Source organism: Ruegeria sp. AM2, assembly GCF_056540685.1.
The window spans coordinates 1-111325 of the sequence record NZ_JBQFXE010000004.1; the positions used below are offsets into that span (position 1 = coordinate 1).

At 59.0% G+C, this 111325-nt stretch carries 111 protein-coding genes and 1 tRNA gene (1 of these 112 cut by a window edge); 67 read left to right on the forward strand and 45 right to left on the reverse strand.

The window, feature by feature from the left end:
- Positions 1–13: 13 nt before the first annotated feature.
- Positions 14–90 (forward strand) — tRNA-Met (locus tag ACR0CR_RS10335).
- A 92-nt stretch (positions 91–182) separates the two neighbouring features.
- Positions 183–293, forward strand: a complete 111-nt coding sequence (locus ACR0CR_RS10340) for a hypothetical protein (RefSeq protein ID WP_480599116.1) — start codon at positions 183–185, stop codon at positions 291–293.
- Positions 294–452: 159 nt separating this feature from the next.
- Here ACR0CR_RS10340 and pnp read toward each other — a convergent pair whose 3' ends face one another.
- Together pnp and ACR0CR_RS10350 are read right to left on the reverse strand one after the other, a co-directional pair.
- Complete coding sequence (gene pnp / locus ACR0CR_RS10345) at positions 453–2591, reverse strand: polyribonucleotide nucleotidyltransferase (protein ID WP_480598689.1); 2139 nt, start codon at positions 2589–2591, stop codon at positions 453–455.
- Positions 2592–2801: 210 nt separating this feature from the next.
- Entirely contained in the window at positions 2802–3686 is an 885-nt protein-coding gene (locus tag ACR0CR_RS10350) for a hypothetical protein (protein ID WP_480598690.1), read from the reverse strand.
- 385 nt (positions 3687–4071) lie between these two features.
- Here ACR0CR_RS10350 and ACR0CR_RS10355 point away from each other — a divergent pair, with 385 nt between their 5' ends.
- Positions 4072–5673 carry a BCCT family transporter gene (locus tag ACR0CR_RS10355; RefSeq protein ID WP_480598692.1) on the forward strand — a complete coding sequence of 534 codons (1602 nt, stop codon included), beginning with the start codon at positions 4072–4074 and terminating at the stop codon, positions 5671–5673.
- A gap of 127 nt (positions 5674–5800) precedes the next feature.
- Here the strand turns inward: ACR0CR_RS10355 and ACR0CR_RS10360 are convergent, their stop codons facing one another.
- The 7 genes from ACR0CR_RS10360 to rbfA form a co-directional block, all read right to left on the reverse strand.
- Complete coding sequence (locus ACR0CR_RS10360; protein WP_480598694.1) at positions 5801–7213, reverse strand: tetratricopeptide repeat protein; 1413 nt, start codon at positions 7211–7213, stop codon at positions 5801–5803.
- Positions 7214–7527: 314 nt separating this feature from the next.
- Positions 7528–7797 (reverse strand): 30S ribosomal protein S15, encoded by a 270-nt coding sequence (gene rpsO / locus ACR0CR_RS10365; RefSeq protein WP_008757925.1) that lies wholly within the window; start codon positions 7795–7797, stop codon positions 7528–7530.
- A 145-nt stretch (positions 7798–7942) separates the two neighbouring features.
- Complete coding sequence (locus tag ACR0CR_RS10370) at positions 7943–8959, reverse strand: calcium-binding protein (protein ID WP_480598695.1); 1017 nt, start codon at positions 8957–8959, stop codon at positions 7943–7945.
- 95 nt (positions 8960–9054) lie between these two features.
- Positions 9055–9558 (reverse strand): DUF1643 domain-containing protein, encoded by a 504-nt coding sequence (locus tag ACR0CR_RS10375; protein WP_480598697.1) that lies wholly within the window; start codon positions 9556–9558, stop codon positions 9055–9057.
- Positions 9559–9579: 21 nt separating this feature from the next.
- On the reverse strand, positions 9580–10485 hold the full coding sequence (gene truB, locus ACR0CR_RS10380) for a tRNA pseudouridine(55) synthase TruB (protein ID WP_480598699.1): 906 nt from the start codon (positions 10483–10485) through the stop codon (positions 9580–9582).
- A gap of 54 nt (positions 10486–10539) precedes the next feature.
- Positions 10540–11283: a phosphodiester glycosidase family protein gene (locus ACR0CR_RS10385; RefSeq protein WP_480598701.1), complete on the reverse strand. Its 744-nt coding sequence runs from the start codon at positions 11281–11283 to the stop codon at positions 10540–10542.
- Complete coding sequence (gene rbfA / locus ACR0CR_RS10390; RefSeq protein WP_010438628.1) at positions 11280–11675, reverse strand: 30S ribosome-binding factor RbfA; 396 nt, start codon at positions 11673–11675, stop codon at positions 11280–11282. Before rbfA ends, ACR0CR_RS10385 begins: the two co-directional genes overlap by 4 nt.
- A 91-nt stretch (positions 11676–11766) precedes the next feature.
- Here rbfA and dapB point away from each other — a divergent pair, with 91 nt between their 5' ends.
- Positions 11767–12576 (forward strand): 4-hydroxy-tetrahydrodipicolinate reductase, encoded by an 810-nt coding sequence (gene dapB, locus ACR0CR_RS10395; protein WP_480598703.1) that lies wholly within the window; start codon positions 11767–11769, stop codon positions 12574–12576.
- On the opposite strand, the gene ACR0CR_RS10400 is transcribed toward dapB, so the two are convergent.
- The 3 genes from ACR0CR_RS10400 to tmpA form a co-directional block, all read right to left on the reverse strand.
- Positions 12573–13424: a hypothetical protein gene (locus ACR0CR_RS10400; RefSeq protein WP_480598705.1), complete on the reverse strand. Its 852-nt coding sequence runs from the start codon at positions 13422–13424 to the stop codon at positions 12573–12575. The two genes, dapB and ACR0CR_RS10400, sit on opposite strands and share 4 nt — an antisense overlap.
- Before the next feature lie 77 nt (positions 13425–13501).
- Positions 13502–14092, reverse strand: a complete 591-nt coding sequence (gene tmpB, locus ACR0CR_RS10405; RefSeq protein ID WP_480598707.1) for a (R)-1-hydroxy-2-trimethylaminoethylphosphonate oxygenase — start codon at positions 14090–14092, stop codon at positions 13502–13504.
- The gene (gene tmpA / locus ACR0CR_RS10410; protein ID WP_480598709.1) at positions 14089–15225 is read right to left on the reverse strand and encodes a 2-trimethylaminoethylphosphonate dioxygenase; all 1137 of its coding nucleotides are present in this window, start codon (positions 15223–15225) and stop codon (positions 14089–14091) included. The genes tmpB and tmpA overlap by 4 nt, the downstream gene beginning before the upstream one ends.
- A 98-nt stretch (positions 15226–15323) precedes the next feature.
- Between tmpA and ACR0CR_RS10415 the strand changes: the two genes are divergently transcribed.
- Positions 15324–16178, forward strand: a complete 855-nt coding sequence (locus tag ACR0CR_RS10415; protein ID WP_480598712.1) for a LysR family transcriptional regulator — start codon at positions 15324–15326, stop codon at positions 16176–16178.
- Between the two features lie 4 nt (positions 16179–16182).
- Here ACR0CR_RS10415 and ACR0CR_RS10420 read toward each other — a convergent pair whose 3' ends face one another.
- Positions 16183–16365: a DUF1674 domain-containing protein gene (locus ACR0CR_RS10420; RefSeq protein WP_480598714.1), complete on the reverse strand. Its 183-nt coding sequence runs from the start codon at positions 16363–16365 to the stop codon at positions 16183–16185.
- Between the two features lie 88 nt (positions 16366–16453).
- On the opposite strand from ACR0CR_RS10420, the gene ACR0CR_RS10425 reads away from it, so the two are divergent.
- The 7 genes from ACR0CR_RS10425 to ACR0CR_RS10455 all read left to right on the forward strand — a co-directional run bounded on the left by ACR0CR_RS10425 (position 16454) and on the right by ACR0CR_RS10455 (position 24917).
- Positions 16454–17710, forward strand: coding sequence for an RsmB/NOP family class I SAM-dependent RNA methyltransferase (locus ACR0CR_RS10425; protein ID WP_480598716.1), 1257 nt, complete (start codon positions 16454–16456; stop codon positions 17708–17710).
- A gap of 88 nt (positions 17711–17798) precedes the next feature.
- Positions 17799–19538, forward strand: a complete 1740-nt coding sequence (locus tag ACR0CR_RS10430; protein ID WP_480598719.1) for a heparinase II/III family protein — start codon at positions 17799–17801, stop codon at positions 19536–19538.
- Between the two features lie 22 nt (positions 19539–19560).
- Positions 19561–21150, forward strand: coding sequence for a bifunctional phosphoribosylaminoimidazolecarboxamide formyltransferase/IMP cyclohydrolase (gene purH, locus ACR0CR_RS10435; protein ID WP_480598722.1), 1590 nt, complete (start codon positions 19561–19563; stop codon positions 21148–21150).
- A complete protein-coding gene (lspA, locus tag ACR0CR_RS10440; protein WP_170656486.1) occupies positions 21150–21620 on the forward strand; it encodes a signal peptidase II in 471 nt (156 codons plus the stop codon). The genes purH and lspA overlap by 1 nt, the downstream gene beginning before the upstream one ends.
- Positions 21621–21670: 50 nt before the next feature.
- Positions 21671–22189, forward strand: coding sequence for a DUF3035 domain-containing protein (locus ACR0CR_RS10445; protein ID WP_480598724.1), 519 nt, complete (start codon positions 21671–21673; stop codon positions 22187–22189).
- Between the two features lie 80 nt (positions 22190–22269).
- Entirely contained in the window at positions 22270–23610 is a 1341-nt protein-coding gene (locus ACR0CR_RS10450; RefSeq protein WP_480598726.1) for a M16 family metallopeptidase, read from the forward strand.
- Positions 23607–24917 (forward strand): M16 family metallopeptidase, encoded by a 1311-nt coding sequence (locus ACR0CR_RS10455; RefSeq protein ID WP_480598728.1) that lies wholly within the window; start codon positions 23607–23609, stop codon positions 24915–24917. Before ACR0CR_RS10450 ends, ACR0CR_RS10455 begins: the two co-directional genes overlap by 4 nt.
- Before the next feature lie 2 nt (positions 24918–24919).
- Here ACR0CR_RS10455 and ACR0CR_RS10460 read toward each other — a convergent pair whose 3' ends face one another.
- From ACR0CR_RS10460 to deoC, 4 genes are all read right to left on the reverse strand, one after another.
- Entirely contained in the window at positions 24920–25783 is an 864-nt protein-coding gene (locus ACR0CR_RS10460; RefSeq protein WP_480598730.1) for an endonuclease/exonuclease/phosphatase family protein, read from the reverse strand.
- A 71-nt stretch (positions 25784–25854) separates the two neighbouring features.
- Positions 25855–26673: an SDR family oxidoreductase gene (locus ACR0CR_RS10465; RefSeq protein ID WP_480598731.1), complete on the reverse strand. Its 819-nt coding sequence runs from the start codon at positions 26671–26673 to the stop codon at positions 25855–25857.
- 25 nt (positions 26674–26698) lie between these two features.
- Positions 26699–29032, reverse strand: a complete 2334-nt coding sequence (locus ACR0CR_RS10470; RefSeq protein WP_480598733.1) for an aldehyde dehydrogenase family protein — start codon at positions 29030–29032, stop codon at positions 26699–26701.
- 74 nt (positions 29033–29106) lie between these two features.
- A complete protein-coding gene (gene deoC / locus ACR0CR_RS10475) occupies positions 29107–30105 on the reverse strand; it encodes a deoxyribose-phosphate aldolase (RefSeq protein ID WP_480598734.1) in 999 nt (332 codons plus the stop codon).
- 197 nt (positions 30106–30302) lie between these two features.
- On the opposite strand from deoC, the gene ACR0CR_RS10480 reads away from it, so the two are divergent.
- The 6 genes from ACR0CR_RS10480 (at position 30303) to ACR0CR_RS10505 (ending at position 37617) form a co-directional block, all read left to right on the forward strand.
- A complete protein-coding gene (locus ACR0CR_RS10480) occupies positions 30303–31256 on the forward strand; it encodes a metal ABC transporter solute-binding protein, Zn/Mn family (protein ID WP_480598736.1) in 954 nt (317 codons plus the stop codon).
- Position 31257: 1 nt separating this feature from the next.
- Positions 31258–32064 (forward strand): metal ABC transporter ATP-binding protein, encoded by an 807-nt coding sequence (locus ACR0CR_RS10485; protein WP_480598738.1) that lies wholly within the window; start codon positions 31258–31260, stop codon positions 32062–32064.
- A gap of 7 nt (positions 32065–32071) precedes the next feature.
- A complete protein-coding gene (locus ACR0CR_RS10490) occupies positions 32072–33277 on the forward strand; it encodes a metal ABC transporter permease (protein WP_480598739.1) in 1206 nt (401 codons plus the stop codon).
- Positions 33274–34203 carry a metal ABC transporter permease gene (locus ACR0CR_RS10495; protein WP_480598743.1) on the forward strand — a complete coding sequence of 310 codons (930 nt, stop codon included), beginning with the start codon at positions 33274–33276 and terminating at the stop codon, positions 34201–34203. The genes ACR0CR_RS10490 and ACR0CR_RS10495 overlap by 4 nt, the downstream gene beginning before the upstream one ends.
- 281 nt (positions 34204–34484) lie before the next feature.
- Positions 34485–36335 carry a DNA mismatch repair endonuclease MutL gene (gene mutL, locus ACR0CR_RS10500; RefSeq protein WP_480598745.1) on the forward strand — a complete coding sequence of 617 codons (1851 nt, stop codon included), beginning with the start codon at positions 34485–34487 and terminating at the stop codon, positions 36333–36335.
- A 52-nt stretch (positions 36336–36387) separates the two neighbouring features.
- A complete protein-coding gene (locus ACR0CR_RS10505; RefSeq protein WP_480598748.1) occupies positions 36388–37617 on the forward strand; it encodes a DNA recombination protein RmuC in 1230 nt (409 codons plus the stop codon).
- 9 nt (positions 37618–37626) lie between these two features.
- Here ACR0CR_RS10505 and ACR0CR_RS10510 read toward each other — a convergent pair whose 3' ends face one another.
- On the reverse strand, positions 37627–38277 hold the full coding sequence (locus ACR0CR_RS10510) for a ChrR family anti-sigma-E factor (protein WP_480598750.1): 651 nt from the start codon (positions 38275–38277) through the stop codon (positions 37627–37629).
- Positions 38278–38287: 10 nt separating this feature from the next.
- A complete protein-coding gene (locus ACR0CR_RS10515) occupies positions 38288–38803 on the reverse strand; it encodes a sigma-70 family RNA polymerase sigma factor (protein WP_480599118.1) in 516 nt (171 codons plus the stop codon).
- A gap of 287 nt (positions 38804–39090) precedes the next feature.
- Here ACR0CR_RS10515 and ACR0CR_RS10520 point away from each other — a divergent pair, with 287 nt between their 5' ends.
- The 5 genes from ACR0CR_RS10520 to ACR0CR_RS10540 all read left to right on the forward strand — a co-directional run bounded on the left by ACR0CR_RS10520 (position 39091) and on the right by ACR0CR_RS10540 (position 42045).
- Positions 39091–39864, forward strand: coding sequence for a DUF1365 domain-containing protein (locus tag ACR0CR_RS10520; RefSeq protein WP_480598752.1), 774 nt, complete (start codon positions 39091–39093; stop codon positions 39862–39864).
- A gap of 90 nt (positions 39865–39954) precedes the next feature.
- The gene (locus ACR0CR_RS10525) at positions 39955–40272 is read left to right on the forward strand and encodes a DUF3775 domain-containing protein (RefSeq protein ID WP_480598755.1); all 318 of its coding nucleotides are present in this window, start codon (positions 39955–39957) and stop codon (positions 40270–40272) included.
- A gap of 88 nt (positions 40273–40360) precedes the next feature.
- Positions 40361–41485: a tetratricopeptide repeat protein gene (locus ACR0CR_RS10530; RefSeq protein ID WP_480598757.1), complete on the forward strand. Its 1125-nt coding sequence runs from the start codon at positions 40361–40363 to the stop codon at positions 41483–41485.
- An 83-nt stretch (positions 41486–41568) separates the two neighbouring features.
- Positions 41569–41799, forward strand: a complete 231-nt coding sequence (locus ACR0CR_RS10535) for a DUF1127 domain-containing protein (protein WP_480598760.1) — start codon at positions 41569–41571, stop codon at positions 41797–41799.
- Between the two features lie 42 nt (positions 41800–41841).
- On the forward strand, positions 41842–42045 hold the full coding sequence (locus ACR0CR_RS10540; RefSeq protein WP_480598762.1) for a hypothetical protein: 204 nt from the start codon (positions 41842–41844) through the stop codon (positions 42043–42045).
- 87 nt (positions 42046–42132) lie between these two features.
- Here the strand turns inward: ACR0CR_RS10540 and ACR0CR_RS10545 are convergent, their stop codons facing one another.
- Genes ACR0CR_RS10545 through ACR0CR_RS10565 form a run of 5 tightly spaced genes read right to left on the reverse strand, consistent with a single transcriptional unit; the run spans position 42133 to position 45894 of the window.
- Positions 42133–43275, reverse strand: coding sequence for a saccharopine dehydrogenase family protein (locus ACR0CR_RS10545; RefSeq protein WP_480598764.1), 1143 nt, complete (start codon positions 43273–43275; stop codon positions 42133–42135).
- A 22-nt stretch (positions 43276–43297) separates the two neighbouring features.
- Positions 43298–43546, reverse strand: a complete 249-nt coding sequence (locus ACR0CR_RS10550) for a SemiSWEET family sugar transporter (protein WP_480598767.1) — start codon at positions 43544–43546, stop codon at positions 43298–43300.
- Between the two features lie 12 nt (positions 43547–43558).
- On the reverse strand, positions 43559–44602 hold the full coding sequence (locus tag ACR0CR_RS10555; protein WP_480598769.1) for a saccharopine dehydrogenase: 1044 nt from the start codon (positions 44600–44602) through the stop codon (positions 43559–43561).
- 14 nt (positions 44603–44616) lie between these two features.
- Positions 44617–45231 carry a glutathione S-transferase family protein gene (locus ACR0CR_RS10560; protein WP_480598772.1) on the reverse strand — a complete coding sequence of 205 codons (615 nt, stop codon included), beginning with the start codon at positions 45229–45231 and terminating at the stop codon, positions 44617–44619.
- Positions 45232–45243: 12 nt separating this feature from the next.
- Entirely contained in the window at positions 45244–45894 is a 651-nt protein-coding gene (locus ACR0CR_RS10565; protein WP_480598775.1) for a histidine phosphatase family protein, read from the reverse strand.
- Between the two features lie 136 nt (positions 45895–46030).
- On the opposite strand from ACR0CR_RS10565, the gene ACR0CR_RS10570 reads away from it, so the two are divergent.
- From ACR0CR_RS10570 to ACR0CR_RS10600, 7 genes are all read left to right on the forward strand, one after another.
- Complete coding sequence (locus ACR0CR_RS10570) at positions 46031–47215, forward strand: Zn-dependent hydrolase (RefSeq protein WP_480598777.1); 1185 nt, start codon at positions 46031–46033, stop codon at positions 47213–47215.
- A 296-nt stretch (positions 47216–47511) separates the two neighbouring features.
- Positions 47512–48609, forward strand: coding sequence for a glycine cleavage system aminomethyltransferase GcvT (gcvT, locus tag ACR0CR_RS10575; RefSeq protein WP_480598780.1), 1098 nt, complete (start codon positions 47512–47514; stop codon positions 48607–48609).
- Between the two features lie 17 nt (positions 48610–48626).
- A complete protein-coding gene (gene gcvH, locus ACR0CR_RS10580) occupies positions 48627–48992 on the forward strand; it encodes a glycine cleavage system protein GcvH (RefSeq protein WP_480598783.1) in 366 nt (121 codons plus the stop codon).
- Positions 48993–49102: 110 nt separating this feature from the next.
- Positions 49103–51958 (forward strand): aminomethyl-transferring glycine dehydrogenase, encoded by a 2856-nt coding sequence (gene gcvP / locus ACR0CR_RS10585; protein ID WP_480598785.1) that lies wholly within the window; start codon positions 49103–49105, stop codon positions 51956–51958.
- A 194-nt stretch (positions 51959–52152) separates the two neighbouring features.
- A complete protein-coding gene (locus ACR0CR_RS10590) occupies positions 52153–53307 on the forward strand; it encodes a phosphoserine transaminase (protein ID WP_480598787.1) in 1155 nt (384 codons plus the stop codon).
- A gap of 72 nt (positions 53308–53379) precedes the next feature.
- Complete coding sequence (gene serA / locus ACR0CR_RS10595) at positions 53380–54978, forward strand: phosphoglycerate dehydrogenase (RefSeq protein ID WP_480598789.1); 1599 nt, start codon at positions 53380–53382, stop codon at positions 54976–54978.
- A gap of 120 nt (positions 54979–55098) precedes the next feature.
- The gene (locus ACR0CR_RS10600; RefSeq protein ID WP_480598791.1) at positions 55099–55836 is read left to right on the forward strand and encodes a metallophosphoesterase family protein; all 738 of its coding nucleotides are present in this window, start codon (positions 55099–55101) and stop codon (positions 55834–55836) included.
- Here ACR0CR_RS10600 and ACR0CR_RS10605 read toward each other — a convergent pair.
- The 3 genes from ACR0CR_RS10605 to ACR0CR_RS10615 form a co-directional block, all read right to left on the reverse strand.
- Positions 55823–57340, reverse strand: a complete 1518-nt coding sequence (locus ACR0CR_RS10605) for a malonate--CoA ligase (protein WP_480598793.1) — start codon at positions 57338–57340, stop codon at positions 55823–55825. The two genes, ACR0CR_RS10600 and ACR0CR_RS10605, sit on opposite strands and share 14 nt — an antisense overlap.
- A 92-nt stretch (positions 57341–57432) precedes the next feature.
- A complete protein-coding gene (locus ACR0CR_RS10610; protein WP_480598796.1) occupies positions 57433–58137 on the reverse strand; it encodes a GntR family transcriptional regulator in 705 nt (234 codons plus the stop codon).
- A 20-nt stretch (positions 58138–58157) separates the two neighbouring features.
- Positions 58158–59513, reverse strand: coding sequence for a formimidoylglutamate deiminase (locus ACR0CR_RS10615; protein ID WP_480598798.1), 1356 nt, complete (start codon positions 59511–59513; stop codon positions 58158–58160).
- Between the two features lie 79 nt (positions 59514–59592).
- Here ACR0CR_RS10615 and hutI point away from each other — a divergent pair, with 79 nt between their 5' ends.
- The 8 genes from hutI to ACR0CR_RS10655 all read left to right on the forward strand — a co-directional run bounded on the left by hutI (position 59593) and on the right by ACR0CR_RS10655 (position 66884).
- Entirely contained in the window at positions 59593–60798 is a 1206-nt protein-coding gene (gene hutI, locus ACR0CR_RS10620; RefSeq protein ID WP_480598800.1) for an imidazolonepropionase, read from the forward strand.
- Positions 60795–62330 carry a histidine ammonia-lyase gene (hutH, locus tag ACR0CR_RS10625; RefSeq protein ID WP_480598801.1) on the forward strand — a complete coding sequence of 512 codons (1536 nt, stop codon included), beginning with the start codon at positions 60795–60797 and terminating at the stop codon, positions 62328–62330. The genes hutI and hutH overlap by 4 nt, the downstream gene beginning before the upstream one ends.
- A complete protein-coding gene (gene hutG, locus ACR0CR_RS10630; protein WP_480598803.1) occupies positions 62330–63127 on the forward strand; it encodes an N-formylglutamate deformylase in 798 nt (265 codons plus the stop codon). Before hutH ends, hutG begins: the two co-directional genes overlap by 1 nt.
- Entirely contained in the window at positions 63124–64806 is a 1683-nt protein-coding gene (gene hutU, locus ACR0CR_RS10635; RefSeq protein ID WP_480598805.1) for a urocanate hydratase, read from the forward strand. The genes hutG and hutU overlap by 4 nt, the downstream gene beginning before the upstream one ends.
- A 69-nt stretch (positions 64807–64875) precedes the next feature.
- Positions 64876–65754, forward strand: coding sequence for a phosphoserine phosphatase SerB (gene serB / locus ACR0CR_RS10640; protein ID WP_480598806.1), 879 nt, complete (start codon positions 64876–64878; stop codon positions 65752–65754).
- Positions 65755–65795: 41 nt separating this feature from the next.
- Positions 65796–66125, forward strand: a complete 330-nt coding sequence (locus ACR0CR_RS10645; protein WP_480598808.1) for an ArsR/SmtB family transcription factor — start codon at positions 65796–65798, stop codon at positions 66123–66125.
- Positions 66113–66541: an SRPBCC family protein gene (locus ACR0CR_RS10650; RefSeq protein WP_480598810.1), complete on the forward strand. Its 429-nt coding sequence runs from the start codon at positions 66113–66115 to the stop codon at positions 66539–66541. The genes ACR0CR_RS10645 and ACR0CR_RS10650 overlap by 13 nt, the downstream gene beginning before the upstream one ends.
- Before the next feature lie 22 nt (positions 66542–66563).
- Entirely contained in the window at positions 66564–66884 is a 321-nt protein-coding gene (locus ACR0CR_RS10655) for a YciI family protein (RefSeq protein WP_480598811.1), read from the forward strand.
- Positions 66885–66887: 3 nt separating this feature from the next.
- Here the strand turns inward: ACR0CR_RS10655 and ACR0CR_RS10660 are convergent, their stop codons facing one another.
- Positions 66888–67886, reverse strand: a complete 999-nt coding sequence (locus ACR0CR_RS10660; RefSeq protein ID WP_480598813.1) for an asparaginase — start codon at positions 67884–67886, stop codon at positions 66888–66890.
- Positions 67887–68064: 178 nt separating this feature from the next.
- Between ACR0CR_RS10660 and ACR0CR_RS10665 the strand changes: the two genes are divergently transcribed.
- The 4 genes from ACR0CR_RS10665 (at position 68065) to ACR0CR_RS10680 (ending at position 71136) form a co-directional block, all read left to right on the forward strand.
- Entirely contained in the window at positions 68065–68598 is a 534-nt protein-coding gene (locus ACR0CR_RS10665) for an invasion associated locus B family protein (protein WP_170656396.1), read from the forward strand.
- 44 nt (positions 68599–68642) lie between these two features.
- Positions 68643–69020 carry a lysozyme inhibitor LprI family protein gene (locus ACR0CR_RS10670; protein ID WP_480598815.1) on the forward strand — a complete coding sequence of 126 codons (378 nt, stop codon included), beginning with the start codon at positions 68643–68645 and terminating at the stop codon, positions 69018–69020.
- 79 nt (positions 69021–69099) lie between these two features.
- Complete coding sequence (rlmN, locus tag ACR0CR_RS10675) at positions 69100–70284, forward strand: dual-specificity RNA methyltransferase RlmN (RefSeq protein WP_480598817.1); 1185 nt, start codon at positions 69100–69102, stop codon at positions 70282–70284.
- A gap of 228 nt (positions 70285–70512) precedes the next feature.
- The gene (locus ACR0CR_RS10680; protein WP_480598819.1) at positions 70513–71136 is read left to right on the forward strand and encodes a cytochrome P460 family protein; all 624 of its coding nucleotides are present in this window, start codon (positions 70513–70515) and stop codon (positions 71134–71136) included.
- Positions 71137–71139: 3 nt separating this feature from the next.
- On the opposite strand, the gene ACR0CR_RS10685 is transcribed toward ACR0CR_RS10680, so the two are convergent.
- The 3 genes from ACR0CR_RS10685 to ACR0CR_RS10695 form a co-directional block, all read right to left on the reverse strand.
- Positions 71140–72798, reverse strand: coding sequence for a U32 family peptidase (locus ACR0CR_RS10685; RefSeq protein WP_480598821.1), 1659 nt, complete (start codon positions 72796–72798; stop codon positions 71140–71142).
- A 63-nt stretch (positions 72799–72861) separates the two neighbouring features.
- Complete coding sequence (locus tag ACR0CR_RS10690) at positions 72862–73200, reverse strand: hypothetical protein (RefSeq protein WP_480598823.1); 339 nt, start codon at positions 73198–73200, stop codon at positions 72862–72864.
- Positions 73197–74114, reverse strand: a complete 918-nt coding sequence (locus tag ACR0CR_RS10695) for a DnaJ C-terminal domain-containing protein (protein WP_480598825.1) — start codon at positions 74112–74114, stop codon at positions 73197–73199. Before ACR0CR_RS10695 ends, ACR0CR_RS10690 begins: the two co-directional genes overlap by 4 nt.
- A gap of 161 nt (positions 74115–74275) precedes the next feature.
- Here ACR0CR_RS10695 and ACR0CR_RS10700 point away from each other — a divergent pair, with 161 nt between their 5' ends.
- The gene (locus ACR0CR_RS10700) at positions 74276–74659 is read left to right on the forward strand and encodes a hypothetical protein (protein ID WP_480598826.1); all 384 of its coding nucleotides are present in this window, start codon (positions 74276–74278) and stop codon (positions 74657–74659) included.
- Here the strand turns inward: ACR0CR_RS10700 and ACR0CR_RS10705 are convergent, their stop codons facing one another.
- On the reverse strand, positions 74660–75757 hold the full coding sequence (locus tag ACR0CR_RS10705; protein WP_480598827.1) for a cystathionine gamma-lyase: 1098 nt from the start codon (positions 75755–75757) through the stop codon (positions 74660–74662).
- A 3-nt stretch (positions 75758–75760) separates the two neighbouring features.
- Complete coding sequence (locus tag ACR0CR_RS10710) at positions 75761–76603, reverse strand: LOG family protein (RefSeq protein WP_480598828.1); 843 nt, start codon at positions 76601–76603, stop codon at positions 75761–75763.
- Between the two features lie 79 nt (positions 76604–76682).
- Here ACR0CR_RS10710 and ACR0CR_RS10715 point away from each other — a divergent pair, with 79 nt between their 5' ends.
- Positions 76683–77600, forward strand: a complete 918-nt coding sequence (locus tag ACR0CR_RS10715; protein WP_480598830.1) for a threonine/serine dehydratase — start codon at positions 76683–76685, stop codon at positions 77598–77600.
- A 107-nt stretch (positions 77601–77707) separates the two neighbouring features.
- Positions 77708–78535 (forward strand): 2,3,4,5-tetrahydropyridine-2,6-dicarboxylate N-succinyltransferase, encoded by an 828-nt coding sequence (gene dapD / locus ACR0CR_RS10720; protein WP_480598831.1) that lies wholly within the window; start codon positions 77708–77710, stop codon positions 78533–78535.
- A 141-nt stretch (positions 78536–78676) separates the two neighbouring features.
- On the opposite strand, the gene ACR0CR_RS10725 is transcribed toward dapD, so the two are convergent.
- Positions 78677–79174: a hypothetical protein gene (locus tag ACR0CR_RS10725; protein WP_480598833.1), complete on the reverse strand. Its 498-nt coding sequence runs from the start codon at positions 79172–79174 to the stop codon at positions 78677–78679.
- 545 nt (positions 79175–79719) lie between these two features.
- Between ACR0CR_RS10725 and ACR0CR_RS10730 the strand changes: the two genes are divergently transcribed.
- The gene (locus ACR0CR_RS10730) at positions 79720–82911 is read left to right on the forward strand and encodes an ATP-binding protein (RefSeq protein ID WP_480598835.1); all 3192 of its coding nucleotides are present in this window, start codon (positions 79720–79722) and stop codon (positions 82909–82911) included.
- A 32-nt stretch (positions 82912–82943) separates the two neighbouring features.
- Positions 82944–83288, forward strand: a complete 345-nt coding sequence (locus ACR0CR_RS10735; RefSeq protein WP_480598837.1) for a hypothetical protein — start codon at positions 82944–82946, stop codon at positions 83286–83288.
- Here the strand turns inward: ACR0CR_RS10735 and ACR0CR_RS10740 are convergent.
- Positions 83285–84343, reverse strand: a complete 1059-nt coding sequence (locus ACR0CR_RS10740) for a transporter substrate-binding domain-containing protein (RefSeq protein ID WP_480598839.1) — start codon at positions 84341–84343, stop codon at positions 83285–83287. The genes ACR0CR_RS10735 and ACR0CR_RS10740 overlap by 4 nt on opposite strands.
- 208 nt (positions 84344–84551) lie before the next feature.
- Between ACR0CR_RS10740 and dapE the strand changes: the two genes are divergently transcribed.
- Genes dapE through rnr form a run of 4 tightly spaced genes read left to right on the forward strand, consistent with a single transcriptional unit; the run spans position 84552 to position 89000 of the window.
- A complete protein-coding gene (gene dapE, locus ACR0CR_RS10745; protein WP_480598841.1) occupies positions 84552–85691 on the forward strand; it encodes a succinyl-diaminopimelate desuccinylase in 1140 nt (379 codons plus the stop codon).
- The gene (locus ACR0CR_RS10750; RefSeq protein WP_480598843.1) at positions 85688–86113 is read left to right on the forward strand and encodes a GNAT family N-acetyltransferase; all 426 of its coding nucleotides are present in this window, start codon (positions 85688–85690) and stop codon (positions 86111–86113) included. The genes dapE and ACR0CR_RS10750 overlap by 4 nt, the downstream gene beginning before the upstream one ends.
- On the forward strand, positions 86110–86685 hold the full coding sequence (locus tag ACR0CR_RS10755) for a TIGR04282 family arsenosugar biosynthesis glycosyltransferase (RefSeq protein ID WP_480598844.1): 576 nt from the start codon (positions 86110–86112) through the stop codon (positions 86683–86685). The genes ACR0CR_RS10750 and ACR0CR_RS10755 overlap by 4 nt, the downstream gene beginning before the upstream one ends.
- Before the next feature lie 56 nt (positions 86686–86741).
- Positions 86742–89000 carry a ribonuclease R gene (rnr, locus tag ACR0CR_RS10760; protein ID WP_480598846.1) on the forward strand — a complete coding sequence of 753 codons (2259 nt, stop codon included), beginning with the start codon at positions 86742–86744 and terminating at the stop codon, positions 88998–89000.
- Here the strand turns inward: rnr and ACR0CR_RS10765 are convergent.
- Both ACR0CR_RS10765 and ACR0CR_RS10770 read right to left on the reverse strand, forming a co-directional pair.
- A complete protein-coding gene (locus ACR0CR_RS10765; protein WP_480598847.1) occupies positions 88991–89377 on the reverse strand; it encodes a DUF1801 domain-containing protein in 387 nt (128 codons plus the stop codon). The genes rnr and ACR0CR_RS10765 overlap by 10 nt on opposite strands.
- Complete coding sequence (locus ACR0CR_RS10770; RefSeq protein ID WP_480598849.1) at positions 89374–90069, reverse strand: glutathione S-transferase family protein; 696 nt, start codon at positions 90067–90069, stop codon at positions 89374–89376. The genes ACR0CR_RS10765 and ACR0CR_RS10770 overlap by 4 nt, the downstream gene beginning before the upstream one ends.
- 82 nt (positions 90070–90151) lie before the next feature.
- Between ACR0CR_RS10770 and ACR0CR_RS10775 the strand changes: the two genes are divergently transcribed.
- Both ACR0CR_RS10775 and ACR0CR_RS10780 read left to right on the forward strand, forming a co-directional pair.
- The gene (locus ACR0CR_RS10775; protein ID WP_480598851.1) at positions 90152–90865 is read left to right on the forward strand and encodes a helix-turn-helix transcriptional regulator; all 714 of its coding nucleotides are present in this window, start codon (positions 90152–90154) and stop codon (positions 90863–90865) included.
- Between the two features lie 63 nt (positions 90866–90928).
- The gene (locus ACR0CR_RS10780; RefSeq protein WP_480598853.1) at positions 90929–92227 is read left to right on the forward strand and encodes a lytic murein transglycosylase; all 1299 of its coding nucleotides are present in this window, start codon (positions 90929–90931) and stop codon (positions 92225–92227) included.
- Positions 92228–92302: 75 nt separating this feature from the next.
- Here ACR0CR_RS10780 and ACR0CR_RS10785 read toward each other — a convergent pair whose 3' ends face one another.
- Both ACR0CR_RS10785 and ACR0CR_RS10790 read right to left on the reverse strand, forming a co-directional pair.
- Positions 92303–93700, reverse strand: a complete 1398-nt coding sequence (locus ACR0CR_RS10785) for an aspartate aminotransferase family protein (protein WP_480598855.1) — start codon at positions 93698–93700, stop codon at positions 92303–92305.
- Positions 93701–93775: 75 nt separating this feature from the next.
- The gene (locus ACR0CR_RS10790) at positions 93776–94459 is read right to left on the reverse strand and encodes a GntR family transcriptional regulator (RefSeq protein WP_480598857.1); all 684 of its coding nucleotides are present in this window, start codon (positions 94457–94459) and stop codon (positions 93776–93778) included.
- A 140-nt stretch (positions 94460–94599) separates the two neighbouring features.
- Between ACR0CR_RS10790 and ACR0CR_RS10795 the strand changes: the two genes are divergently transcribed.
- The 5 genes from ACR0CR_RS10795 to ACR0CR_RS10815 all read left to right on the forward strand — a co-directional run bounded on the left by ACR0CR_RS10795 (position 94600) and on the right by ACR0CR_RS10815 (position 99879).
- A complete protein-coding gene (locus tag ACR0CR_RS10795; protein WP_480598859.1) occupies positions 94600–95685 on the forward strand; it encodes a polyamine ABC transporter substrate-binding protein in 1086 nt (361 codons plus the stop codon).
- A 69-nt stretch (positions 95686–95754) separates the two neighbouring features.
- Complete coding sequence (locus tag ACR0CR_RS10800; protein WP_480598861.1) at positions 95755–96882, forward strand: ABC transporter ATP-binding protein; 1128 nt, start codon at positions 95755–95757, stop codon at positions 96880–96882.
- The gene (locus ACR0CR_RS10805) at positions 96882–97772 is read left to right on the forward strand and encodes an ABC transporter permease subunit (RefSeq protein ID WP_480598863.1); all 891 of its coding nucleotides are present in this window, start codon (positions 96882–96884) and stop codon (positions 97770–97772) included. Before ACR0CR_RS10800 ends, ACR0CR_RS10805 begins: the two co-directional genes overlap by 1 nt.
- Positions 97769–98587: an ABC transporter permease gene (locus ACR0CR_RS10810; RefSeq protein ID WP_480598865.1), complete on the forward strand. Its 819-nt coding sequence runs from the start codon at positions 97769–97771 to the stop codon at positions 98585–98587. Before ACR0CR_RS10805 ends, ACR0CR_RS10810 begins: the two co-directional genes overlap by 4 nt.
- Positions 98584–99879, forward strand: a complete 1296-nt coding sequence (locus tag ACR0CR_RS10815) for an NAD(P)/FAD-dependent oxidoreductase (protein WP_480598867.1) — start codon at positions 98584–98586, stop codon at positions 99877–99879. The genes ACR0CR_RS10810 and ACR0CR_RS10815 overlap by 4 nt, the downstream gene beginning before the upstream one ends.
- Here ACR0CR_RS10815 and ACR0CR_RS10820 read toward each other — a convergent pair.
- From ACR0CR_RS10820 to ACR0CR_RS10830, 3 genes are read right to left on the reverse strand one after another with little or no spacing between them, the layout of a single operon-like run.
- A complete protein-coding gene (locus ACR0CR_RS10820) occupies positions 99874–100752 on the reverse strand; it encodes a phosphotransferase (protein WP_480599120.1) in 879 nt (292 codons plus the stop codon). The genes ACR0CR_RS10815 and ACR0CR_RS10820 overlap by 6 nt on opposite strands.
- Positions 100753–100799: 47 nt before the next feature.
- Positions 100800–101465 carry a flagellar hook capping FlgD N-terminal domain-containing protein gene (locus ACR0CR_RS10825; RefSeq protein ID WP_480598869.1) on the reverse strand — a complete coding sequence of 222 codons (666 nt, stop codon included), beginning with the start codon at positions 101463–101465 and terminating at the stop codon, positions 100800–100802.
- Positions 101466–101468: 3 nt separating this feature from the next.
- Complete coding sequence (locus ACR0CR_RS10830; protein WP_480598871.1) at positions 101469–102698, reverse strand: flagellar hook-length control protein FliK; 1230 nt, start codon at positions 102696–102698, stop codon at positions 101469–101471.
- A 110-nt stretch (positions 102699–102808) separates the two neighbouring features.
- Here ACR0CR_RS10830 and ACR0CR_RS10835 point away from each other — a divergent pair, with 110 nt between their 5' ends.
- From ACR0CR_RS10835 to ACR0CR_RS10860, 6 genes are all read left to right on the forward strand, one after another.
- Entirely contained in the window at positions 102809–103084 is a 276-nt protein-coding gene (locus tag ACR0CR_RS10835; protein WP_480598873.1) for a rod-binding protein, read from the forward strand.
- Complete coding sequence (locus tag ACR0CR_RS10840; RefSeq protein ID WP_480598875.1) at positions 103074–103421, forward strand: flagellar biosynthesis protein FlgN; 348 nt, start codon at positions 103074–103076, stop codon at positions 103419–103421. Before ACR0CR_RS10835 ends, ACR0CR_RS10840 begins: the two co-directional genes overlap by 11 nt.
- Positions 103422–103631: 210 nt before the next feature.
- Positions 103632–104843 carry a flagellin N-terminal helical domain-containing protein gene (locus ACR0CR_RS10845; protein ID WP_480598877.1) on the forward strand — a complete coding sequence of 404 codons (1212 nt, stop codon included), beginning with the start codon at positions 103632–103634 and terminating at the stop codon, positions 104841–104843.
- 79 nt (positions 104844–104922) lie between these two features.
- Complete coding sequence (gene flaF / locus ACR0CR_RS10850; protein ID WP_480598879.1) at positions 104923–105300, forward strand: flagellar biosynthesis regulator FlaF; 378 nt, start codon at positions 104923–104925, stop codon at positions 105298–105300.
- On the forward strand, positions 105297–105698 hold the full coding sequence (flbT, locus tag ACR0CR_RS10855) for a flagellar biosynthesis repressor FlbT (protein ID WP_480598881.1): 402 nt from the start codon (positions 105297–105299) through the stop codon (positions 105696–105698). Before flaF ends, flbT begins: the two co-directional genes overlap by 4 nt.
- On the forward strand, positions 105695–106492 hold the full coding sequence (locus ACR0CR_RS10860) for a DUF1217 domain-containing protein (protein ID WP_480598883.1): 798 nt from the start codon (positions 105695–105697) through the stop codon (positions 106490–106492). The genes flbT and ACR0CR_RS10860 overlap by 4 nt, the downstream gene beginning before the upstream one ends.
- Positions 106493–106509: 17 nt before the next feature.
- Here the strand turns inward: ACR0CR_RS10860 and ACR0CR_RS10865 are convergent, their stop codons facing one another.
- From ACR0CR_RS10865 to ACR0CR_RS10875, 3 genes are all read right to left on the reverse strand, one after another.
- Complete coding sequence (locus tag ACR0CR_RS10865; RefSeq protein WP_480598885.1) at positions 106510–108081, reverse strand: DUF427 domain-containing protein; 1572 nt, start codon at positions 108079–108081, stop codon at positions 106510–106512.
- A gap of 91 nt (positions 108082–108172) precedes the next feature.
- Positions 108173–108874, reverse strand: a complete 702-nt coding sequence (locus tag ACR0CR_RS10870) for a winged helix-turn-helix domain-containing protein (RefSeq protein WP_480598887.1) — start codon at positions 108872–108874, stop codon at positions 108173–108175.
- Positions 108846–109133, reverse strand: a complete 288-nt coding sequence (locus ACR0CR_RS10875) for a hypothetical protein (RefSeq protein ID WP_480598889.1) — start codon at positions 109131–109133, stop codon at positions 108846–108848. The genes ACR0CR_RS10870 and ACR0CR_RS10875 overlap by 29 nt, the downstream gene beginning before the upstream one ends.
- A gap of 176 nt (positions 109134–109309) precedes the next feature.
- Between ACR0CR_RS10875 and ACR0CR_RS10880 the strand changes: the two genes are divergently transcribed.
- From ACR0CR_RS10880 to ACR0CR_RS10890, 3 genes are all read left to right on the forward strand, one after another.
- The gene (locus ACR0CR_RS10880) at positions 109310–109810 is read left to right on the forward strand and encodes a hypothetical protein (RefSeq protein WP_480598891.1); all 501 of its coding nucleotides are present in this window, start codon (positions 109310–109312) and stop codon (positions 109808–109810) included.
- Between the two features lie 114 nt (positions 109811–109924).
- Entirely contained in the window at positions 109925–110542 is a 618-nt protein-coding gene (locus tag ACR0CR_RS10885) for a ribonuclease HII (protein ID WP_480598893.1), read from the forward strand.
- Between the two features lie 105 nt (positions 110543–110647).
- Positions 110648–111325 carry the 5' portion of a DNA methyltransferase gene (locus ACR0CR_RS10890; RefSeq protein ID WP_480598895.1) on the forward strand. Its footprint extends 426 nt past the window's final position, so the window shows 678 of its 1104 coding nt (coding positions 1–678); it begins with the start codon at positions 110648–110650; the stop codon falls past the right edge of the window.

Below are 111325 nucleotides of genomic sequence, written 5' to 3' on the forward strand. Positions count from 1 at the left end.
TTTCCGACCCTGTCGCGGGATGGAGCAGCCCGGTAGCTCGTCAGGCTCATAACCTGAAGGTCGTAGGTTCAAATCCTACTCCCGCAACCAGGTCGGAAACCTTCAAAGCAGCCCGTTCAGACTACAATTGATCCACTGGATCAATCGCCCGACAAACGCGCAACGCGCCGGACCGTAAAAGGCTGGATGCATGGCAGGAGGACTACAACTTTCAAATACCACATTCGGTGTTGGGCAACCTGACGCCGATGGAATTTGCAGAGAAAGTGAATATGGACAACCTGGGCGCATAACGCCATCAAACCAAACCCAAGGACTCTCCGTGAAATGGAGGAAACTTGGGGCTCAGGTCAATCTACACACCTTATCAATATCTCGATTGACAGCCGTTCACACAAGAAAAAGACCCCGGACTAAGCCGGGGTCTTTCGCGATTCCGAATGACAATCAGATTACTCTGCGTCTTCTTTCTTCTCGGGAACGATCTCTTCGCCGGTTTCTTGATCGACCACTTTCATCGACAGGCGGACCTTGCCACGATCGTCAAAGCCCAGCAGCTTGACTTTCACTTCCTGACCTTCCTTCAGAACATCCGAAGGGTGGTTCAGGCGGCGGTTTTCGATTTGCGAGACGTGCACCAGGCCGTCGCGCTTGCCAAAGAAGTTCACGAAGGCACCGAAGTCGACGATCTTGACCACTTTACCGGTGTAGATTTGACCTTCTTCCGGTTCAGCGACGATCGAATGAATCATCTCATAGGCCTTCTTGATCGATTCACCATCGGGCGAGGCGATCTTGACGACGCCGTCGTCGTTGATGTCGACCTTGGCACCCGAAACTTCGACGATTTCGCGGATGACCTTGCCGCCCGAGCCGATAACTTCGCGGATCTTGTCGGTCGGGATGTTCATGGTTTCGATGCGCGGCGCGTGGACCGAGAATTCATTGGTCTCGGACAGGGCTTTGCCCATCTCACCCAGAATGTGCATCCGGCCGTCCTTGGCTTGTGCCAGGGCTTTCTCCATGATCTCGGGCGTGATGCCCGCGACCTTGATGTCCATCTGCAGCGAAGTGATACCGTTTTCGGTACCCGCCACTTTGAAATCCATGTCGCCCAGGTGGTCTTCGTCACCCAGAATGTCGGACAGGATGGCGTATTCGCCGTCATCTTCCAGGATCAAGCCCATGGCCACACCGGCAACCGGCGCTTTCAGCGGAACGCCCGCATCCATCATCGACAGCGAACCGCCGCAGACCGACGCCATCGAGGACGAGCCGTTGGATTCGGTGATCTCGGACACGATGCGGATCGTGTAGGGGAAGTCGGTTGCAGCAGGCAGAACCGCCTGCAGGGCGCGCCATGCCAGCTTGCCGTGGCCGATCTCACGACGGCCGGGGCCACCAACGCGGCCAACTTCACCAACCGAATAGGGGGGGAAGTTGTAGTGCAGCAGGAAGTTCGATTTGAAGTTGCCATGCAGCGCGTCGATGAACTGTTCGTCGTCACCGGTGCCCAGCGTGGTCACGGCCAGCGCCTGTGTTTCGCCACGGGTAAACAGCGCCGACCCATGGGTCCGCGGCAGCATCGAGGTTTCTGCAACGATCGAGCGGATATCGGTGGTCGAACGACCGTCGATCCGCTTGCCGCCTTTGACGACGTCACCGCGCAAGATGCCAGCTTCCAGCTTTTTCATCGCCGAACCCAGGTTGCCGTCTTCCAGCTGTTCCTCGGTCAGCGCTTCCTTGATCGCTTCACGGGCAGCAGCAACAGCGGCGGTGCGCTCTTGCTTGTCGGTGATTGCGAAAGCGGCGCGCATCTGTTCTTCGCCGGCGGCTTTGACGGCAGCGTACAGGTCCGAATAGTCGGGGGCCTGGAAGTCAAACGGCTCTTTCGCGGCGTCTTCGGCCAGTGAGATGATCAGGTCAATGACCGGCTGAATCTGCTCATGTGCGAAGTTAACGGCGCCCAGCATTTCCGCTTCGGACAGTTCGTAGGCTTCCGACTCCACCATCATCACGGCGTCTTTGGTACCGGCAACAACCAGATCCAGACGCTGTTCCGGGTTCAGCCGCAGATCCTGCATGTCGTCGACGGTTGGGTTCAAAACGTATTCGCCATCCTCAAACCCAACACGGGCACCGGCGATCGGGCCCATGAACGGCGCGCCGGAAATGGTCAGCGCAGCGGATGCCGCGATCATCGCAACGATGTCGGGATCATTGACCAGATCGTGGGACAGCACGGTGCACATCACCAGGACTTCGTTTTTGAAGCCGTCAACAAACAGCGGGCGGATCGGACGATCGATCAGACGCGCGGTCAGCGTCTCTTTCTCGGTCGGACGCGCCTCGCGCTTGAAGAAGCCACCCGGAACCTTACCGGCGGCATAGTATTTCTCTTGGTAGTGGACGGTCAGCGGAAAAAAGTCCTGACCCGGTTTTTGCGCCCGTGCAAAGGTCACGTTTGCCATGACGCTGGTTTCGCCCAGCGTGGCAATCACGCTGCCGTCGGCCTGACGGGCAACTTTGCCGGTTTCCAGTGTAAGCGTTTCCTCGCCCCACTGCATAGATTTCTTTGTTACATCAAACATATGCGTATCCTAGAACGGAGCACTCCCGCCCCTGCGGGTCTCCGGTTTGCATGGCGGCCCCATTGCCGCCGACCCCATTTATCTTCCGTTCGAGTGCCGGGGTCAGGGCACAACGTCTCAGATAGCGCGCGCATACAGGAGATTGCGCGCGAAGGAAAGGGGCCTCGCTTTCCCCGGCGGTCATCGGCCTTGATGGCTGGGATGCCGGGATCAGAACGACCGCTCGCGGGATTTGCGCAACGCCCGAATGTCTGGTGCTGGTTCTGCAGAGGTTGACGGGGCCGAGGCAGGCTGCACATCGCTGTCGTCGAATTTCAAAAGGGCCAACGCAGATATGGACCAGATCCACGAGTTGAGCCACAGCAAACCCGCTGCCGATGCGACACCTCTGAGAATGAACGCGGGATCGAAATCCGGCAGCGACTGGGTGAGGACAAGGGAAACCGCGGACATCGCCAGCGGCAACATCGCAAACGCTGCGGTAAACAGACCGAAAAAGAACTGCAGGAAAATGGAAACGAACAAGACGCAGAACAAGGGAATGAATCTGCGCCCGAACCCGTTGAAGAACCCGCGGCCCGATGCACCAAACCCGGCCTCGCGCGCGGCGCTGGCCATGGGTACGGCCATGACGGTGTAGAGTGCAGCCAGAAGAACGCAGGCAACGATCATCTTGCTACCTACGGCAAGAAAGGCGAAGGACACCAGAACCGGCTCGGCAGCTTCGGCGAACGCGCTTAGGGATATGGGTTGGCCTAGTTGCCAAAGTGCCAACAAAACACCTGCGGCATTGGCCAGCAGGGCCAGACCACCCAGTGCGACCATAAAGAACACGCCGTAAAGGGTCGCGTTCAGGGCCAGAATCTTCAGATCGGTCTGGCGCATATCGCCCTTGAGCGCCAAAGCCACCCGAATACCGAACAGGCTGATAAAGGCGGCGGTGATGGGCTCGCTCACATAGCTTGCGAAGCCAAGCGTGACGAAACCCAGAAAAAACCAGACAATGATCGAGGCGAGGCTGATCAAAATGACCGGACCAACCATTCGCAATGTTACACTGAACGACAGGATCAGTGAATTGAAGATAAGAAACATAAGGAATTGCCTGTCATTGAATGAGTACCCGGCGTCCGCCAGCCAGAGTACGGCACAGCGACGGCGTTGAATTGTTTTTCCAAAAACTACCTGAGGATGAGCGATTTGCAAGGGGTGGACAGGCTCGAAGCGCGACCTCGGGCCGCTTTCACGGGGTGGAAGGGCGGGCGCAGAGCATGTTAGGCAAGGTGCCGGATTACGCGCATGAATTTGGCGCTAACATATTAAATAATGAATGCGTTTTGTGAAATTTTCATGTCGGTATAGGCTGTTACCACGAAGCCTGCGGTCGAAATGACGGAAATGCGCCAAGGGACAATACTCTCTCTCCGTCCGCTGGCCGAATACCTTGGCGTTTGCACTTGTCGAACAGAAGGGCAGACGAATGGCACAAACCAAGAAAATGCTAGATCCGGATCCCCGGATTTATGACTTCGAGACCGAATATGAGCTAGGACAGGACAATGTCCGTCCGTTCGGTCTGGATATCCATAACCCGGTATTTCTGATCTCTAGTATCCTGATCTTTGCGTTCGTTCTGATCGCTCTGGCAAATCAGGAGGCTGCAGCCACATTTTTTGGATGGCTCAGGCCATGGCTGACCAGTACCTTTGATTGGTTCCTGGTGCTTTCAGTCGATGCAATCACATTGTTTTGCCTGGCACTGATCGTCCTGCCGGTCGGCAAGGTTCGGATCGGCGGCAAAGACGCCACGCCGGATTACTCCTACGCCGGTTGGATCGCGATGATGTTCGCTGCTGGTATCGGCATCGGGCTGCTGTTCTTCGGCGTGATGGAGCCCGTCTATTACAACTTTGCCGAAGGCGGCAACGCTGTACCACTGGGCATCGATATCGCGGTTCCAGGCAACGAGTACGCCGGGATCATGGGCACCATTCACCATTGGGGCCTGGAAGGCTGGGCGGTTTATGCCGCCGTGGGTCTGGCGCTTGCGATCTTCAGCTATAACCTCGGTCTTCCGCTGACATTGCGGTCGGCATTTTACCCGATCCTGGGCGAACGCGTTTGGGGCTGGTGGGGCCATATCATCGATACGCTGGCCGTCTTTGCGACCCTGTTTGGTCTGACGACCTCGCTGGGTCTGGGGGCGCAGCAGGTAGCGGCAGGGCTGTACGAAGTGTTCGGCATCGAACCCAGCCCGACTGTCACAGTCCTTCTGATCATCGGTATCACCATCATCGCATTGGGCTCGGTCCTGCTGGGCATGGATGCGGGCGTCAAACGGCTGAGTGAGATCAACATGATCATGGCCGTGGGCCTGTTCGTCTTTGTGATCGCTGTCACCGGAATTGGCACTGCAATCGCCCGTTATTTCAACGTGATGGTCGATTATGTGATGCACCTGCCAGCGCTGTCCAATCCGTTCGGTCGAGAAGACACAAGCTACTTCCACGGTTGGACGACCTTCTACTGGGCGTGGTGGATTGCGTGGTCGCCCTTTGTCGGCATGTTCATCGCGCGTATCTCGAAAGGTCGCACGGTACGTGAGTTCGTCATCTGCGCCTTGCTGGCCCCTACGGCCGTATGTGCGCTGTGGATGTCGACCTTTGGCGGTGCCGCCATCGACATGTTGAACGCAGGCGGAGCCGAGGGTGTCCGTGCAACAGTGATCGACAGCTACGCCCCCGAAGGCGCGCTGTTCGGCTTCCTGAAAGAACTGCCGCTTTACGGTATCGTAGCGCCCATCGCGCTGGTCCTGATCGTGGTGTTCTTTGTCACCTCGTCAGATTCCGGCTCGCTGGTAATCGATACGATCACCGCAGGTGGCAAGATGGACGCACCGGTGGTTCAGCGCGTGTTCTGGTGCACGCTCGAGGGTCTGGTGGCCATTGCCCTGCTTCTGGGCGGAGGCCTGTCGGCCTTGCAAGGTGCCGCGGTCTCGACGGGCATCCCGTTCACCTTGGTTGTCTTGATCATGTGCTACTGCCTGTGGCTGGCGCTGAAATCGGAAAAGGCCAAGATGTAAGCCGGTCATCTTAAATTCGAAACGCCCGCCAAAGCGCGGGCGTTTTTTTTGGCTTCGGCGTATTCACAATTGACTAGCGCGGGGTGGTCAGAGTTACGTCGTTGAAACAGAGTGCTGCTCTCGTCGTTCAGCGCGTTTGCGTGTTAAGACGTTCCCAGTTGCATTCGGCGTCTGCAAGGCAAGCGCGCACGGCGGTTTGGGTTTCTTCATCATAGATTTTGGTTTGGTCGCCTTTGTAGTGACCCCCGATTTCCATCATTTTCTGAGCGTATTCGATCACACTTTTGTGGGCTATTGAGAGAGACTCATCCCACACGACAAGCGCATCAGCAGATCGGTCTTGCGTATTGTAAATCGACGCTACGCCAAATAAGGCTTGTAAGAGCTCTGGCGAAGACCCTCTTTTGGCATTCCAGTTCTCTGGTCTGGCTATGCGGATAGCTTCCAGATAGCTGGCCAAGGCTTCTTCCTCACGACCAAGTTTTTCGAGAACCTCACCCCGCTGGGTCCAATGAGTGTGTGTATAGGTGCGAGTACCATTTAACACGTCTAGAGTAGCCAAAGCGTGCGTCCAATTCTCAGAGTCCATTTGCAGTTGGATCTTCAGTCGTAATGCATCTCGATAGACGGAAGAGAATTGAGAATTTCGGGTACTAAACACTTCTGCAGTGCAAGTCTTTCCTGCTGCCTCTAACTCATGTATCTGCGCCCTAAGGTGTTCACCGACTTGTTCATAAAAATCCGAACCCGCTGTCAGTAAGTCTAGGTCGACTATCGCGTCTTCATATAGACCCATTTGGACACTTACCCGAGCGCGTTGCAGCAATAGATGTTCAGGTCGATCTGTTGACCCTATCAATTGGTCAAGAACATCTTGCGCTCCGCGATATGGCCCGTCTGAGAAATTCGCCAAATGAGTGACAAACGCAAGGTATTGGTCGTGTTGCACGGTACATTGTCTGGTCTCTATGATTTTATCCAACGCGGACTGACCATTTTTTCCGACTTGATACATCACGTGCGTAATACTGCGTAATATGCGATTTGCTGGGCAATACAGCGGGTCTACATCCAAAGATCTCAGATAGTCAGAAATCGCAGGTTCCACATTCCCGGCAAGCATGTTCAAGCGGCCGCGCCAATACCAGGCCCAGGCAGAATTCGGATCACGTTTCACCGCCTCGTTGGTGTCAGACAGTGATCCTTCAAGATCATCCAGCATGTATTTCACCCATGCCCGGTTTCTCAAAAAACTAGGTGCCTGACTATGATTGCCATAGCGCGACATTGCCTTGTCGAGCGCAACCAGTGCATCGCCGCAGGCATCGGCTTTTGCGTCGGTTTTCAATGCCGCTTCGCAAGCTGCGACCGTAACATCTACCTTATGAAAAGTCAGGAATTTTAACGGCGGGAATACAAAGGCCACGACCGCGCAGGCGGCAATCAAGGCGAACAAACGTATTTTGAGGCGCGGAGTCATTTTGTCGGGAAGTTCTTTGTCTAATAAGAAATGCAACTTAGGGTTTATTGGTGCGTACAAAGTATGGCCGAAGTGAGGCCGCGCAGATAACGCGCATCAAAACAAGCCTTCTGGGAAAAGGATAAGACCATCTTACGGTCGTCACTTAACGCCGCGTGTGGATGGTTGTGGACGCATCGAACGCACAGAATTGGTGATGGGCATAACACCCTCAGTCCTGTGGTTCTTGGGAACTACCGTAGTGGCGCAGCGGTGGTCATCCGAGCAGCGATCGACTCCGGGCCCGGTCCGCCCAAATCGCATTGGTTAGGTCGGCCCAGAAATGAAAAACGCCCGCCGGTTTGGCGGGCGTCTAAAAACGAACGAAAAAGCGCTTAGCGGCGGATGCCCAGCTTTTTGATCAGGTCCTGATAACGCGCTTCTTCTTTTCCCTTCAGGTAGTCCAGCAGCTTACGGCGCTGGGCGACCATTTTCAGCAGACCACGACGACCGTGGTTGTCTTTTTTGTGGGTCTTGAAGTGCTCGGTCAGGGTGGTGATGCGCGAGGTCAGGATGGCCACCTGGACTTCAGGCGAACCGGTGTCGCCGTCTTTGGTTGCGAATTCTTTCATGACGCGTGCTTTTTCAGCGGCAGTGATCGACATCGGGGTCTCCTTGTAAAAGGTTGAGGTTGATGGCGCAGGCCGGGATGTCGTCCAGCACAGGCCCATGGAGAAAACCGCACCGATTCCGATGCGGATGCGCGCGTATAAGCGGAATTCGGATGAATGGCAAAGGGTTTCTGATCTCTCAGACCATTGCGCTGAACCTGGCAAGTTCAGCTTCCGGGATCAGCTGAATGTCTTCGGCGGACAGGCCGTCGGCGCCCAGCAACCGGGCCACATTCTGACCGTCAATCGCGACATTGGTCAGGTTTTTGTTTTCGGCGTCGGTCTCAATTCGGATATCAGGTGCAGCCTCGCCGTCCCAGGAAATGAACAACTTGTCCTCACCGGGCTGAAAGTCCATCACCGTGATCGGTTCGTCAATCTCCTGCCGGTCAAGCATGATGCTGTCATCGCCTTCCCCGCCGGTAACGATGTCGCCGCTGTCGGCCAGGATCGAGTCGTCCCCTGCGCCGCCATTCAGAAAATCAACCGAATCTTTATCCTCTTGGCCAATCAGCACGTCATCACCGTCGCCGCCAAATATGGCGTCTTCACCTTCTCCGCCATCCAGAATGTCGTCGCCATCGCCACCCTGCAGACGATCATCGCCTCCGCCCCCTTCCAGAATGTCGTTGTCCTGACCGCCGAACAGCGCGTCGTTGCCGTTGCCGCCGTCCAGCTGATCCACTCCGAAGTGGCCGTAGAGGTCATCATTGCCTGCGTCGCCCGACAACCGGTCGTTCCCGTCGTCGCCGTGCAGGACATCCTGTCCCGGCCCGCCCGCCAAATGATCGGCGCCTTCGCCGCCATGCAGAGTGTCGTTCCCAAAAGCACCGGCCACAAAATCGTCGCCGCCATAGCCGTTGATCTGGTCATTGCCGTGCTGACCCGTCAGCAAGTCCTGTCCTTCGCCCCCGGCAATGACCAGATTGCCCTCAAATTCCGAGATCACGGTTCCGGTCGGTAGATCAGAATCATCCTGCGCGGTCGGTTCATCGACGTTTTCCCCATCTTCAAGAAACTCGCCCTCCTGTGAATCTTCGTGCTTTTCTTCAGCAGGGTCTTCGTCTTCCGGTGCGTTTTCTGGGGTGAAGACATCACTCATGGCGTAAGCGGCACCGCCGACCGCTGCAAGGCTGAGCATTCCGATCAGAAACATGGTGACTCTCCGCTGGCGCACTGCTCCGGGGATGGAATATCCCACGGCGCCGGGCGGTCGGTCAAAGCTTAGCTGGTCTTGTGGTTAACCCTTTGTCACCACAGCTCAGGCTGTTGGGTGTACGCGATATAGAGCGGATGTTTTGGATGTCCGGCCTTGGTCAGCCCCAGATGGAACAATGACTGGCCGGTGCCGCGCAGCAGGGTTTCCACTGCCGGGCCACGGTCCAGATGCGCGCCATGGGTGCCCCAGGCTGCGATGACCTGATCGGCCCATCGTACGCCGTCCAGAATGGCGGCGTCGTTGGCGGGGCCGACCGGATCAGCGGCGGCGCGCATTTTGCGCGGGTCAGTGTCGCGCCACGCGAAGATGTTGGTGACTTGAAACGCCCCGAACCCCAAGGCGCGCGCGCGGCGCTCGCAGCGCTCGACCGTGGGGTCATTCTGAACCTCGGTCGCCGTTGACGGGTTCAGCATCACGAACAGCGCCTTACGACCTTCCGCGTCCCAGACGCGGGTCAGGCTATAGCGGTATTTCTCACAGTCAGAATAGACGGCGGTCGAGGGCGCATCGCCTTTGGTGTGCGTTCGGGTAATCATGCCACCCGCCTAGCACGGCGCTTAGGCAACGAACACCCGGCTGGGATGCAATTCGCCGGATTTGTAGATGCCCACGGCCACGGCTTTGCCGTCGAGCGAGGCCCAGGCCTCATCCCCGTATTCGACGTCCGAGGCCAGCACCATGCCCGGATTGCCATTGCGCAAGCGAGTGGCCCCTTCAGGGGTGCATTTCAGCTCGGGCAAGTCAGCGAGGCCGACCTCCAGAGGGTGCAAATACGCGTCCAGCGCCTCGGTCTTGGCCATGTCGTCGATCTGGTTGATGCTCAGCCCGTCTTCGACCTCAAACGGGCCGGACCAGATGCGGCGCAGTTCTTTGACATGGCCATGACATCCTAATGCCGCGCCCAGATCGCGGGCGATGGACCGCACGTAACCGCCCTTGCCGCAGGTCATCTCCAGCACCACATGGTCCTCGTCGGGGCGGTCAACAAGGATCAGTTCCTCAACCCACAAGGGCCGGGCGGACAGCTCCACATCCTCGCCATCGCGGGCCAGTTTATAGGCGCGCTGGCCGTCGATCTTCACGGCGGAAAACTTGGGCGGGACCTGCATGATCTCACCCAGAAATGGGCTGAGCGCTTGTTTGATGTCATCATCCGAGGGGCGCGCATCGCTGGAGGCAATCACCTCGCCCTCAGCATCGTCGGTATTGGTGGCCTGACCCAGACGCACGGTGAAAGTGTAGGCTTTCAACGCGTCGGTGATATAGGGAACGGTCTTGGTCGCCTCGCCCAACGCCACGGCCAGAACGCCGGTGGCCTCGGGGTCGAGCGTGCCCGCATGGCCCGCCTTTTTTGCGTCCATCGCCCACCGAACTTTGTTCACCACAGCGGTCGAGGTCATGCCCGCAGGCTTGTCCACCACCAGCCAACCGGAAATGTCGCGACCCTTGCGTTTGCGTCCCATCTTGCTCCTTGCCTTATGCTAAGGCGCGCGGGTTAGCGGATCACTTGGCGGCTGTCAATTTGCAGGCACGTCTTCGACAACCCCGACGATCGGCCCCAACGAAAACCCAATATCCGAACGCCCCCCGGCCCGGTCATACATGCGTGAGATATTCCCATCGAAGAACAGCGCATTGGGGGTTTTTAGCACGTCCCGAAACAGGCTGCCAAACTCGTGGAAGGTGACGTAATCGTCCGAGATCGCAAACACCGCCCGCGTACCATCCGCGCTGGTCCCCACCCCGTTGCGCACAAACAGAGAGGTCGAGTCGGGCAGGAAGCGCGGGTGCAACTCTCCGTCGATCACCAGCATGGGGCCGGATTGGGTGGCAAAGCGGCAGTCTGGCGACTGTTCGACAAACGCAAGCGTCTCGAACACATCGGCGCGGCCCTCACGTATGCAGAACACGCCATTGGGCAGCAGGCCGAAATTGCCGGGGCCGGGATTGGAAATGACGCGCATTTGCTCCTGCCCGTCCTCGACATAATGGCCGACAGGAGAACGGTCATCGTGATACATGCCCGCATTCATCGCAAAGGCCAGACGTTCACCGCCAGGGGCCAACACCTCATTCACCGACGAGAAATGCCCCAGCACATCGCCGCTGTCGTTGTTCAGAAACAGGCGCAGGTCTTCACTGGCGGCGTCCACCTCGCAGATCGTATAGCGCTTGTCGTCATGGGTGACCTTTTCACAGGTCACCGCCCCGACCTGCGCAGCCCAAAAGGCCGCGCCGCAAGCGACAAGCGCTCGGATCACTCGTCCAGATCGCGGCGCACCGCGTCCTGCTCGAACATGCGGCGGGTGTCGTCCAGACGATCGAAGGTGTCGTCCAGACGGAACCGCAGATCGGGCGAGAATTTCAGGCCCACCTTCTTGCCAACCATCCGCCGCAGCTCACCCTTGTTGCGGGCCAGCAACTCTATCACGTCCTCTTGCCCTTTGCCGCCCAAAGGCAGCACATAGGCGGTTGCGATTTTCAAATCGGGCGAGGTGCGCACCTCACCCACGGTGATCGACATACGGTTCAGGTCGGGGTCGTGGACATCTCCGCGCGCCAGAACCTCGGACAGGGTGCGACGGATCAGTTCGCCGACACGCAGCTGTCGTTGGGACGGGCCGGGGCCATCGTGGAATTTGTTCTTTGCCATGACCTCGATCTAAGCCCAAATCCCACCTTTGCCAAGCGGGCGCGAACCGGGTAGGAGGCTTTGAGCCGACTAACGCGAAAGGACCAGCGCCATGACCCATATTCCGGGGATCGTCATCACAGGGGCTTCGGGCCGTATGGGGCAAATGCTGATCAAGACCGTGACCGACAGCGATCAGGCGCGTTTGGTCGGAGTCGTGGAACGCAAGGGTCACGACTGGGTCGGTCAGGATGTCGGTACGGCCATGGGCGGGCAGGCGCTGGGCGTCACCGTCACCGATGATCCGCTGGAGGCGTTTGCACAGGCACAGGCCGTGATCGACTTCACCGCGCCTGAGGCGACGCTGGAATTTGCCGCATTGGCCGCGCAGGCGCGTTGTGTGCATGTGATCGGAACCACCGGCATGAGCGAAGAACAAATAACGGCCTTAGAACCAGCGTCTCGCCATGCCGTGATCGTGCGGGCGGGCAACATGAGCCTCGGGGTCAACCTGCTGGTGCAACTGACCAAAAAAGTTGCCGCTGCGCTGGATGAGGATTTCGATATCGAAATCATTGAAGGCCATCACCACCACAAGGTCGATGCGCCTTCGGGCACGGCGCTGATGCTGGGCGAAGCCGCCGCCGAGGGGCGTGGCGTCAAGCTGTTGGATGTGTCCGATCGAGGGCGGGACGGCATCACCGGCGCACGTAAGCGCGGCGATATCGGCTTCCACGCCATTCGTGGTGGAGACATCGTGGGCGAACACGACGTCCTGTTCGCCGCCCCGGGAGAACGCATCGTCCTGCGTCATCTGGCAACTGACCGCGCCATCTTTGCCCGCGGCGCATTGAAAGCGGCGCTTTGGGGGCAGGGCAAGGCACCGGGTCAATACGACATGGTGGATGTGTTGGGGCTCTAACGAAAGGCGACCAGACCGGGTGGCTGGGTGCCCTCTTGTTCCGCCAACGTAAACAAAGCGTCTAGTCGCTGATCCCATGTGGGGTATTGGCCGGTCACAGCGTAAGTGAGTCGTTCCGCGCCGAGCGAAATCCCCAACGGGGCGGCGTCTCCGCCGATGATGATCTCGCCGATTTCCGTCCAGTCGGCGGAAGGCGGATAGGCGGCGGGCGCGGGTTCATCCGTTTTGCCGACCCGGTAATAGACGCCCATCGTGACCAGGTAGTCCGTGCCTACTGGATTGGGAAAGAAAAAGCCCGAGGCGTCGCGGGCCGCCAATGCTTCGGCCTCGTCGCGCAACAGGACCTTTTCGGCGAAGGGCAGGTTCAAATCATCCAGAGTGGGGCGCAGCGCGTCAGCCTGCGGAACGCTGACAAATGCGATGCGAGAGGGGTCCAGCCCGAACCCTTCGGTCAGCACCTGCATCATCAGGCGGGTGGTCATCTGGCCATCTGCATCAGCAGCAGGGTGGCAGCCGACTTCGTGGAATACAGGCAGGACATCAGGGCGATGTTTTTCCGCGACGTCGCCGACACGGGCCAGAGGTTGAATTACATACTGTCCAATTGGCAGGGCTGATTGGTCAAAATCATGCCGCAGCCCACCATTGTAGTCCGGATCACCGGACGCGATCGGCAGGGATGGTGTTTCGGCAAAGCCCTGTTCGGCAAAAACTGCCTTGAGCCGGGCCAACGTTTCACTCAACGCGCTTTCAAACCCCTCGTTTTGGCCAAAAACCAATCCCGGCAGCAGAGTTCCCACTGCCGCCCCCGATCCAAGTTTCACAACTTCGCGCCTATTCAGTGCCATCCGAGCCTCCACCTGAGATTGATTGACACTATCGCAGAAGATTGGCGGAATGGTTACGGAATTCTGAAAACCTGGGGTCAGGCCTTGCCCAGATGCCTGTCTACCATGCGTTGAACCATCGGGGCGAAATGGGCAAAGTCCGGGGTCGCCATTTCCGCGCGTTTGCCCGCCTCGTCCAGATACCGAACCTGAATGATCGCTTTCAGGTTCGGGTTCCGATCAAACGCGGCAACCTCATCAGCGCTCATTGGGCCACCCTGCAGTTCCAGCGTGTGGACCGAAGCTGCCGACAGACGCGCGAAATAGTCCGGTTTTGTTGCGCATAGATAGCGCTTGGCCGCGACATGATAGCGGCAGCAATCGGTGATGACGGACGGAAAGAACTGCTCCAGCACCTCGGCTCCGGCGTCTTCGTGATGGCGGTCTTCGGTGTCGTCGGGGTGATAGGTGCCGAACTCGGATGTGAAATGCCCGATATCGTGCAGCAGCGCGCCCACGATGATCTCTTCTGGCATGCCGTTTTGCTCGGCAATCGTGGCCCCCTGCAGCATGTGTTCGGCCATGGTGACGGGTTCGCCCAGATATTCCTCGCCGCCGCGCCGTTCGAAGATATCGGCGATGAAGGCCACGATGTTTTCTTGGGTCAGGGTTGAGAAATCCGGCTTCATTCCGCCGCCTCCGGTTGCGCGGCATTCAGTGCCGCCAAAGTGGATAGCAGTCCGTCCTTGTCCGCATAACAGCCCTGCAACCAACGCGAACCCGCGCCGGAGTAGCCCAGTCGCGCATGCAACACGCGGGTGTTGTCGACGATGAAGCTTTCGCCCGGTTCAAGTTTGAAGGCCACGCCCATCGCGGGGTCGTCAATGATGGCGGCCAGTTGCCGGTAGGCCGCATAATAGGCTTCCATCTTGTCGAACGGAATATCAACCAGCGGCGCGGTTGAGCGGTTGTTAAAGCGAATGCCGACCAATTCGCCATCCGGTGACAGTTCAATCATCGGGCGACGCGCTTGCAGGCAGACCCCGTCCGCGCCCTTGAACTCGAACCGGGCGGGATGGCCTGCCAGCAGGGCGAACCCCTCGGGATTGTCATCGCGCAGGCGCTGGGCGGCGCGGAAGCCATCGACAACAATCGAGTCTCCACCCTCAGCACTGTTTTCCAGGCAATACAGGATCTGCAGCGTCGGCACCGGGTCGCGATAGGGGTTGTCGGTATGCGCCTGCAGCCCCATTCCGGTATAGGCCAGATTGGTCGGGTTCACTTCGGTCCGGACCTCGAAATAGGGGCCGTAGTTGGTCTCGCGTACATAGCCGAACAGGTCGGCCACTTTTAGAAGAGACTCGGGCTCGGTCGGGCCGCCTGTCAGCTTGCCAAAGCCATATTCCGCGACCGAGGAAAGCCAGTTTCGTTTGCTGGCAAAATCCGAGTGAACCGCAGTCCAGTCGGCACTGGGTGCGTCGATTTTGCCGTCCCAGGTGGTCAGCCCGTCGGGCACGCGACCAAAAGTGTCGCTGCAATCACGGTCGTAGCTGTGTGCGTCCAACCAAGCCGAGGGGTAGGTTACCGTTTTGCCTTCCGGCTGAAAGGTCACCTGTAATGCGTTGCCAATCACATCGGCTGCGCCGATTGAGACATCAGCGGGGATGTCCCCGATCGTGATCAGACGCTGGCCGTTGTCCGGGGCGCGGGTATCCGGGTCCAAAGCATTGTCGCGCAGCCAGATCGCGTGAAAGCGGGATTGGGTGCCGTCGCTGAATTCGACGGAGACAATCGAAGGGGTGAAGTTTACAGCGCGCAGCATGGGTTGCTCCTGTCGGCGTTGAGTGTTTCTTGAGGACATACGCGTCTTGTGGCATTACGACAATTAATCCTTATTCCTGCTGAGGGATGGAAAATCTAATGGCTCAAAAGCAAATTGGCTTGCCCCCGCTGGATTGGCTGCGCGTGTTTGAAGCCGCTGGGCGACTGGGCGGGTTCTCGGCCGCCGCGCGCGAGTTCGGTTTGACACAGGCGGCGGTCAGCCAGCGGATCGGTAACCTTGAGGCGTGGTTGGGGCGGACGCTCTTTGTCCGCGAGGCGCGGGGCGTATCGCTGACTGTCGAAGGCGAGAGCTATTTGCCGCTGGTACAGGACAGTTTGCAGGCGCTGGAGCGCAGCACCGAGGATCTGTTCGGCAAGTCGCCGCGCGCGCTGCGGGTTGCGGGCTTGTCGTCAAACATTCAAGGGCTTGTCGTTCCCAGCCTCGGGCGGTTTCACGAGATACGGCCCGATGTCCGCGTCATGACCGATTCCGCAGCGCGCCGGTCGTCGCTGGATGAAGAACGCACCTGGCTGCAGATTCGCTATGGTCGCGGCGCGTGGCCCGGGCGCGATGCTGAGCTGATCGCCCGCGAAGTGCTGGTGCCAATAGCAGCCCCCGGTGTGGGCTGGGGTGCGCCGCTGATTGACCTGCGCGGTGAACGCCCGGGATGGCACGACTGGTCCAAAGCGACCGGTATGGACCAACTTGCCCCGTCACACCTCAGCTTTGATTCGATGGAGCATGGCCTGTCTGCGGCGCGGCAAGGCATGGGTGTTGTCTTGGGCTCGGTCGCTTTGGCCAATACGGATTTGCAAGACGGTCGCTTGCGCAGGTTGGATTTGCCTGAGCTAAGGACAAAGGACGGTTATTGGCTTACCTGGCCCGAGGAGCGCGCGAAGTCCAAAAAGCAGCGCGCGTTGATTGCGGATTTCCTGCAGGCGATGCGGGGTTAGCCGGTCAGAAGTCGATCGCGATGCCCTTTTTCTCCCAATCGCCATAGCGCGCCGGGTCGGGGCCATCGCGGCCTCCAAGCTCTTTGGGTGCCTTTTTTGCTTCAGCCTCGGCCTTGCGGCGGCGCTCGTCGGCTTCGGCAAGGGCGCGTTGGGCGGCGGGGGGCAGGTCTTTGCGGTCGTCGCTCATGACTTCGGGTTCCTTTCCGGGCTGGGTCTTGATATACGCCCCCGTCCGCGCTTGGCAATGCAGCTGCGGAGTTTCGAAAGGCGGTTTCATGTCCGACAACGCGACGGCAGCACGGCGCAGCACAATCTATCTGCTGGATCAGATTCTGGGCGAAGGGCGGCTTTTGTCCGAATGCCTGGCCGCCGGGGCGCTGGACCGGCTTGACCCCGAGGACCGCGCCCGCGCCCAACGCCTGACATTGCAAACCCTGCGCGGGTTGGAACGTGCTGACCGTTTGCTGGGCAATCACCTGAACCGCACACCTGCCTTGACCGTTCACAACGCGTTGCGCCTTGGCGCTGTCGAGCTCTGCCATGGCGAAGCCGCGCATGGTGTCGTGAATTCCATGGTCGAGATTGTTGGCCGGTCGCGCAAACACGGTCGCCTGAAAGGGCTGGTGAATGCAGTCCTGCGCAAAGTGGCCGCCGAAGGGCCAGAGGCTTGGCCGAAAATGCGGGTGCCGCGCCTGCCAGACTGGTTGCGCGATCCTCTGACTATGGCTTGGGGCGTTGACGCTGTTGCGGGCATGGAACGCGCGCATTTTGACGGCGCACCGCTGGACATATCGGCGAAGCCCGGAGCAAGCGGCCCCGGCGACGCTCTTCCAACGGGATCGATGCGCGTGCGCGATGCCGGGCAGGTCTCGGCTCTATCTGGATATGATCGGGGCGATTGGTGGGTGCAGGATGCAGCGGCGGCCTTGCCGGTGAATGCTCTTGCGCCCCAACCCGGAGAACAGATTCTTGATCTTTGCGCCGCGCCGGGCGGGAAGACGTTGCAATTGGCGGCGGCTGGGGCCGAGGTCACCGCTCTGGATATCTCCGAAACACGACTGAATCGAGTCCGTGAAAATCTGTCGCGCACAGGGCTAACGGCCAATGTCATCGCTGGGGACGCGCTGGAGCATCAGGGCCAGTATGACGCCATTCTGCTGGATGCACCCTGTTCAGCGACCGGAACGATCCGGCGGCATCCGGATTTGCCGTTTGCCAAAGACGGCTCGGAGTTCGGCACGTTGATTGAGCTGCAGGCCCAGATGCTGGCCCATGCCTGGACGTTGCTGAAACCGGGCGGGCGGCTGGTCTATTGCACCTGTTCCCTGCTGCCGGATGAAGGCGAAGTGCAGATCGAAGAGGCATTGGAACAGCATCCGGACATGCAAGTGGACCGAGAGGCCTTGAATGTCGCGGGTGTGGATTCGCAGTGGATCACAGAGGAAGGCGGTTTGCGCCTAAGGCCGGATTATTGGTCGGACCTAGGCGGTATGGACGGGTTCTATATCGCTTGCCTGAACAAATCTGCCTAAGCGCACGCTTTTCGATGACTTGACGTTCGGACCCGTCTATCGTTGGGTCAAACGCCAGCAGAGCGTAAGGGGCAGAGTCGCACGCGTCATGTCAAGTTCGGACCCAATGGCCAACCGCTGGACGCGGTTTCAGAACCGTTTCTACGCGCGGCTCAGCCAGCGCCGGAAGGCGGTGTCGGGGTTTGTGGGGCAACCGGAACCGCGAACTGTGGGTTCTTTTGCGCGCGGACGGCAATTGGTGGCCGGAAACCTGCTGTTTGCAGGCTATCTGGTCGAGGCTGAAGATACCGAGCTTTGGGATGTCGTCGCCCCGAGCGCCGACTTTGACAATGAGCGCCACGGTTTTGCCTGGCTGGATGATTTGGCGGCCGTGGGAGACATGCGCGCGCGGGAAAAGGCCCAGCGCTGGGTCTGGGGTTGGATCAATACGCATGGACGCGGTCAGGGGCCGGGCTGGGTGCCCGATCTCACCGGACGGCGTGTGATGCGCTGGATCAACCATGCCCTGTTCCTTTTGCGCGGCGCGAACGAGGCGCAAAGCAGGGCTTTTTTTCGCGCTCTGGCGCAGCAAACTTGGTTTCTGTCGAAACGCTGGACGGCGGCAACGCCGGGTCTGCCAAGGTTCGAGGCGCTGGCTGGTCTGGTGCAGGCCGGGCTGGCGCTGGAGGGGTTGGAGGAACTGGCGGACCCTGCTCTGCGTGCATTGGCGAGCGAGTGCGAGCGGCAAATCGATGCCGAAGGCGGCATCCTCACCCGCAACCCGGAGGAGTTGCTGGAGGTCTTTACTCTGCTCGCCTGGACTTCGGCGGCGCTGAGCGAGGTCGGGCGCGGCACACCCGCCGCTCAGACCGAAGCGATCCGCCGGATTGCGCCCACATTGCGGAACTTACGCCATGCCGACGGTGCGCTGGCTCGGTTCCATGGCGGCGGGCGCGGGCTGGAAGGTCGGCTGGATCAGGCGCTGGCGCAAAGCGGTGTGAAACCGCAGCAACATTCCGACTTGTCCATGGGGTTTGCCCGGCTATCCGCCTCACGCAGTACAGTCATCGTGGACGCAAGTGTCCCGCCCAAAGGCGCGGCCTCATTCAACGCGCATGCTTCGGCCTTGGCGTTTGAGCTGACCTCGGGCCGTAGACCCTTGATCGTAAATTGCGGGTCGGGGGCCAGTTTTGGACAGGAGTGGCGTCGGGCCGGTCGCGCGACGCCATCTCACTCCACTCTGTGCGTCGACGGGTTTTCCAGCGCGCGTCTGGCCCCACCCGTCAAAGGCGCGACCCAAGAGGCTTTGGTGGACGGCCCGAAAGAGGTGCCGACCGACTTTGAGGATGCCTTTGAAGGCACGCGCTTCATGGCTGGCCACGACGGTTACACCAAGGTGTTCGGTCTGACCCACGCGCGTACGTTCGAGCTGCGCTTTGACGGACGCGAATTAATTGGTGAGGACATTTTGTTGACCTCGACCGACCGAGCAAAAAAGCAATTTGACAAGGCAATGACTGCGTCGGGCAAGTCCGGTGTGAAATATGATATCCGATTTCATCTGCATCCTGACGTGGATGCGGCTTTGGATTTGGGTGGTGCAGCAGTGTCGATGGCGCTCAAAAGCGGCGAGATTTGGGTGTTCCGCCACGATGGTGTGGCAAAATTGGCCGTTGAACCAAGCGTTTATCTTGAAAAAGGCCGTCTGAAGCCACGCGCGACAAAACAGATCGTTCTATCTGGACGCGCAATGGAGTATGCGACGCGCACAAGGTGGACGCTGAGCAAGGCGCAGGATACTGCCTATGCCGTGCGCGACGTGCACCGGGACGAGCCCGTTTTCGACTGACGCCAAAAGGACCTTTGGACCCATGACCGATCTTCACCCCGTGCGCCGCGCGTTGCTTTCCGTATCCGACAAGACCGGCCTGATCGAGCTGGGCAAGGCCCTGGCCGAACGTGGGGTCGAACTGCTGTCGACCGGAGGCACGGCAAAGGCGCTGCGGGATGCGGGGCTTGAGGTGAAGGATGTCAGCGAGGTGACCGGCTTTCCCGAGATGATGGATGGCCGGGTCAAAACCCTGCATCCGATGGTGCACGGTGGACTGTTGGCGCTGCGCGACAATGACTCTCATGTGGCCGCGATGACCGAGCACGGGATCGGCGCGATCGACCTGTTGGTGGTGAACCTCTACCCGTTCGAGGCGACCGTGGCCAATGGTGCCGATTACGACACCTGCATCGAGAACATCGATATCGGCGGCCCGGCCATGATCCGTGCAGCCTCGAAAAACCATGCCTTTGTAAACGTGGTGGTGGATGTTCAGGACTACGATGCGCTGCTGGCCGAACTTGAGGCCAATGGCGGTCAGACCTCCTATGCATTCCGTCAAAATCTGGCGCAGACGGCTTATGCCCGCACGGCAGCCTATGACGCGGCTGTATCGAACTGGATGGCCGACGCACTGGCCGCTGAGGCCCCGCGCCGTCGCGCCTTCGCCGGTGAGTTGAAACAAACCCTGCGCTATGGCGAGAACAGCCATCAGGCGGCGGCGTTCTACACCGACGGGTCAGGCCGCCCCGGGGTTGCCACCGCTGTGCAGCATCAGGGCAAGGAACTGAGCTACAACAACATCAACGACACCGATGCGGCGTTCGAATTGGTGGCCGAGTTCGACCCTGCAGACGGTGCCGCCTGCGCCATCATCAAACACGCCAACCCCTGCGGTGTCGCCAAAGGCCCAACGCTGCTTGAGGCCTACAAGGCCGCGTTTGACTGTGACCGCACCTCGGCCTTCGGCGGGATCGTGGCGCTGAACCAACCCTTGGACGCCGAAACCGCGCAGGAAATCACCGGGATCTTCACCGAGGTCGTGATTGCTCCGGGTGCATCGGACGAGGCCAAGGCGATCTTTGCGGCCAAGAAGAACTTGCGCCTTTTGACGACCGAAGGGCTACCCGATGTGACCGCAAGCGGCAAAACCGTGCGTCAGGTGGCCGGAGGTTTGCTTGTTCAGGACAAGGACAACGGCTTTGTTGATCTCGATGACCTCAAGGTGGTCACTAAAAAGGCTCCTTCTGATCAGCAGATGCTCGACCTACTGTTTGCGTGGAAGGTGGCGAAACACGTCAAATCCAACGCCATCGTCTACGTCAAGGACGGCGCGACCGTGGGCGTGGGCGCGGGCCAGATGAGCCGGGTGGACTCGGCGCTTATTGCTGCCAAGAAAGCCGAGCGCATGGCCGACGCGTTGGGCCTGGCCCAGCCGTTGACCATCGGTTCGGCCGTGGCATCGGACGCGTTTTTCCCCTTCCCGGACGGGTTGATGGAGGCGGCCGAGGCTGGCGCGACCTGCGTGATTCAACCCGGTGGTTCCATGCGCGATGACGAGGTGATTGCAGCCGCCGATGAGGCGGGGCTTGCCATGGTCTTCACCGGCATGCGCCATTTCCGTCACTGATGCGCGCGCGACTGATCCTGTGGGCCGCGTTGGCCGCGTTCCTGATCGACCAGATCAGCAAATATCTGGTCGTTCATGTCATGCGTGTGGCTGAAGGAAACATCGACGTCCTACCGCCCCTTCTGGTGTTCAAATACGGCGAGAATCGCGGCATCAATTTTGGCCTGTTCCAAGGCAACAGCGAGGCCGCGCGTTGGGTTCTGATCGGCATTTCCCTGGCAATCTCGATCGGTGTTCTGATCTGGCTTTTGCGCGGCGCACCGAAAAAGATCATGCTCATCTGCGGCGGGCTCTTGATCGGCGGGGCGTTGGGCAACGTCCTCGACCGTCTGATTTATGGCTATGTGCTGGATTTTCTGAACATGTCCTGCTGTGGCATTCAAAACCCCTATGTCTTTAATCTGGCCGACGTGTTCATTTTCGCCGGAGCCATCGGTCTGGTGCTGTTCGAGGGCAAAAAGCCCTCGTGACGCGCCGTGCGATATGCGATAAAAGCGCCTGAAACAGGCTGGAGTCTCTGATGCGGATGCCGCGTTCCATTGTTGTTTTGACGGCGACCCTTGCGATTGCGGGGTGTTCCGATATCGGTTTGCGCCATCTGCGCGCGCCGGGTCCGGGACCGGACGAGTTTTCGGTCCTGCCGGTCAAACCTTTGACGCAGCCGCAAGATCTAGCCGTTTTGCCCGCTCCGACGCCGGGCGGGGCGAACCTGACCGACCCGAACCCGAAAGCCGATGCTGTGGCCGCATTGGGCGGCAACCCGGCAGCTCTGAACCCAAATGGGGCCATTCCGTCAACCGATGCGGCGCTGGTCACGGCGTCCAGCCGGTACGGTGTGGCACCTGACACGCGTCAGGTTCTGGCCCAGGAAGATGCCGAGTTCCGCAAACGTCAGGGCCGTTGGACTCGCCTGCGCCTGTTCAATGTGGACCGGTATGAACAGGTCTATCGTCGCGAGGCACTGGATGCCAACGCTCAGAACGAAGCCGCGCGGCGCGCAGGGATCGAAACGCCCTCGGCCCCGCCGATCAATGAATAATCCTTAACTTTTCGTCATCGGCCTTGAACCCGCGCGGCGCCACCGTAGTTTGAAACATGAAACGAAACGGAGGATGCCCCATGGTTCGGGCTCTGGCCTTGTGTGCCGCCTTGATTACCGCTGCCCCGCTTGCCGCCAAAGAAGGGCACGAGGCGGTTACGACCTTTACTTTGGACAACGGCATGGATGTGGTCGTGATCGAAGACCACCGCGCTCCGGTCGTACAACACATGGTCTGGTATCGCGCCGGGTCGGCGGATGAGCCGATCGGATCGTCGGGCGTGGCGCATTTTCTGGAACACCTGTTGTTCAAGGGCACCGACACGCTGGCACCGGGCGAATTTTCCGCCACGGTCGCGGCCAATGGCGGGAATGACAACGCCTTTACGTCCTACGACTACACCGCTTATTTCCAGCGTGTCGCGGCGGATCGTCTGGAACTGATGATGCGGATGGAGGCGGACAGGATGCGCAACATCCGCCTGACCGAAGAGGACATCGTGACCGAACGCGATGTGATCCTTGAGGAACGCAACCAACGTACTGAGAACAACCCGCGCGCCCTGTTTGGCGAGCAGATGAATGCCGCGCAGTATTTGAACCATCGATATGGCGTGCCCATCATCGGCTGGCGGCATGAAATGGAGACGCTGGATATGGAGGACGCGTTGTCCTTCTATCAGACCCATTACGCGCCCAATAACGCCATTCTGGTGGTGACCGGTGATGTGGACCCGGATAAGGTCAAATCGCTGGCCGAGACGTATTATGGCGTCATACCCGCCAATCCCGATTTACCCGAGCGCGTCCGCTCGCAAGAGCCGCCGCAAACCGCCGAGCGTCGCCTGACCTACAAAGACCCGCGCGTGTCTCAACCTTACGTTCAGCGCAGCTATCTGGCACCGGAACGCGACGCGGGTGCGCAGGAAAAAGCTGCGGCCTTGTTTCTGTTGGCTGAGTTGCTGGGGGGCGGCACGACCTCATATCTGAATGAAAAATTGCAGTTTGAAGAACAGAAGGCTGTTTATACTGGCGCGTTCTATCGCGGTGTTTCATTGGATGATACCACCTTTGATCTGCTGATCGTTCCCGCGCAGGGTGTGTCGCTGCAGGAGGCTGAAGACGCGATGGATCAAACCGTGGCTGACTTCATTGCTGAAGGTGTGAACGAAGAAGATCTGGACCGCATCAAGATGCAACTGCGCGCCTCGCAAACCTATGCCCGCGACAATGTCGACGGGATCGGCAACCGCTATGGTCGTGCCCTGACCAGCGGTCTGACGGTCGAAGACGTGCAGGCCTGGCCCGACATTCTGCAGGCCGTGACCGGGGATGAGATCATCGCCGCTGCACGCGAGGTATTGCAACCCGAGACATCAGTGACCGGCTGGTTGATGCGCGACGACGAGGTGACGCAATGAACAAGCTGTTCGCAACCCTGATCGCCTTTGTCATCGCTCTGCCCGCCTGGGCCGAGATCGAGATTGAAGAAGTCACCTCGCCCGGTGGCATCACCGCCTGGCTGGTCGAAGATCATTCGATCCCCTTTGCGGCGCTGGAGTTGCGCTTTCGCGGTGGAACCTCATTGGATGAGCCCGGCAAGCGTGGCGCAATCTACCTGATGAGCGGTCTGATCGAAGAAGGCGCAGGCGATATGGATGCCCGCACCTATGCGCGAGAGTTGGAGGCACTTGCGGCCTCGTTTCGATACAAGGCGACGGATGATACCGTGTCGATCTCGGCGCAGTTTCTGACCGAGAATCGCGATCAGGTGATCGACCTGTTGCGGACCACCATCCACGAGCCCCGCTTTGACACCGACGCGGTTGAGCGTGTGAAGGCGCAAATCCTGTCGGGGCTGCGGTCTGACCAGACCGATCCGAATGACATTGCGGGCAAGGAATTTGCCCGAATGGCCTATGGCGACCACCCCTATGCGACCGAAGGCAAGGGCACGATCGAAAGTGTCTCGGCGCTGAACCGTGACGATGTCGTAACCGCCTATCAGAACGTCTTTGCCAAAGACCGGCTTTATGTCGGGGCGGTGGGCGACATCACTGCCCAAGAGCTTGGAGCGTTATTGGACCAGTTGCTGCTTGATCTGCCCGAAACCGGAAAGCCTATCCCTGGGCGCGCAGAGGTCACCATCCCCGGCGGCGTCAGCGTGGTCGAGTTTGACACCCCTCAATCCGTGGCCCTGTTTGGTCATGAGGGTATCGACCGTGACGATCCAGATTTCTTTGCGGCATTTCTTCTGAACCACATTCTGGGCGGCGGCGGGTTCGAAAGCCGTCTGATGCAGGAGGTGCGCGAAAAGCGGGGCCTGACCTATGGGGTGGGAACCTATCTTGTGCCCAAAGACCTTGCCTCGGTCTATCTGGGATCGGTTTCATCGGCCAATGACCGCATCGCCGAAGCGGTTGAGGTCATTCGTGACGAGTGGGCCCGCGCGGCGTCTGACGGTGTGACCCAAAAGGAACTGGACGATGCGAAAACCTATCTGACCGGCGCTTATCCGTTGCGGTTTGATGGCAACAGCCAGATCGCGGGGATCATGGTCGGCATGCAGATGGAGGACCTTCCCATCGACTACATCGCGACGCGCAACGACAAGGTGAACGCCGTGACGCTCGACGACGTGAACCGCGTTGCCAGCGAGTTGCTTGATCCCGAGGGGCTGCATTTCACTGTCGTCGGTAAACCGGTCGGCCTGGAGACGACGAACTGAACTCAGGTTTCGACCTCAACCGTCAGCAGGCAATGATCGGACAAATCCCGAAGGAACGCCTCGCGCGCGTCTTCGGGTTTGTCGACCCAACCTGACACCTGCACGGTGTAGTCGTCTCCGGCCGCGTTTGTGCCCAGATCGGTGAATGTCATCAGATCACTCGCCATCGCGTGGTCCAGGTCTGAGGTGAAGTTCCGCCCCATCTTCTTCCATGTCACATCGTGGCTTTTGGTCAAAAGCTTCATGTTGTTCTTGGTGGCAAAATCTGACAGGGCGTCAATTTCCTTGTCCCCCGGCACGATCCTGTCGGCAATGCGCCGGGTCGGGAATTGCAGGCCCATCGTGTTCAGATCACCGATGACCAACAGACGCTCGCGCTTGTTTCCGACCTTTCTGTCCAACGATCTCCGCAGCTTCCAGACCTTGTCGAACATCTCGTACCGGTTGCCGAAATCGCGCGCCTCGGTACCGCTGTCGGTATGCAGAAATAGGATGTTGTACCAACTGCCGCCTGTTTTGAAGGACAGCAGCGCGCCGGGGCGCAGGTAGGGGTTGGAAAGGTTGAACTGACGCTTCTGCGAAAAGGTGACCTGATCCATCTGTCCGCGCCGCCAGCCCACAAGGATTTCCTTTGACGCCTTGCCGCTGCCGTCATGGCCTTCGGTAAAGCCGAAATCATAGTCCGGGAATTCTGAATCGATGAGGTCCAGAATATCCAGCGTTTCCATTTCTAGAATGCCAAAGATGTCCGGCGATTGTGCCCGGATTTGTTCGGCAACCGAGCGTACGCGTTTCTTCAACGCAGCGGCGGATTTGGGTTTCTTGCCAAATTCCTTGACGTTCCAACAGGTGACACGAATAGCCATGGGCGCATTCCTTCAATCTACTTTTCAGTGAATGCGAATAGGATGCGGCATCATGTGGCGTTTTTCAACGGCTAGGTCGGATTGGCCTTGGCTTGATCGCGCAGCATCCGGCCCATCATTTGGCCAAATTTGCCTGAGCCACGCTGATATAGCGCGCCGTCCACGGACAGGACCGTTCCGCTGATATAGCTGGCCAGGTCCGAGCTAAGGAAAAGGCAGGCATTCGCCACATCTTGCACGGTCCCCCAGCGTCCAATCGGGACGTCGGCCCGCAATTTCTCGGCTGCATCAGGTGTCGGAGCGAGGCGCCTTGCCCCTTCGGTGTCTTCGATGAAGCCGGGCACAACTGAATTCACCCGAATGCCCTCGATCCCCCATTCCATTGACAGGGTGCGGGTGATTTGGTCCACGCCTGCCTTGGCCGCGCAGACATGGGCCTGACCTTCGTAGGGCAGAAACGCCTGCGGGGCCGAGATGTTGATGATGCTCGCGCCGGGTCGCTTCAGGAATGCATAGGCCCCCTTCAGCACGTGAACGGTGCCCATCAGGTCGATATCCACCACTGTCTTGAAGGCGTTGACCGACATCTCGGACATCAGCGCCGGGAAGTTACCGGCGGCGCCCGAGACGAGAATGTCGAAGTCGCCATATGCGTCGTGGAACTGTTTCAGCCCTGCCGCAACGGCCTCGGGGTCGCGCACATCGAATGATGCGCCCATGGCGTCTGCCGCGCCTGCCGATTTGAGCGCTGTAACAGTGTCATCGACCTTGTCTTGCGATCGGCTGGCCACGGCCACTTTGGCCCCAGCTGCTGCAAAGGCCTCGGCAATCCCGCGATTTATACCGCTGGTGCCGCCAATGACGATGGCGGTCTTGTCTGCAAAGTCCATGTGGGCCTCCCTTTGGACGGGAGCCCTACTCGCCGTAGGGCACCCAGATGTTTTTGACCTCTGTCGCAGCTTGCAGGAACCGGCGCGTGTGGTCCACGCTCCAATCCGTCGTCGTCGCATTGTTGACCCAGGTCCGTTTGATATTTCCGGCCGAAGCGTTCTCAATCTCAGCCGACAGATCGGTGGACGAAAATGACCAGACCGCATCCACGTTCAGATGCGACGCCAGCGGTTTCGCCAGTTCTGCGTGGCTACCGGTCAGGATGTTGACCACACCGGCGGGCACGTCCGAGGTTTCGAGGATTTGATAGAAATCCGTCGCGGCCAGCGGATAGGGTTCAGATGAGGCCAGAACCACGCGGTTGCCCATCGCAATTGCCGGAGCCATGGCCGAGACCAGACCCAGCAGGGGTGCCTCATCGGCGCAAAGCGCACCGATCACACCCACGGGTTCCTTCATCGCAATCGCCACGCCGCGGATCGGGACGCCGTGCACCTGACCGTCGTACTTATCGGCCCAGGCCGCAGCCGTGAACAGGCGCTGGATCGAAGTTTCGACCTCGGCAGCGCCGCTCTTGCCGCCGGTCATGGCGTCAATTCTTGCTGCGAATTCGTCGGCACGTGCCGAGAGGTTCTCGCCAATGTAATACAGAATCTGAGCCCGTAGATGACCGGTGGTCTTGGACCAGCCCTTGGCCCCGGCTGCAGCCTCAACCGCGTTGCGCACGTCCTTGCGGTTCGCCAGCCCCACATGGCCCAGCAGACCGGACTTGCCCCATGCCGGTTTCGAGTAGCCACTGTCGGGCCGTGCCTGTTTGCCGCCGATATACATCTTGGCGGTGCGGTCGATGGGATCGACCGGAGCCCCCTCACCTGTCGCGGCCTCAACTTTGGCCAGCTGCTTGGGTTTGCCTTTGGGCTTGGTATAGGCTGTCAGCCCCTCCCATCCGCCTTCACGGCCAAAGCCGCTTTCGCGCACGCCGCCGAACCCGGCGGCCGCGTCGAACAGGTTGGTGGCGTTGACCCAGACCACACCCGCAACCAGCTTGGGCGCGATATCCAGGGCGAGGTTCACATTCTCGGTCCACACGGTCGCAGCCAGCCCGTAACGGGTGTTGTTGGCCAACTCGACCGCCTCGGCCGGGGTGCGGAAGGTCGAGGACACCAGAACCGGGCCAAAGATTTCCTCTTGCATCAGAGGGTCCGAGGTCTCCAGTCCCGAGATCAGCGTCGGCGGGTAGTAACAGCCGTTTTCGGGCATCTCACAGGCTGCCTGATAGATGTCGCCTGCGGTATTGCTGTCGACCATACCCTTGATCGTTTGCAACTGAATCGGGTCCACTACAGCACCCACGTCGATGCATTTGTCCAGCGGATCGCCGATGCGCAGGGTGTCCATCCGGGCGCGCAGTTTCGCGTAAAACCGCTCGGCAATCCCCTCCTGCACCAACAGGCGTGAACCGGCACAGCAAACCTGACCCTGATTGAACCAGATCGCATCGACCAGCCCTTCGATGGCTGAATCGATATCGGCGTCGTCAAAGACGATATAGGCGGACTTGCCGCCCAGCTCTAACGTCAGCTCCTTGCCAGACCCTGCGGTCGCTTCGCGGATACGCCGCCCCACGGCGGTTGAGCCGGTAAAGGCGATCTTATCTACGTCCGCGTTCACGATCATCCCACCCACCGCGCCGTCGCCGGTGACGATGTTGACCACGCCTTTGGGCAACCCGGCCTGCGTGCAGATGTCGGCAAACAGCAGCGCGGTCAGCGAGGTATATTCGGCCGGTTTCAAAACCACCGTATTCCCCATCGCCAGCGCAGGCGCGATTTTCCACGCCAGCATCAGCAGTGGGAAGTTCCATGGAATGATCTGCCCGCAAACGCCCAAGGCCTGCGCATTGGGCAGTTCGCTTTCCATCAGCTGCGCCATGCCCGCGTGGTAATAGAAGTGCCGCTGGGCCAGAGGGATGTCGATATCGCGCGATTCACGGATAGGCTTGCCATTGTCCATGCTCTCCAGCACAGCAAACAGACGGGAGTGCTTCTGCAACAGCCGCGCGATTGCGTAAAGGTGCCGCGCACGACCCGCACCACCCAGTTTCTCCCATTTGGGCTGTGCCTTGCGGGCCGCGCCTACAGCGGCATCCACATCGGCCTGTTTGGCCTGGGTCAGCTTGGCCAGCACTTCACCGGTCGCCGGGTTGCGGCTGTCAAAGCCTTTGCCAGGTTTGGTAAAGGCCCCATCGATATAGTGGCCGAACTTATCACCCTGATCGACCAGCCAGGCCAGCGCCTCGGCAGCACTTTCGGGGGCGGGGCCGTATTCCATGGTCTCGAAGATTTCTTTAACGCTCATTGTTCTTTCCTTCTCCCGGGGCTTCGCCCGTTCGGCACTGAAATCGCTCTACCAGAGCGATTTCCGGGCGTGCCTCACCCCATAGAATGCCTGTACCCAGCCGAGTAGGCCCCGGTCACAAAGTGTTCCAACTGCCGCTCGATGTCGCCCAGCAGCGAGGACGCGCCAAAGCGGAACAGGTCGGGCTCCAACCAGCGGTCGCCCAATTCATCCTTGATCAGCGACAGGTAGACCAGGGCGTCCTTGGCTTTGGAAATCCCGCCCGCAGGCTTGTAGCCAACGCGATACCCGGTGCGGTCATAATAGTCGCGGATCGCGCGGATCATGACCAGCGAGACCGGCAGCGTCGCGTTGACGCTTTCCTTACCCGTCGAGGTCTTGATGAAATCCGCCCCCGCCATCATGCACACCAGCGAGGCGCGGGCGACATTACGCAGGCTGCCCAGCTCTCCGGTGGCGAGGATGGCTTTGACATGGGCGTCACCACAGGCGACGCGAAAAGCTTTCATCTCGTCGTACAAAGCCTGCCAGTCGCCCGACAGCACATGGCGGCGCGAGATGACGATGTCGATCTCTTCGGCCCCAGCTTTCACGCTCTCTTCGATCTCGGCCACGCGCAGATGGAAAGGCGACAATCCCGCTGGAAAGCCTGTGGAGACGGCAGCCACCGGAATGCCGGTGCCCTTCAACGCTGTAACCGCTGTTTCGATCATGTCGTGATACACACAGACCGCGCCGGTGGTGATCGGCGGCATGTCCATCGCCCGCAGCACCGCTGGCGCGACCGGCTGACGGGCTTTGGCACACAGGCGTCGCACGCGACCCACCGTGTCGTCACCCGACAATGTGGTCAGGTCGATCATCGTTATTGCTTTCAAAAGCCACGCGGCCTGATAGTCTTTCTTGACTGATCGCCGACCGGGTAGGGTGGCCGCGCGGCGTTCAATGGCCGAGGTGTTGGCCTGTACGGCGCGTACCCAGTCCAGATCCAGATCAGTCCCGGGATTCCTGGGTTCGGTCACTTGCGGCAGATGCGCGGTGCGCACGGGGCTTTCTGAGCTCTGCGTTTCCATCTTCACATCCTTTGGGAGGTCTGCGCCAAAATCGCATGGGTTGCAGGCAAATGGAAGGCAAACTGACTGCTGAACTCAATTTTTTTGACCAATTGGACAAAATTGGCGAGTTATTGCGAGTGACTCGCAAAAGCATTGACTAAGTTGCGAATGGTTCGCATATTCATTCTGGGGAAGACACCTGATCGGGGCCATATATGATTCGTCGCAGCTTTCTTGCAGCACTCACTTTAATCGTGGCATTACCGCTGGCCGCCTGGGCCGATGCGCCTTTGAAAGTGGTCGCTACGACGGGCATGATCGCGGATGCGGTGCGTCAGGTGGGCGGAGATCAGGTCGAGGTCAAAGGACTGATGGGCCCCGGCGTCGATCCACATGCCTATCGCCAGACCCGCAGCGATATCGTGGCCATGACCCGCGCCGATCTTGTTCTGTGGCACGGGTTGTATCTCGAAGCGCAAATGGAAGGGTTTTTCCACGACCTCGCCCGTAAGCGCAACGTCGTGGCAGTCGCAGAGGGTATCGACAAGTCCAAACTGCGCGCCCATGACGACTATGCCGATAAATACGATCCGCATGTCTGGATGAACCCGGCCTTGTGGCGCGATGTGGTGATCGAAGTGCAGCAGGCTCTGACCGACGCGCGCCCCGAAGCGGCGGATGTTTTCGCCAACAATGCACAGGCGCATCTTGCCGAGATCGACCAACTGGAAGCCTATGGCAATCGACTGCTGGCGGCTGTGCCCGAAAACAACCGCGTTCTGGTAACGGCGCATGACGCATTTGGCTATTTCGGCGCTGAATACGGCTATGCCGTTCAAGGTATTCAGGGCATCTCAACCCAGTCCGAGGCCGGCCTGAACCGGATCGGTGAATTGGTGGATACACTGGTCGATCGGCAACTGACGGCGGTCTTCGTGGAAAGCTCGGTCTCGGACCGATCGATGCGTGCGTTGATCGAAGGAGCGGCAGCAAAAGGGCATCAGGTATCTGTAGGCGGTGAGCTATTTTCGGACGCGATGGGTGAGCCTGGAACCTATGAGGGCACCTATATTGGCATGCTGGACCACAATATCACGGTAATCGCGAACGCGCTGGGCGCGGATGTCCCCACCGGGGGCATGAACGGACAACTGTCGGCAGGATTCTGATATGACACTGGAATTGGCCGCAGATCAGGGTTTGTCCGTCCAAAAAGATGGGATGAAAGACAGCCCGTTGTCCATTCGCGGTCTGACTGTTTCATACGGCCAGAAACCTGCAGTGTTCTCAGTAGATATGACAGTGCAGCCCGGTGCGATGACGGCCATCATAGGCCCCAATGGGGCGGGCAAGTCGACCTTGTTGAAAGCAGCCTTGGGGATTGTGACCCCGCTTTCGGGTCAGGTGAGCGTTTTCGGTCAACCGCTGGATCAACAGCGTGCCAGAATTGCCTATGTGCCGCAGCGGGCCAGTGTCGATTGGGATTTCCCGACGCTGGTGATCGACGTGGTGCTTATGGGCTTGTCGCGAGAGCTTAGCCTGCTGGGTCGGGTGCGGGCGCGGCACAAGGCCCGTGCGATGGAGTGTCTCAACCGCGTAGGCATGCACGATTTCGCAAACCGTCAGATTGGTCAACTTTCCGGTGGTCAGCAGCAGCGGGTATTTCTGGCACGCGCTTTGGCGCAGAATGCAGATTTGTATCTGTTGGATGAGCCCTTTGCCGGGGTGGACGCGGCGACGGAAAAGGCAATCATCGCCGTTCTCAAATCCCTGAAAAACGAAGGCAAAACGGTTGTCGTTGTCCATCATGACCTGGCCACCGTCACGGACTATTTCGATCATGTCTTCCTGATCAATACCCGCAAAGTGGCCGAAGGTTCGGTAGCCGAGGCCTTTACCCCCGAGACCCTTCAAGCTGCATATGGGGGCCGTCTAGCCACGGCTCAGATCGACCAGATTGCGGGCACCGCGGGATAGACAGCCCATGCTTTGGAACGCGCTTACCCTGCAGCTTGGCTATAACGCCACGCTGGTTGCAATCGGAGCGACATTGCTGGGTGTCTCTGCTGGCATCACCGGCACATTCTTGTTCTTGCGCAAACGGGCATTGGTCAGCGACGCGATCAGTCACGCAACTCTGCCGGGCGTGTGTGTGGCGTTCATGGTGATGGTGGCGTTTGGCGGGGATGGGCGGTCGCTGATCGGGCTTTTGGCAGGTTCTGCCCTGTCTGCTTGGTTGGGTCTAATCTGCATGAACTGGCTGACGCGTCGCACGCGACTTGCCGAAGACGCGGCCATTGGGGCGGTGCTTTCGGTGTTCTTCGGGTTTGGTATCGTGTTGTTGACCGTCATTCAGACTATGGGCGTCGGGCGTCAGGCGGGGCTCGAAGGATTCTTGCTGGGCTCGACCGCAGGAATGCTTTGGGCTGATGCGATGATCATCGCGCTGGGCGGTGCGGTAACACTTTGTCTGGTCGTTGTCTTGCGTCGACCGATGACGCTGGTGGCGTTTGATCCCGAATACGCCGCCGCGCGCGGGCTTACGGTACACCGCATCGATTTGGCAATGATGGCTTTGGTCATGGCGGTCACGGTCGTTGGTCTGAAGATCGTCGGCTTGATCCTGATCGTCGCGCTGCTGATCATACCCGCCGTCACGGCGCGCTTCTGGACTGAACGATCCGAGCGTGTGGTGCTTCTGGCCGGAGTGGCCGGAGGTCTCGCAGGCTACATCGGCGCGGCGCTTTCGGCAGTGGCACCCAACCTGCCAACAGGCCCGATCATCGTGTTGGTCAGCTTTGCCTTCTTTGTCCTTTCGCTGTTTCTGGCTCCGGCACGTGGGGTTCTGGCCGCAGTGCTGCGGCATCTGAGTTTCCAGCGTCGCGTTCATATTCGGCAGGGGCTATTGGCTTTGGCACAGGACCAAAAGATCTATGAACCGCTGACATTGCGCTTGCTGCGAAAGGCGGGTTTGGCGCGCGCCGACGGGGTTGCGACCGACATCGGCAAAGCCCGCGCGGCCAAGGCTCTGCGCGACGAAAAACGATGGGAGGTCGTCCGCGCCGACCAGACGCATGAGGCCGCCGCTGCGCTGTATGACGGTCTGCGGGACATCGAAACCGTTCTGACACGTGATCAGATCACCGAAATTGACCGCCGCATCGGCGGACCGCAGGGGGTCCCGGCATGAGCGGTGAAGAATTCGTCCCCCTGTCCCTCACACCTCTGCTGATCGGCACGTTCGCATCGGTCGCCTGCGCGCTGCCGGGCAACTTTCTGGTGCTGCGCAAGCAGGCTTTGATCGGTGATGCGATCAGCCATGTGGTGCTCCCGGGAATTGTCGTCGCATTCTTGCTGACCGGAGCTATTGCGACCTGGCCGATGATGCTGGGTGCTGCGGGTGCTGCCTTGGTGGCCGTGGCGTTGATCGAGGCCATTCGCCGTTTGGGCCGGATCGAACCCGGAGCCGCAATGGGCGTGGTCTTTACCACCATGTTCGCAGCCGGTGTTCTGTTGCTGGAGCAGACCGATACCTCGACCGTGCATCTGGACGTGGAACACGCGCTCTACGGCAATCTGGAAAGTTTGATTTGGCTGGATGCGATAGGATGGTCGTCGCTTTGGGATATCGAAGCGCTCGCTGGTTTGCCGCCGGAACTACCGCGCATCACCGTGACTTTGATCCTGGTGACCGCATTCACCTGGTTGTTCTGGAGACCGCTCAAAATCTCGACCTTTGACGAAGGGTTCGCGCGAACGGTCGGCATTCGCACCGGGATGTTGGGTCTTGCCTTGGTGATCATCGCTGCGATTGCCGCTGTGGCCGCTTTTGATGCGGTGGGCTCGATCATTGTTATTGCGATGTTCATCTGCCCGCCCGCAGCGGCCCGAATGATGACCAATCGGTTGGAAAAGCAAATCGCCTGGAGCGTTGTCTTTGCCGTGGCCTCTGCGGTTTTGGGATACGTCCTTGCGGGGTATGGACCACTATGGCTTGGCGGTTCGGATGCCGTCAGCGCGGCGGGGATGATCGCGACGATTTCGGGAGTGACTCTGGCAATCACAACAGTTTTCGGACCCTGTCGCACGCGTTCGGGCGCGCCGATTTCGACCTGATTGGCATGTTCATGCCAATGGCCGCCCCGCGACTTCGGCCAAACCCCGCCGGTGGAAACAATGTCCAAATCTTAACATGATTTATTCCGGCTCTCATGTTATCGAATGTTCAATTGTTAACCGAATAACCACCACTCACTTAGGTTGGTCCGGCCTGTTGACACTCGATGCGTTTACCCCCTTGCGGCGCGGGTCAACTGGTCGGACTACTTTTTTCGTGACATGTAAATTCATCCCAAACCGGTGGCAGAATCGTACATGACCATGCTAAGTTTAGCGGTATGGCGCATCTGGACCCCAATATCAGCGAAATTCGCCCGGTTATCCGGCAGCTTGACGAAGCAGCCATCAACCGGATTGCCGCAGGTGAAGTGGTCGAACGTCCGGCCTCAGCCGTAAAGGAGCTGGTGGAGAACGCGATCGATGCAGGGGCGACCCGGATTGCCATAGATGTCGCCGATGGTGGCAAAACCGTGATTCGTGTAACGGATGACGGGTGCGGGATCGCAGCCTCGGATTTGCCGCTGGCATTGTCCCGGCATGCCACCTCGAAGATCGATGGCTCGGATCTGTTGAACATCCACACCTTCGGGTTTCGGGGTGAAGCGCTGCCCTCGCTGGGGGCTGTCGGCCGCCTGACCATCACCAGTCGGGTGCCGGGGGCGGATGCCGCGCAGATTCACGTCGCTGGTGGCAAGATCGAAGCGGTGAAGCCCGCTGCCTTGCGCGCAGGCACCGTGGTCGAGCTGCGTGATCTGTTCTATGCCACGCCCGCGCGGCTGAAATTCATGCGCACCGACCGGGCCGAGGCGCAGGCGATTACCGACACGGTCAAACGTTTGGCAATGGCCGAACCGGCGATCACCTTCACCCTGCGCGATGTCTCGGGTGGGGGTGAAGGCCGCGTGACCTTCCGTGCCGATCGCGAAAATGGCGATCTGTTCGACGCCCTGCACGCACGTCTGGCCCGGGTGATCGGGCGCGAGTTTGCCGAGAACGCCCTGCAGATCGACGCCACGCGCGAAGGGGTCCGGCTGTACGGCTACGCCGCCCTGCCCACCTATTCGCGGGGCGCGGCAGTGGCGCAGTATCTATTCGTCAATGGCCGCCCGGTCCGTGACAAGATGCTGACCGGTGCACTGCGGGCCGCCTATTTCGATTTCCTCAGCCGTGATCGCCACCCAGCGGCGGCGCTGTTCATCGACTGCGATCCGACGCTGGTGGATGTGAACGTGCATCCCGCGAAATCCGAGGTCCGGTTCCGTGACCCCGGTGTCGCGCGCGGGCTGATCGTGTCTGCCCTGCGGCATGCTTTGGCTGACGCGGGACATCGGGCATCTTCGACCATTGCCAACGCGACTTTGGGGGCGATGCGACCGGAGCCCTCGCAACCCACCCCGGCGCGTGTGTACCAAATGGATCGACCTTCACCAGCCGCGCGACAAGCGGCCTATCAGGCGCAGTCGCCGGGATTTTCCGAGCTGTCCAAGGACTATAGCGGCAGCGTCGTGGAGCCTGAGCCGGTCGCGATTGAAGAGCCCTCGCATCAGGACCTGCCCTTGGGGGCTGCGCGTGGGCAGGTGCATGAGAATTACATCATCGCTCAGACGGCGGATGGCATGGTCATCGTCGATCAACATGCGGCGCATGAGCGCTTGGTCTATGAAAAGCTTAAGACACAGATGTCGGAGAAAGGGGTCGCTGCGCAGGCATTGCTAATCCCCGAGATCGTGGAACTGTCCGAAGCTGACTGCGCTCGGCTGATGGCAGTCGCCGACGATCTGTCTCGCCTCGGTCTGTCGCTTGAGCCTTTCGGCGGTGGTGCCATCGCAGTGCGCGAAACCCCTGCCATTCTTGGTGAGGTCGATGCGCGCGAAATGATCCTGGATATCCTTGATGAGCTGGCCGATCAGGGCGAAAGCCAGACCGTGCAGGCGCGGATCGAGGCGATACTCAGCCGTGTGGCCTGCCACGGGTCCGTCCGCTCGGGTCGCCGGATGCGGGCCGAGGAAATGAACGCCCTGCTGCGCGAGATGGAGGCGACGCCCCATTCCGGTCAGTGCAACCACGGTCGGCCCACTTACGTGGAACTGAAACTGGCCGATATCGAACGTCTGTTCGGGCGCAGTTGATCCCGCTTCTGTGACGCGGTAAGAAGAATAAAACAAGAACAATTGAGGCGACATGATCGAGATTGCCGGAACCCAATATGCGTTGAACGACCCCGTGATCCTGATCGGCGGTGCTTTGGTCGCGCTGATTCTAGTGCTGCTGTTTCTGTCCCTGCGCGCGGCGCAGCGGTCGGCACGGATGGCTGAGCCGCTGGCGCGGCAAATGGCGCATCTTGGACAGCATGTGCAGCAACTTGGGCAGGGGCAGGAGCAATTGCGCGGCGGCCTCCAGCATGTCTCGGACACGCAGGCCAATGCGCAGGTGCAGGTGATCCAAACGGTCGAGTCGCGGCTGTCCTCGGTGCAGCAGCAGATGAACGACAGGCTGGCGGACAATGCGATGAAATCGGCGCGTGCTTTGGCCGAGATGCAGGAGCGGATGAAGGAATCGCTGCATGGATCATCGAAACAGACCGCGACCTCACTGACGCAATTGCAGGAACGTCTGGCGGCCATCGATAAGGCGCAGGACAATATCACCAAATTGTCGGGCGATGTGCTGTCGCTGCAGGATATTCTGTCGAACAAGCAAACCCGTGGCGCGTTCGGGGAAATTCAGCTGAACGACATCGTTTCCAAAGCGCTGCCGACCGACAGCTTTCAGCTTCAGGCGACGCTGTCGAACGGACGGCGAGCCGATTGTCTGATCAACCTGCCGAATCCTCCGGGGCCCATCGTGATCGACAGCAAATTCCCATTGGAAGCCTATGAGGCGCTGATCGGATCGACCAATGATGTCGAATTAAAAGCGGCCGCTCAGATGTTCCGCAGCACCGTGCGCAAGCATATCAACGACATTGCCGAGAAGTACATTCTGGACGGTGAAACCGCCGATGGCGCGCTGATGTTCCTGCCGTCCGAGGCGGTCTATGCCGAGCTGCACGCCAAATTCCCCGAACTGGTGCAGGAGAGTTTCAGCAAACGCGTCTGGATCGTCTCACCCACGACCTGCATGGCGACGCTGAATACGATGCGGGCGATCCTGAAAGATGCTCGGATGCGTGAACAGGCTGGGGCGATCCGTAAGGAGCTGGGGTTGCTGCACAAGGATGTCGAACGGCTGGGTGACCGCGTTTCCAATCTAGACCGTCATTTTGGGCAGGCGGCCAAGGATATTTCGGAAATCAAGATCAGCGCCGAAAAAGCGGGTCGCCGGGCACAGCGACTGGACAATTTTGATTTTGAGGAGCTCGCGCCGGACGATCACAGCAATGTTGTGCCGCTGGGTAAGACCGAAGGGTAATCTTCAGCGTCAGATGCGAAGAAAGGGCTGAAACAGTCGCGGCATCAGCTTGCTGAACTTCAAAGGCGCATCGGTCACGGCCAGACAGATGCAATCTTCTGACATGTCTGCTGTTGGCGTGTGATGCAGGTCTTCGTCCGCGATCTCGACATCGCCACGGGCAAAATGGTCGACCTCATCCGAAAACGCTCCTTTCAGCACCATCGTCAGTTCCACGCCCTTGTGGCTGTGATCCGGCACGGCGGCGCCTGCGGGAATGAACAGCAAGCGGGCGGTTGCCTCGCGCGTTGTCGGCAGGATTGCCTGTTTCACACCCATGCCAATCGAACGCCATTTGATGTCGTTCACGTCTCCACCCACGTAATCCTGCAGCGGCGCAGGCAGGACCGAGCAACCGGGGCGCGCGGGTTTCGCAACCGGGGCACCTTGCGCGATCAACGCCATCGTTGCGGCCAGGGAACCATCGCTCAGCTCGGTCACGTCCTGCTGGTCCTGCAGGACACAGCCACCAACAGCGTCAAAGCTTCCCGCGCGCGCGCGGCAATGGTCGCACAGCGAAAGGTGCGTGGCGACCATCAGGTCGAAGGCCTCGGGCAACGTACCGGCGGCGTAGGCCATCAGCAGGTCGTCGGTCAGGTGGTGTTTGATCTTGTTACTCATCATCGTCATCTCAATTCATCGCATGGCGCAAGCGGTCCAGCGCCAGCCGTATCCGTGATTTGATCGTGCCCAGCGGCAACCCGGTCTGAGATGCGATTTCTCGATGGCTCAGATCGCCGAAATAGGCTTTCTCAATTAGCTCTCGTTGCGCGTCTGGCAACGCGGTCAACGCGTCACGCAGCAGCGCGGTTTCTTGTTGCAGCACCAGAACGTCGTCCTGTTCCGGCTCTGCCTCGGGGCCCCATCCCAAATCTTCGGGTTCGGGCCGACGTTGCTTGCGCAACACATCGATGCGCTTGTTCCGAGCGATCGTGAAAACCCAAGTCGCCACGGTCGCTCGTGTCGGATCGAACAGATGCGCCTTGTGCCACAAGGTCGCCATCACCTCCTGCGCGCACTCCTCAGCCAAAGCGGCGTCAGATCCCGACTTCATCAGGAACGCTTTGACCCGAGGCGCAAAGTGCTGGAACAACTCGGCAAAGGCCGCTTGATCCTGCGCATCCCGGATTCGGGTGACATGGGCCACCCATTCGGTTCTGGTCTTGCAACTTCCGTTCGCTCCGTTCACCGGTCTGCCCCTGCTGCGTTTCTTCGCGCGCCAGGGTTTCAGAGCAGGGCCGTCGCCCACCGGTTCATCCAAGCTCGCGGTATCGATCTCGGTAAACATAACCACAATACGCAGGCAGGCCCAAGCCGGATCAGTTTACGGGGTTATTTTAATCCGAACTGGGTTCGATTTCGTAGTGAATTGATATAACATCCATGGAAAACAAAGCCGTTTGAACGGTTTGCAGGCAGAACGGAAAAGACCGGATGAACAGGGTCGACCACATCGCTGGCCACACGTATCACGGGCGCAAAGGCGCGATTGAGAACGCATTTCGCTATTCGATCGACTATATCCTTCTGAACCCCGAAGTCCCACCGGCCACCCCGCTTCTGTTTTCGGTCAATAAACCCAATGTGACGAACTGGCGGGATCGGGACCACGGCGGGTTGCCGCACAAGGGACAAGGTGCGAAATGGGTGCGTGCACGTTTTGACGAACTCGGGGTAGTCCAGCCACAAACCTTGTTGTTGCTGACCCAGCCGCGGACGTTTGGGCATGTGTTCAACCCGGTCAGCTTCTGGTTTTGCTTCGACGAAGATGAACAGCTTTATGCCGTTGTGGCAGAGGTGACCAACACCTACGGCACGCGCCATTGCTACCTGTGCCACAATCCAAATTTTGCGCCCATGCAACCCTCAGATCGGGTTGTTGCGGACAAGCTGATGCATGTCTCTCCGTTTCAGGAAATTAAAGGCACCTATACATTTCGGTTCGATTTTCGGCCCGATCGAGTGGGCGTGTGGATCGACTATGGGCGCGAGAACGGCGGTTTGATTGCCACGCTGACAGGGCCGCGCACGCCATTGACCGATCGGGCGATAATTTGGTCGCTGATCCGCCGTCCGTTCGGCGCACGGCGCGCATTTTCGTTGATCGTTTGGCAAGCGCTCAAGCTTAAGTGGAAAAATGCCAAGTTTCGCCCTTTCCGGACTGCTCCGGTCCCGGACCATCCCATTTCGCGTGTCCGTAAGCCTTAGCCCTGCGAATTATTTGCTCAAGATCAAAGACTCGGCGCGCCGGGGGTGGTTTTGCTAGTTTCAAAGACGCGAACACGAAGGAGTCGGACGATGTTGGAAATCTCGGCAAGAAAGATCGCTCAGGTTGCCCTGATGGGGCGTGAACTGGACCGGGCCGAGGGCGAGCTGCGCGCCTTTATCGACCGCATGAGCGAAGATGAGCAGGCCGAACTGGTCGCCGTCATGTGGGTCGGTCGCGAGAGCTTTTTCGCGGAAGATCTGGCCGAGGCGATCCAGACCGCCAAGGCCGAAGCCTCAACCCCCTGCGCCGATTATCTGATTGGGACCCCGCATCTGTCCGACCATTTGGAAAACGGCTTGGATGCGCTGGGAATTTCGGCAGAGGACGTGGAAAACGATCTGATGTAGGCACGCTGTTCCTGCGGGCTAGACCTGGGTGTGGACAACCTGAGAACGACCTGTTTTAGGTTGAGCGAAAATACTTAAGGTTGTTTGAATGACGATTGAAACGCCCTCAAAGGGTTCCAACCGCACACGTGTCATAATCCGGCTTCTTGTCGTTCTGGTTCTATTGGGAATTGCCGGGGTTAGCATTCTTGGCAAAAAACACGAAGAATTGGTGCTGACGTGCAACCTTGTCAGCGACGATCCCCAGAAATCGCTCGAAGCATGCGATTTTCTGTTGAAATGGACAGCGCGAGAGCCATCGACTCGCTCATTGCTGTACCGGCACCGAATGCGCGCGCATATGGTTCAGGGCGACACCGACGCGGCATTGCGCGAGGCCGAACTGGCCATTGCCGCCGATCCCCAAAGCGAAATTCCACTGCAGTGGAAGGCGTCAATTTTGGCCGGAAAGAAAGACTTTGCCGCAGGGTTGGAGGTCATCAATACCGCTCTGGAGCTTTCTCCGGGCAATGACTATTCGTTGGAGACAAAGGCGAAGTTTCTGCGTCGTATGGGCAAGTTTGAAGAAGTTGAACCCTTGGTCGAAGACGCGGTTGCAAACTATCAGGTTGGGCCATGGGCCTGGAGCTATGCCGGGTATTTCAGGTTGAGGGCAAAGGCATATGCGTCGTCCGCCGAAGCATTTGCACAAGCGCTTCGCTCGGAGCCGCTCAACAAATACGACAGTCGAAAATTCATGGAAGCCTGCCGTCTCGCCGGACAGGATTGCCCAGTGCTTTTTCCCGACCATACTGAGACCTACGAACCGCAAAACTGCCAAGACATATATGCCGAGTTCGGCAAATGGTATCCTGCATTTGACGAAGGGGGCGGACAAGGGTCGGGATATGATGCGCTAAAACGGTTCTTTGAAGAGGATCGTGAACATGCCGCGTTGATTGCACAGTATGGCTATTGGGCGATTGTAAATAGGTATCAGAAATTCCCAGTTCCGGATAACGCACAGGAGCTCATTTTTCACCACTATCTTATTCACTGCGTCTCCAACGGAGAATTTCGTTATATAGATCGCGGCTATGATGTCGAAGAACGGCAGCGGCAAGAGGCCCGGGTATTCGGCTCGCAGTTTGAAAAAAACCTGATTGATCTTGCAGAAGTGCAACTGCGCGCATCGGAAGACGCGCGACAGGCAAACAAGATTAACGAACCTTAATACGGCAATCGGGGCTCGTTAACATCCGCTTCCTTAATCAAGAGTGTGAAGGCAAACGCACTTTGGATTTTGGAGGAAATCAAATGACATACGCACACACCTCAGAAGCTCAGAGAAAGCCGTTCTTTTCAGGGTTGTTCGAAAACTATGCCGAAGCAAAGGTCGAATCCTACCGTCGAGGGCTTGTGGCTCAAACTGCGCAGACGTTGGAATGTCTGAGCGACCGTCAACTGGCAGATATCGGTGTCCCTCGCGCGGAAATTCGTCAGCGCGCCTATCAGAGCGTCTATCACGGAACCCCATACCGCCATTAACGGGGTTTCCCGTTAACGATTTGTCAAAGGAGGTCACAAGTCATGTTTGATGTTATTCCGCCGACCACCCAACCCGCCCCGGCCGCGAGTGCCATGCTGTTGTTTGATCGGGCAATGCGCATCCGTGCAATCAGCGCCGATATCGTCAAGGCGGCGCAATATCTGGACAGCCTCTCGGATCAGCAACTGTCCGAATTGGGGATCAACCGCAGCGATATCGAGGACACGATCCGACGATATATCTGAACGCAACAACGTCTGAGGCAATCATGTCCGATCCGGAGGATTGAAAGCCATTCCAGTTTCCCTGGGATGGCTTTTTCTTTGCGCGGCTCAGGCCAGATGATCCACTACTTGCAAGTGCTGGGCCAGCGTGTCGATCTGAGCCATCCAGTCCTGCACCAATTTCGGGTCGCTGGGGGCGGCGTGAACGCCAGCCGGGATCGCGCGGTTCAGAACGGCCTCGATGGCCAGCGAGACCGGGACTGAGACAAGCCGCGCCATCGCAGTGCCGCGTGCGTCGCCCCATGCGTCCATGACGTAGGTTTTGTGCCAGACCGGGATGCCGTCTTTTTCGGCCTTCAGACCTACGCACAGAACCACGCGGTCCGGCTCGCCCTCGTCATAAGCGTTTTCTGCCCAGAACTGATCCGACATCTCTTTCAGGCGCGCGTCGCCTGCCGGGCCGGAGAGTGTTTCGATCTCGGTGAACACGTCGGACCAGGCATCGGCCCAGCCGTTTAGGCGCAGGGTACCACGGACGAATTCCTTGACCGGCCAGTGATCCTCGAACTGGTATTCAGCCATGAAGGGGATCGAGTCGCGGTTCGGGTAGACCTCAAAGCTTTCGGGTGTCGGCAGCGGTGCGATGTAGCTGCTGATGGCGTCCCAGGGGCGGGCGACGTCCAGCGGTGCGTAGTCGCGGATTGATTTCGACGGCGAGCGCAGCGCTTTCAGAACGCCCAGCGGCGACCAGCTGAACTTGTACCGAAATGGGTTGGGGTTTTTCGGGATGCCGCCGCAATAGGAAATAAAACTCAGGTGGTTTTTCGCGTCGAACGCGTCGGACGCGCGATAGTCGGCGACTAGCGCGTGCGCCATCAGGTGATCGATCCCAGGGTCCAGGCCAACCTCGTTGACCAGTGCAACACCAGCTTCGCGGGCTTTGTCGTCCAGCGCGCGCATTTCGGGGGCGATATATGACGACGAGACGAAATTCGCTCCCTTCGAGATCGCCAATTCCGCCAGCGGAACGTGCCAGTCGCCCGGCAGCATGGATACGATCACGTCGCCCTGCTCCAGCACTTCGCCCAACGCGCCAATGTCAAAGGCGCGGATATCGTCGGTCAGGTCTCCGACCTCGGCTTTGGCCTTTTCAATCGTCCGATTCCAGACGGTGACCTTGTGGCCGCCTTCGATCAGGCGGCGCAGGCCGGGAATGGCCGACAGGCCGGTGCCACACCAATGGATGGTCATGCGTAAGCTCCTTTCCGGCTGTTCAGCCGAATTTCAGTTTCGCGGTCACGATTGCGCCGACAAGAAGGATGGAAATCACATTGCCCAGGATCAAAGGCCAGGCGGCGATCATCAGCCCATAGATCAGCCACAGGGTCAATGTGGACAGGATCAGCAAGTTTGCCGGCAGAGACAGATCCTTCGTCTCACGCGTGCGCCAGGTTTTCAGGGTCTGGGGCAGCCAGCAAACCGTGCCAAGTACAGCCGCAGCGCCGCCGATCAGGTGTTCCATGGGCTCTCTCGCCTAAACATGTTTGCGGAATTCTTCATCGGCCCGACCCCAGACGCCGCTGTCCAGATCGGTCAGTGTCAGCAGCGACGGCAGCAACTGCGCAGCATAATCTTCGGAACTTTCGACCGGCAGCATCGAGGGCAGGTTGTCGATGGCCATCACGTCCATCACCGGATCGGTCGCCACGCGCAGCGCGGGCGCGTCCCATGTGGTGGCGCGGTCATAGACCGGCACCGGATTGTAATCGCTGTCCGGGTCACAGGCCACGTCGCCGATGGCAGTCAGGTTGCGCGGCGCGCTCAACGCATCGCGCAGGACAAAGACCGGCGTGCCGGGGCGCGCGAAAATGCAGTTCAGGAACAGATCATGGTCGAGGATTTCGGGGAAGGGGCCTCCGCTGGCGGTCTCAGCCATGTCCCATTTGGTAACCGAAACGCCCATCGCCTCGCACATATCCGCAGCACCGGTGCCAACACGGCCCAAGGCGCCGATGACAATGGCGCGGGGGCGGGTGCCGATGGCGTCCAACTCGGCCAGCAATTCGGCGTTCAGTGCGTCTTTGTTCGGATACACCCCGACCGGTGGGCATTCCTGCCCGCGCCGCTGCGCGGCCCATGTTTTCAGCGTGACCGCGGCACCCGCATAACCCGCCCAATAGCCAAAGGCGGCGACCCGGCGGCCGTCTTCGTCCACCAGATATTCCAGATCATAGAGCGTGCCGCCACCGGCCTTGAACCGTTCCAACAGCGCCCGGCCCGAATGCTGCCCTTTGTAGGCATGGCCGAACATGATGTGTCGATGAGGCAAAGGCGTGCCATCTTCGGGCAGTTCTTTTAGGCCGAATATGATCGCATCCAGCGGGGCCTCGGGCCACGAATTCTCAGCCGCGATCGCACAGCCCGCATCCCTGTACCCCACAAGCGGCATTGCGCGGACGGAACTTTCTTCGACCGTCACCCGGATACCTGCGGCAATCAACGCTGCGGCACCCTCGGGCGTCAGTCCAACCCGTTCTTCGTTGGGGCGTTGTTCGGCCCGGACCCAGAGATGTGTCATTGCAATTCCTTGTGTCAGAGCATGCCTGCGGCGCGTACCGCCTGAACCGACGGGCGCGCCTCCATCGCCTCACGGAAGGCAATGATCTTGGGAAAGGCAGAAACATCAACGCCGTCGCCTTCCAACCAACTGCACACCACATAAAGATACGCATCGGCCTGCGAGAATGCTTCGCCCAGAACAAACGGTCCGCGCAAACCGTTGGACGAGATATAGGCGCAGGAGTCAGTCATTGTCTCGGCAACCTTGGCGGTCATGTCCTGCCAGCTGGCTTCCTTGTCCGCCCACCGATGTCCGCGCATTTTATGCGCATGGTTCACATGCATGGTCGAGGCGAGGTAATACATCACCTCGCGCATCCGCGCCGCCATCACCGGGTCCTTCGGCACCAATCCTGCATCGGGCGCGACCGCGGCCACATAGTCCAGCAGAGCCCCGGTTTCGGTCAGTATTCCGCCATCGACCGCCAGTGCCGGAACGCGGCCTTTGGGGTTGATCTGGTGATAGGCGGGTTTTGTCTGCTCGCCCCCTGCAAAGTCCAGCTGGATGGCTTCATAACTCAATCCAGCTTCTTCCAGGGCGATTGCAACGGCGACCGAGATGGTGCGGGGCGCGTAATAAAGCTGCATTGGGGGGCCTCCTTAAAGGTGGGTTTGCGCGTATTGCCGGTCGGGTGCTTCCAGATGCGGAACCGCGTTGAACAGGACCGGGCTAAGCTGCGCGCCAATCGGGTGCAGACGATGCATTGACGTGTTCATGATGGCAAGCGCCACCCGTGCCATCGCCGGAATATCCAGCCCCATCGCCTGCCGCACGACCATCGAGATCAACCCGCCCGAGGTCACCACGATCGCAGGCCCACCTTCGGTTCCGATCTCGCGCAGTGCATCGCGAACACGGGTTTCGAACTGATCGAAAGTTTCGGGTGCGTCCTCGATCTCCCCATTGGCCCAGGCGGCGAACGTTCGCGGCAGGTGTTCGACAAACCCTTCGCGGTCGGTCGGTACCGTGACACCGTGCTGCTCCTCGTAGAGCTTCGCGAGGTTGAAATATTCGATCTCGTTCAGCCGTGCATCGCGGATCGGTTCGGACAGGCCCATACTGGTCGCGGTTTCCACGTGCCGTATCAGGGTTCCACAATAGACGCGGGGGTAATGCGCGCGCGTGTGCTGCAAATGCGCACCCAACCAGCGCGCCTGCTGGTGGCCCAGATCACTGAGCTTGTCATAGTTAACCTCGTCCCGCGCGGTTGTGTTCGCCTGCCCGTGACGCACCAATGTGATATGTGACATGTCGGTCCCTCTTGCGCGCAAGTCTTAGGGCAGGTTCCGGGCAGGGGCCAGAGGGGTTTCGCGATGGTCAGAAAAATTCCTAGCCCCTCGGTCGTTTCTGGCTATGGTCAGCGCGGACATGGGGAGGGAGGGGCCGATGCCTGTCGATAGCAAAAGATTTCTGGCCGATCTGCACACGCTGCGGTCGTTTGGCGCGTCGGGCGTTGGAAAAGGCGTGATCCGCCCCGCCTATTCCGAGGCAGATATCGCAGCGCGTCAGTGGCTGTCTGAACGTATGGTCGAAGCCGGTCTGACCCCGCAATTCGACCCTGTGGGCAACCTGTTTGGTTTGGCCGAGGCGCAATCTCTGCTCATGGGCTCACATTCCGACAGCCAGCCCGAGGGCGGGTGGCTGGACGGTGCGCTTGGTGTGATCGCGGCGCTGGAGATCGCGCGATCCAGCGACCGACCCATTTCGGTTGTCAGCTTTGAGGACGAAGAAGGGCGTTTCGGGGTCACAACGGGATCGGCCGTCTGGTCCGGTGGCTTGCCCTTGGAAAAGGCGGACGGCCTGACGGATGGTGCCGGGATCAGCTTTGGCGCGGCGCGGTCCGCGATGGCAGATGCGTCACACGGGTTTGTCGATGCTGATCGCTTCACGGGCTTCATTGAAATGCACATCGAACAGGGCCCCGCACTGGACGCCGCAGGTGAACAGATCGGGGTTGTAACGGATATTGTCGGCATTCGTGACATGTCGATCACCTTCTCGGGTCAGCAGAACCACGCGGGCACCACACCTATGCATCTGCGCCGCGATGCGTTTCAGGCGCTGTCTCTTTTCAACGCGCGGCTCAATGAGCGGTTTCGCAATGTGGTGACTCCGCAGACCGTCTGGACCATTGGACGCGTCGATGTTCATCCCAATGCGTCCTCGATTGTGCCGGGTCGTGTTCGGTTTTCAATGCAGTGGCGGGACGGTGACGCCGACCGGCTAACGCGGATGGAAGAGATCATCCGCGCAACCGCGCACGAAGTATCGGATGAGCTGGCGATGAGGTTGGACTATGGCCGGATGCTCGGGCTGGAGCCCGTCTCAACGGACGCCACGCTGCGCGCAGCATTGGAGACCGGTGCCGAACAGGTCGCGCCGGGCAAATGGCGCAACATGCCGTCGGGTGCGTTGCATGATGCCACAAACGTGTCCCGCCTGATGCCGGTTGCCATGCTGTTCGTGCCATCCATCAATGGAATCAGCCACAATTTTGCGGAAGATACTGCTGAAGAAGATCTGGTTGCGGGTCTGAACGTCCTGGATCGTGCCGTCCAATCGCTCGGCTGAGACGGACACAGGATTACTCAAGCTCATGATAAATATCGTTAAAATTCTCACTATCATGACGCCGAGAATTGACCGAACGCCGAGCTCGAATAAAGTTACCTAAGGTTCAATGAGAGATGTTGCCTAACGGAAAAAAGTTTCCTATAGGAACATTATTGATGCATACGCCCGCATACCGACTTGCCCCAACCGTAACGGTGACCGGAAATCCGGGGCTGAATCGTTGCAAAAAATGCAGCTTGGGTCAGACTGCCGGATATGCGTACCGACCGTGAAATGCACAGAAGGTGACCGCGATGACTGACGCTCCGAAACGCACTCCGTTGTATGACCTGCATGTCGAACTCGGCGGAAAGATGGTTGATTTCGCCGGATGGGAGATGCCGGTTCAGTATCCATTGGGCATCATGGGGGAACATAAGCAATGCCGCGAAAAGGCAGCGGTGTTTGATGTCAGCCATATGGGCCAGGTGATCCTGCGCGGTGACAATGTGGGCGAGAAGCTGGAAGCACTGTGCCCGCAAGCCTATGCCACTCTGAAAGAGGGCAAGGCGCGCTACGGATTCTTTACGAATGCGGAAGGCGGGATCATGGATGACCTGATCGTGTCGAACGCGGGGGATCACTACTTTGTGGTGGTGAACGCGGCGCTGCGCCATCAGGACATTCCCCACATGAAAGCCCATCTGGACGGCGTCGAAGTAACCGAAATCTTTGACCGCGCTCTGGTGGCGGTTCAAGGTCCCAAGGCCGAGGATGTGGTTGGTGCTCTCTGCCCTGCGGCCCGCGATCTGAAGTTCATGGAAACGGCGGTTGGAGACATCCTCGGCGTTGAATGCCGCATCTCGCGTCTGGGCTATACCGGGGAGGACGGCTACGAGATCTCGATCCCCGAGGACAAGGCAATTGAGGTCACACGCGCATTTCTGGCGCATGAGGATTGCGAGGCGGCGGGTTTGGGTGCGCGCGACAGCCTGCGGCTTGAGGCTGGGCTGTGCCTCTATGGCAACGACATCGACCAGAGCACCTCGCCGATTGAAGCCAGCCTTGGCTGGGCCATTCAGAAGCGCCGCAAGGAAGAAGGCGGCTTTCCCGGCGCGGACCGAGTGCAGAAGGAACTGGCCGAAGGGCCTGCGCGCAAGCTGGTGGGCATCAAGCCCGAGGGCCGTGCCCCCGCGCGTCAGGGTGTGGAAATTCAATGTGCCGAAGGCAATACTATCGGTGAAATCACCTCGGGCGGGTTTGGCCCCACGGTCGGAGGACCGGTCGCGATGGGCTATGTATCTGCAGGCCATGGTGAGCCGGGCGAGACCGTCAATCTGATCATCCGGGGTAAACCGCAACCAGCTGAGATCGTGGCGCTGCCCTTCGTCACCCAGAATTACAAGCGTTGAAGTCAGGAGAGAGAAGCATGGCAACCTATTATTCCGAAGAGCACGAGTGGATCGACGTCGATGGCGACACGGCCACTCTGGGCATCACCAAACACGCGGCAGAACAGCTGGGCGATGTGGTCTTCGTGGAACAGCAGGAAGTGGGTGACACGTTTGAAAAAGACGGCGAGATCGGCGTGATCGAATCCGTCAAGGCCGCGTCCGAGCTTTACGCCCCTGTCGATGGCGAGATCATCGAAGTGAACGAAACCCTGGCCGACAATCCCGGCGCGCTGAACGAAGATCCTGAAGGTGAAGCCTGGATCTACAAGATCAAACTCACCGACGCGTCGCAGCTCGAAGATCTGATGGATGAGGCCGGCTACAAAGAGTTTATCGGCTAACTCTCACGGGCGGATCTTTGAACGGATCCGTCCTTCATCTGGCTAAAAATATCCCCGCCGGAGGCTCCTGCCTTAGCGGCTTGTTGAGACATTCCTGAAGGAGCGTACCAATGGCTTTCAAACTGACCGACTACGAAGCCTATGACTTCGCCAACCGCCGCCACATTGGTCCCAGCCCGACCGAGATGCGCGACATGCTCAAGGTGATCGGGTTCAAAACGCTGGACCAGTTGATTGACGCCACGGTTCCGCCCGCGATCCGCCAGAAGGAACCGCTGGACTGGGGTCCGGCGATGACCGAGCGCGATGCGCTGTTCCATATGAAAGAGGTGGCGAGCAAGAACAAGGTTCTGACCTCGCTGATCGGTCAGGGCTATTATGGCACTACGACGCCTGCGCCGATCCTGCGCAACATCCTGGAAAACCCGGCCTGGTACACAGCCTATACCCCCTATCAGCCCGAGATCAGCCAGGGCCGTCTTGAGGCGCTGCTGAACTTCCAGACCATGGTCAGCGACCTGACCGGGTTGGACGTGGCCAATGCCTCCTTGCTGGACGAAGCCACCGCAGCCGCCGAGGCTATGGCGATGGCCAAGCGCGGTGGGCGTTCGAAAGCCAACAACGCGGCCTTCTTTGTCGACAAGAACTGCCATCCGCAGACCATCGCAGTCATCAAAACCCGCGCTGAGCCTCTGGGCATCGACGTGCAAGTCGCCGATCCGGACACGCTGGATGCGGGCGCGGTGTTTGGCGCGATCTTCCAGTATCCGGGCACCCATGGTCACGTGCGCGACTTCACCAAGGAAATCGCAGCGCTGCATGAGCACAAAGCCATCGCCATCGTCGCCGCCGACATCCTGTCGCTGGCCCTGCTGAAGTCACCGGGTGAGATGGGCGCGGATATCGCCATTGGCTCAACCCAGCGCTTTGGCGTGCCGATGGGCTATGGCGGCCCTCACGCCGCTTATATGGCGACCACCGACAAGCTGAAACGCGCGATGCCCGGCCGGATCATCGGTGTATCCATCGACAGCCGAGGCAACAAAGCCTACCGTCTGGCCCTGCAGACCCGCGAACAGCATATCCGCCGCGAGAAGGCCAACTCGAACGTCTGTACGGCGCAGGCGCTCTTGGCCGTTATGGCCTCGATGTATGCGGTCTATCACGGTCCCGACGGGATCAAAGCCATCGCGCAATCGGTGCACCGCAAAACCTCGCGTATGGCCGTCGGTCTTGAAGAGGCGGGCTTCTCGGTCGAACCCGAAGTGTTCTTTGACACCATCACGGTCGAGGTGGGCCATTTGCAGACCACCGTCATGGAGGCCGCTGTTGCCCGGGGCATCAACCTGCGCAAAGTCGGTGACACGAAAGTGGGCATCAGCCTGGATGAACAGACCCGCGCTGAGACGATTGAGGCGGTTTGGGGCGCCTTCGGCATCGACCGTCAGGATGACAGCTCGAACGTCGCCTACCGCCTGCCGGATTACGCCCTGCGCGAGACGCCGTATCTGACCCACGAGATCTTCCACAAGAACCGGGCCGAGGCCGAGATGACCCGCTATATGCGCCGTCTGGCTGACCGTGACCTGGCGCTGGACCGGGCGATGATCCCGCTGGGCTCGTGCACCATGAAGCTGAACGCCACGATCGAGATGATCCCGGTCACCTGGCCCGAGTTTGGCAATCTGCACCCGTTCTGCCCCGAATATCAGGCGCAGGGCTATCACGAGATGATTGCCGATCTGAACGACAAGCTGTGCCAGATCACCGGCTATGACGCGATCTCGCAGCAGCCCAACTCGGGCGCGCAGGGCGAGTACGCAGGCCTTCTGACTATCCGCAACTATCACTTTGCCCGCGGCGAAGGGCACCGCAATGTCTGTCTGATCCCGACCTCGGCGCATGGGACCAACCCGGCCTCGGCGCAGATGGTGGGCTGGCAGGTGGTGCCGGTGCAATCGGATGAGAACGGCAATATCGACCTTGCGGACTTCCGCGCCAAGGCCGAGAAGCATTCCGACCATCTGGCCGGCTGCATGATCACCTATCCGTCCACTCATGGCGTGTTCGAGACCACCGTGCAGGAGGTCTGCCAGATCACCCATGATCACGGCGGTCAGGTCTATATCGACGGCGCCAACATGAACGCCATGGTCGGCCTGTCGCGCCCCGGAGACATCGGCGGCGATGTCAGCCACCTGAACCTGCACAAAACCTTCTGCATCCCCCATGGTGGTGGCGGCCCCGGCATGGGTCCGATCGGCGTCAAGGCTCACCTGACCGAACACCTGCCCGGCCACCCGGAATACGGCACCGCCGTGGGTCCGGTCTCGGCGGCGCCCTTTGGGTCTCCGTCGATCCTGCCCGTCTCATGGGCCTATGTACTGCTGATGGGCGGCGCGGGCCTGACGCAGGCGACCAAAGTGGCGATCTTGAACGCCAACTACATCGCGGCGCGTCTGAGCGAGGCCTATCCGATTCTCTACACGTCCGAGACAGGCCGCGTGGCCCATGAATGCATCCTCGACACCCGTCCGCTGGACGCCGAGGCGCATGTGACCGTCGACGATGTCGCCAAACGTCTGGTCGATTCAGGCTTCCACGCGCCGACCATGTCCTGGCCGGTGGCCGGAACTCTGATGGTCGAACCCACGGAATCCGAGCCCAAGGATGAGCTGGACCGCTTCTGCGACGCCATGCTCTCGATCCGGGCCGAGGCGCAGGACATCATCGACGGCAAGATCGATGCGGAGAACAACCCGCTGAAAAACGCCCCCCATACGGTGCGTGATCTTGTCGGAGACTGGGATCGCCCCTACACCCGCGAACAGGCGTGTTTCCCGCCGGGTTCGATGGGCGTCGACAAATACTGGTCGCCGGTCAACCGCGTCGACAACGCGTACGGCGACCGAAACCTCGTCTGCACATGCCCGCCCATGGACGCATATGCAGAAGCTGCGGAGTAAATCCAAAACCCTGCCCTGAAACGGGCAGGGTTTTTCGCTTATCGGAAACCTGTGTTCTGAATTGTGCTTCTTCCCCGTGTCGTTTTCTGACTGCCAAGCGTCTTTTTCGCTTGCTGCATCTGCGAAGGCCGCATACCCCTGTCCGTGGGACACCCCTCCCCAACGAGGGGCGTGTATCTGGAAGGGTAATACACATGAATATCGAACAACCGGTCACGCGGCCGGAGAATCCGCGTTTTTCCTCGGGCCCTTGTGCCAAACCCCCCACATTTGATCTGTCCAAACTGGCCGATGCCGCGCTGGGTCGTTCGCACCGCGCAGCTGTTGGCAAGGACAAGCTGAAGGCGGCCATCGAAGGCACGCGTGAGGTGCTGGGTATTCCGGCGGACTACAAAATCGGCATCGTTCCCGCATCCGACACCGGCGCGGTCGAAATGGCGCTGTGGTCGTTGCTGGGCGAACGCAAGGTCGAGATGCTGGCGTGGGAGAGCTTCGGCGCGGGTTGGGTCACGGACGTGGTCAAGCAGTTGCAGATCGACGCAGAGGTGAAGACCGCTGACTACGGGCAGATCGTTGATCTGGCCTCGATCGATTTCGCCAATGACGTGGTGTTTACGTGGAACGGTACGACCTCGGGCGTGCGGGTGCCCAATGGCGACTGGATCGCGGATGATCGTCAGGGTCTGACGATCTGCGACGCAACCTCGGCGGCTTTTGCGATGGACCTGCCTTGGGACAAGCTGGATGTGACCACCTTCAGCTGGCAGAAAGTACTGGGTGGGGAGGCTGCGCATGGGATGCTGATCCTCAGCCCCCGCGCGGTAGAGCGTCTGGAAAGCTACACACCTGCGTGGCCGCTGCCCAAGATTTTCCGCCTGACCAAGGGCGGCAAGCTGATCGACGGAATCTTTACCGGGGCCACGATCAACACGCCGTCGATGCTGGCGGTCGAAGATTACCTGTTCGCGCTGGACTGGGCGCGCTCGGTCGGCGGTTTGCAGGGTCTGATCGCCCGTGCGGACGCCAATGCCGATGCGGTGCATGCGTTCTGTGATCATAACGATTGGATTGCCAATCTGGCCGAGGATGCGGCGACGCGGTCGAACACGTCGGTCTGTCTGAAATTCACCGATCCGCGCATTCTCGATGGTGCGACATTCGCCAAAGCTGTGGCCAAGCGGCTGGAGGCTGAGAATATCGCGTTGGACATCGGCGCCTATCGTGACGCGCCTGCGGGCCTGCGCATCTGGTGCGGCGGCACGGTCGAAACCTCGGATATCGAGGCGATGTTGCCGTGGTTGGCCTGGGCCTTTGAGGCCGAGATCGCTGCGCAATCGGCAGCCGCCTGACAAGATTTTTCGACGAAAAATCTGGGCCCGCCTGTGGCCCGGACCATTCCCCAGAATTCAAGGACCAGAGATATGGCCCCCAAAGTACTCGTATCTGACAAGCTTAGCGAAACCGCCGTGCAGATCTTTCGCGATCGCGGAATCGATGTGGATTTCATGCCCGATCTGGGTAAGGACAAGGAAAAGCTTGCCCAAGTGATCGGCCAGTATGATGGCCTTGCCATCCGCTCGGCCACAAAGGTCACGCCGACTCTGTTGGATAGAGCCGACAATCTGAAAGTCATTGGTCGGGCCGGGATCGGCACTGACAATGTCGACAAGGATGCGGCCTCTAAGAAAGGCGTGATCGTGATGAACACGCCGTTTGGCAACATGATCACCACTGCCGAACACGCCATTGCGATGATGTTCGCTGTGGCGCGGCAAATCCCCGAGGCCAGCACCTCGACCCATGCGGGCAAGTGGGAAAAGTCCAAATTCATGGGGATTGAGCTGACCAACAAGACACTGGGTGTGATTGGTGCGGGTAATATTGGCGGGATCGTCTGCGAACGTGCGCTGGGTCTGAAGATGAAGGTCGTCGCCTATGACCCGTTCCTGAGCGCCGAGAAAGCCGCCAAGATGGGTGTCGAAAAGGTCGAACTGGACGAACTTCTGGCGCGGGCGGATTTCATCACGCTGCATGTGCCGCTGACGGATCAGACCCGCAATATTCTCAGCCGCGAGAATCTCGCCAAGACCAAGAAAGGCGTGCGCATCGTCAACTGCGCCCGTGGCGGACTGGTTGACGAAGATGCGCTGGCCGAGATGCTGCAATCGGGTCATGTCGCTGGTGCGGCCTTTGACGTGTTCAGCGAGGAACCGGCCAAGGAAAACGCCCTGTTCAACCTGCCCAACGTGGTCTGCACGCCGCATCTGGGTGCGGCCACGACCGAGGCGCAGGAAAACGTGGCATTGCAGGTGGCCGAGCAGATTTCGAACTATCTGTTGACCGGTGCGGTCGAAAACGCGCTGAACATGCCCAGCGTGACGGCTGAAGAAGCCAAGGTCATGGGGCCATGGATCAAGCTGGCCGGACACTTGGGCAGTTTCATCGGTCAGATGACGGATGAGCCGATCAAAGCGATCAACATCCTTTATGATGGCGTCGCTGCCGAGATGAACCTTGCCGCGTTGAATTGCGCGGCGGTGGCGGGGATCATGAAAAAGTTCAACCCCGAAGTGAACATGGTCTCGGCCCCCGTCGTCGCGAAAGAGCGGGGCATCCAGATTTCGACCACCAACCAGGACAAGTCGGGCGCGTTCGAAGGGTACATCAAAGTGACCGTAGTGACCGAAAAGCGCGAGCGGTCCATCGGCGGCACTGTGTTCAGTGATGGCAAGCCGCGGTTCATCCAGATCAAGGGTATCAATATCGATGCCGAGATCGGGGCGCATATGCTGTACACAACCAACGAGGACGTGCCGGGCATCATCGGTGCCTTGGGTCAGACGATGGGCGAAAACAACGTCAACATCGCGAACTTTACGCTGGGCCGGTCGGAAGCCGGGGGTGAGGCCATCGCCTTGCTGTATGTCGATGAACCTGTCCCGGCTGAGGCGCGCGCCAAACTGGCCGAAACAGGCCTGTTCACGCAGATCAAGCCGCTGGAATTTGACGTCGCTTCGTGAGGCGATGTTGATTTTCTGAAGCAGATCGACGCCCGCGCCGGAAAAAGGTGCGGGCGTTCTCTTTCGTTCCTTGGGTTTTCGCGGCACAAGACATGCGAAACCAATGAAAAAGGTTGCGCCATGACAGCCCCTATCTATGCCATCGGTGATATCCACGGGCAGATTGACATGCTGAAGGACGCCCTTGCCCGCATCGAAGCCGATGGTGGCCCGGATGCGCGCATCGTTTTTCTGGGTGATTACACCGATCGCGGGCCGAACAGTCGGGGCGTGCTCGATCTTCTGATTGATGGAAAGCGCGCGGGCCGGAACTGGGTCCCGATCAAGGGTAACCACGACCGGATGTTTACGTTGTTCATGCAGGACTATCCGCTGAATGACGCCCGCTTGCCGATCGACTTGCACTGGTTGCACGACCGGATTGGTGGAATAGAAACGCTGTCATCCTACGGTCTATCAGTGACAAAGTCTGATCGGATCTATCAGGTCCATGAACACGCACGCGCCGCCGTGCCGAAGGAACATCTGGACTTCCTCAATGACCTGCCGATTTATCATCAGGAAGGTGAATTGTTGTTTGTCCATGCCGGTCTAAGGCCAGGGATTCCTTTGGAGCAGCAGACCGAAGATGACATGGTCTGGATACGTCAGGAATTCCTGGAAGCCTATAAGCCCTATCCCTGGCTGGTCGTACATGGACACACCCCGGTCGATCGTCCCGAACATTGCGGTAATCGCGTGAATCTGGATTCCGGGGCCGGATATGGCCGCCCGCTGACGGCGGCTGTGTTCGAGGGGCGAGACTGCTGGGTTCTGACGGAAAAGGGACGCGTTCCGTTGCGGTCTACTCGGTTTTGAACCGGTCGCCGTAACTGTCCCGAAGAACGTTCTTTTGCACTTTTCCCATCGTGTTGCGCGGCAATTCATCGACTAGGATCAGCTCGCGCGGGTGTTTGAAACGGGCGAGCTCTTGCTGCACTGCGATCTCTATTGCGCTTAGATCCGGTGTTTGATTTGGCGCGGGTACCAGGATGGCCAGCACCGCCTCTCCGAAATCGGGATGAGGTACGCCGATAACAGCGCTTTCCAGAACACCGGGTTGATCGTCCAGAACCAGCTCAATTTCCTTGGGATAGATATTGTACCCGCCCGATATGATCAGGTCCTTGCCACGTCCGACGATATGAACATAGCCGTCCTCGTCCACGCGCCCCAGATCGCCAGTGATGAAGAACCCGTCTTCACGCAGTTCGGCCGCGGTTTTCTCGGGCATTTGCCAATAGCCCTGAAAGACGTTCGGACCGCGCACCTCGATCATTCCAATTTCACCTTGTGCCAAATCTTCACCTGTGTCCGGATCGGTCACCTTTAACTCGACATCAGGCAAGGGAAACCCAACCGTCCCAGCGCGGCGTTCTCCGTCATAAGGGTTCGAGGTGTTCATATTGGTCTCGGTCATGCCATAGCGTTCAAGGATGCGGTGACCGGTCCGTGCTTCAAACCGCTCATGTGTTTCCGCCAGCAGCGGGGCCGAGCCAGAGATGAACAGCCGCATATGTTGCGCCAAATCGCCGGTAAAGCGATCATCGCCCAGCAATCGCGGGTAGAATGTGGGGACGCCCATCAGCGATGTGGCCTCGGGCATCAGTCGTAGGATGGCGTCGAGATCGAACTTCTGCAGAAAGATCATTGATCCGCCTGACGCCAAAACAACGTTGGTCGCGACGAACAGCCCATGCGTGTGAAAGATCGGAAGGGCATGCAGCAAGACGTCGTCTTTTGTAAAGCGCCATTGCTGAACCAGTGTTTGCGCGTTTGACAGCAGGTTACCTTGTGTCAGCATCGCCCCTTTGGACCGTCCTGTCGTCCCCGAGGTGTAAAGAAACGCCGCAAGATCATCCTGCGTTCGCCGAACCGGTTCAAACGCGGGCAACATCCCAAGGGCGCGGCGCATCAGACTGCCTGATCCGTCGGCATTCAGAGTTGCCAACCGCGCGTTCTGGGCCTGCGCGATCGGGGTCAGACCATCCTCATTCGCAGCGTCGCAAACGATCAGCGAGGCTTCGCTGTTCTCGATGAAATAGGCCAGTTCGTTGGTCGTGTAAGCCGTGTTGAGCGGCAGGAAAATCAGCCCCGTTTGGGCGCAGGCCGCATAAAGCGCCAGCGCCTCGGGGGATTTTTCGACCTGAACGGCCACACGGTCCCCGGGTTCAAGGTCCATCCCGGTCAGCGCGTTTGCGATGCGGGCGGCCATGTCCAGAAATTCCGCATGGGTCAGGGTTGTTCCGTCCTGCAAATGCAAAAACGGTGTCGCCTTGCCTGCATGAATGCCAAAGAGCTGGTCGTAAAGCGGGTTGCCCATCGCAAATGTCCTCGGGGGTGGATCACAGCCTCGAACCTGTCTCGTATTTTCGAAAGGGTAAAGCCTTTGCGCGCGGAAAAGACTGCCAAAGGTCAGAATTGCGTGGTCATACGATACCCAGCCGCGAAATACATCTTGGCAAATGTCACGGGCTGTCCCTGCAACCAAGTGATACGTTCAGCGGTAAAGACGGGTTCGCCTTCGGGAACGTCCAGAAACTCCGCAACCGTCGCATCCGCTCGGCTTGCCAGAAAGGCCAGTTCGACATTCGTGAATGGTACCGTTCGGATCAGCCACTCATTTGGTCCGATGCTCGAAAAATCGGCCTGTTCGACGACGGGAACACTGGCAACGACGATCCAACGGTCTTCGTATTGGAACGGGGTATTGCCGGAAAAGTGCATGCACCGCACATGCATAACCTTTTGCCCGGCGCGCAATTGAAGACGCGCGCTCAGCCACTCGGGCGCGGACTGAACTTCGGCAGAGACCAGAGCATAGCGATAGGTGCCACCGGTGGCCTCAACCTCTTCGCGAACCAGTGGGATGGTGAAGCGCGCCTGCCTTTGCGGGGCGCTCAGAACGCGGGTTCCGGCCTTGCGCCGCCGTTCCAGAAACCCCTCGTCCGCCAGTTCTCGCAGGGCTCGGTTCACTGTCGTACGTGTACAGGAAAACTCAACGGCCAATTCTTCTTCGTTCGGCAGCAGAGTATCCGGCTGCCATTGGCCCGAGCGGATGCGCTGCAAAACGGTCTGCTTGATGTCTTTGTAGCTTGTGGTCTCGGTGGTTTGGGCCATTGGGTCTCAGAGGGCTTCTTCTAAATGTCGTTCAGCAGATCGTGCATCGCTTTCCGATAGGCGGGTACGATCTGATCGCGCGCGACATGACGCCCGTCACGGACCATATGTCGTCCGGCGGACCAGACGTCTGTCACCAGAGTGTCGGGTGCGGCAAAGACCAGCCCGTCGAGCAGTTGATCGTCGCGCAACGCACATAGCGACGGGTGCGTTCGGTCGATGGCAACCAGATCGGCTAGCTTCCCAACTGCAATCTCACCGGATTCACGCCCAAGGGCTTGCGCCCCGCCTTTGGCCGCGGCGGTGTAGATGGCTTGCCCGACGGACCCTTCTGACGGGGTCAGAACCGCACGCGTTCGATCTCGCAATCGCTGTGAGTACTCCAACATGCGCAATTCTTCAGTCAGGGAAATCCGAATATTAGAGTCTGATCCGATGCCATAGGCACCCCCGTGGTCAACAAAGTCAGCCCCGTTGAAAATACCGTCACCCAGATTGGCTTCGGTAATCGGGCACAGGCCCGCAACAGCACCGGATTGCGCCAATCCAAGGGTTTCCTCGGCGTTCATGTGGGTCGCGTGGATCAGGCACCATCGCTGGTCGACATTGGCGTTGTGCAGCAGCCATGAGACAGGACGTTGGCCGAGCGCCGCAGCAACATCGTCAACTTCCTGCTCTTGCTCGGCGATGTGTATGTGGATCGGGCCGGTTGATGCTTCTGCAAGTAATTGGCTCAGATCCGCCGGTGACGTCGCCCGCAGCGAATGCGGCGCGACACCAAGGACCGAGTCCGTGTGGGGAAGGTTCGGACGGCATTCTTCGACAAGCTGCAGGAAAGTGTCGACCGAATTGCCAAACCTAAGCTGACCGCCGGAAAGCGGCTGCTGCGCAACGCCGCCGTAAGTATAAAGCACCGGTAAGTGCGTCAGTCCGATGCCTGTCTGATCTGCTGCGGCGAATATACGCTGGCTGAGTTCTGAACGGTCATCGTATCGCGCGCCATTCGGTTGGTGATGGACATAGTGAAACTCACCGACCGAGGCATACCCGGCCTCCTGCATCTCCATGAAGGTCAGGGCGGCGATGGCTTCGATATGGTCAGGGGTCAGGCGGTCCAGAAACCGATACATCAGCTTGCGCCAGGTCCAGAAACTCTCGCGTCCGGCCATTCGCGTCTCGGTCATTCCGGCCATGGCCCGTTGAAAGCTGTGGCTGTGCAGGTTCGCCACTGCAGGCAGCAGAGTATCGACGCGAGTGTCGCCGGGCAGTGGTCCGGTTCCTGATTGCACAGCACTGATCCGCCCGGCTTGAAACTCCAGGCGCAAATTCTGGACCCAGTCAGAGCCTATCAAGGCGGTTTTGGCATGCAGTGTCATCGGGAGCCTGGTTTGTGTAGACTTTATATCATTAACCGTATACGTAAAATTCACTCAAAGGGAAAACAAAAGATTCGAGATGTCGGACACCAGCGTTCTTTTTTGCAATCAGATCGCGACGATGGGCGCAGGCGCACCCTATGGCTTGATCAATCACGGCGCGGTGGTTCTGGAAGACCACGCGATTCTCTGGGTTGGCAGTCAAAGCGATCTGCCTGACCGGTTTGCGGATTGCCCACGCCGGGATTTCGGCGATCGGCTCATGACCCCCGCATTGATTGACGCCCATACCCATGTGGTCTTTGGCGGCAATCGGGCTGCAGAGTTCGAGATGCGGCTGAACGGCGCGACGTATGAAGAGGTTGCAAGGGCAGGTGGGGGTATTCTATCGACCGTCATCGCCACGCGCGCCGCGTCGGAAAGCGCGTTGTTGGCCAGTGCCTTGGGCCGTGTTGACGCTCTGATAGCCGAGGGGGTCTCCTGCGTCGAGGTCAAGTCTGGCTATGGGCTGGACACGGAAACTGAGCTTCGGATGCTGCGCGTCGCGCGTCAGATCGCGCAAAAGAGGCCTGTTAGGGTCAAAACAAGCTATCTGGGCGCACATGCTGTTCCGCCGGAATGCGCAGATCGCGCCGACGCGTATATTGATGAAATTTGCCTGCCAACCTTGCGTGCTGCCCATGCCGAGGGTCTGGTAGATGCGGTTGATGGATTCTGCGAGGGGATCGCGTTCACCCCAGATCAGATCGCGCGCGTATTTGACGAGGCCCAGGGTCTAGGCCTGCCTGTGAAGCTGCACGCCGAGCAATTATCCAATCTGGGCGGCGCGCAACTGGCGGCCGCGTATGGGGCTTTGTCGGCGGATCACATCGAATACCTGGACGAGGCCGGGATTCTGGCCATGGCAAAGGCCGGAACGGTTGCCGTTCTTTTGCCCGGTGCATTTTACACCCTGCGCGAAACCAAAATCCCTCCGGTCGAGGGGCTGCGGGCCAATGGTGTACCCATGGCGCTGGCAACCGATTGCAATCCGGGGTCTTCACCGCTGACGTCAGTGTTGCTGACACTGAACATGGCCTGCACCCTGTTCCGCCTGACACCCGAAGAGGCTTTGGCAGGCGTCACCCGCAATGCCGCGCGCGCGCTTGGACTACACGACACAGGACAAATTGCCGCCGGTCTGCGCGCGGATCTGGCCGTCTGGGACGTCACTCACCCGGCTGAGTTGTCCTATCGGATCGGGTTCAATCCCCTTCACGAACGTATCTTCGGAGAGGCGGAATGACCTCGGACATATTGGTGCCGGGTGAGGTAACGCTGGCGCAGCTTTCAGATGTGTATTGGAGCGGAAAAACGATTTCGCTCGATACATCATGCCGCGTCCGTGTGGACGCCGCAGCGTCGCGCATTGCAGCGGCAGCAGCGGCGGATGAGCCGGTCTATGGCGTCAATACGGGCTTTGGAAAGCTCGCAAGTCACAAGATTGCAGCAGAGGATACATCCACCCTGCAACGGAACCTGATCCTCAGCCATTGCTGCGGCGTTGGCCCGGCGGTGCCGCGTCGCGTGACCCGTTTGATGATGACGCTCAAGCTTTTGTCATTTGGGCGCGGGGCATCCGGAGTGCGCTGGGAACTGATTGAGTTGCTGCAACAGATGTTGGCGCGCGGCGTGACACCGGTGATCCCGGCGCAGGGTTCGGTCGGCGCATCAGGTGATCTGGCACCGCTGGCGCACATGACCGCCGTTGTGATCGGTGCGGGCGAGGCGGAGGTAAATGGCGCCGTCCTTCCTGGGGCCGCTGCACTCAAATCTGCAGGGTTAAAGCCTATTCAACTTGGTCCGAAAGAGGGGCTCGCCTTTATCAACGGCACGCAGTTTTCCACTGCATACGCGTTGGCTGGCCTATTCGAGGGTTGGCGCGCGGCGCAAAACGCTTTGGTGATCTCGGCCTTGTCGACAGATGCGATCATGGGGTCGACCGCGCCACTGCAGCCGGAAATCCATGCTTTGCGCGGGCATCGGGGGCAGATTGAGGCCGCCGCCGCCATGCGGTCGGCGCTGGAGGGATCTGAAATCCGCGAAAGCCACCGCGACGGCGATACTCGTGTTCAGGACCCGTATTGTATCCGGTGCCAGCCGCAGGTGACCGGCGCAGCCATGGATGTGATCCGTCAGGCCGCCGAAACGCTTGAGATTGAGGCCAATGCCGCCACCGACAATCCGCTGGTGTTGACCAACCCGGATGCCATCGTATCGGGCGGTAACTTTCATGCAGAACCGGTGGGCTTTGCCGCAGACATGATTGCGCTGGCCCTGTCCGAGATTGGTGCCATCGCACAACGTCGGATCGCCTTGATGGTCGACCCTGCGCTCAGCTTCGATCTGCCGCCGTTCCTGACGCCCGAACCGGGCCTGAACTCGGGGTTGATGATCGCCGAGGTGACGACTGCGGCTTTGATGAGCGAGAACAAACATCTCGCCAATCCCTGCGTGACCGACAGCACGCCAACCTCGGCCAATCAAGAGGATCACGTTTCCATGGCCGCCCATGGGGCGCGGCGTCTGACGCGTATGGTCGAGAACCTGAATTACATTCTGGGGATCGAAATGCTGTGCGCAGCGCAAGGGGTTGAATTTCGAGCACCGCTGAAAACCAGTGCACCGATGCAGCGCGCGATTGCCCGGCTGCGCGACGAAATCCCTTCGCTGGTCGAAGACCGGTATCTCGCGCCCGATTTAGAATCTGTGCGCGGCTTGGTTGCCAAAGGGGCAATTTTGGACGCAGCGAACGCTCCGATGCCGGGGCTGACGTGATGCAGGTGTTCAGTGTCCAGCAAGGTGATGGGCCGATTGTATTGGGTCAGCCACATGGCGGGACGCTGCTTCCCGATGATGTCGCTGGGCGTCTGAACGCCACCGGGCGCGCGCTGAGTGACACGGATTGGCACATAAACAGGCTCTATGAGGGTCTTTTGCCGGGCGCGACCGTGGTTCAATCGCATATCCATCGCTATGTGATCGACTGCAATCGAGACCCGAGTGGGGTCTCTCTGTACCCTGGACAGAACACGACAACCTTGGTTCCGTTGACGGATTTTGACGGTCGACCGATCTGGCAAGATGGTCAGGAACCCTCGGCAGATGAAGTCGAAGCCCGCCGCCAGGCCTATCACGCACCCTATCATGTCGCGCTGGAAGCAGAGTTGGAACGGGTCAAAGCCCAGCATGGGGTCGCGATTTTGTTTGATTGCCACTCAATCCGCAGCCGCATTCCCTTTCTGTTCGATGGCACTTTGCCGGACTTGAACATCGGGACGGATGGTGGATCGACCTGCGCACCAGAAATCGAGTCTATTTCTAATGAATTCGCGGCGTCTTCGCCCTACACCACCGTATTGAACGGTCGGTTTCGCGGCGGTTGGACCACCCGGCATTATGGACGACCCTCCGACGGTTTCCACGCGATTCAGATGGAGTTGGCGCAGTCGACCTATCTGAAAGCTGAAGCTGCTCCGTGGAGCTATGACACCGCCAAAGCCAACCGCTTGCGCCGTTGGTTGTTCGATATTCTGGACGCTATCCAAGACACTGCATTGGAGCTTACGCCATGACCGACCCTCGCAAGAACACCCGAGACGTCTATCCGCCAACCGGTCCGGACCTGAATGCCAAAAGTTGGCTGACCGAGGCTCCTTTGCGGATGCTGATGAACAATCTACATCCGGACGTGGCCGAAAACCCCCATGAATTGGTGGTCTATGGCGGCATCGGCCGAGCGGCGCGGACGTGGAAAGACTTCGACACTATTGTTGCCGGTTTGAAGGATTTGGAGGAGGACGAAACCCTGATCGTCCAATCCGGCAAACCCGTGGCAATCATTCGTACACACAAAGATGCGCCGCGTGTGCTGATCGCCAATTCGAACCTCGTGCCACATTGGGCGACCTGGGACCATTTCAACGAACTCGATAAGAAAGGTCTGATGATGTACGGCCAGATGACCGCTGGTTCGTGGATCTATATCGGCACACAGGGCATCGTTCAGGGCACTTACGAGACCTTTGCCGAGGCCGGGCGTCAGCATTATGACGGCGACCTGACCGGCAAGTGGATTTTGACTGGCGGTCTGGGCGGCATGGGTGGCGCACAACCCCTAGCAGCCGTTTTCGCCGGGGCCAGCTGTCTGGCGGTTGAGTGCAACCCGGACAGCATCGATTTTCGTCTGCGCACCAAATACCTCGACGAAAAGGCCGAAACTCTGGACGAGGCGCTGGCGTTGATCGATCGCTGGACCAAAGCAGGGGAGGCAAAATCCGTCGGTCTGCTGGGTAACGCGGCAGATATTTTCCCCGAGATTTACCGCCGTATGTCCGAAGGCGGTATGCGCCCTGATATCGTCACCGACCAGACAAGTGCGCATGACCCGATCAACGGCTATCTGCCTTTAGGTTGGACCATGGCGCAGTGGCGCGAGAAGCGAGAAACAGACCCTAAATCGGTCGAAAATGCGGCGCGGGCGTCGATGAAACAACACGTCGCTGCGATGGTCGATTTCTGGAACGCGGGCGTCCCGACACTGGATTATGGCAATAACATTCGTCAGGTGGCGCAAGACGAAGGGCTTGAGAATGCTTTTGCCTTCCCCGGTTTCGTCCCTGCTTATATCCGACCGTTGTTCTGCAAGGGGATCGGTCCGTTTCGCTGGTGCGCCCTGTCCGGCGACCCCGAGGATATCTACAAGACCGACGCCAAGATGAAGGAGCTGTTTCCCGAGAACGAGCACCTGCACCGCTGGTTGGACATGGCGCAAGAGCGTATCGCATTTCAGGGCCTGCCCGCGCGTATCTGCTGGATTGGTCTGGGGGATCGGCATCGCGCAGGGTTGGCCTTTAATGAAATGGTCGCCAATGGTGAGCTGAAGGCTCCGGTCGTGATTGGGCGGGACCATTTGGACAGCGGCTCTGTCGCCAGCCCGAACCGTGAAACCGAGGCGATGCTGGACGGTTCGGACGCGGTTTCGGACTGGCCGCTTCTAAACGCGCTGATCAATACAGCGAGTGGGGCGACGTGGGTATCTCTGCACCACGGTGGCGGTGTTGGCATGGGCTTCAGCCAGCATGCAGGCGTGGTCATCTGCGCGGACGGGACCGAGGACGCTGCGCGGCGGTTGGAGCGGGTGTTGTGGAACGATCCGGCCTCGGGCGTGTGGCGTCATGCGGATGCGGGGTACGAGGCGGCGAAGGACTGCGCCCGGGCGCATGGGCTTCGGTTACCGGGTATCCTGGGTTAGCCGCAACTGTCCTCTGGCGAAAATGCTGCACCTGCGATATCTCGCAAGTGAGCTTGCCGGAGACATAAGATGTACGTTGCCACCCTCTTGACCAACCCCGAGAAGACCGCGCTGGATCAGACTCTGGTCGAGTCGTTGCGCAATGCCTGGGGTGGCGGTGACGTGCAGTGGCTGAGTCCCGATGAAGCGGCAGAGTTTTCGCTGTCGGGCCCGCCCGACAATCAGTGGGACGTCTGGGCCGAATTGCAAACGATGGGTGTCGATCTGGTGGTTCAACCCGCTGAAAGACGGCGCAAAAAGATGCTGTTGGCCGATATGGACAGCACCATGATCCAGCAGGAATGCATCGACGAACTGGCCGATGAGGCGGGGGTTGGCGATCGGGTCAAGGACATCACCGCGCGCGCCATGAACGGCGAGTTGGATTTCGAAGGGGCCTTGATTGAACGGGTCGGTCTGCTGAAAGGTCTGGACGAAGCTGTGATCGACAAGGTGTTGGCAGAGCGCATCACTTTGATGCCCGGAGGCAAGGAACTTGTCGGAACAATGCGCGCGCATGACGGATACGCCGCGCTGGTCTCCGGTGGTTTCACTGCGTTTACGGCCAAGGTTGGGGCCGAGTTGGGGTTCGATGAGAACCGGGCCAATACCTTGCTCGCTGAAAACGGCAAGCTGACCGGGGATGTTAAGCGGCCCATCTTAGGTCGTCAGGCAAAGGTGGACGCGCTGGAACAGATCACTGAACGTTTGGGTCTGCTGGAATCGGATGTGATTGCGGTGGGTGATGGTGCGAATGACCTTGGCATGTTGGGTCGCGCAGGTACCGGGGTTGCGCTGCACGCCAAACCCTCGGTCGCTGCAGAATGCGATGTTCGCATCAACCATGGCGACCTGACGGCTTTGCTGTTCCTTCAGGGCTTTAACCGTTCAGAATTTGTAAGCGCTTAGACGCTCTTTCCTAAATTTAACACTTGTGTTAAATAATAGTCATGAACACGCTTTTGACCGCCTTTTCCGCGCTATCCGATTCGACCCGCTTCTCAATTGTCGAGCAGTTGATGGAGCAGGGTGAACTGCCCGCAGGTGAATTGATTGAAGGCAAAGGCATGTCAGGTGCCGCGATCTCGCGACATTTGAAAGTTCTGCGTGAGGCCGGGCTGGTTCAACAACGTGTTCGCGGCACACAGCGGATGTACTCCGTTCAATCCGAAGGGCTGCGTGCGATTGCGGAATGGACCATTTCGAAACGGCAGTTCTGGGAAACCAGCCTGGACCGCCTTGGTGAACTTATCGAAAGAGAGAATTCATGGCCGACCTGAAACTGGAGAGGGAATTTCCCATCAGCCCCGAAGACCTGTTCGCGTGGATCAGCGACGGGTCGAAACTGTTGCAGTGGTGGGGCCCCGAAGGGATGCATGTGCCGGAACACAATCTCGATTTCTCGCGCCCCGGACCTTGGTATTCGGTGATGGAAAGCGGTGAAGGTCGGCGTGTCAAAGTCTCGGGTCACGTTACCCATGTTGATAAGCCGAATTCGGTTGGGTTCACCTGGGCCTGGCATGACGACCAGGATCAGCGTGGCGCAGAAAGCCATGTAACGCTCTCGGTGACCGCCTCCGCGACTGGATCGCGGTTGACTTTGGATCACCGTGAACTGGTCGACGCCGAAGCCGCGGCGAACCACACCAAAGGTTGGACATCGAGCTTGCGCAAACTGGAAGCGATTTTGGGATAATTTTTCATCACGGAGGAGCAAAATGCCCCAATATTTGTTTGTCTATCACGGGGGAAGCACCCCTCAGTCACCGGAAGAGATTGAATCGACCATGGCCGCCTGGGGCGCGTGGTTTGGTGGGATGGGGGATGCATTGAAAATCCCCGGTAATCCTGTCGGTCAATCCTATACCGTCAGCGACTCGGGCGTTGCGGACAATGGCGGCGCAAATCCGGCCTCGGGATTTACCGTCGTCATGGCCGACACGATCGATGCCGCAACCGAGATGGCCAAAGGCTGTCCCATGGTGGTGAACGGCTCTGGCTCGGTCGAGGTGGCTGAGATTCACGAGTTCGAAACCTAATCCTTAAGCCGGGAACCCCGGCGCAGTGCGGATCACGCCGCATTCCAGCCCACGGCGGCTGTATTGGGTGGCGTTCATGAATGTGCGGGTGGCCGGGTGATTGGCCTCCAGCACGCCGAGGCTTACCAGGATGGCCGCGATGGCGCATTCGCTGGCCCGGGTGGTGCCGTCAACGATTTTCAGTGCCACGCCCATGCGTTTTTCCGGCAAAATCGCCACAAAGACGGCCTCTGCCCCGGTCTTGATCGCCGCGCGGCCGTCCATGGCGCGCATCAATTCGGTGCAGGCGCGGGTTTCGCCGGCCACCAGTTCAGGGTGTTTGATCATCGCGGCCGTCAGTTGTTGGGCCGCATCGCTTGCCCGATCCGACCGATCCGCGGCGCTGGCAAACCAAGCCATCGACCGCGCCAATCCGACTAGGGACGTGGCAAAATTCGGGGCTGAGCATCCGTCGATGCCATAAGCCGGGCTGGTTTCACCGGTGGTCTCCTCGATGGCCGATAAACAGGCTTGTTGAACCGGATGGTCGATCTCCAGATATTCCGGCCCGGCCCCCATATGCTGCGCCACGGTCAGAAAGCCGCAATGCTTGCCCGAGCAATTATTGTGAATCTGGCAGGGCGTGTCGTCGGCCAAAATCAGCCCGTCCCGCGCCGCCATGTCCTGTGGTTCCTGCGGGCCGCAGCGCAAATCGGGCTCTGCCAGACCAAGGTGATCCAGCCACGCGGTCACACGATCCGTATGGATGTGCGCGCCGTTATGCGAAGCGCAGGCCAGCGCCAGATGCTCGGAATTCAGCCCGTATTTCGCGGCGGCTCCGGATGTGATCAGTGGCAGTCCCTGGATCATCTTGGCCGAGGATCGCGGATAGATCACCGCGTTCGGATCGCCCCAGCTTTGGACGATCTGACCGGTATCATCGCAGATCACCGCGTGCCCAAGATGCAGGCTTTCCAGCAAGGGTCCCCGCCACAGTTCGGTCATCGGTACTGGCTGCGTCATCTCGACCCTCCGTAACATGCGCAAAATTCTGCCAATCGCCCTTTCGCCTGTGGCGAAACCTGCGTTAGTGTGTGTATGTCGGCAATCACCGGGATACGCAACTTAACAGACGAACCGACAGGGTTCGCAAGCCATCACGGTGGGTATGAGGTATAGGTCGGGCTAGGAGGCTGGACAGATGGGATCGAAGCTTGTCCGCGTGATCGCGGGTTTGTGCATGGCCGGGATGGCCTCAACTGCAATCGCTCAGCAGGCGACAAGCACCAATCGCGTGGCGGCCAAAACGGATTGGAGCGTCTTCGTCGAAGACGACCCGACCGAATGCTGGAGCGTGTCTGCCCCCAAGGAAACCGTCAACACGCGCGGTGGCCGCGTGGTCTCGGTGCGTCGCAGTGATATCCTGCTTTTCGTGTTCTATCGCCCGAATGCCGAGGTGAAAGGGCAGGTAACCTTTACCGGCGGATACCCATTTGCATCCGGATCGACGGTGAACCTGACCGTGGACGGCAGCGAGTTTGAGCTGTTCACCGAAGGTGAATGGGCCTGGCCCGCAACCGCGTCGGACGATGCCAAGATCGTAACCGCGATGAAGCGCGGCACCGAGGCCGTTCTGACCGCCCGGTCCGAGCGCGGCACGCAGACGAAAGACACGTTCTCTCTGCTGGGCTTTACGGCGGCCATTGAAGACGCCGAGAAACGCTGCACCAACTAATCACCGTTGTGCTAACCTGATCTGGATTTCACCGGAGATGTGTCATGCGCTATGCAGCCTTACTTTGCCTGATCCCGATTGCCAGTTTCGCTGATCCGACGCTGGAATGTACCGACGCGCCCTCGCAAGTCGAAATCGGGGCCTGCGTTTCAGATATGGAAGAGCGCGTGAATGTGGCGCTTGAGGTTGCCTACGGTTTCGCGCTGGATGCGGCGAAAGAGCTTGATGAGGTGACAGGCCGGACGGTTGCGCAACCGGCAATCGAGGCGTCTCAGGCCGCGTGGTCTGCCTTTCGGGATGCGCAATGCGAGGCCGTGGGCGCGTCTTTTGGTGGCGGTTCAGGCACCGGGATCGGGATCACTGCTTGCCGGGTGGACCTTGGGCGTGCGCGCGTGGACGAATTGTTGCGTTACGCAAACTGACCGACACGATTTCTTTTGATCTTTGCGCGCGTTCCTATATAGAGGCGCATCCCAAGCCAGAATCCACTGAGATAGACACATGTCGCCCAAAGCGCCGATCACTCAAGACGTCATGACCATCCCCCGGAAATTGCCCGAGGGGAAGATCAACCTTGTTGGCCTGACCCGCACCCAGTTGATTGACGCACTGATCGAACACGGCACGCCTGAGAAACAGGCCAAGATGCGGACTGGTCAGATCTGGCAATGGATCTATCAATGGGGGGTGCGCGACTTTGCCGAGATGACCAATCTGGCCAAAGCCTATCGCGCGCAACTGGCCGAGCATTTCGTGATCGAAATCCCCGAAGTGGTGACCCGACAGGTTTCCGAGGATGGAACCCGCAAATACCTGTGCCGCATCGCGGGCGGTCACGAGGTCGAAGTGGTCTATATCCCCGAAGAGGATCGCGGCACGCTTTGTATCTCGTCTCAGGTAGGATGCACGCTGACCTGTTCTTTCTGCCATACCGGCACGCAGAAACTGGTGCGCAACCTGACGGCGGCGGAAATCGTCGGTCAGGTGATGATGGCCCGCGACGATCTTGATGAATGGCCCACGCCCGGCGCGCCAAAGGACGAGACGCGCCTGTTGTCGAATATCGTTCTGATGGGCATGGGAGAGCCGCTTTATAACTTTGAAAACGTCCGCGACGCGATGAAGATCGCGATGGACCCCGAAGGAATTTCGCTGTCCCGTCGCCGGATCACGCTGTCCACGTCAGGCGTTGTTCCGGAAATTGCGCGCACGGCGGAAGAAATCGGCTGCCTGTTGGCGATTTCGTTCCACGCCACGACGGATGAGACCCGCGACGTGCTGGTCCCGATCAACAAGCGCTGGAACATCGAGGAACTGCTGGGCGCGCTGGCCAGCTATCCGAATGCTTCGAATTCCGAACGGATCACGTTCGAATACGTGATGCTGGATGGCGTGAATGACAGTGACGCCGACGCGCACCGTCTGATCGCGCACATCAAGCGCCACAACATTCCAGCCAAGATCAACCTGATCCCGTTCAACGAATGGCCGGGCGCGCCATATAAGCGCAGCTCGAACAACCGCATCCGGGCCTTTGCGAACATCATCTACCAGGCGGGCTATGCCTCTCCGATCCGCAAGACGCGCGGCGAGGATATCATGGCCGCATGCGGTCAGTTGAAATCGGCCACCGAGCGTGCCCGGAAATCACGCAAGCAGATCGAATCCGAGGCGGGTTTGGGATAGCACCCCTCCGGTCCGGTTCGGCTGTACGAATTAATGTTAATCTTCTGTTTTTCCGCCGCAGAGTTCTGTATTCTGCGGGCATTAACAGCTGGGCGCGCCGCTTTCACCAAGATGCACAAGATGGTGAGACTGTGAACCGGGTCATAGCAACTTATTCTAAGAATACTATTTAATACCCAAAGGAAACGCAGCGTTCAGGCGAACCGTATTATCGGATGGGCCACGAAAATGATTGCAAAACACATCTATGTAACTGGAATTTCATCTATTTTTGGTGCTTTGGCCTTTTGCGTATCGGGCGCTTTGGCGCAGGAAAGTGAACAGGACGCGCATCTTGCCATCGAAAACCCGGCAGAATTGAGCAAGGAAGAAGCCCGGCAGCACTATCAGTCGCTGACGCGCAGGATGTCGCGCGGCTATGCGGCTGCGCAGCTCGAGCTGATCCGCAACTACCAGAACTGGCCGCTATTCAACGATGCGCCCTATGTCTCGGCCACGCACGGGCAGCGCTTTGTGAACAGCTATGCCAATCGCATGGCGAGCAACTATGGCACCTTGCAGGAGGGGGAGCTTTTGCCGATGGGGTCGGTTCTGGCCAAGGACAGCATGACCGTCACGGACGAAGGAAAAATCTACCCCGGCGCGCTTTTTTTAATGGAGAAGCTGGCGCAGGGGACCAGCCCCGAGACGGCGGATTGGCGTTATCTAATGATCATGCCCGACGGGTCACTCTTTGGCGACACGATGGGCAGTGGGGCCAACCGGGTGGCCTATTGCCATGATTGCCACGCGGCGGTGGCGGATCGCGACTATACCTTTTACGTCCCCGAGGAATTCAGAACCGGGAACTGAGGATCAGGCCGCGTTGTCCGGCAATTTCAGCGCTGTCGCCTCGCGACGGCTGAGCTGTTCGCCTTGTTTGCGTTTCAGCAGAACCTCACGCGCCATGGCGTATTTGTCGTCCTGCCAAAAGATCAAACAACCGTTGCAGCCCTTGCCGCAACAGCCCTCGGTGCCGATGCGGTTTGTTTTGAAGCGACGCTCGCTGCCATCCGCGCCGATTTTCTCGACCAGTTCATCCCGGCGGCGCACATAGGCTTTGGGGTTGTCGCGCCCCGAGGTTTCCAGCCCCTGCACCAGCTTGTCAAAGCGGATGCGGCTCCAGTGTTCATCGGTTAGCGCGCGTTCCTTGCGCAAGACCGAATAGACCGGGAAGCGGGCGCGCAACTCGTCGATTTCCTCGTGATCGAACAGGGCAAAGGGCAGGCGGATGACGGTCTTGGTGCTGCCATGCACCACCTCCAGCCGCGCGCCGTCATGGGCGCGTTCGAAATCGTAGACCCGCAGCAGAACCGTCTCGCGCGAGATGGGAGAGACGAAATCCAGCACATCGCCCGGTTCCAGCTTGTTCTTCACCTCGACCAGAAAGGCGTCCTCAGTCACTTCGGTGACGATCCCGGCATATTCCCATTGCGCGATGGCGGCGGTGTGTTCGTAATCATGCGCGTAGTTGGTCAGCCGCCCTTCGTGAAAGGCCAGCGTATAGCCCCGATTTCCGACGGTTTCGAGTTCACGCATGTAAGGCTTGGGATCCCAATTCTCGGGATCATTGAAATAGTCGTCGATGGCCATCCGATAGGCGCGCGCGACGATGGCGGCGTAATATTCCGACTTGCCGCGCCCTTCGACCTTGAGGCTATCGACGCCGATTTTCAGGTATTCATCCAGCTTGGGCATGATGCACAGGTCGCGGGAATTGAGAATGTACGACCCGCGATCATCCTCTTCGATGGGCATCAGATCACCAGGGCGGCAGCCTTCTTCCAGCAGAAACTCGAAAAGCTCGGCGTTTTCGTCGGTGATGCGCAACTCCTGATGGGTTCCGTCCTTGAGGCGCAGCTTTAGGCCGTAGTTCCAGCGACAGGAATTGGCACAGTTGCCCTGATTGGCCCCACGCTCGGCCATGAAATTCGACAGCAGGCAGCGACCTGAATAGGTCATGCACATGGCCCCATGCACGAAGGCTTCAAGCTTGATGTCGGGGCACTTCTCACGAATTTCGACCAGTTCGGGATAGGACACCTCGCGGGCCAGCACCACCAGCTCGGCCCCTTGATCCTGCCAGAACTTCACCGACAGCCACGAACAGATATTGGCCTGCGTCGAGATATGCAGCGGCAATTCCGGGGCGCGTTCGCGGACATATTGGAACACACCGGGGTCGGCGATGATCAGGCCGTCGGGTTTCACCTTGCGGACGGTATCAATGTATTCGTCCAGTTTCGGGATGTCTTTGTTGTGCGAGAACAGGTTCAGCGTCAGATAGGCGCGCCGTCCATGGCTGTGGCAGAATTCGACCCCTTCGATCACCTCTTCCAGCGAGAACTCGGACTTCGTGCGCAGCGACATATCGGGCGTGCCCAGATAAACCGCGTCCGCCCCGTAGAGGATGGCGAGTTTCAGCTTGCGCAGATTGCCCGCAGGCATCAGCAATTCGGATCGGGACTGGGTCATGGGATTACCGGGCATAGGATCAAGCGCGCCTTCTACGCCAAATCCCGTGCCGCCAAAACCCCGTTACCTGCGACGGAACCGCGCTGTGCCGATGACCTCGATCAATTGCTGGCGCACCGGTTCCGGTTGCGCCTCGACCGCGTTCAACACCTCGCGCAATTCGGCCCGCAACCCGTGCATCTGGTCGATGAGGGAGATCATCATCGAAAGCGCATCAGCCTCCATATCGTATTGGTCATGCAACTCGCAGGCCAGTTCCAACCGAGCGACGTCGATCCTTTGATACACCAGCCCATCGTCCGACTGCTGGGGGATCACGATCTCGGCGGCCAGATATTCGGTCAGCCTGTCCGAGGTCAGGCGGGTGACGGCGTCGATCAGTTCTTTCTCGGTCAGGGTCATGACGGCATTCCTTTCCGCGGATCGTATGCGTGCGTGTCGCGCCATGTTTCCATGAACTGTTTGAGGTCGTCATCGATTTGCTCGGGCATCGAGACAGTCAATTCGATCAACTGATCCCCCCGCTCGGACGAGCCGCGTTTCCTGACCCCCTTGCCGCGCAAACGCAGGGTTTTGCCGCTGCTGGTGCCCGCCGGAACGCTGACATTCACACCACCGTCGATCGTTGGGGCGGGGACTTTGCCGCCCAGAATGGCCTCGTCGATGGAGATGGGCAGCGTGATGTGAATGTCGTCGCCCTGTCGGTCAAACACCGGATGTTTGGCGACAGAAACCGTGACCAGCGCGTCGCCCGCAGGTCCTTCACCATATCCCGGGGCCCCTTTGCCCCGCAGGCGAATGGTCTGGCCGTCGGTAATGCCAGCGGGGATTTTCACCTCGATCCGGTCTCCGTCCGGCAGAGTCAGCTTTTGGCTGGCCCCGAACACGGCATCCAGAAAGCCGATCTGCAACGTGTAATTCAGGTTGTGACCTGGCGCATGGAATTCATGGCTACGCTGGCCGTACCCGCCACGCCCGCGCATAAACTCGGCGAAAATATCAGACATATCGTCCGGGTCCGCTTGGCGCCCGCGATAGGGGTTCCCGGCGGCTTCGGCGTAGTCGCGATAATACTGTTGCTGGTGGCGTTCCTGCCCGGATGCGTCGATCTCGCCATTGTCGTAGCGTGCCCGCGTATCGGGATCTTTCAGCAAGTCATATGCTGCGGCTGCGGCCTTGAATTTGGCCTCGGCCTCGGCATCTCCGGGTTTGAGGTCCGGATGGCAGTCCTTGGCGATGCGCCGATAGGCTTTCTTGATCTCGGCAGCGCTGGCATCTTTTGCGACGCCGAGGACGGAATAGGGATCGTCGCTCATCTCACCTCTCGCAGATGGGGGTAGGTCTGATCTTGATGAAGGTGTTTTATCACGTGATTTCAACAGGTCAAAATGAACACGGGCTTTGAAATATCTCGCAAATTTCGCGTCGCCTGTTAATATTCACATATTCTGGGGCGACAACGGACGGAGACCATCTCATGACGCGCAGACTCAAATCCGCTTTGGCCTTGCTGGCCGGAAATGCCCTTGGGTTGCTGCTGGCCGCCTTGCTGTTGTCGGAGTTTGCGATCCGGCCGATCTCGTTCATCGTGGTGGTCGTTGTCTTTACGGTCGTTCAACTGGTGGCCGAACCGCTTATCCTGAAAATCGGAGAAAAGAAAGCGCCCGCGATCAAGGGTGGAATTGCGCTGATCGTGACCTTTGTGGGCCTACTGGTCACCGATTGGATTACCGCAGGGCTGACGATTGGCGGTATCTCGAACCTGCTGGCCGCGACGCTGCTGGTCTGGCTGGGCGCTTTGATCGGCAGCATTGTCCTGCCGATCTATGTGTTCCCGGAATTGCGAGAGCCCAAGAAATAGTCACAGAACATTCAGGCTGGCCTCGATGGCTTGCCAGAGTTCTTCCACCGGCTCGCACCCCACCGACAGGCGGACAAAGGCGGGATCGACGTCGTCGCCCCAGCGCGCGCGGCGCTCGGCTGAACTGTGAACACCGCCGAATGACGTGGCGGGGCGCAGCAGCGGGCAGGTGTTGATGAAGGCCTCGGCCTTGTCTTCGCTTTCCAGCGTCAGGGACAGGAGAAATCCGAAGCGTAAGGTCTGGGCTTGCGCCAGCGTGTGCGACGGATCATCGGGCAAACCGGGATAGCGGACATGCTTGACGGCTTGATGTGCCGACAAACGTTCCGCAAGAACCTGCGCCGATCTACACATGCGGTCGAACCGTACGTCCAGAGTTTCCAGCCCACGATGCAGCAGCCATGCCTCATGGGGTCCGGGGATCGCGCCCGAGACCCTTCGCCATTCCTCGACACGCTCCATGATCTGGTCATTGCGACTGGCCACATGACCCATCAGCATGTCGGAATGCCCGCCCATCGCCTTGGTGTCCGAGGACACGACGACATCGATGCCCAGATCCAGCGGTCTCTGGCCCAGCGGCGTCATCGTTGTGTTGTCAGCGATGGTCACGCCCCCAGCGGTGCGAACCTGTTCTGCGACAGCGCTCAGGTCGATCATGTCCAGACCGGGATTCGAAGGGCTTTCCACGAAGACCACGTCGAACCCATCGAAGCCGCCGTCGGTAAAGGCCGTGGTCGGGCGTTCCTCGACCACGACGCCGAGGCGCGACAGGAATTTATCCGCCAGCAGACGCGTCACGTAGTAGCCGTCGGATGGGATCAACAGGCGCGAACCGGCTTGCACGGTCGCGAATAAGGCCGCCGAGATGGCGGCCATTCCGGACGGAAAGCTCAGGCAGGGCGCATCTTCCAAATGGGTCAAGACGTGTTCCAGCTGCACCCATGTCGGGTTATCGACCCGGCCATAGGTCGCGTACCCGTCCGGCGCGCCCGGCAGGTGATACATGCTGCTTTGGGTCAGCGGCAGCGCAACCGGCTCACCCTTATCCAGGGCGTTCCCACGCAGATGCAGCATTTGTCCGATCTTCGATGCCATCTGTCAGCGCCCCGGGATTTCACTGCGGGGCGGGGCGGGTTCCCAGTTTTCGATGATCTCAACCGCCTGCTGCGCTGTGTCGACAAAACGGAACAGGTCAAGGTCTTCGTTCGAAATCGTGCCTGCGTCGGCAAGGGCTTCCCAGTTGATGACTTTCTCCCAAAACTCCCGACCGAACAAAAGGAACGGGACGCGCTCCATGCGTCCGGTCTGAATCAGGGTCAGAGACTCGAACAATTCATCCATCGTGCCGAAGCCGCCGGGGAAAATGGTGATGGCGCGAGCGCGCATCAAAAAATGCATCTTGCGGATCGCGAAATAGTGGAAGTTGAAACTGAGGTCCGGCGTCACATAAAGGTTCGGCGCTTGCTCATGCGGCAACACGATGTTCAGCCCGATCGAGCAACCACCAGCGTCTTGAGCACCGCGATTACCGGCCTCCATCACGCCGGGGCCGCCTCCGGTGACAATGACGTTCTCGCGGCAACCGGTCTCGTTGGACATTTCCGTCATCAGCCGGGCGAATTCCCGTGCCTCGTCATAATATTGCGACAGACCAGCCAGCGTTTCGGTCCGCGCGGTGTGTTTCTGCGAGGGTTCCGGAATACGCGCGCCGCCGAACATGACGATGGTCGAGGTGATCTGACGCTCGCTCATGATCATCTCGGGCTTCAGCAACTCCAGTTGCAAACGTACCGGGCGCAGTTCATCCCGGCACAGGAACTCGTCATCGGCAAAGGCCAGGCGGTAGGCGGGGGATCGCGTCTGCGGCGTGTCCGGCACCTCGCTCGCGGTCGAGCGGTCGGTTTGCGCGTCGCGAAACGGGCTGTGGCGGTCTTCTTTCATGGGGCTGCGATCCCTGCTTGCGTGTTTTTCAAACAGCTATAGGGTTCGCGGGCAGAGTGCCAGTCACGGAAAGACAAGAATGAATTGGAAGCGTGAAATTTCAGCAGCCGCTGACAGGATTGCCGGTCATGCGCAGGTCACACCCGTCATGGACAGCCGTGCGTTGGGGTTGGATTACCCGGTCGAACTCAAGCTTGAGCACATGCAGCACACCGGCAGCTTCAAGGCGCGCGGGGCCTTCAACACTTTGCTCAGCATAGATGTGCCCGAGGCCGGTGTCGTGGCTGCATCCGGCGGCAACCATGGTGCCGCGTCGGCCTATGCGGCGCAGACACTGGGTTATCCCGCCAAGATTTTCGTTCCGGAGTTGGCCGGACCTTCCAAGATTGCGTTGATTGAACAGACCGGCGCGGATTTGAGTGTGGTGTCGGGTGAGTACGCCAACGCGCTGACCGAGGCGCAAGCGCACGAAGAAGCGACCGGCGCAATGCAGATCCACGCCTATGACGCACCCGCCACCGTGGCAGGGCAAGGCACGTGTTTTGCCGAATGGGACGCACAGGGTCTGCAGGCCGATACCGTGCTGATCGCAGTTGGTGGCGGCGGTCTGATTGCGGGTGCGCTGGCGTGGTTTCAAGGCGCGCGCAAGGTGGTGGCGGTGGAACCCGAAACCTCTTGCGCGCTGAACGCCGCATTGCAGGCGGGTGAGCCCGTGGATGTTTCGGTGTCTGGTATCGCAGCAAACGCGCTGGGCGCGCGGCGGATCGGCTCGATCTGTTTCGAGCTTGCGCAGGGGATGCAGTCGGTTCTGGTTCCGGACGAGGCGATTGCCGAAGCTCAGCAGGTTCTATGGCGGGCGCATCGTATTCTGGTCGAACCCGCTGGCGCAACTGCGCTTGCTGCGCTGCTCTCGGGGGCGTATCAACCCGCGCCGAGCGAGAAGGTGGCGGTGCTGATATGCGGAGGCAACCTGTCGCCAGACCCGTTGAACACCTGAATTTCAGACAAACGGACGCACAACGCCCCTGCAGCGTCGCATTGCGGCCAGTCGCGGCGTTGCGTATAGGCAAGACAAACGTGAACAGAGTCTGTACGGAGCACCCCATGTCCAACGCGCAACTGGAAGCCGCCATCGAAGCCGCCTGGGAGGCGCGCGACACGATCACCCCCGCAACAACCGGTGAAACCCGCGAGGCGATCGAGGATACGCTGAACGCGCTGGACAGCGGTTCACTGCGAGTGGCTGAGAAGCTAGACAGTGGTGACTGGCATGTGAACCAATGGGCTAAAAAAGCCGTGCTGTTGGGATTTCGCATCAAGGATATGGAAATCCAGACCGGCGGTCCGCAGGATGGCGGCTGGTGGGACAAGGTGGACAGCAAGTTTGCCGGTTGGGGTGAAAACCAGTGGCGCGCCGCTGGCTTCCGCGCGGTCCCCAACTGTGTGGTCCGCAAGTCGGCCTATGTCGCGCCGGGTGTGGTGCTGATGCCATCTTTCGTGAACCTCGGCGCTTATGTGGACGAAGGCACGATGGTGGACACCTGGGCTACAGTGGGATCCTGCGCGCAGATCGGCAAGAACGTGCACCTGTCGGGCGGCGTTGGCATTGGCGGCGTATTGGAGCCGATGCAGGCGGGTCCGACCATCATCGAGGACAACTGCTTTATCGGTGCCCGCTCCGAAGTGGTCGAGGGCTGCATTGTCCGCGAAGGCTCGGTGCTGGGCATGGGCGTCTTTATCGGCAAGTCCACCAAGATCGTGGACCGCGAAACCGGCGACGTCACCTATGGCGAGGTGCCGCCCTATTCGGTGGTCGTAGCCGGTTCGATGCCGTCCAAGAACAATATCAGCCTCTATTGTGCGGTGATCGTGAAACGCGTGGATGAAAAGACCCGGTCCAAGACCGGAATCAACGAGTTGCTGCGCGACTGACACGACGGGGACTGTGCAAAAAAGGCCGAGGCTATGCTCTCGGCCTTTGTTAGTCAGTATTTTCCAGTGTATCTGACCGCAGGAGTAAAATTTGGCAGGCGATCCCGCCCCTCATCGGGTTTTCGGTCAGAGTAGCTGATTTTATCTGTCGATCAGCAGAATGCCTTCTGACTCACCGTCGTCGCCGTCACCGGCGCGACCTTCGTCGTCATCGGTTTCGCCTTCACCGCCGCCGGATCCGCCTTCGCCTTCGCCGCCGCCGTTTCCGCCTTCGCCTTCGCCGCCGCCGTTTCCGCCTTCACCTTCACCGCCGCCGTTTCCGCCTTCGCCTTCGCCGCCGCCGTTTCCGCCTTCGCCTTCGCCGCCGCCGTTTCCGCCTTCGCCTTCACCGCCGCCGTTTCCGCCTTCGCCTTCACCGCCGCCGTTTCCGCCTTCGCCTTCACCGCCGCCGTTTCCGCCTTCGCCTTCGCCGCCGCCGGATCCGCCTTCGCCTTCACCGCCACCGGATCCGCCTTCGCCGCCGCCTTCTTGGGCAAAGGCAGCGTCGGCAGTGAACGCCGTGATTACCCCAGCCGCTGGTGCAATGGTCAATGCAAAGATACTTGCCGTTGTTGTTAGGAGCTTGGACAACACAGTCATTTAATTCCCCTTTTTGACAAAAAATTTATTTGCAGTATTTTCATTTTAGAAACGGCCATGAACCCGCCGTATCGGCTGGGACGGTCACTGTGATGTTGAGCCGAATCCCGCGCGATATCGCACCAAGAACAGGCGGATTTGTGCCGATTACTACCCATCCGGTCGGAGCGCTGAGGCACAACAATTTTCGGGTGAGTTCAGAGCGGGAGTGGGCGGGTAGAATCGCTGCAGTGAAACCTTGTTCGAAGCCTGCTGAGACTGACGCATTTGGGTGTTGGGTCGTGATCACCAATCGCGCAGGCAAGCCCCCGGTTGATCATCTTTTGTATGACCTTATTGCAGATAAGCCTGTAATTTCTTTCTTTAGCGGTCCTCGCGTGAAACCCCGGCTGCACAACCCGGGCTGATATGGCCGATCTCAGTTGTGATTTGTTGCGTGAAACCCGTAATGCGTGGCAATTTGGTTGCCGTCTCAAAACGATTTTGCGAATTGCCCTTGCAAGCGGTGGCGATGCGAATTGGTGTGGTGTAGACACTCTGTCCAAATGGGAGAAACGGCAAGCATATCAGCGAAATACCCGGAAAAACTGGGTGAACGCCGCCAAGTTTCCGTATTGTTTGCGGACATGGAAGACTACACCGCAATTGTTTCCAAATTGGGTGAAGAACTGACGCTCGATTTCATTCGAATTGTCTACGCTCTGCTGACCGAAGCGGTCCAACAACACGGAGGAGTTGTTCGCGACTTTGCCGGGGACAGCATCATGGCGTTGTTTGGCATCCCCGATGCTCTCGAAGATCCTGCCTTGCGGGCCTGTCGCGCAGCTCTTGCGATTCATGCCGGGTTAGACGATGCGTCGGATGACATCGAAGCCCGGTTCGGCTTGCGGCCCAAGATGCGCATTGGGGTCAGCTCGGGCAATGTGCTGGTGGCGGCGGTTCAGGGTCAGGGTAGCCCTGCGACAGCGGTCGGTAGCACCGTTAACCTTGCCTCGCGTATCGAAAGTCTGGCCCCGGCGGGCAGCAGTCTGATCTGCGACACAACCCGGCGACTGGTCGAATGGGTGGCTGAGCTGCGGTTCAGTGGCGAGCATAACCTCAAGGGATTGGCCAAGTCGCACAAGCTTTGGCAATTGCTGGATGTCCAGAACGGTGCCTCGCGGTTTCAGGCTTCAGTAGCGCAGGGCCTCAGCACCTATGTCGGGCGTATTGCCGAGGTTCGGCAGATGTCAGAGGCACTGCGACAGGCGGACGGATCGCTGTGTGTGGTTGATCTTGTGGCCGAGGCCGGGTTGGGAAAATCGCGGCTTGTGTTTGAATTTCTCCAGCGCACAAAGCCGGATGATGCCACCGTTTTGACCGGGCATTGTTTTGCGGATGGCCAGCATATTCCTTATCTGCCGATCCTCGAAGTCGTTCGCCAGGCCTTTCACATCCGGGAAAAGGCGGACGTGTCCGAGACCGAACGGAAACTGCGGACAGGCTTGAAAGGTGCCGGGTTAGATACTGCCGAAAACGTGGGCTTGATGATGAGTCTGCTGGGGCTTGAGCCGCCAAAAGGGGCGCTTGATGGCCTCGACGGGGTTTTGGTCGGCCTTCGCATCCGCGACCTTTTGCCTGCGCTGCTCAAGGCCTTATGCGGTGCGGGTCAGGTGATCCTTGTGATCGAAGATGCCCATTGGATCGACAGCGCATCAGAGGCTGTGCTGCGCAGTCTTGTAGAAAGTCCCGAGCACAAAGACCTGTTGATGATTCAGACCCGTCGCCCTGAATATGATCCGGGATGGGCCGCGACTTCGGCACTGCGCAGGATCGAACTGCAGCCCTTGTCGGCGGATGACATCAGCTATTTGGTGCAGACCCGACTGGGTGTTGACGTCGTGCCGGACGAATTGGTGCTTAAACTGACGGACAACGCCGGCGGCAATCCGCTGTTTGGCGAGGAAATCCTGGGCTTTTATATCGACCAGGATGCTCTGCGCGTTGAGGATGGGCGGGCTATCTTTGATCCCGACACGGAAACCAGCGCGCTTCCCCCTAGCATGCAGGGCCTTTTGTCTTCACGCCTGCATCAACTCCGCCCCGAAGATCGAGAGGTTCTGCAGGTTGCCTCGGTCATAGGGCGCCGGTTTGATCCGGGACTTTTGTCGCAGGTGGCTAGCCCGGATGATGAGATCGGCGTGGTGTTGCAACGGTTGCAAGATCAGGATGTGATCTTCCGCGTTGCGAATTCGTCAGATTATGCGTTCAAACATGTCCTGATGCGGGATTGCGCCTACCAAGGCCTGATGTTGAAACAACGTGCAGCCTTGCATCTGGCGATCGCCGAGGCGCTGGAACTGCGTGCTGCCAACCGCCTGCAAGAGGCGGCCGAGACATTGGCCTTTCACTACGGCCACACCGACCGCAACGCCGAGGCGTTCCGATTTGGCGCGTTGGCCGGTGCAAAATGCCTTGGGGTTTATTCGCTGGACGAGGCCCATCGTTTCTTTCTTGCGGCCCTTGAGTTGTATCAGCAAGACCCGAGCTGCGCGACCGAGGCGCAGTTTGCCGAATTCCTGGCGGACTACGGATTGTGTTCGAACATTTCCATGCGGGTCTCAGGGTTAATTGGTTTGGCCGATAGTTTTCAGCCTGTCCTTGACCGGGTCGGAGACAGTTGCCACCACGCCCTGTTCTTGCACCACTATGTTTCTTGCTTGATTTGCAACGGACAATACCGCGAAGCTTTTGGGGTACAGCAGAAGCTGACGGGCATGGCAGATAGGCTGGGCGATCCGGTGTCCCGGGTCTATGCGATGGTGAACGCGCTTTCGGTGTCGATCTACTATGCGCCGATCTCTAACGACGCGTTCGAAGACCAAAAGTGGGATATCGAACGGGATTTGAAATATCTCGACGATGCCTATATCCAGAACTTTTTCCTGGCGACCGTTGGCTGGAATGAACTGACCCGAGGCCGGGTGGCTGGCGCGAATGAAACCGCAGACCGAATGATTGCCGCCGGGACCGCTCAGCACGATCCACGGTCTCTTGGCTATGGGCTCGCGATGAAGGCGTTGATAGCCATGGTCACGGACGATCATGAGCGGGCGCTGGAAATGGCCGAGCAAGCGCGGCGCGATTCAAGGGTTGAATTCGAACAAGCCATTGCCGAGGCTGCGCGCGTCAGCGCGCTGGTTCCGCTGGAAAAACCGGACGCGCTCAGGACGATCCAAAGCCATATTGATACATGTCAGGACCAAGGCTGGGCTTTGTTCACTGTGGGTCCCGAGACGATGCTGGGTGTCGCTTTGGCGATGGACGGGCTGCTCGACGAGGGTGTGAGCCAAATCGAGACGGTCATTCGCCTTCGTGACAGGGATGGCGCCAAGGTAGCTGCGGATTGGGCACGTCTCTACCTTTGCGAATTGTATCTTGCTGTTTTATCCGGCGAAGGAGGTGGCTCGCTTTGGACGCTGCTGAGGAACTTCCGATCCATCATCAGAATTACCCTCTCTGGCGAAAAACGGGTTGCCACCCTGATAGAACAAGTCCGAGAAAACCCGCAGTTTGATGGCGATGGGCACTATGTTGCCCGTTGCGACATGATCATGGGGCTTATGTGCAAGGCGAAAAAGCGGGAACGCCAGGCGCGGCAATACTTGTCCAGCGCGCGTTCCGTGGTGCAAACTGCGGGCAATTCGCCAATGTTGGCGCGCATCGATCATGCACTGGCTGAATTGACCGCTGCTTGACCCTTAACCTTGGCCCCGCTATGGCCGCATCCATGGAAAAGCAAAAGAAACCCTCGCGACAACAGGTCTATACGCTGCTGGTTCAAATCGGCCGCAAAGAAGGTGACGGGCTGCCCGAAGGCGCAACCGGTGCCGCTTTGATGTGTTTCGCGAGCGGTGTGGACGAGGCCGAGGCGGTGCGCGAAACCGTGGCCATCCTGAAACAGGCCGACACCGCGCCACTGGATGTGACCGGCTATGGCACATTGGCCGAGCGCGAAGCCCAGGGCCATGACATCGCAGAAGACGAGCGCACATTGATGCAGCGCGCGTTGGACGAAAACGCGGTTATCGTTGCGCAGATGACACCGTTCTTTGGCGATGAGGATCCGGCCTAGTTCGGGGACCCGAACCAATTGCGGTAAATTTCGTCATAGATCCCGTTTTCGCGCAGCGCGAGCAGGGCTTGATTGACGTCTTCGACCAGCGGCGATCCGGTCGGGAAGGCGATCCCATAGTTTTCGCGCAGGAAGACACCGCCTGTAACCGTCGCAATCCGGCGGCCTTCGTGCGACGCGTAGTAGGACAGGATCGGCGCATCAAAAACAACTGCATCCAATTCATTGCCCTCGAATGCGGCTATCATGCCGTCGAGCCCGTCATACCCCACGAACTCGACGTCGCGGCGGTCTAGAAAGCTTGCAGCGGTGGAACCGGATATTGTGCCGACCTGTTTGCCATACAGATCGTTAACTGAATTCACGTTCCCGCTGATCGCATCGACCGTCATTACCGAGGTGATGCGGGCGGTAAAAACCGAGACAATGAACAGGGACGAAACAACCAACACAACGCCAAGAACACGCCCAAACGGCGTGCGTGGCATGCGTTCTTCAAACCCGCCGTTGACCACCAGGTTCAAGGCCCACCAAAACGAGGGGAACCAGGCTTCGTCCAGTTTGCGGTCAAAATAAGGTTGCGACCGGCGCTCAAAAATCCACATCAGCATGCCGCCGCCCAACAGGATGGCAAAGGCCAGTCCGATCGCGATGAAAAGCTTTCGGGACAGCAGCGCCTGTAACAGCGACGGTCGTCTCGCCGCGTCCGACGGCACCATGATCTGCAGGCCGGCCTCGAAGATGGGTTGGCTAAAATCCATCTGGGTTTCACGTGATGCGGTGATGGATATGTTCGCAATGGCCAAATCGGCTGAACCGTTCTGAACGGCGTCGAGCATGTCGGGAAATGCGTCTACACGCTCGACCGTGTAGCTCCAGTTCAGAGACTCGGCCAGTGCCTCAAGCAGCTCCATGGAAAACCCGGTCTCAGCCTCGTTTTCGATATAGGAAAACGGGGGGCGGGTCACTGTGGTGACCGTCAGTGTCTGAGCCAGGCTTTGCTGTGCGAGAACGGCAAAAGTCAGGCAGACCAATGCAAAAAGAGCGCGTGTCATCTTGAATTTACCTGTTTCGCGGCGCTCTAGCCCACTTTTCATTGCAGCAGCAAGATGATCGCAGGGTAAACATTCATGTTTTATCGAAGGTTCAATTCGAGACATGCGTCAGAATCCGCGCCAAATTGAACGCATTGGGGTTGGCAAACAGGCGAATTCGTTGAATCTGTGCGGGAATGTGGGCTTGGACAGTTGGAAAGGGCCAGAAATGACAGATCCAGTACAGTTGACGGCGGATCTGATCCGTTGCCCTTCGGTCACACCTGCGGAAGGCGGCGCGCTGGTTCTGCTCAAACGCGTATTGTCGGACGCCGGGTTCGAATGCACCCGCGTGGATCGCGGCGGCGTCAGCAATTTGTTCGCGCGTTGGGGCGAAAAGGGACACCCGCGCAGTTTCGGTTTCAACGGACATACGGATGTTGTCCCGGTCGGGGATGAGGCCGCATGGACCAAGCCGCCCTTTGGCGCAGAAATCCACGATGGCGTGATGTATGGGCGTGGGACGACCGACATGAAATCCGGCGTCGCGGCCTTTGCGGCGGCCGCAATTGATTTTGTCAAATCCACTCCCCCGGATGGGGCAATCATCCTGACGATCACGGGCGACGAAGAAGGCGATGCGCTGGACGGCACAACCGCCTTGCTGGACCATATGCAGGCAATGGACGAGCAGATGTCGGTTTGCCTTGTGGGTGAACCGACCTGCCCGGACAAGATGGGGGATATGATCAAGATCGGTCGGCGCGGATCGATGACCGCCTGGTTCACTGTGCAGGGAGTGCAAGGCCATGCCGCCTATCCGCACCGGGCCAAGAACCCGCTGCCTGCTATGGCTCAGTTAATGCACGGGCTTGCCAGTCACGAGCTTGATCAAGGCACCGATTATTTTGATCCGTCCACATTGGCGGTTGTGAACATCGACACCGGCAACACCGCCACCAATGTCATTCCCTCGCAGTGTAATGGCGCGGTCAATATCCGCTTTAATGATCTGCATTCCGGTGCCGGCCTCAGCGACTGGCTGCAGTCACAGGCACAGGCCGTCGCTCTGGCGCATGAGGTCAAGATTGATGTACACATCAAAATTTCGGGTGAGAGCTTTCTGACACCTCCGGGTGCCTTATCTGACCTTGTGGCCAATGCGGTTGCTGCGGAAACCGGTGTTCAGCCGGTCTTGTCCACCACGGGCGGAACGTCAGACGCGCGGTTCATCAAAAATCACTGCCCGGTGGTCGAGTTCGGTTTGGTCGGTAAAACAATGCATCAAGTCGACGAGAGCGTGGAAGTTGCGCAGATCACGCAGCTCAAGTCCGTCTACACCCGGATTTTGCAGGACTACTTCGCATGACTCTTACCGTTGAGATCACCGACGATCACGATACCTGCTATGCCCTGAGGCATGAGGTCTTTGTGAAAGAACAGAATGTTCCGCTGGACCTAGAGCGCGACGCGCTGGACGACACAGCGACACATCTTCTGGCCTATGTCGATGCGATCCCACGCGGCACTGCGCGGGTCGTGTTTCAAGACGGTGTTGCCAAAATCGGCCGGGTCTGTGTCCTCAGGGCTGCGCGCGGCGCCGGGCTTGGCATAGCGCTGATTGAACAGGCTGTAGCTGTTGCCAGACAGCAGGGCACTGTCCGCACAGTCAGGCTGGGCGCGCAGGTTGATGCCATTGGGTTTTACGAAAAGCTCGGGTTCACCGCCACCGGCCCGGTGTATGATGATGCGGGGATCGATCACCGCGATATGGTCATGGACATATCGTGAAGCGAACGCTTGTCATCATGGTGAAAGAACCGCGGCCAGGGCGTGTTAAAACCCGGCTGGGGCGCGATATCGGCATGGTCGGTGCGGCGTGGTGGTTTCGCCATCAGACCCGATCGTTGATCCGGCGGCTGCGTGATCCGCGCTGGCAAATCGTGCTCGCCGTGTCTCCGGACCGCGAAGGGTTGGACAGCCGCGTTTGGCCCGGCGATCTGACCCGTGCGGCGCAGGGGCGCGGTGATCTGGGCGACCGTATGGGGCGGATGCTGCGGGGGATGCCACCGGGGCCGGTCTGCCTGATCGGAGCCGACATTCCGGGTATCCACCGCAGCCACATAGCAAAGGCGTTCAAGGCGTTGGGACCCGCGCAACTCGTGTTCGGTCCAGCCCCGGATGGTGGCTATTGGCTGGTGGGCGCACAACGCTATGCCGCGCTGCCAAAGGGTATGTTTCAAGATGTGCGCTGGTCGACACAGCACGCTTTGGCGGACACATTGGCATCTGTTCCAGGTGCACGCGTCGCGATGCTGACGCAGTTGCGGGACGTTGACACCGTGGCTGATCTGCACAGCTGATCGAAACCGCCTATTTTGGTCATGACGCGGTCGCACGCCCGTGTTACGCCGAATGTATGAGTCGCATACCTACCAAGCAGGAGGTCCTGGATTGGATCTCGGCGAACCCCACCCTGACCTCGAAACGCGATATCGCCAAAGCCTTTGGGATCAAGGGCGCAGCGCGGATCGATCTGAAACGCATCCTGCGCGAGCTTGAGTCCGAGGGGCATCTTGAAAAGCGCAAGCGCAGCTATGGCGACCCGGATCGTCTGCCGCCGGTTAGCGTGCTGCAGGTGAAGGCTCCGAACACGGACGGCGATCTGTTCGCCCGCCCCCTGGAATGGCATGGCGAGGGGGTCGAGCCCATTGTGCTGCTGATCACCCGAGCCAGTGATCCTGCGCTGGGTGAAGGCGACCGGATTCTGGCCCGTCTGACCGTGGTGCACGAGGAAGACCACAATTACGAGGCGCGCCTGATCCGCCGTATTGGGACAAACCCGCGCAAGATCGTCGGCATCTTTCGCAAAGGGGCCGAGGGCGGGCGGATCGTACCCATCGACAAGGCTGGTTCGACCGAGTGGCTGGTGCCAGAGGGTGCCTTGCTGGGTGCCAAGGATGGAGAGTTGGTCGAGGCGGAACAGGCTGGACCCAAGAACCGCATGGGCCTGCCTCGCGCCCGCATTGTTGAGCGGTTGGGCGACCCCACCGCACCCAAGGCGGTGTCGCTGATTGCGATCCACCAGCACGGTATCCCAGACGATTTCCCGGACAAGGTGACCGATGAGGCAGACAAAGCCAAACCCGTTGGTCTGAAGGGTCGCGAGGACCTGCGGGATATGCCGCTGCTGACGATCGATCCCTCGGACGCGCGGGACCATGACGATGCCTGTTATGCGCATGCCGACGAAGATCCCAAGAACCCCGGTGGACATGTGATCTGGGTCGCCATTGCGGATGTGGCCGCCTATGTGCAACCCGGCACCGCGCTGGACCGCGAGGCGCGTAAGCGTGGCAATTCCAGCTATTTCCCGGATCGCGTTGTGCCGATGCTGCCGGATCGTCTGTCAGGCGATCTGTGCTCGCTGCACGAAGGCGTTCCGCGCGCTTGCATCGCCGTGCGGATGCAGATCGACGCCGAGGGAAACAAAATCGGCCACCGCTTTGTGCGCGGCCTGATGCGCTCAGCCGCGTCGCTGCATTATGCCGAGGTGCAGGAGGCCATCGACGGAAATCCCAACGACCGCACCGGGCCACTGCTAGAGACGGTTCTGAAACCGCTCTACGCCGCCTATGCTGCGCTGAAAAAGGCGCGGGCCGAGCGGCAGCCGCTGGAATTGGACCTGCCTGAACGCAAGATCGTCCTCAGCGACACTGGTGAGGTGACCAGCGTGGCATTCCGCGACCGGCTGGACGCGCACAAGCTGATCGAGGAGTTCATGATCCTCGCCAATGTCGCCGCTGCTGAAACGTTGATTGCGAAACGCCGCCCGCTGCTGTTCCGCGTCCACGAAGAACCGGCACCTGAAAAGCTGGAGAGCCTGCGTGAAACGGCGCAAGCTGCTGGCCTGAACCTTGCCAAAGGGCAGGTGCTGCAAACCCGCCACCTCAATGCGCTTCTGAACGCGGCGGCAGGCACCGAGGATGCCGAACTGATCAACCTGACGACCCTCCGGTCGATGGCGCAGGCATACTACAATCCCGAAAACTTCGGCCATTTCGGTTTGGCCCTGCGGAACTATGCACATTTCACCTCACCCATTCGCCGCTATGCCGACCTGATCGTGCATCGCGCGCTGATCTCGGCCCATGGTTGGGGGCAGGACGGGCTGACCGAGGAAGAAATCGCGCGGCTTGACGAAACCGCCACCCATATCTCGGACACCGAGCGCCGTTCGATGATGGCCGAACGCGATACGACGGATCGCTATCTGGCCGCCTATCTCAGCGAGCGTGTGGGTAATGAATTCACCGGTCGCATCAGCGGCATCGCGCACTTCGGGGCCTTCGTGAAAATGGATGAAACCGGCGCAGACGGGCTGGTGCCTGTCCGATCGCTGGGGCGCGAGTTTTTCCACTTCGACCGCGAGGCGGGGACGCTGATGGGCTCGGATACCGGCTTGATCATCGCCATCGGCCAACGCGTTACGGTGCGGCTGGCCGCCGCGACACCGGTCACCGGCGGGCTGGAGCTGGAGTTGCTTTCGATCGACGATCAGGCTTTGCCCCGTGGGCGCGGTTCGACCAAACGCGGCGCACGGCGCAAGGCGGTCAACACCAAGCGCAAGAAAGACAAAATCAAGCGAAAGGTCGAGCGCAAACGCCGTCAGAGGTGATAGGTCAGCGCCCGCGCAATCAGCCAGCCGTGACGGGTTGCATCAATCTGATCCGGGTCGTCAAACAAAATGGCACGATTGCCGTCCAGACGATCTTCGCCCGGAAAGGCCGAGGTGAAATCGCCCATCAGGCGGCTCTGGCAATGTACGAACAGGGCGAAACGGGCGGACTTGTGCCCGCCCAGCCGGATCGTTGATCCCTTTGGGGCCAGATAGGCCGGCTGACCCCAACGCAGGGCTTCTTCGAGTGGATGCGTGCCCGGTAGCGACCCAGCTGTGTCAAAGACGAGTTCCCGTAGCGCCAGGGCTCCGTCGCGCGTGGCCTGGGGGAGGGCGTCAAATGCAGCCTCAACGTTTGGGTCTTCAAAGGGTCTCATAGCGGGATCGCCTGTTCCATTCGGTCCACGTAATCACACAGAAGCTTATCCTGTTTGATCCGCCGGGTCAGGGGTGTTTCCGCGGGTGTTGCGCGCATGGCAGCCAGCATCGGCCCGACGCTCATATCCGCAGATGTGGGCGTCTCACCCAGCAGAAACGGTGCCTGCCAAAGATAGGCCGAGATCGCCTCGAGGTCGTGTTCGACCCGGTCCAGTCGTTCGGTTTCGGAGAACCGAGCGACGCCCTGTGCGGCGGCACCCTTCAGTACCGATCTGCGGATCGCGTTGGTCACGGGACGGCGAATCCAAGCGGGAATCTCAACAAAGAACATGTTGCGCAGGATTGGCCAGACCGTGTCATTGCTCCAACGGTCGTAAAGGATCTGAAAATACAGATGCTCTTCGGCCATTCGGATCAGTGCGCGCGACTGCGCTTTTTCGATATCCGTCAGACCGGCGTCGAAATCGGTGCCCTGCGCCTCCAGCCAATCGCGGATCAGATCGCTGTCGGGCACCAGCCGGTCGGGCGTGCGCAACACCGGTAGCTTTTGATGAGGCATTTTGCGAGGGTCCAGCATGTCGGATCGTTGCCAGCGCTGGCCGGATGACTGCAGCATATAGGCGGTTTTCACGCAAAACGGGCTGGCGCTGAACAGGCCAAAGGCAGAGGGATAGGTCAGTAGGGTCAGCATCGGTGGCTCCAGTGTTGGGGTGCCACAAGGGTAGTTTGGCCTGATGACAGTTTTTGTCATTAAGGGTAGGGTAGAGTTCGTTATGTCCCGAACCGCTCGCCTGTTCCAATTGATGCAAGCCCTGCGCTCTGGCCCGTCGCCGAAAACCTCTGCGCAACTGGCGCAGGATCTGGGTGTGTCGGCCCGAACCGTGCACCGTGACATTGACGCCCTTCGCGGTCTGGGCGCGGTGATCGACGGAGAGGCCGGGTTTGGCTTTACCCTGATCGAGGATGCGACACTTCCGCCGCTGGGGTTTACCGATGATGAATTGGAAGCGCTGGTTCTGGGCCTGCGCGAGGTTCAGGCCATCGGTGATCCCGGCCTGTCCGACGCGGCCAGCGAGGTGCTGCGAAAGCTGCAGGGACGGTTGCCGCAGCGCCAATCCCACCGCCTCAGCCACGCGGTCCTGACGGCAACGCGATTTGACCGACCGGCAAAACCAACCGTTGACGTGCCCAGCCTGAGGCAGGCCACCTGGGATGAACGCACCATCGAGTTCGCCTATATTGATGCCAAGGGCGACCAAACCCGCCGCCGGGTGAACCCATTGAGCATCGTCTATATGGATCGTGCCAGTGTTCTGATCAGCTGGTGCCATTTGCGGCAGGATTTCCGAGTGTTTCGGCTGGACCGTATCAGCGAGATGCACCTGACCGAGGACTCCTTTCGACCCAACCGCGTCCCGCTGTTGCGCGAAGCCTTGGATCGCCTGCGCGCTGAGCGAGAGACAAAAGACCACGAGACCACCACCTGAGCGCTTTGTGAATTCCCGATTTTGCGCTATCCTGTCCCCGAGCAGACATCAGGAAAAATCGGAATGCGTAAATGCATAAGCGGCGTCATGACCGCGGCATTATGGGCATCCATAGTGCAGGCGGATTCGACCAATTTCACAGATGGGATCGAGACCATCCAACTGGCCTCGGCGGATGTGACGGTTTCCGTCCGGCCGGTTCCCCGGCCATCGTTTGAGGAGTATCGGGTGACAACCGAAGGAAACGCGCGGTTTCAGGCGTGGCTGGGGGCATTCAGAACGCGGGCTGTGGATCAGGGTGTGTCTTTAGAAACTCTGGATCGCGCGCTAGCCGGGGTGACCTATGATCCGGCGATTATCAAACGCGACCGCAATCAGGCCGAGTTCTCAAAGCCGATCTGGGAATATCTGGATGCGGCCGTCTCGGATCGCCGCATTTCCGATGGGCGCGCAGGGCTGGAGCGGTATCGAGAGGTGCTGACCCGGATCGAAGCGCAATACGGTGTAGAGAAAGAAGTTGTCACCGCGATCTGGGGGCTCGAGACCTCATTCGGGTCGTTTCGGGGCAGTGACCAGACGATCCGATCTTTGGCAACGCTGGCCTTTGACGCGCGTCGGGCTGCGTTTTTTGAAGACCAAATGATCGCCGCTTTGCGGATCATTCAGGCCGGAGATGTCAGCCCCGATAGCATGATCGGCAGCTGGGCAGGCGCGATGGGGCATACGCAATTCATGCCGACCTCGTATCTGGATCACGCGGTAGATTTCGACGGGGACGGACGCCGGGATATCTGGTCGGACGATCCGACCGACGCCTTGGCGTCAGCGGCAGCCTATCTGGCGCGACATGGCTGGACCAAGGGGCAACCATGGGGCGTTGAGGTGCGTCTGCCGGACAGGTTCGATTATGCCTTGGCCAAGCGTGATCTGACATTTATGCCGTCGGACTGGGCAAAGCGCGGTGTTGTAGCCTTGGATGGCCGCCCTGTGCGGGATCACGGTCAGGCGGCCATCCTGTTACCGGCTGGCGGCCAGGGTATCGCGCTGATGATCTTTGACAATTTCAGGGTGATCGAGACTTATAACGGAGCCGATGCCTATGTAATCGGAATCGGTCACCTGTCAGACCGATTGGCAGGACGCGCACCGTTCCAAGCGGAATGGCCGCGTGGGGATCGGGTGCTGAGTTTTACCGAGAAGAAGGAATTGCAGACCCGGCTGACTGAGGCAGGGTTTGACACTCAGGGGGTCGATGGGCGTACCGGTCCGAATACGGTGAATGCGGTGCGTGCCTATCAGCTGGCGCAGGGGTTGTTGCCGGACGGGTATCCGTCCCTGCGGTTGCTGGAACGGTTGAGGTAGGGGAGGGGGCGCTGCCCCCGTCGCGGCAAGCCGCGCCTCCCCCGGGATATTTCTGGCCAGATGAAGCTGCGCGGATCAGCTGGCGGCCTTCATCAGGCCCTGTTCGATGATGTCGGAGTGCGCCTCGTCCAGAGATTTGTGGATGCGCACAAACATCTCATCGATGTCGGATGGTGTCAGGATCAAGGGGGGTGAGATGATCATGCGGTCGCCCACGTGGCGCATGATCAGATTGTTGCCAAAGCATCGGTCACGGCACACATAGCCGACTGTACCGGGGTCCGAGGCGAATTTGGCGCGGCTGGCCTTGTCAGGGGTCAGCGCGATTGAGGCCATCATGCCGACGATTTTCGCCTCACCCACCAGCGGGTGATCGGCCAGCGCTTCCCATTTTTCCTTCAGGTAGGGGGCGGCGACGTCACGGACATGGTCGACGATCTTTTCCTCTTCGAGGATGCGCAGGTTCTCCAGCGCTACGGCGGCAGCGACAGGGTGGCCGGAATAGGTGTAGCCGTGGTTGAACTCGGTCCCGCCGATGACTTCGGCGATCTCGTCATTGACGATTGATCCGCCAATTGGCGCATAGCCCGAGCTGAGGCCCTTTGCGATGGTCATGATATCCGGCTTGATCCCAACAGTTTGAGACCCGAACCAATTGCCGGTGCGGCCAAAGCCGCAGATGACTTCGTCGGCGATCAGTAGGATATCGTACTTGTCGCAGATCCGTTGGATTTCGGGCCAGTAAGTATCCGGCGCGACGATTACGCCGCCTGCGCCCTGCACCGGTTCGGCGATAAAGGCCGCGACGCGGTTTTCGCCGAGGTTCAGGATGGCCTGTTCCAGTTCCTGCGCACGGGCCAGGCCGAAATCTTCGGGCGACATGTCGCCCCCTTCAGCCCACCAGTTGGGTTGGTTGATGTGATGGATGTTCGGGATTGGGATGCCGCCTTGCGCATGCATGCCAGCCATGCCGCCCAGCGAGGCCGAGCCGACGGATGAGCCGTGATAGGCGTTGTGGCGACTGATGATGATATTCTTGTCAGGTTGGCCTTTCTCGGCCCAATAGGTGCGCACAAGACGGATGTTGGTGTCGTTCGCCTCGGACCCGCCTGCGGCAAAGAAGACGTGGTTCAGGTCTCCGGGTGCCAGTTCTGCCAGCTTTTTGGCCAGTGCGATCGCAGGGACGTGCGTCGTTTTGAAGAACGTATTGTAATAGGGTAGCTCGCGCATCTGGCGCGCGGCGGCCTCGGCCAATTCGTCGCGACCGTAGCCTATGTTGACACACCACAGACCGGCCATGGCATCCAGAATTTCTTCGCCCTCGCTGTCGGTCAGATACACGCCATTGGCCCGCGTGATGACGCGCGCGCCTTCTTTGCCAAACGCCCCATTGGCCGAAAACGGGTGCATGTGATGCGCCGCGTCCAGCGCCTGCAATTCGGCTGTGGGCATGTGATTGGTGATGGTCGACATCGGAGACTCTCCTGCAAAAGCGGTTGGCGATCACAATATGATCAAATTTTTTACTGTCAATCGAATCGGCTGGATTCAGGCGTTGCTGAGCGCGTCCGCCATCAATTCCATGCCTTGTTCTATGTCCTGCGCCGTCGCTTTCGCGACCTGGCGGGCGTCTAGTGCGCGCAACGCAGCGATGATGTCCTTGTGTCGATCCGGTAAGCTTTGTGTGCCAAATCGACCGCATACGACCCTAAGCGATGGCCCGAATCTGAGCCAGAGACGCTCGGCCAGATCGCTGAGAATTGGGGCGTCTGCGTGTGAATACAGCGTTTCGTGGAAACGATGGTTCAGACGCAGATATCCGCTGACATCTCCATCCGCGATCATTCGATCCAGCCGCTGGTCGATCCGCTCTAGCTGATCGATATCCGCAGCGTTCATGTTGGCAACGGCACGCCTTGAAAGTTCAGATTCTATTGATTTTCTGGCAAAAATCATCTGCTCGACGTCTTGCTGCGACAGCAGCGGAACGCTGACGCGGCGGTTGCCCTGAAACACCAGTGCACCGTCCGAGATCAACCGTCTGATCGCCTCGCGTACAGGGGTCATGCCAACGCCAAGCGATTCGGTCAGGCCTTGGATGGTAACAGGTTGCCCAGGCACCAGGTCGCCATACATGATCTGAGATCTGAGCCTTTGATACACTTGTTCATGTGCCGGGCGTTTCGCATCATCCGGCTTTGACGTCGCTGCCCTATTTTTGATCAAATCCAATTGGTTTGCCCTGTTTCGCATTGAGTTGACTTGCCAGGTGCCTGACCTCGTGAAACCATACGCCGGATCGGGGGAAAACGCAAAACTTGATCAAATCCAAAAAAACGGGAAAATACCCGTACACTTGCAGGGAGACGAAAATGATAACCAAAACGCTGACAATGACAGCGGTCATCGCATTGGGGACTTCGGTGGCATTCGCCGAAGAGGTGCGTGTTTACAACTGGTCAGACTACATCGACGAAGAACTGTTGGAGAAATTCGAACAAGAGACGGGTCTGACCCTGATCTATGATGTGTTCGACAGCAACGAAGTGCTGGAAACGAAGATGCTTGCCGGTGGGTCGGGCTATGACGTGGTGGTGCCGTCGGGCACGTTCCTTCAGCGTCAGATTCAGGCTGGGGCATTTCAGGAGTTGGACGCGGCCAAGCTGTCGAACTCGGGGAATCTGTGGAACGTCATTCAAGACCGGACCGCAGGCTATGATCCCGACAACGCGTATTCGATCAACTATATGTGGGGCACCACAGGGATCGGCGTGAATGTCGGCAAGGTTAAAGAGGCGCTGGGCGACGACGTTGCCCTGAACAGCATGGAGCTGGTCCTGAATCCTGAGAACATGGAAAAGCTGGCTGGATGCGGTGTGCATTTCCTGGACGCGCCGGCGGAAATGATTCCGATGGTGCTGCAATATATCGGCGAAGACCCGGACAGCCATGACCCCAAGGTCATCAGTAAGGTCGAAGAGGTGCTGACCAGCGTTCGTCCACATATCCAGAAGTTCCACAGCTCGGAATACATCAACGCACTGGCCAATGGCGACATTTGCGTCGCCGTTGGGTGGTCGGGTGACATCTTGCAGGCGCGCGACCGCGCCGCCGAGGCCGACAATGGGGTTGAAATCGAATACCACCCGTTCGCCGAGGGTTCGCTGATGTGGTTTGACCAGATGGCGATTCCAGCGGACGCCCCGAACCCCGAGGGCGCGCATAAGTTCCTGAACTTTATTCTGGACGCCAACAACATGGCCGATGCGTCGAACTATGTGTACTACGCAAACGGCAACAAGGCCTCGCAAGAGTTCCTTGAAGAGGACGTGATCGGTGATCCGGCGATCTATCCGGATGATACGACCATGCAGAACCTCTATATCACGACGCCCTACCCGGCGAAGACGCAGCGGGTCGTGACTCGCCTGTGGACCAAGATCAAATCGGGCACCTGATCCGATTGACCCCGGCAGGGCGGTGCACGCCGCCTTGCCCAATTTCCAGATCGTCGAACGGGGGCCGTTTTGAACACTACCGTCTTTGCGCCGTGGGATGACCCGCAGGCGAAACCCTTGATCCAATTCCAGAACGTCACCAAGCGGTTTGGAGATTTCACGGCGATCGACAATCTGTCTCTCGACATTTTCGAGAAAGAATTTTTTGCGCTGCTTGGGCCGTCGGGCTGCGGCAAGACCACCATGATGCGTATGCTGGCGGGGTTTGAGACCCCGACCGAAGGCCATATCATGTTAGGCGGTCAGGACATCGACCAGATCCCGCCGAACAAACGCGCGGTGAACATGATGTTCCAATCCTACGCGCTGTTCCCGCATCTCAGCATCTGGGAAAACATCGCCTTTGGTCTGCGCCGGGACAACATGCCGAAGGAGCAGTTGGAGCAACGGGTCGAAGAAATGTTGCGCCTAACGCGGCTGGAACAATTCGCCCGCCGCAAACCGCACCAGATCTCGGGCGGTCAGCGGCAACGCGTTGCACTGGCTCGATCGTTGGCGAAAGCGCCCAAGCTGCTGCTTTTGGACGAGCCTCTGGGTGCGCTCGACAAAAAGCTGCGACAGGACACCCAGTTCGAGCTGATGGATATTCAAGAGAAAACCGGCACGACCTTTGTGATCGTGACCCACGATCAGGAAGAGGCGATGACCGTGGCCAGCCGCGTTGCGGTGATGGATCAGGGCAAGCTGATGCAGGTGGCCACGCCAGACCGCATCTATGAAAACCCAAATTCCGTCTATGTCGCTGATTTCATTGGCGACGTGAACATCATTGAAGGTCGGGCCTCGGCCAATGGCGAAGACACCTATCAGATCGACTGGGCCGAGGGGCAAGCGCCACTGACAGCGACTTCGGCCAATGACCTCACACAGGGTCAGGCCTGTCACCTTGCGATCCGGCCCGAGAAGGTGACGATCTCTGCCGATCGTCCGGCAGATGCGATCAATGCGGTGCAGGGCAAGGTGCATGACATCGCCTATCTGGGCAATCTGTCCACCTATCATGTCGAACTGCCGAACGGCACGATCATCAAGGCGCAGACGGCCAATACCCGCCGCATCTCGCGCCGGTCATTCACTTGGGAAGACCCGGTTTGGCTGTCGTGGACAGCGACGGCCGCGGTGCTTTTGGCAGATTGATGCGCCGCGCCCTGCTGATTGCCATTCCCTATGTCTGGCTTATGGCACTGTTTCTGGTGCCGTTTTTCATTGTCCTGAAGATTTCGTTGTCGGACATTGCACTGGCCATTCCGCCTTACACGCCGACGCTGGACTTCTCGCAGGGCTGGGCCGGGATCAAAGAGTTCTTCAGCCAGCTGGATTTCGAAAACTTCGTTTGGCTGACTGAGGACGACCTGTATTGGAAAGCCTATCTGTCCAGCGTCAAAATCGCGGTAATCTCCACCTTTCTGACGCTACTGGTCGGCTATCCGATCGCCTATGGCATGGCGCGCGCGCCCGAGGAATGGCGGGCGACGCTGATGATGTTGGTGATCCTGCCCTTCTGGACCTCGTTCCTGATCCGGGTCTATGCGTGGATGGGCATCCTGTCGAACGAAGGCTATCTGAACCAGTTTCTGCTGTGGACCGGCATCATCTCGTCGCCTTTGACGATCCTGAACACCCAGACCGCCGTCTATATCGGCATTGTTTATACCTATCTGCCATTCATGATTCTACCGATCTATTCCGCGCTTGAGCGGATGGACGAGTCGTTGATCGAAGCGGCCGAGGATTTGGGCTGTTCGCGCCTGCAGGCGTTCTGGCTGATAACGTTTCCTCTGTCGCGCCCGGGTGTCATCGCGGGCTGTTTCCTTGTGATGATTCCGGTGATTGGTGAGTTCGTCATCCCGTCGCTCTTGGGTGGTTCGGGTACACTGATGATCGGCAAGGTGCTGTGGGAGGAGTTCTTCTCAAACCGAGACTGGCCGGTGGCCAGCGCGGTGGCTGTGGTTCTGCTCCTGATCCTTGTGATTCCGATTGTACTGTTCCAGCGCAACCAGCAGAAACAGACGGAGGCGGGGAAATGAACAGACTAAGTTGGTTCAACGCGGTTTCTCTGACGCTGGGGTTTGCGTTCCTTTACATCCCGATGATCATCCTGATCATCTTCAGCTTCAATGAAAGCAAGCTGGTGACGGTCTGGGCTGGGTTCTCGACCAAATGGTACGGTGAGCTGGTTCAAAACGAAGCATTTCTGGACGCCGCATGGGTCACAATCCGTGTGGCCGTGTTCTCATCAACATTGGCAACCATTCTGGGAACTGCCGCCGCCTATGTGCTGGTGCGTGGGGGGCGGTTCTTTGGCCGCACGCTGTTTTCGGGCATGATCTACGCCCCGCTGGTGATGCCCGAAGTGATCACCGGCCTGTCATTGCTGCTGCTGTTCATCGGAATCGGTTTGGACCGAGGCATCCTGACCATCGTTTTGGCGCATACAACCTTTTCGATGTGCTTTGTCTCGGTCGTCGTCTCATCGCGCCTTGTGACATTTGACCAGTCGCTGGAAGAGGCGGCACTGGATCTCGGCTGCTCACCCGCGCAGGCATTCCGGCTTGTGACCCTGCCGATCATCGCGCCCGCTGTGATCTCGGGCTGGTTGCTGGCCTTTACCCTGTCGCTGGACGATCTGGTGATCGCATCCTTTACTTCGGGCCCGTCCGCCACGACCCTTCCGATCAAGATATTCTCAGCCGTGCGATTGGGCGTTAGTCCTGAGATCAACGCTCTTTCCACACTCATGATCGCGGTCGTGACAGTTGGGGTCATTACGGCCTCGCTGGTCACCAAACGCGCCATGGTGCGGCAGAAACAGGACGAACTGGCCGCCGCGCGCACAGAATGAAGCGGATATTCCCCGACTACACCTATGGGCCCGCCCCAAGGTCGAATTGTTGGTGGGATGAAACCATCGCAGCGCCGGATTGGCCTGTGCTGAAAGGCGAGATTTCGGTCGATGTTGCGGTGATTGGCGCAGGTTTCACTGGGACATCTGCGGCGTTGCATCTGGCTCAGGCGGGCGTGTCGGTTGCGGTGCTTGAAGCTGAAATTCTCGGATGGGGCGCATCAGGCCGCAATGGCGGGTTCTGCTGTTTGGGCGGGTCCAAGCTAAGCCGTACCACAATGACGCGCCGTTACGGTGAAGCATCCGCAAACGCTTATTCTCAAGCTGAGCACGAAGCGGTCTCCTTGGTCTCAGATCTTTTGACCACACATGGTATTGACGCGGACACACATTCGGTCGGAGAGACGCAGCTGGCGCACACCTCAAGGGCCATGGAAAAGCTGCGCCGCGATGCCGACGCCACTGGCGAATTACACGAGAAGTCCGAGTTGGAACCGTTGGGCCTTGGGCGGGGGTTTTACGGCGGCTACACCACTCCGGTCGGATTTGGCCTCAACCCCAGAAAATACCTGTTCGGGTTGGTGAATGCGGCGCAGGGCGCAGTGTTCTACAAGGAAAGCCCGGTTCAAAACTTGCGCAAAGCGGGGTCCGGCTTTGACCTATCCACGCCGATGGGACGTGTGCGCTGCAATCAGGTTTTGATCTGCACCAACGGGTATTCAAGCGATGACCTGCCAGACTGGCTGGCGGCCCGATATATGCCAGCGCAATCCACTGTTCTGGTCACGCGACCGCTGTCGGATGCAGAACTACAGGCACAGGGCTGGACCTCGGATCAGATGGCCTATGACACGCGTAATTTGCTGCATTACTTCCGATTGATGCCCGACCGGAGGTTTCTGTTCGGCATGCGCGGCGGGCTGATATCTTCCCCCCGTGCCGAGGCCGGGATTCGTCAAAAAGTGCTTCGGGATTTTCGCAAGATGTTTCCAGAGTGGGCTGGTGTCGAGGTCCCAAATATCTGGTCCGGCATGGTGTGTATGACACGAGACCTGGTTCCTTTCGCGGGGCCCGTTCCCGAAATGCCCGGAGCATTCGCCGGTTTTGCCTTTCATGGAAATGGTGTTGCGATGGGGTCTTATTGCGGCCGGGCCCTGGCAAAACTGGCGCTGGGCGACCAGGCACATTTACCACCTTTCATGACCAAACCGCCGCGACGATTTCCGTTTGGGCGCGCGCGGCGGGTTGTTATGCCTCCGGCCTATGCTCTGATGGGATTGATGGATTTATAGCGTGCGCAAAGCAGCGAGTTCCAGTTCGAACCCCTTCGCATAGTCAGGCGCCCCGTTCTCAAATCGCCAGAGGCAGTAGGCCGCCATGCGCCACGCGTACCATGGGCGCAGCAATTCATAGCGTTCAGTGATATCAGGCCGGTCATAGGCCGCCAAGAATTCACGCTCTTCCACCACAGATAAAGGCGCGCCGCGATAGAGGTAGTGCATAGCGGGGGACAGAAAGATCGCAAGGTCTTCGCAAGGGTCACCTAACGCCGGGCATTGCCAATCGATCAGAGTTAACCCTTTGGCAGATCGCAGAATATTCCCCGCGACGGGGTCACCGTGAATCAAGCAGCGTTCGGTGGTTGGTGAAATATTTGTCTGCGGCTGGGCAGCGTGCAGCAGGTTCCGTCGGGCCGTTTGGCATCCTGACAGAATGTCCTGCGTGTGCTTGCTAAGTTCGTCGCTGCCATTTGCGCCCTTTGGTGCTGCGAGATTGACGCCTGCGGTGTGCAGCTTGCGCAACAGGGTTGCGACGTCCGCCGTTCCGTTGCGCCAGGGCGTGCCTGGGGCGTGATCATAAATGACCCAATGGATGTCCGCGAACTGTCCTTCCGCTCTCAGCTTGGGCACAAGTCCTGTGTCCTTCAACGCGCGCAAGCTCGACGTCTCAAGCGTGGGATCATTCCGAAACAGCGGGTTCTCAAAGGCCGTGTTGTAGAGTTTCAGTACCGTATCATTGGCCCCGCCCAGGACCTTCCACACCTGATTTGTGCGACCGCCATACAGGGTCTCGAACCGCGCGCTGGGCTCGACCAGCGATTGGCCTGTTAAGTGCGCAACAAGAGCGGCGGGGGGGATCAGATCAGTCAGGGGGTCAACCGGAATTCAGGTGAGTCGAGTGCCCCAAGCTTTGGACTGCCCGCGAGTTCAGATCAAGCGCCGGTTCGGATTTGGGTCACCGCGTCGGCAGAAACCTCCGCGCCGCTGTCCAGCGTAAGGACGATTTCATTGCCGCTGACTTGCGCCTGCACGACACGGCTGAAGACGGCGGCCGGGGTGCTTGCCAGAACGTCGCGACCATTGAAACTGTCCAGAGTTGCCGAATATGTGCCCGGCGGCAGAGGGGTGCCCGCCTGATCCACACCGGCCCAAACAACCTCGGTCTGGTCAATCGGGACCGGGACGCGATTGACAATCGTACCCTGCGCGTCCCTGACCACCAGTTCCGACCTATCGGCATCCGGTTCAGCGGCGGCAAACATTGTGATCGGACTGTTGTCGAACTGAAATGCCGCAGCAACCTGCACGTCCATGCCCACCCAGTTCACCAATTGTCCAAGATGTGCATTGCCGAGCGTCTGCGCAACACCAGAGAGCATGTCATTGGTTCTGACCTGCTGCTCGACCATCGAAAACTGCGCCAGTTGCGACGCGTATTCGGACGAATCGAGCGGCTCTAACGGGTCTTGGTTTCTGGCCTGTGCGGTCAGCATGCGCAGAAAGGTTTCAAAATCCGACGTCAGCCCAGATGCTTGGGTCTCGCCTCCGGCTTTGGGGGAAACGTTGGATTGCGGTGTATTGCTTGCTGGAGTGATCATGGTTCAAAGCCTCATATCCAGACCTCGCCCAGAGGCCATCATGTCGCGGTTTCGCGCAGGTTTCGGCGTGTCTTCCGGGGTGTCCTGAGCAAATGTGGTGCCATCCTGATCCGGAGAACTGTCTTGCCAGCCGCCATCCGACGATCCGAGATCGAAGGTTAGATCGTCATACCCGGCTTTCTGGAACTCGGCTGTCAGGGTTGTGATATGCCGCCTCAACAAATCCAGCGTCTCCGGGCGTTCCACCGCGATTGACACGATCAACCCATCTTCGCGCCCGTTCAAGGTAATGGCCACGCGGCCCAGTTCCTCGGGGTTGAGTGCGATTTCCACCCCACCCGAACCGGGCTTGGCCGAAATGACTGCCGCCATTTGTCCCGCAATCGCACGGGTGATTTCCGTCCGAGCAGCCGTGCTTGTCGGCAACGGCGCTAAGTCACGCGCGGCCTGCGCCTGCAACGTTTCGCGCTGCGCCATTGGTCCGCCTATATCGTCTGCAAACAACGTCCCGGATTCGGTGGCCGCGGGCTCTGACGCAGCCAAAGTCACGTTGAATGGAAGTGCAGAACGGGGGTTCGCTGCCATTGGGGCCACACGACGCCCGACCTCAGGCGCAGAACCGGTTTCGGGCGATGGGGCGTGCTGTCCATGTTCGCCCGAATTCAGTTCATGGACTGGACCGGCAGCCTTAAGAAAAATGGCCTGGTGCACGATGTTCTGGGGAAACACAGGGTGCTCGGGCGGCTTGGCCACAACCTTCTGTTGCTGGTCAGCAATCGACGCTTGCGTCGACGATTCGGCATTCGTTTCGGTGTTGAAACGCCGGACACCTTGCCCTTCCGTCTGCCGGGAATTTCTTTGGACGTCTCTTGTTTTAGCTTTATCCCCTGCATGGTCCGCCGACGGTTCGACCCTGTCGTTTTGATGCCGCGCCACCCCAGGCGAATTGGCCTCAGGGTGCGGATTTATTGGGATTTCAATGTCTTCATCATGTTCAGACAAGGATGCAGGATCTTCAAGGTCCCCATCCGGAAGTTCAGTCCCCAATTCAAGCTCGGGCTCATCGGTTGGAAGGCCTTCCAACCCAGTTTCCGCCAGATCACCTTGCGCGTCCTCAGACATCACCTCATGGAATGAGGCCGACTTTTCCGACTCTGCCTGCCCGCCGCGAAGTGCCGCCGGCTTTTGCCCTTCCGGGTTTGCGTTCAGGTTCAGTATCAGCGGGTTGGGCATTTTGCTCCGGCTCCGATTGTCTGAACGAAACCTGCCTGCAGGAAGTTACGTTTTTTTTAACTGCTTTGCTCTTTGCTGAAAAAAGTTTCAGTCAATTTTCGGAGAACCCGATGAAGATACCGGTCTCAGGCATATCTGTTCCTGCCACATCCCCCTCTCAGAAGCTCAAGGCTGTGGCTGTCGAGTTGGAGGCGACGTTTCTTGCCGAAATGTTGAAATCCGCAGGTCTGGGCAAGGCAAGGACGTCCTTTGGCGGCGGCGCCGGAGAGGACCAGTTTGCGTCTATCCTTGTGCAGCATCAGGCGCAACAACTGGCGCAGTCCGGGGGACTTGGCCTTTCAGAAATTCTGTTCAATGCAATAATGGAGAAAACGGATGTCCAATGATCTGATCAAAGCGCTCGAAGACCTTCTGGATCTCGAACGGTCGGCCCTGGTCGAGGGGGATCTGGTACAGCTAGATCGGATGGCCCCGGAAAAAGAGAAGCTGATTGGTGAAATTAACGGGATGCAGGTCAGGGAAAGCCAGCAACTGATTCAGCTGCAGAAAAAAGTCGAACGCAATCAGGCTCTGCTCAATAGCGCGGCAGAAGGTATTCGCGCCGTAGCCAACCGAATGTCCGAGATGCGCCGGGTCCGGCAGGAATTCAGCACCTATGACTCTGCAGGCCAACGCAGCGGCTACACGGTTCGCACCCAGGCCAAACTAGAGAAACGCGCCTGAGACGGGTTTGATTCAAATCCAAGTTTTTTAGGGTTGCCGTCTTAGCACTCCGTTAGGGGATCGGGGTCAAAACTGCCCCTGCACCAGACAGTAGAAGGTGGCGCGCAGACCGAAAGGCACGACGCAAAAGTCAGAACGACACAACACCTGCCGACTTGGTGGGGTCAACATGGGCGTCAAACGCGCCCGAACGTAAAGAGGATGACAAGCATGTCCAGTATTCTGACGAACAATGGCGCAATGGTTGCGCTGCAAACCCTGAAATCCGTGAACAAAAACCTGGCGAGTACCCAGAACGCAATCTCAACCGGTAAGGACGTTGCGACCGCAAAAGACAACTCGGCGGTCTGGGCGATTTCAAAAGTGATGGAATCGGACGTCAAGGGTTTCAACGCTATCAAAGACAGCCTCGCGTTGGGTGAATCGACTGTAGCTGTGGCGCGTAATGCGGCGGAAACCGTGACCGATCTGCTGACCCAGATGAAGGGCAAGATCGTTGCAGCGCAGGAAGACAACGTTGATCGGGGCAAGATCAATGACGACGTAACTGCCTTGAAAGATCAGATCGCGTCGGTGGTCAGTGCGGCGCAATTCAATGGTCTGAACCTGGTGGATGGGTCCGCCGGTTCCGCCTCGATCCTGGCTTCGCTGGATCGCGACAACACCGGTGCGGTGACCGCGTCTTCTATTTCCGTCGCAGGACAGGACCTGTCGACTGGCGGATATACGGCGGCTCAGGTCTTTGATGGATCAACCGGCGCATCGACGGGCAATGACCGTGTCGGTGCCACAATCGACAATGGTGCGACCTCGGCGACAGCCCTGGTCACCGATGAAAGCAGCGGCACCTTCGCCGCAGGTGACAAAGTTGTGGTCGCAATTGATGACCAGGTCGTTTCTTATACGGTCTCCGCTGCTGATGCGGCGGCCACCACAACCGGTGACCTCGTCGCGGTCGGCCTGAAGGCCAAGATCGAGGAATTGGGCATCACCGGATTGACCGTCGATTATGACTCGGGCACCGCCGGAACATTGTCTGTCACCAATGGCACTGGCGCAGATGTCTCGTTTTCGGCTCAGTACGTGAACGCAGGATCGGGCGGGCTGGGTGCGCTGGCTGGCATTGACGTATCGACCGGGGCAGGGGCAACAGCTGCACTGGCGGCAGTTGAGTCTTTGATCGACACATCGATCGATGCGTCGGCTGCCTTCGGTTCATCTCAGAGCCGGATCGAAACGCAGAAAGAATTCATCTCGAACCTGGCGGATTCGTTCAAGTCCGGCATCGGCTCGTTGGTTGATGCGGATATGGAGGAAACTTCGGCGCGTCTGCAGGCATTGCAGGTTCAGCAGCAGCTGGCAACGCAGTCGCTTTCGATTGCGAACCAGGCGCCTCAGTCGATCCTGTCGCTGTTCCGCTAACTCCAAAAAACTTGTTCTGGGCGCGTTCATCGCGCCCAGAGCCTGAACGTCCACACTTGGACAACAGGAAGGATTTTACGTGACACCGCAAACCCTTGCTCAACAGGCCTATGCGCAAACGGCGGCTCCCACCCGGACACCGCGAGACACCGAATATGAAGCGATTTCGAAAATCACGCACCGGCTAAAGGCCGCCGCGGCCCGCAAGGCGACCGATTTTAGCGGGTTTGTGCAGGCGCTGCACGAAAATCGCCGTTTGTGGAGCGTGTTGGCCACCGGTGTCTCTGATTCCGCAAATGGTTTGCCCAACGAATTGCGCGCCAGGATTTTCTACCTCGCGGAATTCACCGAACATCACAGTGGTCAGGTTCTGGGAAACAAGGCGCCTGTCGAGCCTCTGTTGGAAATAAACATGTCGGTTCTGCGCGGGCTGCGTCAGATGCGAGGTGCGGGATGAGCGGTCTGGTCTTGAAACTGGCCCCGAAAGAAAGGGTGCTGATCAACGGTGTCGTCATCGAAAACGGCGATCGCCGTAGTCGGTTTTCGATCATGACCCCTCAGGCAAATGTTTTGCGCCTGCGCGATGCGATTCACCCGGAAGAGGTGACGACGCCGGTTCGACGAGTTTGTTACGCGGCTCAACTGGTTTTGTCCGGAGACGCTAAGCCTGACGAGGCACGGCAGCAATTGCTGCGTCGGGTCGAAGAGCTGAGCCAGGTGTTCACCGATGCCGACAGCCGCAAGGTTCTGACCGAGGCGACCGAGGCGCTGGTCGCCGAGCAGTATTATAAGTGCCTCAAATCACTCAGATCCTTGCTGCCGCGCGAAGAACGTCTGATGGCGTATCAGCAATGATCTATCAGCCGGTCATACCCACAGGCGGATTGGTCGGTTGGCGATTTCTACAGCGTACATATGATGCGCAATTCCAGAGCTTCGCCGACTCCAATGTCAATGATAGGGATACGAAGTACTTTCTGGAAAACATCGGAAAAGTAAGTTCGGCTGAGGATCTGGTGTCCGACCGTCGCTTGCTGCAGGTTGCCCTGGGGGCATTTGGCCTTGAGGCGGATTTGGACAATCGCTTTTTCGTCCAAAGAATTCTGTCTGACGGGACACAGGCCGAAGATGCTTTGGCCAACCGGTTGGCAGATAGCCGGTACCGGGAGTTTTCCGATGCGTTTGGTCTTGGTCCAGGCGGTCTGCGAAAAACCGGGCTGGTCACGAATATGGAGAAGATTGCGCAAGATCACCTTGTATCCCGGTTCGAGGTATCGGTTGGCGAGTCTGACGAAACGATGCGCATCGCGCTTTACGCGCAACGCACCCTGGCAGACCTTGCAGGCCAAAGCGGCAGCGAAAACCGCAAATGGTTTGACCTGATGGGCCTGCCTCCGCTGCGCAAAATGATGGAGACGGCGCTAGGCCTGCCCGCCAGCTTTGCACAGTTGGACATCGACAAACAGCTGGAGGTTTTTCAGGACCGGCTGTCGCGCGAAACCGGGTCTCCGGATCTGTCGCAATTCACTGAGCCGGATGCGGTTGAGAAGCTCACCGATACATATTTTGCGCGCAGTCAGATTGCGGGGCTTCAAGCCGTCACGTCACCGGCCCAAACGGCTTTGATCCTTCTGGGCGTTGGCACCTAAGGCACCGATGCCTGACGCTATGCATCCAGAATATCGTCGCCAGCCGTGCGTAGGGCAAAGGACGCAACCGGCTGGGACACGTTGTGCAACTTGATGTCGCCCAAAGGCACGGCGTGTTTGCAAGCAGGCTCAATATCCCGCGACACAACAATTCTGTGTCCGACGGTTTTTCCGTATTCGCCCAACCGCGCCGCGATATTGGCGGCTTGCCCGATCACCGTAAAGTCCAGCCGTTCTTGTGAGCCGACATTGCCATAGGTAACGCCGCCATAGGCCAAACCGATTGAGCAATCGCAATGGTGATCTGTGCCCGCATCTCGCAACTCGGCCAGCTTTTCGACAATTTTAACGGCTGAAAGCTGCGCATTGGTGCGGGCCAGCTCTGCGTTTTCTCCGGCGGGGAACACGGCTAAAACAGCGTCGCCGATGAATTTCAGCACTTCGCCATCATGATCGTGAACAATGCCGGAAACCGTCTCAAAGAATTCGTTCAAAAGGGTGATATATGCGCCGCGCCCAAGCTGTTCTTCCAAAGTCGTCGAATTCCTCAGGTCGCAGAACATGATCGCGGCGTTGATATCGTCGCCATCACCACGGCGAATCTCGCCGCCTAGAACGCGCGCGCCCGAGCGTTTGCCCACATAGGTTTCAAGCAAAGCCTGCGCGTTTTCGCGCTGAGTGAACACTTCGTAGAACCGCGCAATGACCGATGAGCATTCGAATACAAGCCCAAGGTTCTCGGTTGTGAACCCGTCAGGGTGGTCGCAGGTCAGCGTCAGCACGTTGGTGCGCCCATCCGAGAATGGCAGAGGCATGGCGACGTAGTCCGTGGCGCCCTTGGCGCGCAGATCCTCGATAATGGGAAAGCTGTTATGCGGGTTATCGTCGTTCAGACGCTGCCGGACACCGCCCAAACCGTTGGACACATGTCGCAGCGGACTGTTGGTAAAGGCCGGGTGGTCGTGAATCTCGTAGGTTGGGGTGTAGGTGGAAATTTCTTCTGCGTCTTTTTCCCAGACATAATGCCTGCCGGCGATCAGCGGATGCAGGGACCACACCAGAACGCTGAGGCGTTGAATGGCGATCCCATGCTCCAGCATTTTCTCGGCCAGGGCCTGAGTGAAGGTGCCCGGCGTCTGAGCCTCGGAGGCGCCACGCATCAGCCAATCAATCAGTGGCCCGCTGATATTACCGTCGTCTGGATCGCGCAGGGTATTGTCGCCCAGATCGATATGAGTGGCGGCGTTTGGCATGAACCCGATATGCCCCTGAATCGCGGCGCTTTCGGGCAGAGCGTCTTCATATGCCCAGATCGAATTCTCGAGGCGTTCGCCCGGTAGGCTGATATCGTGATAGGTCGCCGTCCCTTTGAACGGGCAAAAGGTCTGCAGCTCGGTCTCGGGGCTGAGTTCAACGCACAAGTCGTCGCGTGGTACGTAAATCGCGGGCGGCAGCCGCGTCTCATACATGACTTTGGCGTTGTGGCTCTCGGCCAGCAAAATGTCATCGCGATAGATTGCAACGCGCCCCGGCAGGGGTTCGACTGAAATCCCATATCCTTTGATTTTTGGTGTGGCGTGGACGTTCATCTGTAACCTCCCTGGCCCGGGTGTATAGATGATGGGACCTGAGGGTGCGAATTCCAAGGGGGGTGCACAGAATTTAAGCGCCCGGCCAAAGCTAGATCATCTGGATCACGTCTTTTTCGATCGACAGCATATAGCCCTTCTTGGCGATGTTCTTGACCAGCAATTCGCTGACCATCTGGTTCCCAAGCGCGTCCCGAAGCCGTTTGATCCGTGTGGCCCCTGCGGCCTCGTCACAATCTGCGGCGTTCTTGCCGGATATGGTGGCTTCGATCTGAGCGCCCGACAGCACCTCATCATCCAGCCGGGACTCGGCCAGAACCGATAGCGTTTCCATCGCCGCCGGGGTCAATTTGAAATCCATATTGTTGAGGTACACGGTGTTTTCTTCGCGGCTGATCAGCAACGAGGTTACCTGAATGCCTGTCCGTTCGATCTGCGCCATGCGGCGGTTCAACAGCACAAGCATGACCAGAAACACCAGCGTTGTGATCAGCATCGCGCTTGCAAAGACCAGCAGGACAAAGATCACCATTCGGTAGCTGGACAACGTGTCGGCGAAGGCCGTGCCCGATTGTGCGAGAATCTCCAGCAGCCGGATTTCAGATTGCGAGGTCAGATCCGCCTCGATGAACAACCGTTCGACCCGCGCGTTAAAGGCGTTGGCGTCCGGCAGGGTCCAGAACAGGAAAACAGCCGCGGTCACAAGGATCACGACAATCGCCACAATTCCTGCGCCAACCAAACGGACTCCGGACCGCCGGGCGTCAGAAACGGAGATAGAATTTTCCTGCATTGGACTTCCTTTGATCCAAACCTTCCGGCCCAAAGACGGACATGACATTCAACAGTGTCCAGCCAGATGCTTTGAGGCGTTTGGCGACCTCTTTCTGCGCCTTGCCTTTGCTGCAGTCCGACACCTCCATCACGCCATAATGCAATCGCAGCGGATTGTCCTGTTTGGCCTTGTAATCGGCATAGCAATCTGCCGCCGAAACTGCAGAGCCAAGCGATATCAGGGTCGCGATACCCAAGGAAGTGATGATCTTTTTCATAGGCCGCATCCTGCGCATGAGTTGGCCTGATATTCAATAACTCCGGGCGGTTCTGGCCGCTGATATTGGATAACAGCGCGGCGATATTGCTTGTCTTGAGCAGGCCGCCGCAAGTTCGGTGCATCGAGTACGGCCCCGCCAAGGGTCACCCACAGAATCCGGAAGGGACCTGCACCATGCACAGGAAGTTTATCGCTCTGATCATCGCCACGGCTGTCGCCATCACCGGGTTGTCCGCATCCAAGACCCGTGCCGCAGATACCGGCGACATCATCGGCGGGCTGGCGGCCATCGCCATCATCGGCGCGGCGGTCAATCACTATCAGAAAGAAAAGCGCAAAGACGACAGGCGCAAGAAAGAGGTCGCCCGCAAACACAAAGAGGTTTCGCGCCGTCAAATCGACCGGCACTACGCGCCGAATGCCAAGCGGCATCATGCCCGCCCGCTGCCCAACCGCGTCGCGCGGTACAACCTGCCCCAGCGGTGCTTGCGTACCTACGGCGGGTACTCGGATGATCGCCCGCTGTTGGCCCCCAATTGTCTGAACAAGCATTACAAGCACGCCAATAACCTGCCCCAACAGTGCGAGGTCGGGTTCTGGAACGGAAAAAAGGTGAAACGGGCATATGAACCCGCATGCCTGCGCCAGAAGGGATACCGCGTGGTTTACCAGTAACCGGGTTTCGAGCAGGAGTGGCGCCACAAGAAGCGCCGCGCTGGGAGGGGGTGGCGAAAGCCATTCTCTCCCTTTTTTCTTGCGAAGGAGGGTGAAACAGGATTTGCCGGTGACATGACGTTACCGAATTTTGAACTGGAACAGGCGTTGCGCGCGCGTGGATATGGCCGGATCGCCGGCGTTGATGAGGTCGGGCGCGGCCCGCTGGCAGGCCCGGTGGTGGCCGCTGCCGTTATCCTGGACCCGGATGGTTTTCCGGATGGGCTGAACGATTCCAAGAAACTGACCGCAAAACGGCGTTCTGTCCTAGACGAGGCGTTGCGGGACCAGGCCGAGATCGCGGTGGCCGAAGCGACGGTTGCGGAAATTGATGACTTGAACATCCTGCGCGCCTCGCATCTGGCGATGGAACGCGCGGTGGCCGCGCTGGACCCACCGCCGGATTATCTGCTGATCGACGGAAACATGATTCCCAGGCATCTGGGTGTTCCGTCGCAAGCGGTGGTCAGAGGCGATGCGCGCTCGGTCTCGATCGCGGCGGCCTCGATCATTGCCAAAAACTGGCGCGACCAACTGATGGTGGATTTGGCGCAACAGCATCCCGGCTATGGGTGGGAGACGAACGCGGGCTATCCGACAAAAATGCACCGCGAAGCGCTGCGAAATCTTGGCGTGACCCCACACCATAGACGTTCCTTCAAACCCGTCCACAATATCTTGTATCAAGAGTAAATCGTAAGTCACTGATTCAAAAAAGAATTTGACGGCGAATCATCTTTGACTCATCCTTGTCTTAACCAAATGAGCGCAAAAGCGCCGTGGAACTGAGGCAGTGATATGACAACGACCAAGACGAAGGGCGCAGCTGCGCTCCCTTTAAACACGATTCTATCTGGCGACTGCATCGAGGCGATGAACAGTCTGCCCGAGGCGTCGGTTGACCTGATTTTCGCGGACCCCCCGTATAACCTGCAGTTGAAAGGCCAGTTGCATCGGCCCGATAATTCTCAGGTGGATGCGGTCGATGATCACTGGGATCAGTTTTCCAGCTTTGGGGCCTATGATCAGTTCACCCGAGAGTGGTTGAAGGCGGCGCATCGGCTGCTGAAGCCCAACGGTGCGATCTGGGTGATTGGCTCGTATCATAACATCTTTCGAGTGGGCTCGGCCTTGCAGGATGCAGGCTATTGGATCCTGAACGATGTTGTCTGGCGAAAGTCGAACCCGATGCCGAATTTCCGTGGCAAGCGTTTTACGAACGCACATGAGACGATGATTTGGGCCTCAAAACGCGAAGGTGCGAAATACACGTTCAACTATGAAGCGCTAAAGGCGCTGAACGAAGGCGTGCAGATGCGCAGCGACTGGGTGCTGCCGATCTGCACCGGTCATGAACGCCTGAAGGATGAAAACGGTGACAAGGCGCATCCGACGCAGAAGCCGGAGTCGCTGCTGCATCGGGTGCTGATCGGCTCGACCAATCCCGGCGACGTAGTGCTGGACCCGTTCTTTGGC

Excerpts from the sequence above, each read along its gene's own strand:
- pnp (WP_480598689.1), bottom strand. The coding sequence starts at position 2,591 with ATGTTTGATGTAACAAAGAAATCTATGCAGTGGGGCGAGGAAACGCTT.
- ACR0CR_RS10350 (WP_480598690.1), bottom strand. The coding sequence starts at position 3,686 with ATGTTTCTTATCTTCAATTCACTGATCCTGTCGTTCAGTGTAACATTG.
- ACR0CR_RS10355 (WP_480598692.1), top strand. The coding sequence starts at position 4,072 with ATGGCACAAACCAAGAAAATGCTAGATCCGGATCCCCGGATTTATGAC.
- rpsO (WP_008757925.1), bottom strand. The coding sequence starts at position 7,797 with ATGTCGATCACTGCCGCTGAAAAAGCACGCGTCATGAAAGAATTCGCA.
- ACR0CR_RS10370 (WP_480598695.1), bottom strand. The coding sequence starts at position 8,959 with ATGTTTCTGATCGGAATGCTCAGCCTTGCAGCGGTCGGCGGTGCCGCT.
- ACR0CR_RS10375 (WP_480598697.1), bottom strand. The coding sequence starts at position 9,558 with ATGATTACCCGAACGCACACCAAAGGCGATGCGCCCTCGACCGCCGTC.
- truB (WP_480598699.1), bottom strand. The coding sequence starts at position 10,485 with ATGGGACGCAAACGCAAGGGTCGCGACATTTCCGGTTGGCTGGTGGTG.
- rbfA (WP_010438628.1), bottom strand. The coding sequence starts at position 11,675 with ATGGCAAAGAACAAATTCCACGATGGCCCCGGCCCGTCCCAACGACAG.
- dapB (WP_480598703.1), top strand. The coding sequence starts at position 11,767 with ATGACCCATATTCCGGGGATCGTCATCACAGGGGCTTCGGGCCGTATG.
- ACR0CR_RS10400 (WP_480598705.1), bottom strand. The coding sequence starts at position 13,424 with ATGGCACTGAATAGGCGCGAAGTTGTGAAACTTGGATCGGGGGCGGCA.
- tmpB (WP_480598707.1), bottom strand. The coding sequence starts at position 14,092 with ATGAAGCCGGATTTCTCAACCCTGACCCAAGAAAACATCGTGGCCTTC.
- tmpA (WP_480598709.1), bottom strand. The coding sequence starts at position 15,225 with ATGCTGCGCGCTGTAAACTTCACCCCTTCGATTGTCTCCGTCGAATTC.
- ACR0CR_RS10415 (WP_480598712.1), top strand. The coding sequence starts at position 15,324 with ATGGCTCAAAAGCAAATTGGCTTGCCCCCGCTGGATTGGCTGCGCGTG.
- ACR0CR_RS10420 (WP_480598714.1), bottom strand. The coding sequence starts at position 16,365 with ATGAGCGACGACCGCAAAGACCTGCCCCCCGCCGCCCAACGCGCCCTT.
- ACR0CR_RS10425 (WP_480598716.1), top strand. The coding sequence starts at position 16,454 with ATGTCCGACAACGCGACGGCAGCACGGCGCAGCACAATCTATCTGCTG.
- ACR0CR_RS10430 (WP_480598719.1), top strand. The coding sequence starts at position 17,799 with ATGTCAAGTTCGGACCCAATGGCCAACCGCTGGACGCGGTTTCAGAAC.
- purH (WP_480598722.1), top strand. The coding sequence starts at position 19,561 with ATGACCGATCTTCACCCCGTGCGCCGCGCGTTGCTTTCCGTATCCGAC.
- lspA (WP_170656486.1), top strand. The coding sequence starts at position 21,150 with ATGCGCGCGCGACTGATCCTGTGGGCCGCGTTGGCCGCGTTCCTGATC.
- ACR0CR_RS10445 (WP_480598724.1), top strand. The coding sequence starts at position 21,671 with ATGCGGATGCCGCGTTCCATTGTTGTTTTGACGGCGACCCTTGCGATT.
- ACR0CR_RS10450 (WP_480598726.1), top strand. The coding sequence starts at position 22,270 with ATGGTTCGGGCTCTGGCCTTGTGTGCCGCCTTGATTACCGCTGCCCCG.
- ACR0CR_RS10455 (WP_480598728.1), top strand. The coding sequence starts at position 23,607 with ATGAACAAGCTGTTCGCAACCCTGATCGCCTTTGTCATCGCTCTGCCC.
- ACR0CR_RS10460 (WP_480598730.1), bottom strand. The coding sequence starts at position 25,783 with ATGGCTATTCGTGTCACCTGTTGGAACGTCAAGGAATTTGGCAAGAAA.
- ACR0CR_RS10465 (WP_480598731.1), bottom strand. The coding sequence starts at position 26,673 with ATGGACTTTGCAGACAAGACCGCCATCGTCATTGGCGGCACCAGCGGT.
- ACR0CR_RS10470 (WP_480598733.1), bottom strand. The coding sequence starts at position 29,032 with ATGAGCGTTAAAGAAATCTTCGAGACCATGGAATACGGCCCCGCCCCC.
- deoC (WP_480598734.1), bottom strand. The coding sequence starts at position 30,105 with ATGGAAACGCAGAGCTCAGAAAGCCCCGTGCGCACCGCGCATCTGCCG.
- ACR0CR_RS10480 (WP_480598736.1), top strand. The coding sequence starts at position 30,303 with ATGATTCGTCGCAGCTTTCTTGCAGCACTCACTTTAATCGTGGCATTA.
- ACR0CR_RS10485 (WP_480598738.1), top strand. The coding sequence starts at position 31,258 with ATGACACTGGAATTGGCCGCAGATCAGGGTTTGTCCGTCCAAAAAGAT.
- ACR0CR_RS10490 (WP_480598739.1), top strand. The coding sequence starts at position 32,072 with ATGCTTTGGAACGCGCTTACCCTGCAGCTTGGCTATAACGCCACGCTG.
- ACR0CR_RS10495 (WP_480598743.1), top strand. The coding sequence starts at position 33,274 with ATGAGCGGTGAAGAATTCGTCCCCCTGTCCCTCACACCTCTGCTGATC.
- mutL (WP_480598745.1), top strand. The coding sequence starts at position 34,485 with ATGGCGCATCTGGACCCCAATATCAGCGAAATTCGCCCGGTTATCCGG.
- ACR0CR_RS10505 (WP_480598748.1), top strand. The coding sequence starts at position 36,388 with ATGATCGAGATTGCCGGAACCCAATATGCGTTGAACGACCCCGTGATC.
- ACR0CR_RS10510 (WP_480598750.1), bottom strand. The coding sequence starts at position 38,277 with ATGAGTAACAAGATCAAACACCACCTGACCGACGACCTGCTGATGGCC.
- ACR0CR_RS10520 (WP_480598752.1), top strand. The coding sequence starts at position 39,091 with ATGAACAGGGTCGACCACATCGCTGGCCACACGTATCACGGGCGCAAA.
- ACR0CR_RS10525 (WP_480598755.1), top strand. The coding sequence starts at position 39,955 with ATGTTGGAAATCTCGGCAAGAAAGATCGCTCAGGTTGCCCTGATGGGG.
- ACR0CR_RS10530 (WP_480598757.1), top strand. The coding sequence starts at position 40,361 with ATGACGATTGAAACGCCCTCAAAGGGTTCCAACCGCACACGTGTCATA.
- ACR0CR_RS10535 (WP_480598760.1), top strand. The coding sequence starts at position 41,569 with ATGACATACGCACACACCTCAGAAGCTCAGAGAAAGCCGTTCTTTTCA.
- ACR0CR_RS10540 (WP_480598762.1), top strand. The coding sequence starts at position 41,842 with ATGTTTGATGTTATTCCGCCGACCACCCAACCCGCCCCGGCCGCGAGT.
- ACR0CR_RS10545 (WP_480598764.1), bottom strand. The coding sequence starts at position 43,275 with ATGACCATCCATTGGTGTGGCACCGGCCTGTCGGCCATTCCCGGCCTG.
- ACR0CR_RS10550 (WP_480598767.1), bottom strand. The coding sequence starts at position 43,546 with ATGGAACACCTGATCGGCGGCGCTGCGGCTGTACTTGGCACGGTTTGC.
- ACR0CR_RS10555 (WP_480598769.1), bottom strand. The coding sequence starts at position 44,602 with ATGACACATCTCTGGGTCCGGGCCGAACAACGCCCCAACGAAGAACGG.
- ACR0CR_RS10560 (WP_480598772.1), bottom strand. The coding sequence starts at position 45,231 with ATGCAGCTTTATTACGCGCCCCGCACCATCTCGGTCGCCGTTGCAATC.
- ACR0CR_RS10565 (WP_480598775.1), bottom strand. The coding sequence starts at position 45,894 with ATGTCACATATCACATTGGTGCGTCACGGGCAGGCGAACACAACCGCG.
- ACR0CR_RS10570 (WP_480598777.1), top strand. The coding sequence starts at position 46,031 with ATGCCTGTCGATAGCAAAAGATTTCTGGCCGATCTGCACACGCTGCGG.
- gcvT (WP_480598780.1), top strand. The coding sequence starts at position 47,512 with ATGACTGACGCTCCGAAACGCACTCCGTTGTATGACCTGCATGTCGAA.
- gcvH (WP_480598783.1), top strand. The coding sequence starts at position 48,627 with ATGGCAACCTATTATTCCGAAGAGCACGAGTGGATCGACGTCGATGGC.
- gcvP (WP_480598785.1), top strand. The coding sequence starts at position 49,103 with ATGGCTTTCAAACTGACCGACTACGAAGCCTATGACTTCGCCAACCGC.
- ACR0CR_RS10590 (WP_480598787.1), top strand. The coding sequence starts at position 52,153 with ATGAATATCGAACAACCGGTCACGCGGCCGGAGAATCCGCGTTTTTCC.
- serA (WP_480598789.1), top strand. The coding sequence starts at position 53,380 with ATGGCCCCCAAAGTACTCGTATCTGACAAGCTTAGCGAAACCGCCGTG.
- ACR0CR_RS10600 (WP_480598791.1), top strand. The coding sequence starts at position 55,099 with ATGACAGCCCCTATCTATGCCATCGGTGATATCCACGGGCAGATTGAC.
- ACR0CR_RS10605 (WP_480598793.1), bottom strand. The coding sequence starts at position 57,340 with ATGGGCAACCCGCTTTACGACCAGCTCTTTGGCATTCATGCAGGCAAG.
- ACR0CR_RS10610 (WP_480598796.1), bottom strand. The coding sequence starts at position 58,137 with ATGGCCCAAACCACCGAGACCACAAGCTACAAAGACATCAAGCAGACC.
- ACR0CR_RS10615 (WP_480598798.1), bottom strand. The coding sequence starts at position 59,513 with ATGACACTGCATGCCAAAACCGCCTTGATAGGCTCTGACTGGGTCCAG.
- hutI (WP_480598800.1), top strand. The coding sequence starts at position 59,593 with ATGTCGGACACCAGCGTTCTTTTTTGCAATCAGATCGCGACGATGGGC.
- hutH (WP_480598801.1), top strand. The coding sequence starts at position 60,795 with ATGACCTCGGACATATTGGTGCCGGGTGAGGTAACGCTGGCGCAGCTT.
- hutG (WP_480598803.1), top strand. The coding sequence starts at position 62,330 with ATGCAGGTGTTCAGTGTCCAGCAAGGTGATGGGCCGATTGTATTGGGT.
- hutU (WP_480598805.1), top strand. The coding sequence starts at position 63,124 with ATGACCGACCCTCGCAAGAACACCCGAGACGTCTATCCGCCAACCGGT.
- serB (WP_480598806.1), top strand. The coding sequence starts at position 64,876 with ATGTACGTTGCCACCCTCTTGACCAACCCCGAGAAGACCGCGCTGGAT.
- ACR0CR_RS10645 (WP_480598808.1), top strand. The coding sequence starts at position 65,796 with ATGAACACGCTTTTGACCGCCTTTTCCGCGCTATCCGATTCGACCCGC.
- ACR0CR_RS10650 (WP_480598810.1), top strand. The coding sequence starts at position 66,113 with ATGGCCGACCTGAAACTGGAGAGGGAATTTCCCATCAGCCCCGAAGAC.
- ACR0CR_RS10655 (WP_480598811.1), top strand. The coding sequence starts at position 66,564 with ATGCCCCAATATTTGTTTGTCTATCACGGGGGAAGCACCCCTCAGTCA.
- ACR0CR_RS10660 (WP_480598813.1), bottom strand. The coding sequence starts at position 67,886 with ATGACGCAGCCAGTACCGATGACCGAACTGTGGCGGGGACCCTTGCTG.
- ACR0CR_RS10665 (WP_170656396.1), top strand. The coding sequence starts at position 68,065 with ATGGGATCGAAGCTTGTCCGCGTGATCGCGGGTTTGTGCATGGCCGGG.
- ACR0CR_RS10670 (WP_480598815.1), top strand. The coding sequence starts at position 68,643 with ATGCGCTATGCAGCCTTACTTTGCCTGATCCCGATTGCCAGTTTCGCT.
- rlmN (WP_480598817.1), top strand. The coding sequence starts at position 69,100 with ATGTCGCCCAAAGCGCCGATCACTCAAGACGTCATGACCATCCCCCGG.
- ACR0CR_RS10680 (WP_480598819.1), top strand. The coding sequence starts at position 70,513 with ATGATTGCAAAACACATCTATGTAACTGGAATTTCATCTATTTTTGGT.
- ACR0CR_RS10685 (WP_480598821.1), bottom strand. The coding sequence starts at position 72,798 with ATGACCCAGTCCCGATCCGAATTGCTGATGCCTGCGGGCAATCTGCGC.
- ACR0CR_RS10690 (WP_480598823.1), bottom strand. The coding sequence starts at position 73,200 with ATGACCCTGACCGAGAAAGAACTGATCGACGCCGTCACCCGCCTGACC.
- ACR0CR_RS10695 (WP_480598825.1), bottom strand. The coding sequence starts at position 74,114 with ATGAGCGACGATCCCTATTCCGTCCTCGGCGTCGCAAAAGATGCCAGC.
- ACR0CR_RS10700 (WP_480598826.1), top strand. The coding sequence starts at position 74,276 with ATGACGCGCAGACTCAAATCCGCTTTGGCCTTGCTGGCCGGAAATGCC.
- ACR0CR_RS10705 (WP_480598827.1), bottom strand. The coding sequence starts at position 75,757 with ATGGCATCGAAGATCGGACAAATGCTGCATCTGCGTGGGAACGCCCTG.
- ACR0CR_RS10710 (WP_480598828.1), bottom strand. The coding sequence starts at position 76,603 with ATGAAAGAAGACCGCCACAGCCCGTTTCGCGACGCGCAAACCGACCGC.
- ACR0CR_RS10715 (WP_480598830.1), top strand. The coding sequence starts at position 76,683 with ATGAATTGGAAGCGTGAAATTTCAGCAGCCGCTGACAGGATTGCCGGT.
- dapD (WP_480598831.1), top strand. The coding sequence starts at position 77,708 with ATGTCCAACGCGCAACTGGAAGCCGCCATCGAAGCCGCCTGGGAGGCG.
- ACR0CR_RS10725 (WP_480598833.1), bottom strand. The coding sequence starts at position 79,174 with ATGACTGTGTTGTCCAAGCTCCTAACAACAACGGCAAGTATCTTTGCA.
- ACR0CR_RS10730 (WP_480598835.1), top strand. The coding sequence starts at position 79,720 with ATGGGAGAAACGGCAAGCATATCAGCGAAATACCCGGAAAAACTGGGT.
- ACR0CR_RS10735 (WP_480598837.1), top strand. The coding sequence starts at position 82,944 with ATGGAAAAGCAAAAGAAACCCTCGCGACAACAGGTCTATACGCTGCTG.
- ACR0CR_RS10740 (WP_480598839.1), bottom strand. The coding sequence starts at position 84,343 with ATGACACGCGCTCTTTTTGCATTGGTCTGCCTGACTTTTGCCGTTCTC.
- dapE (WP_480598841.1), top strand. The coding sequence starts at position 84,552 with ATGACAGATCCAGTACAGTTGACGGCGGATCTGATCCGTTGCCCTTCG.
- ACR0CR_RS10750 (WP_480598843.1), top strand. The coding sequence starts at position 85,688 with ATGACTCTTACCGTTGAGATCACCGACGATCACGATACCTGCTATGCC.
- rnr (WP_480598846.1), top strand. The coding sequence starts at position 86,742 with ATGAGTCGCATACCTACCAAGCAGGAGGTCCTGGATTGGATCTCGGCG.
- ACR0CR_RS10765 (WP_480598847.1), bottom strand. The coding sequence starts at position 89,377 with ATGAGACCCTTTGAAGACCCAAACGTTGAGGCTGCATTTGACGCCCTC.
- ACR0CR_RS10770 (WP_480598849.1), bottom strand. The coding sequence starts at position 90,069 with ATGCTGACCCTACTGACCTATCCCTCTGCCTTTGGCCTGTTCAGCGCC.
- ACR0CR_RS10775 (WP_480598851.1), top strand. The coding sequence starts at position 90,152 with ATGTCCCGAACCGCTCGCCTGTTCCAATTGATGCAAGCCCTGCGCTCT.
- ACR0CR_RS10780 (WP_480598853.1), top strand. The coding sequence starts at position 90,929 with ATGCGTAAATGCATAAGCGGCGTCATGACCGCGGCATTATGGGCATCC.
- ACR0CR_RS10785 (WP_480598855.1), bottom strand. The coding sequence starts at position 93,700 with ATGTCGACCATCACCAATCACATGCCCACAGCCGAATTGCAGGCGCTG.
- ACR0CR_RS10795 (WP_480598859.1), top strand. The coding sequence starts at position 94,600 with ATGATAACCAAAACGCTGACAATGACAGCGGTCATCGCATTGGGGACT.
- ACR0CR_RS10805 (WP_480598863.1), top strand. The coding sequence starts at position 96,882 with ATGCGCCGCGCCCTGCTGATTGCCATTCCCTATGTCTGGCTTATGGCA.
- ACR0CR_RS10810 (WP_480598865.1), top strand. The coding sequence starts at position 97,769 with ATGAACAGACTAAGTTGGTTCAACGCGGTTTCTCTGACGCTGGGGTTT.
- ACR0CR_RS10815 (WP_480598867.1), top strand. The coding sequence starts at position 98,584 with ATGAAGCGGATATTCCCCGACTACACCTATGGGCCCGCCCCAAGGTCG.
- ACR0CR_RS10825 (WP_480598869.1), bottom strand. The coding sequence starts at position 101,465 with ATGATCACTCCAGCAAGCAATACACCGCAATCCAACGTTTCCCCCAAA.
- ACR0CR_RS10830 (WP_480598871.1), bottom strand. The coding sequence starts at position 102,698 with ATGCCCAACCCGCTGATACTGAACCTGAACGCAAACCCGGAAGGGCAA.
- ACR0CR_RS10835 (WP_480598873.1), top strand. The coding sequence starts at position 102,809 with ATGAAGATACCGGTCTCAGGCATATCTGTTCCTGCCACATCCCCCTCT.
- ACR0CR_RS10840 (WP_480598875.1), top strand. The coding sequence starts at position 103,074 with ATGTCCAATGATCTGATCAAAGCGCTCGAAGACCTTCTGGATCTCGAA.
- ACR0CR_RS10845 (WP_480598877.1), top strand. The coding sequence starts at position 103,632 with ATGTCCAGTATTCTGACGAACAATGGCGCAATGGTTGCGCTGCAAACC.
- flbT (WP_480598881.1), top strand. The coding sequence starts at position 105,297 with ATGAGCGGTCTGGTCTTGAAACTGGCCCCGAAAGAAAGGGTGCTGATC.
- ACR0CR_RS10860 (WP_480598883.1), top strand. The coding sequence starts at position 105,695 with ATGATCTATCAGCCGGTCATACCCACAGGCGGATTGGTCGGTTGGCGA.
- ACR0CR_RS10865 (WP_480598885.1), bottom strand. The coding sequence starts at position 108,081 with ATGAACGTCCACGCCACACCAAAAATCAAAGGATATGGGATTTCAGTC.
- ACR0CR_RS10870 (WP_480598887.1), bottom strand. The coding sequence starts at position 108,874 with ATGCAGGAAAATTCTATCTCCGTTTCTGACGCCCGGCGGTCCGGAGTC.
- ACR0CR_RS10875 (WP_480598889.1), bottom strand. The coding sequence starts at position 109,133 with ATGAAAAAGATCATCACTTCCTTGGGTATCGCGACCCTGATATCGCTT.
- ACR0CR_RS10880 (WP_480598891.1), top strand. The coding sequence starts at position 109,310 with ATGCACAGGAAGTTTATCGCTCTGATCATCGCCACGGCTGTCGCCATC.
- ACR0CR_RS10885 (WP_480598893.1), top strand. The coding sequence starts at position 109,925 with ATGACGTTACCGAATTTTGAACTGGAACAGGCGTTGCGCGCGCGTGGA.